Here is a 115,343-nt window from a genome sequence, read left to right as displayed (position 1 = left end):
GGCCCCGCGCTTCAACGACCAATCGGCTGTCAACGGCGAGAACATCCTGACCTCGGCGGCCACGCCGGACGGTACGGACAACACGTCGATCTGGGTTGTAGGCTGGGGTCCGAACACCTGCCACATGATTTACCCGAAGGGTTCGCAGGCGGGCCTGCAGATCACGGACAAGGGACAGGTCACGATCGAGAACATCGACGGCTCAAACGGCCGCATGGAAGCTTACCGCACGCATTACAAGTGGGATTGCGGCATGGTCGTCCGTGACTGGCGCTACATCGTGCGCGTGAACTTCGACCTCGAAGACATCGTCGCCAGCGGCGCTACCGGTCCGGTCCTGCGCGACCTGCTCGCGAAGGCGATGCGCCGCATCCCGAACCTCAACTTGTGCCGTCCGGCCATTTACATGAACCGCGACGCGCTCGACGCCTTCGATCTGCAGATGAACCGCGATCCGCTGCTGATGTTCAAGACGCAGGAAGAAGCGCAGGGCAAGTTCGTCACCCGCTTCCGCGGTGTGCCGATCCGCCGTGTCGACCAGATTCTGAGCACGGAATCGGGCATCTAACCACCCCGCTAGGGGCGGCATAACACCAGCCGCCCCCGGCAAGACAGGAGAAGCAAAAATGTTACTTGACGACCGACTCGAATTCGCCGACGCGACCGCCCTTAACACCGGTGGCGCAGGCACCTATCTGATCGGGGATGTGATCGACCTCAAGCCCTCGACCACGAACAACAACACAACCGTCGATCTCGAAGGCAGCGACCTGTACTTCGTCGTCCAGGTCGACACCGCTGCGACCTCGGGCGGCTCGGCTACTGGCCAGTTCAAGCTCGCATCCGACGCGCAGGCGGCGATTGCGACGGACGGCTCGGCTACGGAGCACATCGCCTCGCAAGCGATTGCCGTGGCGAGTCTGACGGCGGGCAAGTTGGTGTTCGCCGGCAAGCTGCCGTCCGGCTCGTACGAGCGCTATCTCGGTGTGCTGCAGGTAACCGGCACCGCGGCCTTCACGGCGGGCAAGATCAATGCCTTCCTGACGGCGGATCCGGCCTTGTGGCGCGCGTACGCTGACAACGTGGCGTAACGGTGACGATCATGGCTGACGAGAAGAAAGTCGAATCCACGGTCATCACCCTTGTCGCGGTCGAGCGCGGCTTCTACGACGGCGCGCTTGTCGAGCCAGGCGCGCAGATTGCGTTCGACACTGTTGGCAGTGACGGCAAGACGTGTAAGTTGCCCAAGTGGGCGGCCAAGCCGGGCGATCCTCGCCTGAGCCGGCCCAAGCCCAAGGCTGCGGGCGACTTGAAGCCGAAGGCCGCACAGTCGGCGGTGAAGAACAAGTCCGCAGCCCTGGCCGGCGGCGATCTCGTCGGCTAAGGCCCGCCGCGAAGGCAGTCACTACGGGGGCCATCGCGCCCCCGTTTTCACACCAAGAGGGACGTCATGGCCTCGAAAGTTGATATTTGGAATCTCGCCTTGGCGAACATCGGGCACAAGGCGAATATCGCCGATCCCGACGAGACGAGCGTCGAGGCGAATCACTGCCGCCGTTTTTATCCGATTGCGCTCGGCGTGACACTTGAGCGTTTCGCCTGGGGCTTTGCGACGCGGCGCAAGGCTCTCGGATTGGTGACTAATCCTGTTAATCACTGGATGTTCGCCTATGCACTGCCCAATCAGTGCATCGCACCCCGCGCCGTATTGCCGCCACAATCAACAGACGACACCAAAGAGCAGCCCTTCACGATCGAGAGCGCGGCGGACGGTAGCGCGATCCTTTACACGAACGTCGAGGACGCGGTGCTCAAATACACCGCGCTCGTTGAAGATACGAACAAGTTTTCGCACTTGTTCGTGACGGCATTATCTTTTGACCTTGCCGCCATGCTGGTCGGGCCGATCCCGAAAGACCCGAAGAAGCGGCAGGAAATGCAGCAACTCGCCGCCTTCTACACGAGCCAAGCCGAAGCTGCGGACGCCAACGCGACGCACGACTCGACTTATGGCACCTTCATTCCTTCGCACCTGGCCGCACGATGAACCTCAAGACCCTTGCCCGCTCCTTCTCCGGAGGCATCATCGGGCCGGAACTCTATGGCCGAGTCGATCTTGCCAAGTTGCAGACAGGCCTCGCCGAGGCAAATAACTTCTGGGTGTTGCCCCACGGACCGGTGCAGAACCGACCGGGGTTTCAGTACGTCAACGAGGTCAAGGACTCGACCAAGAAGGTGCGAGTCGTGCCCTTCTCGTTCAACACCGAGCAGACCTTCGTGCTTGAGTTCGGCGATCAGTACATCCGCTGGCACACCAACGGCGGCACGCTGCTTGAGACCGGACTGACGATTACCGGCATCAGCAAGGCGAATCCTGGCGTGCTCACCTACACCGGCACCGATCCGGCGAATGGCGACTGGATGTACTTGTCGAGCATCGTCGGCATGGCGGAACTCAATGGACGCTACGCCAAGGTCAAGAACGTCAATGCCGTCGCCAACACGTTTGAGCTGTCGGACACCCACGGTGGTGCCAATATCGACACGTCAGGCTTCACCGCCTACACCAGCGGCGGAACCGCGGCGCGCGTCTATGAGATCGCGACCCCGTATCTCGAAGCGGATCTCTTCGACCTGCATTTCGTCCAGTCGGCTGATGTACTCACGATCGTGCATCCGACCTACGCGCCGCGTGAATTGCGCCGCCTGGGCGCGACCAACTGGCAACTCTCGACGATCAGCTTTATCCCGACAATCGGAACGCCTACTGCTCCCACCGTGACGTCTTCAGGCGCCGGCTCGACGACATACACATACAAGACCACCGCGCTCGCTTCCGACACGCTTGAAGAGTCCTATGCGTCGCCTTCGACAGCGGTGACGGGCGTGGCGCTGACAACATCTGGCTCGTACAACACGATCACACCGGCCACAGTGACGGGCGCGGTGCGCTACAACATCTACAAGCTCGCGAGTGGATTGTGGGGCTACATCGGCCAGACGGACGGATCGGCCTTCAAGGACGACAACATCACCGCCGACGTCAGCCAGACCCCGCCCGAGCCGAACGACCCTCTGAGTGGCGCCGGCAACTTCCCCGGCGCGGTAGGCTACCACGGGCAGCGGCGGTGCTTCGGCGGCACGAACAACAAGCCTCAGAACTTCTGGGCGACACGCTCGGCTACTGAGAACAACCTGAGCTACTCGATCCCGACACGCGATGACGACGCCATTGCCTTCCGTGTAACGGCGCGCGAGGTCAATCGCATCCGGCATATCGTCAGTCTCGATCAACTGCTGTTTCTCACTTCCGGCGGCGAGTGGAAGGTTGCACCGCAGAACTCGGACGTGCTCACCCCGACCTCGGCTGATCCCAAGCAGTTCGGCGCCGAGGGCGCGAGCAACGTGCAGCCGGTAATCGCCGCGAGTTCGGTCATCTATGTGCAGGAATCCGGCAGCCGCCTGCGCGAGATGAAGGCGAATATCTACGACACAAGTTCGCTGGACGTTCGCGACATTTCGATACTGGCCCCGCACCTGTTCGACGATTACAGCGTCGGCGATCTCGCCTATGCAAAGACACCGAACAAGATGGTGTGGTGCGTCCGTTCTGATGGCACATTGCTCGGTCTCACCTATCTGCCCGAGCACGACGTGCTCGGCTGGCACACGCATACCACGGACGGCAGCTTCGAGTCCGTCGCCTGCGTTAAGGAGGGCAGCGAGCACGCACTCTATACCGTCGCCAAGCGCCACATCAATAGCCGCGACGTGCGCTACATCGAGCGCTTGCACTCCCGCCGCTTCTCTGATCCCGCTGATGCTTTCTTCGTTGATGCTGGCCTGACCTACTCGGGCACGGCGACGTCCACAATCACGGGTTTGTGGCACCTCGAAGGCGAAGAGGTCGCGGTTCTGGCCGATGCTGGCGAACACAATCGCGTCACTGTAACGGATGGCGCCATCGAGCTTGATGCGAAGGCAAGCACGGTGCATGTCGGGCTGCCGATCACCGCCGACCTCAAGACGCTACCGTTGTCCTTTGAAGCCGAAGCCGCAGGCCAAGGCCTGACGAAAAACGTCAGCGAGGTCTATCTGCGCGTCAAGGATAGCCTCGGCTACGAAGTCGGGCCGAACTTCGACGAGTTGCAGCCGACAACGCAACGCAGCGGGGAAGACTACGGGGCCCCGCCCGAGTTCGTCACCGGTGTCGAGCAGATCACGATCATGCCGGAGTGGGGGCAAGACGCCCAAGTATGCGTTCGTCAATCCGCGCCGCTACCGGTCACGATCCTGTCAATGGCTTTTGAGGTAACTGTCGGCGCCTAGCCCGTACCCTTGTGTTCGCGCTTCGGCGCTACCTTCACCGTACTTTGTGGGGGAAGCGATTATGTCCGGTGGGATTAGCGCGAGCACTTTGGCGACCGCTGCTATCGGCCTGCAAGCAGCAGGCATGGCGTCTAGCGCGATGGGCGCTCGGGCGCAGTCGAAGGCGACGCAGGCCGCGTATGACTATCAGTCGAAGGTTGCAGCCAATAACGCGAAAATCGCCGAGTGGCAAGCGGAGAACGCACTCGAACGCGGGCAAAAGGCCGAGCAGACGTCCCGGCTCAAGACGGCGCAGTTGAAGGGCACACAACGCGCGGCGCTTGCCGAGAAGGGCATCGCGCTCGACGAAGGCTCGGCCCTCAACATCCTCAACGACACGGATTACATGGGCGACGTGGATGCCAACACTATCCACGACAATGCCGCGCTCGAAGCCTGGGGCTACCGTGCACAGGCTGCTGGCCTGTCGAGTGACTCGTCGATGCTCGCTGCCCGCGCCGCCGCGGAAGACCCGACTGCCGCAACCACGAGCAGCTTGCTCGGGAGCGCCGGCAGCGTCGCCTCGTCGTGGTACGCGTACAAGACCCGCACGAAGGTGGGCTGACCTATGAAACGATGCACGAAATGCGATGAAGAAAAGTCGCTAGACCAGTTCTCGAAGAATAAGACAAAGCCCGATGGCGTGCAGTCTCAGTGCAAAGCGTGCTGTTCTGCGCAGGATAAAGCACGCTATCAAGCCGCGCCTGAGAAGATTCGGGAGCGAAGCAGAGCGCAATACGCAGCCGACAAAGAGCGCCAGCTACAGAATAGAAAAATTCGGTATCAGCGTAACCGAGAGGTGGAGCTAGGTCAGATGCGAGATTGGGCGGCGCGCAACCGCGATACGTCTCGCAGTATCAAAGCACGATGGGCTGCGAACAACATCGGGTATGTCAACGCAAAGACCGCCACACGCCGCATTGCTCGGGTGCGTGCCACACCGCAGTGGGTGCCTGTTGAAGCGTTTAAGCCCATCTACGATGCCGCACGAGTCGCCTCCGAACTGACCGGAGAAGCATGCCACGTCGATCATATTGTCCCCTCGCAGGGCAAGGGTGTTAGCGGGTTGCACGTACCTTGGAATCTGCGCGTGATCTTTGCGAAAGACAACTTAAGCAAAGGCGCGAAGTTTATTGAGGAGTTGGTTGCGTGAAAATTCCCACATACGACACCCCGCAAGTTGAAGCCCGCGCACTGCCTGGCGTGCGTGAGAGTTCCGTCGCATCGCCCGCCCTATTCGGCGCTTCCGCCGAGCAGCAAGTGCAGGCCGGCAAGAGCGCACTCGGGGCGGGCAACACCATCATGGCCGCCGCCGGCATCATGCAGGACCGCGAGAACGCGGACCTTATTTTCCGCGCCGAGACTACGCTCAAGGACGACTATCTCAACTTCGAGGCCTCGGTGCGCGAGCGCAAAGGGCAGAACGCCTGGGGCGCAACGAAGGACACCGAGCAATGGTTCGCCGAGCAGGAGAAGAAGCACGGCGAGGCCCTGCAGAATGACGTGCAGCGCAAGCTGTTCGGGCAATCCCTCACGAAGCTGCGCCAGTCGGCAATCGGTACGATCTCGCAGTACGAGGCCAACGAGCGCCGCCGCTCAATCGAGGAATCGGCCGACGCTTCGATTGTCGGCTCGATCAACATGGCCGCGACCGCTGCCGCCGATGGGCTTGTTGTCGGTGCGGGACCGAACAAGGGCGCCCCGGCTACCACGACCGATGAAGACGGCAACCCAATCGTCACCGCGCCCGACGTAACGGTCAGCAGCAACCCGCTGCCGAGTATAAAGTCCGACATCATCAAGCGCGTGCAAGTGCTGTCCGACCTCAATGGCTGGTCGCCCGAGCGCAAGCAGTTCGAGGAAGCCAAGCACCTCACGAACCTGCACAAGCAGGTAGTGCAGGCCCTCGCCGACAAGGATGCGACGAAGGCGCGCGAATACTTCGAGGCGAACAAGGCCGAGATCAATGGCGGCGACCTCGACTCGATCGGCAAGGTGCTTAAATTCGGCGAGACCAAGCAGGCCGGATTCGAGTTCGCGAACCGGCCCGACATCATGTCGCTTGCCAGCGATCAGGACCGCATTGCCGCGGCGCGCGACTACTTCAAGGACGCACCGGAAAAGCGCGAGGCCGCGATCCAAGAGATCAAGACCCGAGCGGCCGAGGCCGAGACCTTCCGGCAACGGGGGCAGCGTGACGCCGGTGACGCAGCGTGGAAGGTCATCACAGGCGGGGGCAGCCTCGGCAGCATCCCGGCGGCTACCTGGGCGGCGATGGGCGGCGAAGAGCAGCGCCAGGTGCAGGACTATCTCGACGCCCGCACCCGCCGCGCGGAGGCCGATGCCAGGCGCGACGGCAAGGAAGAGATGGACGACATCGCGAACCTCGACAAGGTCGAGCGCATGATCGAGCAGGGCGACATCACCGACCGCGCGCAACTTGCCCGCTACGACGCCTTCTTCACCAAGAGCACGCTCAAGACGCTGGCCACCAAGATCGACAAGCGCGCCGTCGTGCCGCCGGCCGACATCCGGCGTGAGTTCGAGGAACGCAAGGGCGCCAAGGTGAATGTCGCGAAAATGGGCGACAAGGACCGCGCCGAGTGGATGGCGTTTCAAGACTACATCCTGCAGAACGTCAAGGAGACGCGCCGGCCCGAAGACCTTAACGTGTGGGCCGACAAGTGGTTCCTCAAGGGCTACGGCAAGGACGACTCGATCTTCATCAACGACCCCAACACGTTCGGCGAAGCCATGACCAAGGGCCGCAAAGACTTCGTCATCAGCACGCCCGAGGCGGCGCAGTCGAATGTCGATCAAGCCCTCTCGATCCTGTCGAAGAACGGCGTACCGATGCCCAAGGACAAGGCGCTTGCCCGCGACGAGTTCTACACCAAGAACGTCCTCGACGCCGACCGGTGGGCCGCCGCGCACGGTGTGCAGAGCACGCCCGAATTCACCGCCGCCTATGCGCTGCTCAAGCAGAACAAGAAGCCGATCACCGCCGGCAACCTCGACTACGTCATCAAGCAGTTCAAAAACTAAATGAACCTCAACGGACTCCCCGACGACACGCTATCGACTGGCCTGGATCTCGTTGGCCTGCCTGATGACAACGCGAAAGCGCTGCGCGAGCAGTATCGCGCTACCTCAATCACGCCCGACGACGCCGCCAAGGTGATCGACATCAGTGCGCGCACCGGCATCCCCAAGCCGGTCGTCGTGCGCAACCAGTCGGAGGCGGCGAAGCTCGCGGCCGAACCGGATTGGGACGGGCTGCAGGTGACGGCGCCGGTCACCGTGCGCGAACTCGCGGCCAACACCAAGCTCTTCGATCTCGCCCATGACGACACGGACAACCTGAGCGAACTTGAGCGCACGATGAACCGCCGCAGCGAAGGCCAGATCGGTGGGCCGGCGTTCGTCCGTAGCTCTGACACGCTGACAGCAAGCCGCGGCTTGGAGCCGTCATTTAGCTCGGTCGCCTATGGCCTCTACAATTCCTTCGTGCAGGGCAGCGCGCGCTGGCGCGAAGGGGCGCGGATGCAGTTCGCGGACGCGCTCGGCCTCAGCGATATGTCGCAGGACGCGCTCAGGAAGCGCGACCAGGCGCAGTCGCGTCAAAGTCTGACCACACCTGACTTCGAGACGAGCACAGCGCAGGGTATCTACGGCGGCGTCGCGAGCACGTTGTCGAATGCGCCGGGCCTCTTGGCCTCGATTCTGACGCGCAGCCCGGTGCCGGGCCTTGTCGCCGCCGGTGGGCAGACCGAACTCGACGCGTACGGCAAATACCGCAGCCGCGGCGCCACTCCGGGCGAAGCGCTCATCGGCGCCACCGGCGAAGGCGCAGTCGAGGTCGCGACCGAGATGATCCCGATGGGCGCCTTGCTCGGCGCCTTCGGGCAGCCCGGCAAGACGGCGGCCAAGGAGTTCCTTAAGAGCCAGGTGCAGGAGCAGTTCGGTGAGCAGGCCGCGACGATTCTGCAGGACGCGATCGACACTGCGATTGCCAACCCCGACAAGACTTGGGGCGACTACCTCAAGGAACGGCCCGACGCGGCCTATCAGACGTTCCTCGCGACACTCGTGCAGGGCGGCGTGCTGACCGCTGGCCACACGGCGATGTCCCGACTCGCCGGCGACGATGCCAAAGCACAAGGCGCAGCGCGCGACGCTGAGGCCCTCGCGCAACTGGCACAACTCTCGGCCGCGTCGAAGTTGCGCGCCCGCGATCCGCAGACCTTCCAAGACGTCGTTGCCGCAGTCAATGAGGACGGCAGTGTGCAGGACGTCTATCTCGACGTGCGCACGTTGGCACAGTCGGGTGTGGATCTCGCCGCGCTCGCGCAGGCCTCGCCGGCAGTAGCCTCGCAGCTTGAGGAAGCCGTTGCGACCGGCGGCGATGTGGTCATCCCGCTGCCGGAGTACGCCGCGCGCATCGCCGGCACGAATCTCGACTCGGCGCTCACTCCGCACCTACGCACCAGCGAGGATGCCCTGAGCCTCGACGAGGCGCAGCGGTTCTATCAAGGACAAGCCGAGGAATTCAAGAAAGCCGCCGCGCAGGTCATGCAGACGAAGGCGGATGACGACGCCTGGCAGCAGTCGGCCAAGGCCGTTGAGACGACACTGTTCGACCAGTTGAAGAGCACCGGGCGCTTCACCGACGACGTCAATACCGCCTACGCCACGCTGATGCGCGACTTCTACGTCGCCACGGCCTCGCGGCTCGGCATTACGCCGCAGGAGATGTTCGCGCGCTACCCGATCCAAGTGGCAGCCGAGCGCGCGGCAGGTGGGCAAGTGATGGGGCAGGACGCAACCCTTGAGGCCACGCCAGGCTTCAAGTCGGTGCAAGTTGGCGACACCACAATCGCCTATTCCATCCCCGCCGACGCAAGCCGGATAGAGATCGACACAGTCAAGACGCCCGAAGACAAGAGAGGCCGAGGGGCTGCGCGCACGGCGATGCGCGCCTTCTTGAGCAAAGCAGACGCCCTTGGCTTGCCTGTATTTCTCACGGCGGAACCCATTGGCAAAGGCGGCCCAAGCAAGTCGCAACTGGCTTCCTTCTACAAGTCGCTCGGCTTCAAGTACAACGTCGGGAAAGCGCGCGATTTTAGCAGTATGCACTCGATGGTGCGCGTGCCGCAGCAATCGCTCGCGCAAGACGCAGCCCCCGAGCCGAACTTCATGCAGCGCGTCGTCGATGCCGTCAGCACCGCGCTCGGGATTTCGCAACCTAATCAACCAGAAGGGGGTGATCTAAATGGCCAAGGGCAAGAAGGGCGGCGGCAAGAAGTGCTGACCGCGGGGCCGGCTCTGGACGTAGGGCAGTTCTTCACGCAACCCACCCAGACCGGCAACCGTGGCGAGATCGCATTCGGCAACGACATCACGCAGACGCCGAGCGTCATCACCCTCTTCAAGAATGCCGACCTCTCGACCTTCCTGCACGAGATGGGGCACTTCCAGCTTGAGGTGCTCACCAGCATCGCCAGCCAGCCGAACGCCCCGGCCGAGATCGTCGATGATCTGACCGCCGCGCTCAAGTGGCTCGGGGTTGAGAGCATCGACGCATGGCGCGGCCTGGGACTTGAAGAGAAGCGCCCCTATCACGAGAAATTCGCGCGAGGCTTTGAGGCCTATCTGTTCGATGGGCAGGCCCCGAGCGAAGAACTTAATGGCATTTTCGCCCGCTTCCGTGCCTGGCTCATCAATGTCTACAAGTCGGTCAAGGCGCTCAACGTTGAGATCAATGACGACATCCGCCGAGTGTTCGACCGGCTCGTCGCCACCGACGAAGCCATCAAGCAGGGCGAAGCCGCGCGCTCGATGGCGCCCCTCTTCACCGCGCCCGAGCAGATGAGCGACGCACAGATGTGGGCCGAGTACCAGAAGAGCGGCGAGGAAGCGACGCAGACCGCCGTGGATGACCTGCAACGCAAGTCTATGCGCGACATGCGCTGGCTCGACAATGCCCGCGGCCGGCTGCTCAAGCAGATGCAGAAGGACGCCGCGGAGAAGCGCAAGGCCGTCGAGGCCGAGGTCAAGGCCGAAGTGCGCGCCATGCCGGTCTATGCCACCATGCACTTCCTCAAGCGTGGTGAGATGACGACACCGGAAGGCGAACAGATCAAGGTCGAGAAAGGCCACCGGCTCGACACTGCTGCGCTGGCCGAGATGTACCCCGAGGCAATGCTTGCCCGCCCGGCGCTTGAAAAGTTGCAGGGCATGACGCGCAAGGACGGTCTGCATCCTGACCTCGTTGCCGAGATGTTCGGCTTCACTTCCGGCGATCAACTCGTGCGCGAACTCATTGCCGCCGAGCCGGAAGCGCAACTCATCGAGGGCATGACCGACCAGCGTGTGCTCGAACGCTACGGCGATCTCTCGAGCCCCGACACGCTCGCCCGCGCCGTCGATGAGGCGATCCACAACGAGGCGCGGGCCCGCTTCGTCGCCACCGAGCTAACGGCGCTGTCGAAGGCAGTCGGTCCGGTGCGCGCCATCTCGAAGGCCGCCAAAGACTTCGCCGCCACCACGATCGCGCGCAAGAAGATCCGCGACATCAGACCGAGCCAGCACGCCACCGCTGAGACCCGCGCAGCCAAGGCCGCCGAGAAAGCCCTCAAGGAAGGCGACACCACGACCGCCGCCGTCGAGAAGCGCAATCAACTCGTGCAGAACTACGCGACGCGCCTGTCCTATGACGCACTGACCGAGATCGAGCGCAGCATCAACTACCTGCGCAAGTTCGACAGCGAAGGCACGCGCAAGGGGCTGGACACCGAGTATGTCGATCAGATCGACCAACTGCTCGAACGCTTCGACCTGCGCGCGTCGGTGACGAACAAGGCCGCCGACAAGCGAGCCAACCTGCTCGCCTGGGTCGAGTCGCAGCGCGACCATGGATTCGAGCCGGACATCCCGCCCGAGATCCTCACCGAGGCGCTGCGCAAGCCCTACCGGGAACTCACGCTCGAAGAGATGCGCGGCCTTGTTGATACCATCAAGCAGATCGAGCACCTCGGCCGACTCAAGAAAAAACTGCTGACGGCTAAGGACGAGCGCGAATTCCAGGCCATTCGCGACGAGATCGCCGCCGGCATCGAGCAGCACGCCAGTCGCGTGCGCGAGTTGCGCACCCGCAACACTACCGGCGCGGTTCTGGCCGACGCCGGCAATCGCTTCCTTGCTATGCACCGCAAGATGGCGAGCGCAGCGCGCGAGATGGACGGCTTCAACGACGGTGGGCCGGTGTGGGAGTACTTCATCCGCTCGATGAACGCCGCCGGTGACCGCGAGACAACCATGCGCGCGGATGCCACGGCGCGGCTCTATGAGCTCATCAAGCCGATCGTCGAGTCGGGCAAAATGGGCGGTAAAGGTCAGTACTTCGAGACGCTCGGCGGCAGCTACAACCGCGAGGAACGCATCGCCATCGCGCTCAACCTCGGCAACGAGGGCAACATGCAGCGCCTGCTCGACGGCGAGGGCTGGACGCTAACGCGCTTGAAGCCCTTGCTCGACACGATCACGCCAGAAGAGGCCGACTTCGTGCAGGCGGTGTGGGACTTCTTCGAGTCTTACCGGCCGGACATCGCTGCCAAAGAGCGTAGGATCTACGGCAAAGAACCGGATTGGGTCGAGCCGGTGCCGATCACGCTCGGCGGCAAGACGCTCAAGGGCGGTTACTATCCGATCAAGTACGACGCCAACCGCTCGGGCCGTGCCGAGCAGCACGCCGAGGCCGAGGCGGCGAAGCAGCAGATGCGGGGCGCATACACGAGCGCGACGACTCGCCGCAGCTTCACCAAGAGCCGGGCCGCGGAAGTCACCGGCCGCCCGCTGCTGTACTCATTCGCCGGCCTGTACCAAGGCACCAATGAGGTCATCCATGACCTCTCATGGCACGAGTGGCTGATCGACGCCAATCGCCTGCTGCGCAGCCTCGACGCGCCAATCCGCACTTACTACGGGCCTGAGACGGTAGGCATCTTCAAGAAGGCCATCGAGGACATCGCGGCCGGTGACGTGCCCGCGCAGAACGTGTTCGAGCGAGGCCTCAACCATGTCCGCACCGGCGCCACCATTGCCGGCCTCGGCTGGAACCTGACGACCTCGCTGCTGCAGCCCCTTGGTCTAACACAGTCGATGGTCCGCATCGGGCCGGGATGGGTTGCCAAGGGCCTCGGCGAATGGATCAAGGCACCGCTCGACACGATCGAAGAGATCAACGGCAAGAGCGCCATGATGGCCTCGCGCGCCGCGACGATGCAGCGCGAGATCAACGAGATCAAGAATCAGGTGCAAGGATCGAAACTCGACCCGGTGCGCTCGACTTTCTTTGTCCTTATCCAGAAGATGCAGATGGTTGCGGACGTGCCCACCTGGCTCGGCGCCTACGAGAAGGCCATCGCCGCGGGCGAAGACGAAGACCGTGCCGTCGCGCTGGCTGATCAGGCTGTTATCGACGCGCAAGGCGGGGGGCAGGTCAAAGACCTTGCGCAGATCCAGCGGGGCGGGCCGGCGCTCAAGCTCTTCACGAATTTCTACTCGTTCTTCAACGTCGCTTACAACCTGGGCGTCGAAAAGACCAAGGAGAAGATCACGCAGCCGAAGCTCTACCCGAGTCTCGCGCTCGACTACCTGCTGCTCTACTCGGTGCCGGCGGTGCTCGGTACGCTACTCAAGGAAGCGCTCAGTGGCGGCGGTGGGGATGACGAGGACAAGCTCGTCAAGAAGCTCATCGCCGAACAGATCAGTTACCTGCTCGGCCTGATGGTCGGCACGCGCGAGGTCACTGCGGCGGTGCAGAAGATCGCCGGCGTCGAGCAGTTCAAAACGTCCTACGGCGGGGCGGCCGGCCTGCGACTTTTCCAAGAAATTGACAAGCTCGGGACGCAGATCAGCCAAGGCGATGCCGACATGGCGCTGTTCAAGGCGGCGAACAATGTCGGCGGCATCATCTTCCACTACCCAAGCGGCCAGATCAACCGGACAGCGGACGGTATTGCAGCAATGGCCGAAGGCAAGACCGAGAACCCGATGGCGCTTGTGGTCGGCCCGCCGAAGCAGTAGCCCGTACCCTTGAAATACGGGCCCCGACCGAAAATTCTGCTTGTTAGAAAAGGGGTCTAAGATGACTGTAGCCACCGCAGATGCCAAGGCAGGGCCGTACACCGGGAACGATTCTGCATCGTCCTATACCTTCGAGTTCAAGGTCTTCGCCGAGACCGACATCCGGGTCGTTGAGACCGTTATTGCTACAGGCGCCGAGACCGACCTAGCGCTCAACACCAACTACACTGTAACGCTCAACAACGACCAAGACAACGACCCCGGCGGCGAAATTGTCTACAAGGTGGGGGGCGCGACCGCGGCGCTGCCGAGCACGAAAAAGCTTACGATCGTCGGCAATTTCAAGTACGAGCAACCGACAAAGCTACCGAATGGTGGCAAGTTCTTCGCGGAGATTGTCGAGACTGCGCTCGACCGGTGCACGTCGCTTATCAAGCAGATAAAAGAGAACGTCGATCGAGCTATCGCGCTGCCCGTGAGCAGCGACAACAACGCTTCGGATCGAGCGTTTAAGGTAGTCGGATTCGACTCGCTCGGCAAATTGGTTCTGTACGTCGCGCAGGCAGGATCCTCGCTGATTGATCTGGCTGCATCGACCGGGGCGTCGTTGATCGGGTTTATCCAGAACGGAACCGGTGCCGTAAAGCGGTGGGTCCAAGACAAGTTGCGCGAGCATGTCAGCGTGTTGGATTTTGGCGCAGTCGGAGATGGGACGACGGACGATACCGCCGCCATTCAGGCTGCGATTAATAGCGGAAAGCCGATTGATTTCCTAGGGTCTGGATACTCCTACAAGATCACGAGCACCGTAACATATACGGGCGCCGTGTTTATAAAAGCTTCCGGGGCGACCATCAAGTCCGACGTTCTTCCGTTCCTAATCACGGATGGATCTGGCAGCCGCATAATTGGAAGGTTGAAGTTTTTGCCCGTTACCATTCCGTACACGCTGCTTCGGAACACAACCACATGGACGAACTCGGCAAGCGATGTGGTGCAATCGCTTGAGGGTTATCTTCCGAACAGCCAAGACACGGACATTTGGAGCAGCTTGAGCCAGGCGATCAAGGATCAATGGAATAATTTCCAACCTGGCGGCATCTACTTTAACGTTTCGTCACCTTCTGGCGGCAGCGATGTGTTCGTTTCTGGCATATCTGGATACCAGGCCTGCGTGACGCTTGAGGGGTATAGGGACTCAACCGTAAAGTCGTGCACGCACGGCGGAAGGCGTGAGGCGATCAATTTCATCAACGGCGTTGCAGCGACCAACGGGGAGTTCACGCTTCCGAGGGGCGTCAATAATTCAGCCGTCCACAACAAGGTTAAATACGCGGCTCAGTGCGCGATCCAGTTTATCGGTAACGACGAGTATTCTGCCGTCGGGAACAGCACGTCATATAACGGCGAAAGCGGCATCAAGACCTATCAGTACGACGGCTCGAATTCTACAGGCGTCATTTGCACAAACGGCATCATCAAGAAGAATCACGTCTTCAACAACTATTACGACGGGATTGACGCTCAGGTCGTTTATGGTTCTCCGGCGGTCGATTCTCAGATCAGCGGAACGATCGTTTCCGGAAACAGATGCACCAACAACCGGGCTACCGGGGTAACCAACAACGGCAAGTTTGCTGTTGTATCTGGCAATCTTTGTACCGGGAACGGCTCGCACGGCATCAGCGTTAAGGGCGCACACTCGACGGTTACGGGGAACCTTGCCAGAGAAAATACGGCTCACAAATCGTTCTGGTCGTTCCAGATCTTCGACATATTCATCCTTGGCGACGGAATGTCGAGTTCGGGAAACTATGTTTATAACTCGACCGCTCCTGACACATATAACTACTATCACAGCGGACTGAGCGGAAATCCGACAAATGGGCTTGAAGGCCTAGATATTGGGAATAGATGCTCTGGCGGCGCGTCTAAAATGTACATCGCGCCGAACATTCCTTCTGTTGATACGCTTACAGTAGGAGCAAACCCGACAAACATTGGTGGGGCAAAAGCGACCGTACGCCACGGAAATGGCGGCGGCATGGACGCAGGCGGTGCGACTGATGGATCTGGTTATGTCCGCGTGCGCGGAGGCGTAACAAATCTCGGTGTCTATGATTTCGCGAAGACCACGACGGTCACAAATGGCGTCAGCGTCTATGACGGCCGGATCGCCTACGACTTCAATTCGACGCTGATGTATTTCGGTATTAACGGAGGAGCATGGAAAGTCTATTTGCAAGACGGATTCGGACTATACCCAACTCCTGACAATACCCTGTCTCTAGGCTCGAGCGGAGTCCGCTGGACGCAACTGTATGCAGCAACCGCAACAATTAATACCTCTGACGAGAGGCAAAAACAGCAAATTAGATGCCTGTCCGACGCGGAGAAATCTGTTGCGTTGCGACTTAAAGCATTGATCAGGGCTTTTAAGTTCAACGACGCCGTCGAATCCAAGGGCGACAAGGCCCGATGGCACGTCGGCGCAATCGCGCAGCAAGTAAAAGCCGCGTTCGAGGCCGAAGGATTGAACGCCGAAGACTATGCGATCCTTTGCTACGACGAGTGGGATGACCTGTACCACGATGTTTTCGACGAAGAAGGAAATATCGTCGGCAAAGAACTGGTCCGCAAAGCTGGAAATTCATACGGGCTTCGGTACGAAGAATTGCACTCGTTCATCTTGGGGGCGCTGTGATGCTGAAAGTTCTCAAATCGAAAACGATTGTTTTCTCAATCGCCCTGGCAATCCTTTCCGTTCTTCAAGGGTATATAGGGTTGCTTCCTCTTGACCAGAAAGGGCAGGCAATCGCCGGTATTGTGATCGCTGTTGTTGTCACGATTTTGCGCGCGATCACAACGCAGCCGTTGAGCGACAAATAGGAGGCGCGATGTCCGTCTATTCGCAAGAGTCTGCCTTTAAGCCACGAATTCTCAGCGACGAAGAAATCGAGATCATCATCTCTGGCGATCGGAAAGCGATCGACAAACACATTTTGTTTTCCCTTAATCGTCTGGCGGACGCTCACGATTCGACTTTATCAACCCTGAAAGAGCATCAAGGGCGTGAAGACAAAATGATGGAAGAAGTTGATCGTATCGGCGGGGTCGAGGCAATCACAAAGCGCGCGATGTATGTCGATTCGCAGATAGAGCGCAGAAATGCGCGCACGTTGATGATGACAAAGGTTTCACAATCTTCGATTACTTGGGCGCTTCTGGCTTTCTTCGCGTTCGTAGCTTCGGCTGTCTGGCAGGATTTTATCCACGCCATTAAAACAGCGCTGAGATCGGGGGTTTGAGATGTTTACCGCACTTCTTTCTTTTCTCGGCGGGAATGCCTTTCGACTGATCTTCGGCGAGGTTGCGGCCTTCTTCTCGAAAAAGCAGGAGGCCGCGCTTGAAATCGAGCGGCTCAAGCTACAGGGCGAACTCGACGCAGCGCAGCACGCTCGGAACCTCGAAGCGATCAAGGTGCAGGCCGATCTCGGCGTCAAGGTCATCGAGGCGAGAATGGACGCCGCACTGGTGGAGGCCGAAACTAGTGCCTGGGCGCAGGCCGTTGCCGATGTCGGAAAGCAGACCGGCATCAGGTTCCTCGACGTATGGAATGGCTCAATTCGTCCTGCTCTCGCTTCTATGGCAATGGCGATCGTTGTGTTCCAGTTCTTCAACTCAGGCTTCACGCTTGACGAATGGACTCGTGAGCTCGTCGGCGCAATCCTCGGCATCTATGTCGCCGATCGCCACTTGAGCAAGCGTGGAAAATGATCGACGCGGTCGAAGTAGCGGCCGCCCTGGCGCGGCGGTTCGAGGGGTGCTATCTGAGCCCCTATCTATGCCCGGCTGGGGTGCCGACAATCGGCGTCGGTTGTACCTTCTATGAGGACGGCGCGCGCGTCTCCCTGGCCGATTCTCCAATCACGCGCGATCGCGCCGACGGGCTTCTTCTTTGGATGGTCCGCACAGTTTATCTGCCGGCCGTGCTGCGGCTATGTCCTGGCATCGACGATCCGAAGCGCCTGGCCGCGATCATTGACTTCGCATTCAACCTCGGCGCCGGAACTCTCAAGGCATCAACGCTGCGGAAAAAAATCAACGCCGGACAGTGGGACGATGTTCCGGCGGAGTTGAAAAAGTGGGTGAAAGGCGGCGGCAAAATATTGCGCGGACTGGTGATTCGTCGAGATGCGGAATCAGCTTTGATCTAGCTCGAAATTTCCTAAGATGCGGAATTCGTGCCTAGTATTTCCAAGGGTTTCAAGGCGCGACGTATTAGGAAAATACAAATCTAAGTTGTTGATTTATTGACTTCCGCATACCGGCCTGTCACGCCGGGGGTCGCGGGTTCGAGTCCCGTCCACTCCGCCAACAAATTCAATGGGTTACAACTTGTAAAGTTGTAACCCATTTTGTTTTTGTGGCATCAGCAGGAAAATAGTAGTCATTCGTGGGAAATGATCAGCACTCATGAAGGGACTTCGTAGTTCTCGGCCAAAGCAACCGTTCACGTATCACGATGTCCCGATGGTGTACCTCTCCCCGCGTCATTAAATCACACGTCTGACTACTCTTGCTTCAGTTCCTCTGACCATGAAAAACACACTGATTACGTCCTAATTGCTTGGCTGCATACATGGATTGATCGGCATTGCGTAGAAGGATATCCGGATCGACGTCGTGCTCAGGATACAGGCTTACACCAATAGAAGCCGAGAGTTGGAAATGATAGTCCGCAAAAACCACGGGCGTAGCGATTGCTTCCAACACACGATTCAAGGTTTCTCCAATACTCTTGTTACTCGTTTGTCCGACAAGTAACAGCACAAACTCATCCCCCCCAATGCGGGCAACGGTGTCGACGGCACGTAGGATGCCTCTCATACGCTCGGCTACGGTCTTGAGCACTTGATCGCCCACCTCATGCCCAAAAGTGTCATTAATCGGTTTGAATTTGTCCAAGTCCAGATAAGCAACCGCAAGCTTCTCTCCAGAGCGAAGGGCGTTGGCAATGCCTTGGTTCAAACGGTCAGTTAACAAAATCCGGTTGGGCAGTCCTGTCAATGCATCGTGATAGGCGATATGCTGAAGCTGTTCTTCGTGTTGCCTCAGTGCTTTTTCCATTTCTTTGCGTTCAGTGATGTCGCGTCCAATAGCTAGTACGCCCCGTGGCTTGCCAATTTCGTCGCACTCAGCAATGAATCGGATGTGATGCGTAAGAATGCGGCCGTCTTCTAGGGTTATGCTTTCATCCAGGTGATCGGAAACACCTGTGCGGGCGACGTTTAGTACCTTTTGCGCATATCCAGGTGGGCCACAATCGAAAACCATTGCGTTTTCAATATCAGCCAGTGTTCTTCCGGTAATTTTTATGCAAGATGGATTCATGTAAGCCAAACGACCATCAATAGAATAGCGGGCAATACAATCTGGCGTGTTCTCAGCCAAAGAACGAAATTGACGTTCACTTTTACGCAGCGCCTGTTCTGCCTGAAGTTGCCGTCGCCATTTGCGATACAAGAGACTTGTCGAGATGTTTGTCAGAGCCAGAAAGAACGCCAAGAAGCCGGCGCTGATATTGCGCAGTTGATACCATTCAGCCAGATAGTCGTCCGTCGAAACACCAACGACAGCGTACATCGGAACTTCGCCAATAAGACGATAGGTAAAGATGCGTTCGACGGGGTCATAAACGCTGACAGCCTTATAAGTAGCTTGACCGAGTCCTTTGTCGATTAGGGCTTTCAACTCCTCGGATGTATTTGTGTCTCCGACCACGTAGGTCCTCTGGCTTTCGTTCGGGGACCAACGCGCAATCAATCCAAGCTCTTTGTCGCGCAATACAAGAATGCTTCTCGGCTCAACCTTAAATTCAGAGATCAATCTCTCGAGAAAAGAGACGGACAAGGATGTCAGGATAACTCCCGCGAAATGGCCGGCGTTGTCTTGGTAGGCTCGCGCAAGAATTATTTCCCACTTTCCCGTCACTCTCCCAATCAAAGGTTTGGTAATCACCAGACCGGTTTTGTTACCAGATTTAAGGTCAATAAAGTATTCGCGATCAGATAGCACGGGTCGCGGTTGATTGCCGGCCGCATGGAGGATCACGTTGCCGTCGGCGTCACTAACTGTCCAGATATTGGCCTCGGGGATGATCGCTTTTTGATGGTCGATGACATTCTGAATTGCACGACGATCAATTTGTCCGGATTTTAGCGTGTGATCTTGCATCTGACCGATCACAGTTCGGAGAGAAAGATCCAGTTTTCCGATTTCATGGCGGATGCTTTGGTCGACTGCTAGGCTCAGATTCTGAGTTTCTCTCTTCGCGTGGTCGAGTTGTTGGTCATGAAGATAGTTCAACGCGAAAACTATAGCCAAGCCCGCAGCAACGTTAACTCCTAGCAGGAGAACGATAATCCAGACATTGGAACGCTCATGCGAAAGGATAGTCATCGGGAAGAGCCCGTCATGTTGGGATCTGGTTCACTGTTTGCCTCCGTCTCCGAACCTATGTTGCACTATCTCTTCAAATTCACTAATGGGCACTGGACGTCCAAAGAGATAACCCTGATAAGCATGGCAACTAGAGCCAGAAAGAAAATCCCTCTGCATCGGGGTTTCCACCCCCTCTGCTATAACGCCCAAACCTAGCGAATCCGCCAAAGCAATAATGGTTCTGACAATAGCCGCGTCATTCGAATTTCCCAATACATTGCGTACGAATGACTGGTCTATTTTTAATTGGTCCAACGGCAACCGCTTCAAATATGACAATGAAGAATAACCTGTGCCGAAGTCATCCAGCGAGAAGCTGATTCCTCGATCTTTTAATGCAACCATCTTTTGAATAACATCTTCGAAATTGGATACCAGAGTACTTTCTGTTAACTCTAACTTCAGTCGTTTCGGGTTCGCTCCAGTTTTCTCCAGCACAGTCAGTACATGATTTACGAAGTCCGACTGCCGGAATTGGTGTGCGCTCACATTGACGGCAATCGTAAGGTCGGAAAACTTGGGTTGTGTGGCCCAGACGGCAAGCTGTGTGCAAGCGTTTTCGAGAACCCAATAGCCGAGCGGCAGAATTAGCCCGTTTTCTTCAGCAAGAGGAATAAATTCAGCGGGAGAAATCAGACCGCGCTGTGGATGTATCCAACGCACAAGAACTTCCGAACCAATTGTCTTATTCTCAGCGATCTGAATTTGATAGTGGAGAACAAACTGCCGCTTTTGAAGAGCCTCGCGCAATTCACTTTCCATAGTGGCTCGTTTAACCACCGCATTTTCCATGTCTTGATCGAAGAATCGCAGGGTGTTACGCCCTCCGTCTTTTGCTCGATACAAAGCGAGATCAGCCTGTTTCAAGAGAAGCTCGGCCTCTTTCTGTTGGCCATAGAACAGAGCGACCCCAATGCTTGCACTAATGTGATACGAGGTCTTCTTGAGTTGAAAGGCCTGGTTCAGGTTGGTGAGGATTTTTTTTCCAACGATCTCGGACCGAGTCGCGGCGTTAGCTTGGTCTCTACCCAAGCCAACCAGCATTACGACGAATTCATCACCACCAAACCGCGCAACGGTATCTTCTTCGCGCACAGATTTGCCTAGACGCTGACCCACCTGTTGCAACAAGACGTCTCCCATGTCATGGCCGAGCGTATCGTTAAGGATCTTGAAGTTATCGAGATCAATGAGCAGTAGCGCACCGTAATTTTCATTGCGTGTACTGGCCGCCATCGCTTGCCTCAGGCGATCCTGCAGCAGTATCCGATTGGGGAGGCTCGTTAGTTGATCAAAAAATGCCAAATGATAAATCTTGTCTTCTGCCCGTTTGTGTGCGCTTACGTCACGAAACGACCAATATCGTCCTACAATTTCTTTGGCGATAATCATCGGCTGAGAGTAGCGCTCAAAGACACGTCCGTCAGCAAGATGCAGGCTGTCAAAACTCGTCATTTCCGGGTGGTCATAAAGTTCCTCAACCTTCGCCAAGAAAACTTCCGGATTGGCCATCTGCGCTGTCACGTATGCGAGTAGCGGCTTGTCGTCATTCGGCTCCAAGAGATGCTTCGGCACTTGCCAGAGGTCGGCGAATCTCTGGTTCCACCGAACGATCTTTCCATCCCTTACGATAAGGATTCCGTCAACCGTCGACTCAAGGGCCGCATTGATTAGCGCCATGGAGTATTGCAACTCCATTTCCGATAGCTTGCGTTGGGTAATGTCGCGCCCGATGATTAGTACGCTTACAACATTTTGCTTCTCGTCAAATTCCGGAACAAGGCGGATATGAGTGTCGTATCGCTCTCCGTTCGCGTTAAGGTGGGAGAATTCGACTTCATCGGGAATGCCCGTACGCGCAACGGAGAGGATTTTTTCTTCATATTCCAGAAAGACAGGGGAAGACTGTCTTTCTGTTGGGCGCTTTCCTACAACGTCGGCAAGTTTTGCGCCAAGCACTTGTTCGAGCGCCGGATTTATATATATCAGTCTTGCATCGGGCGTGTAGCGAGCAATGTTGTCTGGAGAGTTTTCCGTCAGCGATCGAAACTCGCGTTCCTTCCGTTCAAGCGTTTCACTATGGCGTTGAATCGTCTCTGCCATGCTATTGAAATTATGGGCCAGGCTCCCCAATTCATCGCGCGAGGACATGGGCAACCGACTTGTAAAATCCTTAGAAGCAAAGCGACTCACTGCCTTACAGACCTCGAGAATAGGTTGAGTAATGCGATGAGCCGCGAGGATCAGCATGATTGCGATGACAGCAAGAACGGCCACTGTACTTATTGCCAACGACTGGATCATTTGGGTGACTGGCGCAAACAGCTCATCGTCAGTGATGATCGTTGCAACTGACCAACCGGCGATGGGAACCGGTTTATAGAACGCAACCTTCGGTACGCCCTGGTAGACGTAGCTAAACATTCCTGAGCCACCAGCGATCATTCTTCTACCGAGCTCGACAACTGAAGGATCTTCGAGCTCGACAATGTTTTTTCGCATGGCTAGCGATTCATCCGGATGAATAATGATTAGGCCATCCTTGCCTATAACAATGCCATAACCCGTCTTCCCTGTTTTGAGGCTTTCAGCCATCTTTTTTACGTACTCTAGTGAAACTCCGGCTCCGACCAAACCTTGTGGAACATTCTTGCTGTCATGAATTGGCGCAATCAGAAAGACTGTTGGAATCCCCGTGGTTCTTGATACTAGGGGTGGAGTAATCTGCGCAAGGCCTCCGGACATAACCGACCGAAAGTAGTCACGGTTGCTGATGTCTCCAACAAAAAGAGTGAAGTCGCCATTTTCATTCTGGCGAACTGTGTGATATTCACCTGTTCCGTTCGCCGCATAAATATCCTGAAATAGATCCGGATATTTTTCATGCAGTACTTTATGCCGATCGACATTCAATGCATCAATCAATCGAAAATCGTTGTTAATGCTCTTTGCCATTGCAGTCGATGCGATGGTCTCCGGTTCGAGAAGTAAGGTCTTGAGCCAAATATTGATCGTTTCAGCTGTCTTCCCTGTCGTTTCGAGCATGCTTGTTGTCAGATTTCCTTCGATGACACGATTGATGTACCAATACGATGCGCAATCAAGCAGCAACAATCCTGCCATCAAGATCGGCATAATCATAAGCAACAGTTTTTTCTGGAAGGACAGTCTGCCGAACATAGCAAACTCCGAGACGGAATGACTCCAATTGGTGGCGACAACAATACCAGGCGAGAATTGGCTTTGCTACTGTTGAGAACACCGGTCAAGTGCTAAAAGCATTCTAGAAGCGAGCGATTTTATGTAATGGCCGAAAAGCTGTGAAACGGCGGCAAGAGTCGTCTACAGTTCCTTTCGATTTGCATCCTTAGCATTGCACGTGAATGAGTATTACTGCTTCATGCCTCTGAGCCGGGAAATGAGGAGATTGTTTACGATTGAAGTCGTCGCGAGTTGATTGGCAAGCTTAATCAAAACCGGTTGAACGGAACCAGGAAAAACTGTCCGTTACCAAATTTCCCTGGTTCACGCCAGAAATCAATACTTAAATCGAGCTGTCATTCGATGCAAGTTCTCGGCAAGTTTCTCTAAGGACTCAACAGCAGTTGCTGCAGAACGCATTGATTCAGTCGTGGTTTCTACCGATAAAGAAATCTGTTCGACCTGTTGAGCGACTAAAGTGCTGGCAGTTACCTGTTCGCGTGTTCCCTCTGCGATGGCACGAGATGCACCGAGAGCGTTAGTGGCTTCTGTTTGCACCACGTGGAGCGTATCGGCGACAGCCTGAACTTGCCCGACACCGTTCTTGACTTGAATTGCTACATCGTTCATGACTTCTACGGCGAGGTGAGTGTCATCCTGAATACCTTTCAACATCTGTTCAATTTGTACCGTTGCGTTTGATGTACGTTCGGCAAGCTTGCGAACCTCGTCAGCGACAACAGCAAATCCTCGCCCAGATTCACCTGCGCGTGCTGCTTCAATGGCCGCGTTTAGAGCAAGCAGATTTGTCTGAGCGGCGATGTCTTTAATGACATTCGCGATGGTGCCGATTTCGTTAGCACGATCGACGAGGTCCCTGATTTTGGTGGCGGCCTCGCCCACAGATGTCGCGGTCTTTCGCATTTCCAGCGCAGCATCAGATGCGAGAGCCTCGCCTTCGTGAGTGGCTGCTACGCCCTTCAAGGCATTGTCCGAAGAGTTTTGTGCGCTGTCCGAAATGTGATTGACACTGACGGTCATTTCTTCGATTGCAGCAGCAATCGAAGAAGTTGATTCAGATTGTTTTGTGGAAGCCGACGCTATATCACGCGTTGCACTGGACACGGATTGCGAGTGTTTCGCCACGCTTTCGGCATTGGTCGCTATCTCGGAGAGCATCGAGCGCAGTTGTATAATGGTTTGTCCTAGGGTACCGAGCAGACTATCCGCTCGGCCAAGATTTCTGACATTCGTGGTTAGGTCGCCTTGCGCCAAAGCCCGCATAGCTCGGACAGCGTAGCCCGGTTCACCCCCCAATTGCTGGATAACGCTACGTACAACCATCCAAGATACCCCAGCGATCAAGCTCAGCAGGATAATGCCAATAACAGCAGTCCATGCAAGCCCAGAACGATATGCTTCATCTACAGCAGTGAGGTAGATTCCTGTTCCGACGGCCCAACCCCAAGGTGCATAAGGACGAATCCAGGAATATTTCTGCTCCGGATCCCCATTAGCCACTCTCGGCCATTTGTAAGGGATCATTCGTGCTTCTCCCTTTTTGATGGCTGCGGTCATTTCGTCCCAGAGTAAGACACCATCTGCTGTTTTCTTGCCGAGCATGTTGGTGCCTTCGCTTTCTGGTTTTAGGGGCGAAAGCACAACGCTACCGTCTGGACCGTTGATGAAAATGTAGTTCTTTCCTTGTTCAAAGCGCGTCTTGCGCAAAACGGCTAGTGCCTCCTTTTGTGCATCTGTACGCGACAACTTGCCAGATTGTTCTAGTGCGTAGAAATAATCGAGTGTCGCGGTCGTTGAATCAACGATATCGTTGATTCGACGCTGTTCGGCGGCCTCAAGACTACTACGCAAGAGCCACAGAGATGTTCCGCCTAAGGTCACCAAGCCGATAATGGCAATGATCACAAGCAGTAATAGGCGATGAGACAATCGATTGCTTTCAAACATTGTTATCTCCAGTTGCTGACTGGTTGTATTGGTTAGCAGAAATTACTAGTTTGAGACTGGTTGTCTACACAGTATGCTATATGGTTTTGCGTATTCGACCTATAACATGACTGTGGTACAACGCTAGTCTTTTGATGGGTTTTTTCTGAATACAATTTGTCGAGGGTTGCGTTTTGACGCTCTTGTCAAAGTCAAAATCGGTCGATCCGCCGACAACCACTTCACAACGAGTGGGGCTCTGCTGGATAGGTTCCCCCCTAATCAGCGATCGATGATGCCGATCCTTGCCCAAGGAAAACCTTATTCCTCGTAACCATATTCGCTGAGGGGTAGGGCGGCGAATCGCGCGATCAGGTTGTACTCATTGTGCGAGTATCTTCTGCCTTTTCCTTGCTCGGCGATAAAAGTCCTGGCGACAAATTCTGCAGCACGTACGGGGCGCTCATCAATCGCAATTTCTTCGAGAAACTCATCCGGTCCGTATGCGTTGAACTCAAAGACAAATACGGGATGAGTAAATGAAGCCGTTTCGTGGTCGGTAGTCAGGACCCCGCCGCCGATATAGAGGTACATGACTTTAGCTCCGGAAGGATTTGGGGTTGGGTAACCGTCTATCTTCGGAGTCTCTCGGCAAGGATGTTCCTGCCGGTATTTTCCGCGGCAATTCAACGCTCACTTCAAGGCCGCCTTCCGGTCGATTGGCGAGACGAATGTCACCGCCATGGGCACAGATAATGTTGCGCGCGATACTCAGGCCGAGACCGCTGCCGCCGGTTTCGCGACTTCTTGACTGTTCGACGCGAAAAAACGGGTCAAACACCCTGGGGAGCATATCGTCGCTCAGTCCTGGGCCATTATCCAGCACGCGAATCAACAGTCGTTCCGGCGAGTCCTCGATCCGGATCTCGGCTTCCTCGCCATATTTGAGCGCGTTCTCGATGAGGTTCTGCATGGCGCGCGTCAGCGCGCGAAGGGCGCCCGAGTACGGGGTGTTGGCGTGTCCTGTCAGACGACACTGGGCGCCTGAATCGAGCGCATCGTCAATCATCCCTTCGAGCCATTGATTGACTTCGATCGCGGTCAGGGTCTCCGACAACTGCGCGCTGCGCGCGTAATCGAGCCCTTCGGTGACGAGTTCGGCCATGTATTCGACATCGTGAATCAGGTGATCGCGCTGCGAGCCGGCGACCAGCGCTTCGCAACGAAGGCGCAGCCGCGTCAACGGCGTCTGCAGATCATGGGCGATCGCCGCCAGGATTTGCGTTCTTTCCTCGATATGCCGGAGGATTCGTTCGCGCATGGCATTGACCGCCTGCGCCGCCTTCTTCAGTTCATCCGGGCCGGCTTCGGGGACCGGCGGCGAATTCGGATGCTTGCCGAATTGCTCGATGGTGAGGAGCATGCGATCGATCGGGCGCGTCGCCACGCGGACGGCCCACCAGACGAAGGGCGATACCGCCAGCAAGACGAAGACCAGGAAGGCCATCAGCGAACCTTCGGAGGGCATGCTGAACGGGTCGAACAGATGAAGCACCAGGGCGTGATGCGAATCGAGTACCAGCACGGTCTGGATCGACTTGTCCTTGGCCGAGGCGGGGACGCCAGGAGGCTCGCGGAAGCTCAGCTTGGCTTCTGCCGGCAGGTTCGCCCGCAGCACCGCCGACAGCTCGATCAGTCGTTCGTCATTGGGTGGCGTCTCGACGATGGGTGTCGATGCGGGTTCCAGCGAAAAGCGGTAATGAAAGCCCTGGTTCAGTCGGGCCAGCCATTCCAGGCGCTGTTCGGGCGGAAGGCTGCGCATGAAGTCGTAGGCGAACGAGAGGTCGGCCCCGAGAAAACGGGTGATCTGTTCCTTGATCTCCTGGCCTCGATACGCCATGAAGCCGATGAAACTGGCGATCTGGATGACGCCGAGCCCGATCGTCAGGATCGCGAAGAGACGGGCGGATAGCGAGCGGAACACGGTCAAGCCTCGTAATTGACGGCTTGAGCGAAGACATAGCCCTCGTTGCGAATCGTCCGGATGTACTTGGGATCGCGGGCATGATCGCCAAGCCGGCGGCGCAGGCGACTGACCCGCAGGTCGATCGAGCGATCCTCAATCTCGAACTCCCGGCGTGCCAATTGCGTCAGCAACTGGTCGCGACTGAAAATGTGTTGCGGATGATCGATAAACAGGCGCAGCAGGGCGTATTCGGCGCCGCCGAGCGGGGTGACGACACCTTGCTGGTCGATCAGGTTGCGTTGCAGCAGGTCGAGCCGCCAATCGCCAAACGCCGCCGAGCGGGCGCTCGATTCGGTCACGCTCGAGGGCGGCAACATGCGGACCCGCCGCAACACCGCACGGATCCGGGCGACCAGTTCGCGCGGCACAAAGGGCTTGGTCAGGTAATCGTCGGCGCCGAGTTCGAGCCCGATGATGCGATCGATATCGTCGGACCGGGCGGTGAGCATGAGGACGGGAATCGGCGGGCGATAGTCGGCGCGCAGGCGGCGAAAAATCGAGAGCCCATCTTCGCCGGGCAGCATCAGGTCGAGGACGATCAGATCGATCGGCGCTTTGCTCGCCAGGACGCTGTCCATCTGTTTTCCGTCTCCGGCGCAGGAAACGCGAAAACCATTCTGCTCCAGATATTCGCCGACCAGTTCGCGAATGTCGCGATCATCATCGATGACCAGGATATGGGCCGATTTGGGTTCGTTCATGGCGTCAATTTAACTCCCTCGCAGCGTTGATTTCCAGTCGTTTCGACCGCCGCTATGTATCGCGATGTATCGCTGATGACTTTGACACAGAAGGATACAAAGCGCGTCGCAGCGGACAAATTGACGATACATGGCGCTGCTTTAATGGTCTCGCCGCGATGCGCAAGCGGCGCCTGTCAGGCGGCCGCTTTTCCTGAATTCGGCACAGGCCATGGCACGGGCATGACCAGAGAGGGCATCATGACAAGAATCGTGAAGTGGGTGGAAGGACTGCTGGCGGTCGTGCTTGCCGTGATGGCAACGCTCGTCTTCGGCAATGTCGTCCTGCGTTATGGCTTCAACACGGGCATCATGTTTTCGGAAGAGATGTCGCGCTTTCTCTTCATCTGGATCACGCTGATCGGGGCGCTGGTCGTCATGAAGGACAACGCCCACCTCGGCATGAGCAGCGTCATCAGCCTGTTCGGCGACACCGGGCGGCGCGTCTGTCGCTTCCTCGCCGATTTTCTCTCGCTGCTCTGCTGTCTGCTGCTCGTGCATGGATCGTGGAAGCAGGTCGTCCTCGGCATGGAGGATCTGGCGCCCGTGACCAATATCCCGATGGGCATCATCCAGGCCTCGCTGCTGATCGCCAGTGCCGGCATGGCCCTGGTCCTGGCCGTTTCGCTGTGGCGCCAGCTCACCGGCCGCATGCCCAGCGACGAACTCATTCCGAATAGCGCCCGCTCGGGCGAGTAGGCGAATCCTCCATGACCATAGCAACCTTTGTCCTGGCGCTCCTGGCTGCCATGGCGCTCGGCGCGCCGATTGCCTTCTCCTTGTTGATCTGCGGCGTCGCGATGATGGTCCAGATGGGGAATTTCGATTCCCAGATCGTCGCCCAGAACCTCTTGGAAGGCGCCAACAACTACCCGCTGATGGCGGTGCCGTTTTTCATGCTGACCGGCGAACTGATGAATGCCGGTGGCTTGTCGCAGCGCATCGTCGATGTCGCCGATGCGTTGGTCGGGCATGTCCGCGGTGGCCTCGGTTATGTGGCGATCATCGCCGCGGCGATCGTCGCCAGCATTTCCGGGTCGGCGGTCGCCGACACCGCGGCGGTCGCGGCGCTGCTGATCCCGATGATGCGCAACGCCAATTACAACGTTCCGCGTTCGGCCGGCTTGATTGCCTCGGCCGGGTGCATTGCGCCGGTGGTGCCGCCATCTATTCCCATCGTCATTTTTGGGGTGACGGCCCAGTTGTCGATCACCAAGCTGTTTCTCGCCGGCATTTTCCCCGGACTGATGATGGCCATGATTCTCGCCGCCACCTGGTGGCTGGTGGCGCGCAAGGACTTCAAGGACGCGCCGCCCCGGACGATGGACTTCGCCCGCTTGCGCAAGGCGCTCAGGGACGGCGTCTGGGCCCTGGTGCTGCCCGTGGTGATCATCGGCGGCATGAAGGCAGGGGTGTTCACGCCGACGGAAGCGGCGTCGGTCGCCGTCTTCTACTCGCTGTTCGCGGGATTGCTCATCTATCGCGAACTCAAGCTGACGATGATTCCCCGGGTGCTGGTCGCCGCCGTCAGGACCTCGGCGACGATCATGTTCCTCGTCGCCAGCGCCATGGTCTCGGCCTGGCTGATTACCGTCGCCGACATCCCCGCCCAGGTGGTCGTCCTGCTGCAGCCGTTCATGGACAACCCGATCACGCTGATGTTCGTCATCACGCTGCTGGTCATCGTCATCGGCACCGCGCTCGATCTCATGCCGACCGTGCTGATCCTCGGACCGATCCTCGTCCCCGTCGTCAAACAGGCCGGCATCGATCCGATCTATTTCGGCGTCATCTTCATCATGAATAATGCGATCGGCCTGCTGACGCCGCCGGTCGGCAATGTGCTGAACGTCGTGGCGGGCGTGTCAAAGGAATCCCTCGATGACGTCATCAAGGGCGTCTGGCCGTTCCTGATTGCGGAAACGGCGCTGATGTTCCTGCTCGTGTTTTTCCCGTCGCTGGTTCTCGTGCCGATGAAATGGTTGTCCTAGAGTGTCCCGGCTTCACGCCTTGCCGGGGCGTGCGGCATGATGGCGGGAACGGCCGGCATGAACAAAGGGGGCGTCGCTTGTTGCCCTTTCCTGGAGTTCGCAGTCCATAGTGCATCGTTCACCACCCGGAGGGTTCCATGAAGAATCGAACGCAAAGTATTCTGTTGTCCTGTCTTCTCGCCGGCCTGATGGCCTCGTCATCGGCTGTGGCCGCTGACGATATTCAACAGCGGACCATACGGTTCGGGCATCTGAACAACCTTGACCATCCGATTAGTGCGGGCGTCAAGAAATTCGCCGAAATCGTCACGGCAAAGAGCGGCGGCAAGATCCAGGTCAAGGAATATCCGTCCAATCAGCTCGGGACCGAACAGCAACAGACACAGGCCTTGCGCGGTGGCACACAGGAAATGCAATCGCCGGCGACGACGTCGGTGGTCGGGCTCGTCAAGGATCTCGGCGTCATCGACTTCCCGTTTGCCGTGAGCACCTACAAGCAGGGCTTTGCGCTGGTCGACGGCCCGCTCGGCGAAGCCCTGATGCAAAAGCTTCCGGAAAAAGGTCTGGTGGCCCTGACGTTCTGGGATCTTGGCTTCCGTAACGTCACCAACAGCAAGCGTCCGGTCGCCAAGCTCGAGGACTTCCAGGGACTCAAGCTTCGCGTCATTCCGAATCCGGTCTTCCTGGAGAGCTTCCAAGCGCTCAAGGCGTCGCCGATGCCGCTCAGCTTCAGCGAGCTCTACACCGCGCTCGAAACCAAGGCCGTCGATGGCCAGGAGAACCCGTTCAACGTCATCCGCTCGAACAAGTTCTATGAAGTTCAGAAGTACGTCAGCGCCACCAACCACGTCTATGCGGCCAACATTATCCTGGTGAGCAAGATGTTCTGGGACAAGCTCTCGGCAACGGAGCAGAAAATCCTCAAGGATGCCGCAGTCGAGGCGCGTGACCACCAGCGCAAGGTCAGCCTGACGGCGGCAGAAGAGGCGGTGGCCGAACTGAAGAAGGCCGGGATGCAGTACAACGACGTTGCCCCGGCCGAACAGGAACGGATGCGCCGGGCGGTTCAGCCGGTGATCGACAAGTTCATGAGCAGCTACGATCCGGAAATCCAGAAGCTCTACAAGTCCGAGGTCGCCCGGGTTTTGTCCATCAAGTAAAGCACGGAACTGGCTTGCAGAGAGGGATCTCCTCTCTGCGCCTCGTGAGGCTGTCGTATGGCCGACTGATGGGACCGATAGCGTGCCTGATGGTGCCAGATGACTAGGGGATGCACTCGAACATTGCCCAGCCGAGTCTGTAGTTCACAACCAAAGTCGGCACGGGCGCCGGGAAGCAATCGGAACATTCTTCTGCACGACCACAAACCGTCTCGGGTAGTCGCCGCTTGTCGGGCAAGGGGGGCTCTTATCGATGTGCCTAGCAAAAGCTGCTTGGCAGGAAGTGGACACACTCATGCCAAAAAGTAGCTTGATAAGCGTAACCTGGTCCGCCAAGCTCGATTACGACGATTCATTCGCATATCGCGAAGATAGCGCCTTGACTGCATTCCTGGTCTTCGGCGCGGAAGCACGAGCTACTGACGATATCGATCCGGAAAACGAATAGGCACCATAAAATTTTGCGACCCTGGATGACAAAGGCACTTCATTCACATAACCTTAAGTGACGGAAGCCGGGCCAAAATCGTGGAAAGAGCGAGCTCTGCCGGATGACAAAGCGATTTTCCGTGTGCTCCGCGAGTTTGCGGAAGGGTACCTCAGATGGTTTGGAAAAGGCTTCTGGCGCTGAGCGCCTGTTTTGTTGGTATGGTGTCGGCGGCCATGTCTGACACGATTCTCGTTGTCGCTACTAGCGAACACCCTCCTTATGTCAGTGAGCGTCCGGAACAAAGCTTCTTGACAGACCTGTTCTTGGAGATAGGGAAGCAGATGGGGGTGACTTTCGATTTCAAATACATGCCGTGGCGCCGATGTGAAATTGCGGTCGAGAACCATAGCGCCTGGGCGGCAGTTCCCTATGTGCCCACGCCGGAAAGAACTCAGAAGTTCGTTTTTTCTGCGCCGCTGTACAGCAAGCAAACGAAATTCTTTTATTACAGTGTCGACGGAAAGCGAAAGACGATTCCATTTGCGACACTTTCTGATTTAAAAGCATATCGAATTGGCGGTGTGTTGGGGTATTTCTACGAGACGATGTTCCGGAATGCCGATCTTCAAGTTGACTATGTCTCACAGGAGGAGCAGAACTTCAGGAAACTCCAAACGGGTCGCGTTGATCTTGTACCCGCATTGGATTTTCTAGGATGGCATATTATCGGCAAGATATTCCCGCCAGAAGAACAAATCAGGTTCTTCACTTTGGAAAGGCCACTGCAGGTTGGCGATAATTACCTTATGACGTCAAGGGATTATCCCGACAGCGAACTATGGCTTGGCCGATTCAACAATGCGCTGAGAAATGTAAAGGAGAGTGGGGTGTATCAGAAGATCGCGACGAAACACGGCCTCGTCCTCGATCGGAAATAGGTGAGTCAGAGAAAGGTTCCGGTCGGCACACGCAACCGGCGGTTGCTTAGGTTTCTAGCCTATTTGAAATAGAAAAATTGATGCCCACACGGGTGTTACACACAAGAAAAGATATGCTGTCATAATATTATGAATATAAAGCGTTACAAATTTTAACTACGGAGCCCTGTCCACTCTGCCAACAACAAGCAGACGCCTTGCACTGTCATTACGACGCTGCAAGGCGTTTTTGCTATGAAACTGTCACACGGCAATGCTACACACGGCGAAGAAGAGGCGGGCCTCCCCAAGGCGCCAATAATGCCTGCTGCGCAACCCGTGAGGGGCCACGTCACCATTGGAACGGACTACGCTAAATCTCCTGCGATCAGGGGCTTGTTGGCTTGGTTTCGTGAGAAGGAGAGGATTGCTGGCAGCCGGGTTGGAAAAAACGGCGAAGAAGAGAGAACCTGGTTCTATCGCCGCTTTAAATCGACTAGGATCGACGACGTTTTCATTCAAATGGGCGCGTTTGTCGCGTTCGTCAGGAAAAAAATGACCGATCAGAAATCAATCATCGAATCGTTGCCGGGCGATAGCGAAACAGCATCGTCCGAGGTCGATGCCGATGTGCCCGCTTGCCGAGCTTCGGATCGGCAGGAGATTGAAGCCGAGAGTTGTCTGGCGCTGCTTAGCGAGCACGAGCGTCAGCTAACGCGACGTCGTCGGGCAGAGAAGATGCTCCTCTGTCCCGGATGCGATCGAAAGATCGGCCATCCACACTTGGTTCTCAATGCGGGTGCTTTGCTTAGGATCAGGAACGACGCCTGTCTGGACGACGGACTGTGCGGATTCATGAATTTCCGGTGGCACGATCACGAAAACATGGGGCGTCCCAGCTTCAGTGTCGAGGAAAGCATCACTCCTGGCCAAATTGAGTTGTATTTCCACAATGCCGACTGCCTTCGCAAATGGTTCAACGCCATTACAGACCATCTCGGGGGTAAATGAGGCTGCAAAGCCCGTTCCATCTTTACGAATTGGTCGTAATTCTGGTGCTGTCCCGCTTCGGCCGGCTGATCATACTCCTTCGGCCATTGATACAAGCGATGCAGGGCGGCGTCCTGCCGTCCCGCTACTTCTGCGACGGGATGTTCATCTTCCGTTATCTGTTCGATCGCCTCGACCTTGAATTCGTCCGTGCAGCGCTTGCTGCTCATAACACTTCCTTGTGCCTCGAGTTCAAGGCGTAAGGGTGTTCACAGATTTCAGGGCGATTCAGTCTCCCCGTAATTGAGTAGCAGCCGGAATTAGAGTCCAATCCCATAGACGGATGACGCCGCGCACGAGGCGGTTCCGTCGTTCGGGAACGAGCGATTGGCGGCGAATCGCTGACTCGGATATTGGACCGGCTCTGGTTCGAAAGGGGGTTGCTCCGCGTGATTCGGACAGACAACGGCAAGGAATTCTGCGGCCGTGCCATGCTGAACTGGGCACATCAGCGTGGTGTGCAAAGCGACAAATACAACCCGGCAAACCGAATCAGAATGCTTACATTGAATCGTTCAACGGACGCCTACGCGACGAATGCTTGAATGAGCATTGGTTTGTCTGCTTGGGCCAAGCAAAGACAACCATCGAAGTGTGGCGCCAGGAATGCAACAACGAACGACCCGAGAAATCTCTTGAAGGACTTCCCCCGGGCGCAGTGCAGACCCCTTTGAGCCCGGCTTGTCGTCATCGGCGACGAGACAGCCAATAATTGCTTGGCGAGGGCTGCAGATGGCTTGGCGCCCCCCTCCGAACGCGACCGCTGAATGACTTCAACCAAGATTCAGGTGCGAGACGCAGTCAGTTGCGTGCGCTGCGGCCCAGTTGTCCCTCCCCTAAAGGGAGCGGCTATCCGTCCGCCGCGTGCAGCTTCCTGAATTGATCGGACAGGGAGTGTGCCAAAGCGAGCTTGTTCGAGACGCCGCGTTTCAGGTAGGCGCTGTGCAGCTGATTGCGGACGGTGGCGGGCGATCTCCCGAGTTCTTTGGCGATCTCCTTGTAACTCAAGCCTCGCACGGCGAGCTGCGCGACATTGCTTTCGGCTTCGGTCAGGTCCTGGCAGCGGCGGCGCAGCGTCAGCAGGATGACAAGATATCGCTCATGAACCGTGCAGTGTGCGACGAACGTCTTCCCAAGATATTGTCTTGTGCCATGGCGGCGCAGCGTGCCCATGAATGAGGCGGGAAGAATGGGCGGCCCCCAGTTTTCCCATTCGCCCGTCAGGACTTCAATCGTCGCTTCGTCGAGGAATTGCAGACATCCGTCGAATCCCGCCAGCAAACTGATTTGCCGGGATGTCGCCTTGGCGTTATCGATGTTTATCTTTTGATTGATTGCCCTGGCTTTGAAGAAGTGAGGAAGAATCAACTCCGACGATTTCTTGTCCTTCGCATCATACGCATCCTTCGGGCGGGCTCGCCACAAGGAGATGGTGTCGAGATTGAATCGTGTGATGCCATTGTCGACCAGCGTGAGGCCGTGGGCAACTTCGAACTTCTTGCAGTACTGACGCATGTCCGGCTTGTTTCTGTTGTCGAACCGCGCGTCGGCAATGATGCTGCTTCCCTTGTTCCTGGCGGCTTTGAGAAAGAGACCGTCTTCGCTTCGGAGATTGTTCCGTTCAAGCAGCTTGTCGATCGGCTGATTATGCAAATGAATGGATTGCACGCGAACGCCGTGTTCGGGTGAGTAAACAATCCCCATGATTGCCGCGGAATCGAAGCCGATATACTCTTTTGTCAGTTTCAGCGCGTGGGAATCGAATTCGGTCAGAGTGCACTCATGGGCTGCTCCGTACAATTCCAGGACCAATCGGCTGAATTGTTCCATGATGCTTCTCTCTATCGCAGGTTCTCGAGGGTCAAGCGCTCAGGACAGTCATTCAGTCCGCGAGGAATGGGGCAATTCCACGTCCTGGCCCGTAGCCACGCCGGTCCTGGAAATGGATGACGAAAATCTCATCGTCATTGCGCGCGGTCGAATGCCATGCCTTCCTGATCCAGGGCTGATTCCTTCCGCAGCTTCCTTGCAACGAAATGATTGATCGTCAGCTGGATCATGCTGGCCGCCATATGCGGCCAACTGCCAACCAGCGCCGAGTGGATCAGCCATATCCCGCCGATCGGATAGAGCCATTTGCGCAAGCGATAGCCGGTCAGGAAGAAGGCGCAGTAGGTGAGTAGCGCCGTCGCCAACCAGGAAAGGAACGATGGCAAGCCCGTCCAGGTGTAATACAGGCCGATCAGAAAGCTCAACTCAAAGATGCAGAGGCAGATCAGCTTGGTTTTCAGGGGTTTGCTCAGGAGCCAGGTGGCGCACAAGTATCTCAGCCCCATGACCACATAGAGGACGGCAGCCGTCGCTGCGCCGGGAATCATGCAGAAATGGATCGACCAGATGAAACATGCCAGCGCGGAAACCAGCCGGAGGCGAACGTCCGACTTGAGTCCGACGGCGATAAATCCGATCAGCAGCGCCGTCAAGCCGACGATCGAGGGGAGCGATGCAGTCACCATAAATTCCACCCTGCGGAAAAAACGAGGCGCTAGTGTCTCGACAAGCGGGAATTATCAAAATGCATAGGTATAGGACAATGCCAAGCCCTGTAACCGGGTCGATACCTTCGAGCTGTTGACGTTGTTTTGGTAAATCAGCTTGACCAGCTGATTGTTCGCGAGCATGTAACCGGTAACGAAACCGCTGGAAAAGGAGCGTTGCGAATTGTTCATGCTGCGATTGTTCAGCACGGCTTCGCCGCCATTGACGAAGAAGGTATCAAGACTCGCCCAGAGCTTGGAGCTGACGTTGTAGCTGAAATGAGTTTCCGCGTGATACAGCGTCTTTTGTTCGAGCGTATTGTTGGTCAGGTATTCCGCGTTCCTGCCGTACTGGGTGCCGCCGGCAATGGCTTCGAGAAGCAGGGCATCGCTTCGCCATGCCGTCTGGATTTCGACTTTTTGCGCGCTTCGGTTCGATCCGGTGTTCAAGGCTTTTGTTTTGTCATAAGTGCCTGTATTGCCGTAGAAAGTCACGGCGCCGGCGGCTGAAAACCCGTTCTTGTCGAACTTCTGGAACGCCTCGCGGGATAAGGCCGGCATGTTATAAAGCCCGACGCCGAGGACGATGCTGCTGTCCGACATGCCGCTTGCCGTTGTGTCCGTAACGCTGTGCCGGTTCAGTCGGGTATAGGGCGTCGTCACCTGTAGCGCCCCGAGCGTCCCGAGCAGATCGAAATAGTGCGTGAGTTTGATCGAATCGGTCTGGTTGTCCGTCTTCACATCACGGGGTTGTCCCGGCGCGATGGTCTGGCTCTGCGCCACCCGGAATTCGGCAAGACTGGTCGAAACGGGCATCTGTACATAAGAGCGGGCATCGCTAGCGAGCGCAAGCGTAGACAGCAGGCACGACACGATGCCAACAAAATAGACAAACATGAAGAACTTTCCCCTAGTGTTTTTATAAAATGCCGGCGGTATGGTATCGATATTGAATATAAGAGTAAACTGTTGTTTTTAAATATCCTGCATAATCATTTTTGCATGCAAAAAGGAATGTCGGTAATCAAGGGTCATGCTGTCTGGCTTGCTTGTTTTTCGATTGCAAGCGCTATGAGTTGTTGATCAGAAGAGCTGGTGAATGTGATGGAACAATTCAGCAAAGTCGTCCTCGATATTTATGGTTCCGCGCACGAGTGCAGTCTGACCGAATTCGATTCGCAAGCGCTCGGCTTGATGAAACGCCTGGTGGGCTTCGATTCCGCCGCCGTTCTGGGAATCGTCTATGCACCCGAAAACGGCATCAAGGTTCAATCCATCCACCTGCATAACCAGCCCATCGAAAAGCTGACCGAGCGTCAGCATCTGAAAAGCGAAGACGGGCTCGGTGTCATGGCCTTGCGCCACAAGGGGCGCAGCATTATTGCCGACAGCCAGGTTGATAACCGGCACAAGCCCGACATGCTTGCGTACTGCAGGAAATTCAACGTGGCTCATGGCCTGACACTGATTGACGAGGGAATCTCAAAATTCAATCTGGATACCATTTCCTTATGGCGCGCCCGTCCGAAAGACGCGTATGACGCCACCGACAAGAAGCTTTCCGAACTGATCATTCCTCATCTTTTCAAAGCGCGGGCCATCAATCAGAGAATCCATCTGAAACATGACGAGCCCCAATTGCAAAGAATCAGCCTGCTCAGTGGCTTCGATGGCAGCCTCCAGTTCGCCGACGCGCCGACGATCGCGGTGCTCGCGGCGGAATGGGGCAACTGGATTCCGCCGATTCTCCCGGCCTTGTTCATGGAGGCGCTTCGGCGCAGCAGTAGCAGGCAATATCTTGGCAGGACATTCAACGCGACCTGCACCGTTCACGACCGTTTCCTCTTCATCCAGTTGACGCTGCATCCCCGGCGCAACGGTCTGACCCAGGCCGAAACGCGGGTTGCATCGCTCGCCGCCAAGGGGCTGAGTTACAAGGAGATTGCCAGGGAAATCGGAATTTCTCCGGCGACCGTGAGAAATCAGTTGCACAGCATTTATCTGAAGCTCGGCATCGCGAACAAGGCAGCGCTGGCGCAGTCTTTTTCGGCCGAGATCCGGCTGCTGCAAGCGCCCGTGGCATAGAACATCTGTTCTATATTCATCCGTCACCACCTCCTCTACCATTCGCGCACGAATTGACTCAATCCTGACGTACACGGCTTCTGCTCGATTGACCTTTGCCAGATGTCATACGGGCAAGAACGCCGCCGGTCGGGGTGGAGGAGATTCTTTCCCCGGGGTATTCCTATCGGATACTCGCTACGAAAGTTGCTTTGTGTGGAGGTGTCAATTGAGTTTCGCCACTGGTTTTGCCGCGCTGTTCCTCCTTGTCGCCTGCATCAATGTCGCCGGATTCTTCCGCATTCGTCTTGCGCGGAGAAAATTTGGTCTGCCGGAGATGACCCCCGCAGACAACGCGTTCGAAGGCGAACTCTCCGTTCAAATGGCGCAGTAGCAACGCCGGTTCTCAACTCGCGCCGGCTATCGAGGGAGGAATACATGGTCGAACATAGCATCCAGGGCTGCGAACTCGTGTTGCGTTACAGCGGCAACAGTTCGCCAAGCGAAGTCCGTTTGTCGCTCCTGCAGCAAGACAAATACATATGCAATGACGAAGTGACCGATTTGATCGCGGACTTCAATCGTTGCGAGAGCAACGCCGTTTTTCCGCAGATTCTCGAAGAAATCGCCTCGTGCGTACGGATCGCGACGATGACCAATCCGCAACTTCGCGTGGCGGTGGTCACGGCGAAACCCGAGACGATGTTGCAAGCCGAAGTTTCCCCCGTGCTCGGATCTTTTCACTATCCGATCAAACTGGTGGATTCGAGCGAGACCGCGCGTGTGTGGTTCAAGAGCACGCCCTTGCGCTCAAAGCATGCGGCAATGCTGCAAGCCTGAGCGCCGGTCATGGATTGCAAGCGGCAGTGTGATTCGGTCGCCGGTCGGATTGCCGATGCGATCGAGGAAAACATCATTACGGGCGTATTTCATCCAGGCGCCCGCCTGGATGAAATCTCGCTCGCAAAGGACTTCGGGGTTTCGCGCACGCCGATACGGGAAGCCTTGCTCAAGCTCGATGCATTAGGAATGATTCGCCTGACGCCGCGACGCGGAGCAAGCGTGACCGTCACACCGCCCGATATGGTTTATGAGATGTTCGAGGTCATGGCCGGCCTCGAGTCGATGTGCGCGCGTCTGGCGGCACGCCGCCACAATGACGGCGATCGCGCCCGCATCGCGGCGGCGTTGGAGGAGTGCGCGGCGGCGAGGGATAGCGCTGATTCCGAGTCTTACAGTCGCGCCAACGAGAACTTTCACCAGGCCGTTTATCTCGCCAGCCATAACCGGGTTCTCATTGAGCATACCCGGTCGCTGTCGCGACGACTGACGCCCTACCGGAAGATCCTGCTGAAAATGCGCGGGCATCTTCAGAAATCGGTCGATGGGCATTGTCTGATCGCCGACGCGCTCTGTGCCGGCGAGGGCGATCTGGCGGCCGAGCGAATCCGACAGCATGTCTTGCTGCAGGGAGAGACCTTCTCCGATTGGCTGGCCTCTCTTTCCGGCATGGCCGAATGAGGCGCAAGGTATTGGCATGGCTTTGAGCGAACGGGATCGGGCCGTCGCTGGAGCATCGTTCCATTGCCACACGCACTCCTGGGCTTCCATGCCGGGGGGCTGCAGGCGGAAGACATCTGCATCTTTTTTCGCGTGATGGCGCCTGTCGACGGCTTCTCGCCCGACCGAACTGCTTTTCCTGCAGGAGCTTCACCTGCCGAGGCCGTGCGCTGAGGCGTGTCAGCTCCGTTTCCACCAGACGACTTCAGGCATTTTGTTTCGTTCGCGAAACAGCAGTGCAAATTGGCGTAACTGCGCTTTACCGAAGACGGCATCGACTTCAACGAGGAAGTACTGGCTCTCGACGGTAAATAGGGAAGGCGGTGTCTGCAGTTGGAGCTTCTGCGGCAAAGCATTGACGAAATCCTGCCCCGAGCGGAAATAGCGCGAGGCACGTCGGCTGACGAGGCGTTCGGCCTCGACCGACGACAAGCCCGGGACGACTGCCGTCAGTACTTCCGGTGCGGCGAAATTGACATTGATGGCGGTGATTTCCGGCAGGATCGTCACCCGTGGCTCAAGGATCGCCAGCCGTTCGGGGTCGATTCCGGCGAGAACGGCGAGTTCGCAAAGATTCGCGACCGGCATCGTCCGGGTCATGGCCGCGCTGGTCTTGTTCAGTTTTTGCGCCTTCTGCCAGGAAGTGACTTGCGCAGCCAGCGCTTGTGACAGCCTTTCTGCCCATGACGACGGCAAATTGTTGGCGGCAAGCAGACGCTGCAGCGCGTCGACGCCGCTTTGGTTGATCTTCCCTTCGCTTTGCACGGCCATGAGGTTGAAGCGTCCCTGCATCTCAATCACGCGACCGCCGACACGCCCCTGTTCGACGCTCATCGACGGCACCGGCAGCGTCCAGGTCTCCATCAGATGATCGACCACGGTGTTGCGCATGTCATCGCGCAGCGAGAGTCGCGCGATGTCGACGGCGCCCCATGCCACGTTCTGCGCCGTCGCCAGATGACGTCGGTTTTGCGTTTGCGAAAGCCAGAGGCGTTCCCGCGCGCTCAATGCGAACGCCAGCGAGGCAACGAAAGACACGATCAGAATGGCCGTGACCAGCGCAATGCCTTTTTCATTTTTGCGGGGGAGGTGCCGGCGTGTCATGGCAGGTAATAGACGCGCTCGAATTGACCGTGACCCGGCATGGCCAGGCGGATGCGCATTCCCTGCGGCCGGCTTTGCGCTTCGCCGCCGGGCCAGTCGCTCCGCCAGACGCCTGCGCTGCCGAGAAACGCGGCCTCGCAGCGCTCGATGCCTTGCCATAGAACCGTCGTCTGCTCGCCGCCGACCGGTGTTGCCGCTGCCGCCGTGAGCGCCACATTGACTGGCCGCATCGACAGCGTCAGCGTCCGGTTCTGGCAACGATAGCGCAGCTGTACCGGCGTGCGGTCGCCATCCTGGCGGACGAGGTCGATGACGAAGCCTTCCGTTGCGCTGGCGCCCTGGAAAGGGGCTCCAAGCCGGTCCGGCGTTTCGCGCAGAGGGTGAGCCAGGGCCAGGGAAAAGTCCATTTCCATGCGCTCGAAGACGTTTCCCAGCGCCCGCCAGAAGCGGATTTCCGCGTCGAGCTCCGCTTTGGTCGCGGCCATTGAGTTCAGGCCGCGATAGGCAATCAGGCTCGCCAGCGCGAAGACGGTGAGCGCCACCAGCAGTTCGACCAGGCTGAAGCCGCCGACGTGGCAATGTTCAGTTCGTTTTGCGCGCCACATAGCTGACCTGACGCGCCAGATGATGTTCGGGGTCTTCCGGCAGGGAGACGCTGACTTCGACGCGACGGAAACTGGTGTTTTGCGTCGGCGTGACATCCTGCCGCCACTGGAATGTCTGCAGTCCCTGCGTGGCCTTGCCATTCCTCGTCCCGAATTCCGGAAACAACTGCGTCGCCTGAATTTCGTTGATGACGTTTTGAGCGACCCAGGCGGCTGCGCTCCGCGCCTTGAGATCGCCGATCGTGTCGATCGCCAGATACGTCGAGCGCAGCGCGGCCCCCATGGCAATGGCAATGACGGCGAGCGCCACGAGCGTTTCGAGTAGCGTGAAGCCCTTACAGCGCATGACGTATTTCGATTCTGCCCAATGCATCGGCGAGGATCTCGAGGCGTGCCGGGCCGATCGATAATGACAATGAAAAGGCATCGGACAGACCGACCGGTGAGAACGTGATGCGCTCGCCAACCGGGCGTGGCGAGCCATTGATGACGACGGATTGCAGTTGCGCGCCGCCGGCGAACCTGCCGGAAACGAGATGGGCGCTATCGGCGAGGACAACCCAGGCGTTTCGGTTGCGGTCGGCCAGCCAGAACTGATAGCCCTGGCCATCGGAAGAGAAGGCAATCGCCTGGCCGCGGATCACGGCCTCATCCCGCGCATTCTCGAGCCGTCCGGCCAGGTCTTCGGCGGCCGCCTTGAGCCGGGCGCCGTCTGTGACGTCGAGTTTCAGGGCGGCGAAAGCCAATGCTGTTGCCATAATGGCGCATACCACCAGAACTTCGATGAGCGTAAATCCCCGGCCGGTGCGGGGCGGGCGAAGCGCCTGCGCGGGGCTACAGCATCCATGAGCCGATGTCGGCATCAAAGCTTTCTCCTCCCTGCTTCCCGTCGGCACCATAGCTCATGACGTCGATCTCTCCGTTGATGCCGGGGTTGAGGTAGAGGTAATCCTGTCCCCAGGGGTCCCTGGCTGCTTTTTCCAGATAGCCGCCGCGTTTCCAGTTGTTGGGCACGGGTTCTGAAGCCGGTTTCTGCAAGAGCGCCTTCAGCCCCTGTTCGGTGGTCGGATAGCGCCCGTTATCGAGCTTGTAGAGCTTGAGCGCGGCGACGATCGTGGCGATGTCCTGCTTGACCGCGACGATGCGCGCTTCGTTGGGGCGGTCCATGATCTTGGGGACGATCAAGGCGCCGAGAATCGCCAGGATGGATACCACGACGAGAATTTCGATCAGGGTAAAACCCCGCATGGGACGGTACTTCATGAATGCTCCCCGTTTATCTGATGAATTGATTGATTTCAAATACCGGCAAGAGAATGGCCAGGACGATGAACAGCACGACGCCCCCCATCAGCAACACGACTGCCGGTCCCAGCAGACTGGTGAAGACTTCGATGCGCCGGGACAAATCGCGGGCCAGTTCCTGTGCCGCGCGCTCAAGCATGCGGTCGAGTCTGCCGGTGGCTTCGCCGCTGGCCGTAAGATGAATGAGTATTGGCGGAAACTGACGGGTGGCGGCCAGGGCGCGCGCCAGGCCCATGCCTTCGCGCACTTGCGCCGCAGCGCCGGCCGCCGCGGCGCGTTGCACACGATTGTTCATGACGCCTTCGGCCGCCGACAGCGCGGCCAATAGCGGTACGCCGCTGCCGGTAAGGATGGCGAGCGTGCCGGCGAAGCGCGCCGTATTGGCGGCGCGCTCGAAACGGCCGAATACCGGCAGGCCGAGCCGCCAGGCGTGAAAGCGGACGCGTGCCTCGTCGTTGCGCAGACTCAGGCCGAAAATGGCAGCAGCGATAGCGAGCGACAGGCAGAGCACGCCGCCCCAGTCACCGGCGAAAGCGCTGATGGCGAGGAGGGCGCGCGTCATCAGCGGCAGCGTCTGCCGGGCGCCCTGGAATACCTGGACCATCTGCGGAACGACCCAGGTGAGCATGCCGATGATGACCAGCGTCGACACGCAGAATACGACGGCGGGATAAATGAAGGCGAGGGCGATGCGTCCGACCAGTTCGGCGCGCTCCTCGAGATAGGCGGCGAGTCGTTGCATGACGCAGGAGAGACGCCCCGATTCCTCGCCGGCGCGAATCAGGGAGGTGTAGAAGCCGGGGAATACGCGCGGAGTCTTGAGCATGGCGGCCGATAGCGACAAGCCGCTGGCGATGTCGTTGCGCAGGGCCGCGATGATCCGCTTTTCACGCACATTCTCCGATTGTTCGGCGAGGACTGTCAGCGATTCGTCGACGGTCAGGCCAGCGTCCAGCAAAGCCGACAACTGTCGCGAAAAAGCGGTCAGAACGGCCTGTCCGATGCGCAGGCGTTGTCGCGCGCGTTCGTCGGTGGCTTCGGGCTGGATTCCCGTCGCCAGCAGTCCGCGTTCGCGCAGCAGCGCCCGGGCTTGACGTATCCCTTCGGCCTCGATGACGCCTTTGACGGCGCGCCCTCCGGTCGAAGGCAAGGCTTGATATTGGAATAGTGGCAAGAAGCGTCCTTGTCGTTATCGAAGCGTCGGAAACGATGACAAATTACGGTGTACTCTGCGCTGTGGCGGTCGGCGACGCATCCATTCGCGATGCGTCGCCGACGTTCTCAACGATCCGTCCCCGCGAAGGGAACGGATACGCAGGCGATTACTGACAAGTCCAGCTGGTCCCGCCATCGGTGCTCTTGGCGACGGTGGGATAGGCGCAGAGCGGACGCGTCTTGCCGATCGTCGTGGCGTTGATGCCGACCGACAGGGTGTCGGTCGTGTCCGGCTTGTACGGCGTCCAGGCGGCGGCAGCGTAGAGATAGTTCTGATCGCGAACCGTTGCCGTCACCGAGTCCGGTACCGTGCCCTTCTCGACCCAGTTGACCAATGCCGTCACCATATCGAACTTGTCCGCGGCGCGGCCGCCGGAACAGTGGTTCATGCCGGGGATTTCGAAGTAGCGGGCAAATGTCGCCGCATCCGAGTACTTGCCCTTGAGCGCCTTGTACCAGTTCTTCGTGTCATTGGACGAGAAAACGCCATCGCTGGTCCCGTGCGCGACAATCAGCCTCGACTTGCGTGCCTTGAAGGTGTCGTAGTTGATGCTGTTGCCCGACATGAAGCCGACGCCGCTATTGGCCGTCGCGTCCATCGCCGGCGTCGTGTAGAGACCCGAGGTGGCGTAGATCTTGGTCGGATCGACGGCGCCGGTCGGCACCAATGCCGTCTTGACCGTATTCATCCAGGCCAGCGCGTTGGCCGAAGAGGTGCTGGTGTCGCCGGTGATGTGGCTGTAGGCGGACATGAAGACTGCCGGCAACGAGAAGGCGCCGATCGAGACAGCCTGGCTGGGTGTCACCGCCGAGCCGGCGCCCGATGTGGCGGGGTTCGCTATGCCCAATTTCCAACTGCGCCAATCTCTGTAGCTGATACCGGCGTCATAGGGGAAATCGGAATAGAAACTGGCGTTGCTGGAATCCTTGACGCCACCGAATACCGCCGTGAGCGCGGTGATCTGGGCGGCGGTGAGGCCCGTTCCGGAATCCTTGGCGCCGGTCGCGAAGAGCGTTCCGCCCGTAATGGCGGCGCTGATCGCCGTGTCGCATGCGGCCCGATCCTGGACCAGGCCGTCGGCGGCGCCATCGAGCGCATCGCAGGTCGTCATGATCCGGCTGGCGACATAATCCATGTCCTTCTTCGTGAAGGCGTCATAGATGCTGGTGCTCAGGCTGTAGAACTGCTGCGTATCCCAGGCCTGATTGACCGCTGCCTTGGGAAGCTGGAATCCCGGGTTCAAGGCAAAAACGCCGTCGAACTCGTTGGGCAGGCGTTGCGATGCCACCATCGCGTCGCGCCCACCATTGGAGCAGCCGACGAAGTACGAATAGTTTTGCGATCGTCCATAGCGCTTGTTGATCAGCGCCTTGGCGATCGTCGTTGTCCTGGCGACGGCGTTATAGCCGTAGTCCAGACGCGCTTGCGGATCCGCTCCGAACAATGTCTGAGCGTCGGCGTCCGTGCTCGCGGTATTGGCGCGGTGACCCGAGTCCGTGCTGGCCACGGCGAAGCCACGGTTCAAGGCATTGTCTTCCGGCATGCCGGTGGCATCGAGAAGATTGCCGCGCAGGTTTCCGTAGGCGGAAGCCATGAACCCGTTCACGCCGCCGCCGCCCTGGAAGAAGAAGCGGCCATTCCAGGCCGAGGCGATCGGCAGGCGAACTTCGAATCCGATCGCATAGGTGCTGCCATCGGCGCCATGGTGCGGATCGGCCGAACCGCGGATGACGCAGTGCGCCGGCATCGGGCCCATTTTCTCGACACCGACCGGGTAACCGGAGGCGTCGGTGCCGACCACCGGACCGCTTGCCCCGATGCCGCCGGTAACGCTCGTTGCCGCGGCGACTTCCTTGACGCTTTCGATCGTCACGCCGTCCATCTTGAATTGCGTGGCGAGATCGGTACAGGCGGTTTCCGTTACGACGGCCGCCGGACTGTTGTTGCTACCACCGCTATCGAAACAACCACCCAACATCGCTGCCAGGCAGGAAGCAACCGACAGCTTTAACGCGAATCTTGCTTGACTCCCGTAACTCATTTTTTTCTCCATGAATATTTGGCAATGAAACCTCGAATGACATCATTGTTGTGGCAATCAGAACGTTGAGCTGCCTTCACCTCCTCGCGACCTAGAAAGACCATTGAAACTGGTTTCCGTCCTTCCTCGGCAGCGTGCCGAGAAGTGCGGAAATGCCCGGAATGTCGGATTGCGTCTCGAAAGAGAGCTGGCCATGCGGCATGCCGGTGCGTTCAAGCGTTCCCTGTCCACGAAGCTGGAGACGTCCGGAGATCGTCGTCAGCTGCCAGTGGCTCGCGTTGCCGTCGTTGCCGATGTCCGCCCGGTAATTCCCGAGTGCGCCGGACCCGGCGAGTGGCGAAAAGACCTGTTGCGCGTCCAGCCGTGCGGTCAGCGACGTACGCCGATCCAGTCGCGCCGCTTCGATGGTCAGCACTCCGCCCAGCGGCATCGACTTGAGTTGCGGCACCATGGCGGCAAAGGGCTCGATCGGTAGGGCGATACGGACGCCGTCGGCTTCGATACGCTCAGGCGCCAATGTCAGTCGCAACTGGCTGGCATGGTCGCCAAAGCGTCCGCGAATGTCCCAGACGAGCGCGCCGGCGAGAAGTCTCCCGGGCTGGAAATTCCATTCGAGTTGTTCCTGAACGATCAGTCCGCCCAGGCCGAGCGCCGCGGCCTTGCCGTTCCAGAACGATCCGCTGACATCATGAAGCTTGACCGCAGATGGCAAGGCAAGTCCGATCAAACGCGCCGGCGTCTGCAGGAGAAAGCTTGCCGCGAAGACGAGAGCGGCGATCCATTTCTGGGGACGAGAGAGCGTCGGCTTGAAGCGCATCATCGACGCTCCAGTTCTGCGACGACACGAATCAGGGTGGCGGCGGTCGGTTCTGCCTTGATGCCGAGGGTGACGACGCGAGCCCCCGATTCCCGACGCATGAGGTCGAGCAGAGTGAAGGCTTCTGCGACCGGCATTTCCGGGAGCCGCATTTCAACGCGTGTCGTCGAGATCGCCTTTAGCTCGGCGCTCAGCTTTCGCTCTGCGAGCAGTCCGGAAAGGCGGCCGCGCAAGTCGCCGTCATCATGACGCGTGCTTGTTGACCGGTGTGTCCCGGCGGCGACGGACGAGCGCATCTTTCCGAGCAGGGATTCCAGTGCCGGCAGTCGTCGTTCGAGCGACCCGATCCGATGCTGCATCGGCGTCAGAAGGCCGAACCAGACCAGCAAGCCGAGCAAGGCAAGGCTCCAGACGGCAAGAATCCAACGTTCGCGTTCGCTACGTTCTCGCCACCAGGTCAGGGCGTTTTCCTTGAGCGATTGGATCCGGGTTTTGAATATCATCATTGCCCCCCGCGAAACTGGACCCGCACCAGACCTGGCCCTGCGGGCGTGATTTCAGGATGTCCCAGGGCGTCGAGTTGTTCCTTGTAACGCGCAAGCGCCGCGTCGCTCACGGTCAGTCGAATCCCCGCTTCGTCCGCCTCGATATGCCGTGGTTGTAATGGCAGCGGCAGCTTTCCGGCCAATAGCGCGAGTGCATCGAGGGCATCGGCGCGCGTGCCGGATTGCTCGCGTTGCTTGCTTTCCCACTGCAAGGCCGGGTCGATAATCGGCGTGCCAGGGAAGGCGGCAGCGAAGGTCTGCCGGATCTCGTGCGACAGCAGACGCTCACGCCGCTCGAGTTGCCGCCAGTGGATCGTCGTGGCAGCGATAAACAGCAGCAGCGACAACGCCAGCAATGTGGCGCTTCGATGCCAGGCCGAACGGTCGAAAGCCGGGCGCGCCGACCGTACCAGCGTACGAGGCGGATGAAACTGCACGATGCTTGAACCGTCTTGCCGATATACGTCGGTAATGAACCGGAGCGTGGCGTCGCCTCTCAGCGCCTGCAATGAGGACTCGTCGCGTACCACCCCGTAGTGGCCTTCAGGCGTCCGGAATATGATTTTGTCGTCGATGGGCGCTGAGACGACAGTGTGTTCATCTTCCGGCAATAAGGCATAGGCCGGGAGCAAGCGCTCTGGAATCACACCGACGGCGCTCAGCCGGTCCAGGACGCTTGCCAGCCAGGTACGACTGCAGGCGCCGACATGACGTTGTCCCTCGGCGTCGCGGCCGATGAGAAACAGGGTGTCGCCGCGATCGCCCAACAGACGATCCTCCATGGTTTGGCTCACCAGTGCGTCGAGGTGCTTGCCGGCGCGGGCCGGCAGGGTCAATCGGTGCAGCGAAATCCGGGCGGGCGGCAGAATCAGCTCGATGGCATCGGCGCTCGGCAAGTTGGCCGGGCTGTCTTCGCCGGGGGTGGGGACGGCTTGGCCGTCGCCAAATCCCAGCCACCGGACGCTGTCCTGGGACGGATCGGCGGTAAGGATGAGCCTCAGCCGGGAAAATTGCCGTGGGGAACTCATCGTCATGCCTCCCGCGTCACCCGGAGAATTTCTTCCAGCGTCGTCTCGCCGTCGAGGACGCGAGCAATGCCGTCATCCCTCAGTAATTGCATGCCGGTCGCAATAGCACGCTCGCGTATCTGCTGTTCGTTTCCGTCCTGATGAATCAGGACGCGAATGTCATCGTCAATGATGAGCAATTCATACAGGCCGGTACGTCCCTGATATCCGGTGTGACCACACTCGGCACAGCCATCGGCGCGATACAGGACGGTCTTCCCGGTGCGGCCGAGCAGCTTCATCTCGGCGGCGTCGGCCTCATAGGGGCTGCGGCATGTCGGGCAGAGCCGGCGGGCCAGGCGTTGCGCCAGTACACCGAGCGAGGACGAGGCGAGCAAGAAGGGCTCGATGCCCATGTCGACCAGACGTGTCATGGCGCTGGGGGCATCGTTGGTGTGCAGCGTCGCCAGGACGAGATGGCCGGTCAGTGATGCCTGGACGGCGATTTGTGCGGTTTCCTTGTCGCGAATCTCGCCGATCATGATCACGTCGGGATCCTGGCGCAGGATCGCGCGCAAGGCCCGGGCAAAGCTCATGTCGATACGGGTGTTGATTTGCGTCTGGCCGATGCCGTCGAGATCGTATTCGATCGGGTCCTCGACCGTCATGATGTTGGTGGTGCTGCAGTCCATTCCCGATAGCGCCGCATACAGGGTCGTGGTCTTGCCCGAGCCGGTCGGTCCGGTGACGAGCAGGATGCCGTGCGGTTGCTCCAGCAGATGCTGCATGCGCGCCAGCGTTTCCGGACGCATGCCGAGTCGGGACAGGTCGAGGCGCCCGGCGGACTTGTCGAGAAGGCGCAGGACGACGCGTTCGCCATGACCCGTCGGCAGTGTCGATACGCGGACGTCGACCGGCTTGCCGGCAATGCGCAAGGCGATGCGGCCGTCCTGCGGCAAACGTTTTTCGGCAATGTCGAGAGCGGCCATGATCTTGATCCGGGAGACCATGGCCGCATGCAAGCCGCGCCGTGGCTCAAGCACGTCGCATAATTGCCCGTCGATGCGGAAACGCACCGTCGCCCTCGTCTCGAACATCTCGAAGTGCAGGTCGGAAGCGTTCCGGCGCAAGGCCTGCGCCAGCAGGCTATTGATCAGCCGGATGACTGGTGCATCATCGGCAGACTCCATCAAATCCTCGAGTTCCGGCAAATCCTCCAGCAGGCTCGACAAGTCCTCCATGCTGGCGAGGTCGTCGGCCATGTTGTCGAGGCCGGTGTCGGCGCTGTTGAATGCCCGGGCGAGATGCTCCTGATAGGCTTCCGCGGACAGTACCTGCAGTCGCAGCGGCGCCGCGCTATGACGCTGAAGTTCGGTCAGGGCGCCGACATCGCCGCCTTCACGAAAATAGACGAGAAGGCCGTCCGCCCCGGATTCGGCGTCGAACAGCCCGAATTCGCGTGCGAAAGCGTACGGAACGAGTCGCGAACTCATGGGCGGACGTCGATCCTGGCCGTCGGCTCGCCGCTGCCCGGGACCGCTGGCGGCGTCCCGCCTTGTGGCGGCAGTTGGACTTTGGGAACGGCGTCGAGCACCAGATTCCCCGGCATGTCGAAACGGCCTTGCTCGGTGCGAAGATACTCGTAGCGCGCCGAGGAGAGCGCCGCGCTCGAACTGCCGTCGCGTAACACGGTCGGGCGCAGGAATACCATCAGATTGACCTTCTGCTGGTCGCGCGTCTCATAGCGAAACAACTGGCCCATCACCGGAATGTCGCCGAGCAGCGGGACCTTGTTGTTCGCCTGGCTGACCTTGTCCTCGATCAGGCCGCCGAGGACAATGGTCTGTCCGTCATCGACGAGCACCTTGGTCTCGATCAGGCGGACTTTGGTGGCGATGCCGGCGCCGTTGGTGCTGATGCTTTCGTCGATGCTGGAGACTTCCTGCGCCACCGTGAGCGTGATCGATCCGCTGTCAGACACTTGCGGCTTGATCTTCAGTTTGATGCCAATGTCTTTGCGTTCGACAGTTTGGAACGGGTTGCTCGATCCGCTCGCGCTGGTGGTGTAGGAGCCGGTCAGGATCGGGATGTTCTGTCCGACGGTGATCCTGGCTTCCTCGTTATCCAGCATCAGCAGATTCGGCGTCGACAGAATATTGCCATTGCCGATTTTTTCGATTGCACTGGCGAGAATGCCAAGTGAGTTGGATTTGTTGAGCAAGCCGAGGCTGAATGTCGACGGGAGGGTGACCGAGGACGAGCTTGAACTGCTTCCCGAGCTTGCCGATTTGACGCTTGAATAGAGTGTGCCGAGGTTGGTGCTGGTCGGACTGATCGAAGACAAAAGCGCGGCTTGAGCATTGCTGTCGCTGCGTCCGGCGGCGGCCCACTGGACGCCGAGTTCGACGGCCTTGGACATGTTCACTTCGGCGATCAGCGCCTCGATGTAGATCTGTGCGCGACGCACGTCGAGTTTGTCGATCACCGAACGCAGGTTGTTATAAACGTGGTCCGGCGCGGTGATGACGAGCGAGTTGGTGACGGTGTCTGCCTGTATCAGAACCGTCGCACCGCCGACTTGCACGTTGACGCTGCCCCCTTGCGTGCTTGCCGAACCGGGACTCGTCATCGTGCTGGCTCCGGTGGCGTTCAGGGTCTGCGTGGAGGTGCTCGTGGCAGCGGTGCCGGTCGTGCCAATCGTGCCGCTCGCCAGCGCGGCGTTCGTTGCCGGTGATGCGTTTGTGCCGCTCGCGGTGAGGCCGTGCGCGGTGCTGTCCTGCCCGGTCAGAATGCCTTTCAGTGTGGCGGCCAGTCGCAGGGCTTCGGCGTTGCGCAGGTAGACGACGTTGATGTTGCTGCCAGAAGCGGCAGGCTGGTCGAGACTTGCCACCAGCGACTTGATCTGTTTGACATGACTGGCCACCTCGCTGCGAACGAGGAGTTGATTGCTGCGCACATCGGGGACGACGACCGTCCGCCGAACGCCCTCGGGCACCGATGCCGGCGCGCTAGCGCCTTGTACGAAGACTTCGGGCAAGAGTCGGCCGATCGTCTGCGCGGCATCCAGCGCCGAAATATAACGCATCGCAATCGGCTGGATATCGTTCTGGGGCGGGTGATCGATGTTGTCGATGATCTGTCCGATGCGCGTCACATTGTCGGCATAGTCGGTAATGACAATCGTGTTGTTGCCCTGGTAGGCGGCAATCAGGTTGTTGGCGGTGACCAGGGGGCGCAAGGTGGTAACCAGCTGCGATGCCGACTCGTAGGTCAGCGGAAATATCTTGGTGATCAGTTTGTCGCCGCTGCTCTGCGTCTTTCGCGCGACCAGCTGTGTCGTCTGGGTCTTGGCTTCGACGTCGGGAATGATCTTGATGATCGTGCCATTGTCGATGGCGGTGTATCCGTGCTGTCGCAAGGCCGAAAGCATGATCGGATAGATCAATTCCTTGGCGACCGGCTGGTTGGAGACGATGTTGATGCTGCCTTTTACCTTGGGATCGATGAGGAAGTTCTTTCCGGTAATGACGCCAATCGCCTTGACCGTCGACGGGATGTCGGAGTCAACAAAATTGAGCGTTAGCAGGTCTTCGGCGGCTTGTGCGATCTGCAAGGTGGCTGCCAGCAGCAGGCCAATGGACGTCGAGCGAAAGGGCTTAATTGAAATCATGGCAGCAGTTCATAGTGTTGATGCTGACGGACGCCGCGCCGGATCAAGCTGAGCTCGACAGCGTCGTCGGGGCCGAGGAAGTCGGACAGAAGCGAAATGTCGTCGAGTCGCTTGAGCGGACGTTGATTGACCCCGGTCAGCAGATCGCCGTCCTTGAGTCGCAGAATCCGGGCGAAGGGAACACGCTCGGCCTTGGTGATACGAATGCCCTCATCGCCTGACGATGACAAACCCTTGCCCAAGGAATTCGGGTCGCTGTCTTGCCAGACCCGGGCGAACTGGTGGCGGATCACGCGGATGGCCGGCAGCGAGCGCTCGGGTGCGGAGGGCGTGGGCGCCGGCGCGATTGGCTGCGCCTTGCCCGATTCCGTCTGCGGCAGCCTGACGATATGCTTTTGTCCCAAGTGCTCAATCGTCGCCTGCGTTGGGTCAACGGCCACGAGCGTATTGCCCGGACGGATTTCGTCGCCGATACGAACCGCAATGCTGGTGCCGTTTTTTTCCTTCAGCAGGGCGGCGCCATGCTTTCCGGCAATCACCGCAATCAGCGTGTAGTTGTCATCGTAGGGGAGCGATGCGGACTTGTCGGCGCCGTACCATCCCAGCACAGCATCCGGCGATCCCGACGTCATTGCCGGCAAGGCCTGCGGTGGGCGCAGATCGAAGCTGTCATCCGCTGTCGAGAAGATCGACCACAGCAGTGTCGCCGTCTGCCATGCCAACACGGCAAGGACGAGTGTCTCGGCAAGTCGTGAAATCGACACCGACCGAAGCAGCTTCGGATCAGGCATTCTCACGATGCTATACCGCAATGCTGCAATACCGGAGCTTGCCGATGTCGACGAGCAGGACGATGGCCATGGTCAAGCGTTTCCTTCCCCTATTGATTTATATGATCTCCGCTTCAACTGAGCTACGTTGGCGGGATCTTTCTGCGTCGACGGGGCGCTTGATGACGACCGTCGCGCTATTCATTCAGCCTACCCAGAGAAGGTCGGGCGGTCTTTCATAAAACAGGCGCACTATTGCAAATTTGTGCTGATCTATTCGAATCGTGTCGTTGCCGGAGACAATGACATCCGGTTGTTGTTTTGTACGTATATACGGGCGTATGCCGAAGAAGTATCCGGAGGTGCATGCGCGTGCTTCTTCGGGAAGCGTGTCAGTGCCGTCGGGCGCTGGCGGGCTTGTCAGGGCTTCGAGCCAAGCTCGTCGACGTTTATTCGGCTCGTCTCGGGAAAGCGCAGGACAGCGAGCACGGACACCAGGCATCCGATGCTGGTGATCCAGGGCGCAACGCTCCAGTCGGATGACTCGCCCGTCAGGAAAGTGGCCGCGAGTGGTGCCTGGGCAGTTAGGGCAAAGCCAATCTGGGTTGTGCTTGCCATGCCGGTGATGCGAATCCTGGTGGCGAACATTTCGCCATACATGGCTGGCCAAACGCCGTTGACCGCACCGTAGGCGATCCCCGAAAGCAATATGCCGAAAACAAAGGTCATGTGCACGTTGGCATCGTCGATCGCAAGGAAATAGGGCCAGATCAGAATGGCCGACAACACTGTCCCGAGCAGGAATACGGGGCGCCTTCCGATCTTGTCGGAAAGATGGGCCCAGGCCGGAATCGTAAATACGCCGACCAACGCGCTCGTCAGCTGAACGGACAGCATCGTCGTCATCGACATCCGCGAAACATTGACCGCCAGCGCGAGGGAGTAGACCCCGACGATGCTGCTCACCACCGAGACTTGTGAAGCGGCGATGACGAGCAGGCTGTCGCGCTTGCAATGACAGAGCAGGTGTCGCAGCGGCGTCAGCCAGGTATCGGAGGTCCGGGTCCCGGACGCGAATGACGGGCTTTCCGGCAAGTGCGATTGGGTCCATAGACCGAATCCCACGATCACGAATCCGAGCAGAAAGGGAATTCTCCAGCCCCAGGCGGCGAAGCTGCTCGGCGACAGGGCGACCGACGGAAGCAGCAGGCATCCCGACGCCAGGATCAATCCGGCCTGTGTTCCACTGAGAACGGAACTCGTGTAAAAACCGCGTCTGCCGGCGTCGCTGAGTTCAAGCGCAAGACTGCTTGTTCCCGAGTGTTGTCCGGACACTGCCAAGCCTTGAAGAAACCGGAATACGATCAGCATCAACGGGGCAAGCACGCCAATGTCCTGATGCGTCGGCAATACGCCAATCAGAAAAGTCGATGCGCCCATGACGAACAGCGTAATTCCGAGCACGAGCCTGCGTCCGAGGGTGTCGCCAATGATGCCGAGAGCAAGGGCACCGATTGGGCGCGCAATGAACCCAATTCCCACCGAGGCAAAAATCGCAAGCGAGGTGATGCTCGAATCATTGGCCGGGAAATAGAGCGGGCCGAGCACCAGCGATGCCGCTGTCGCGTAGAGGAAGAATCCATAGTACTCGAGCATGCTTGCGATCCAAGCTGCTAAAGCGAGTCTTGCTTCGATTCGACGATTGGAATCGGAGCGGCGCCAATTCAAGCAGAGCCAGCCGGGCACGATCTTCATCGAGCAGGGTCGTCAGTGTACGTTCTAGTCGTGTAATTGACGCCACCGCGCCGGTGATTCGCCGACACAGCGCTTGAATGCGTTGGTGAGATGCGACTGGCTCGAAAAGCCAACGGCCATCGCAATATCGGATATGGAACGCCGGGAATCCGATCGCAACAGTCGTGCGGCCCGGTCGATACGCATTTTCAATACGTATTGGTGCGGTGCCATGCCGAACGAGGTGCGGAACAAGCGTGAGAAGTGGAATGGACTGATATTCAGTTTGGCCGCAATCGTCTCGACGCTGAGATCTCCGGCCAGAGACGTCGCGACGAATTCGCGCACTGAGGCCTGTTGTTTTGCCGTCAGGCCGCTACTGCCGTTATCAAGCGATTCCAATGGATTTTTCCTGGCATGGTGCTTGAGGAGCCATCCGACAATCGACATGGTCATGCCGTCGGCAAACATCATGCCGTTAGGGGTGTCTTGCTGCAGTTCGTCGGCCAGGCTGAACAGCGCGTCAACGAGCTTGTCGTCCTTGAACGAGAACTTCGTTTCGAATCCTGTCTGATGAATATCTTTCTGAAAATTCCGCTCGATATAGGAAGGGGATAGCTTCAACACGACGGTCTCACCCCCGGGGCCACAATCCCATTTCCCATAATCCCGTTCATAGTTGGCCGGCAGCAGATCCACTCCGGGAAAATTCATCGGAACTTCCCGGGTCACCCCGTTGCTGCGATACCAGCGGCGGCCGGGAGAGAATCTCGACGCAATGATCGTTGGATAGCCGGCAACTTGTGGCCCACACTCCGCCCGGATGGGAATTTCCTTGCGCTCGATGCTGCCCCATTTCCAGTCGCTTGGGCTGCGCAATAGCGGTGTCCCGTCTTCCCCGAGAATCTCGGAGCAGTGTATTCCAAGAAAATCCTTTCGCAGCCCCATTTCCCTCGTCCTGTGTATCGGGTGTCAATGCACCGAGCGTTTATGTCAGTTGTTTGTTCTTCTTGCTATCCATAGAAAATGCTGATCGATATCCGTTGGGTGAAGTCGTCGGCGTGTGATGAATTGCAGAAACTGATCGAAGTGGATCGGCCCTGGCTTATGCGTGCTTTGCCCGCCAGATTCCCGGCGTGTCTCCGAACTGGCGACGGAATGCGGCGGTGAAGTGCGCCTGGCTGGAGAATCCGAAATCGAACGCCACGTCGGAGATGCTCTTGTTGGCGCATTTTCTGAGTGCGTGCGCCGTGAGTGTCAGCCGTTTTTTGAGCACGTACTGGTGTGGCGTGATCTCGAACGTGATGCGGAACAGGCGGGCGAAGTGATAGACGCTCATGCCGATCTGCGATGCCATCGAATCCAGCGACAGGGGCGCGCCGATATTGGCATCGATAAAATCGACGATTCGCTGCTTTTGTGCCGAAGACAATCCGCCGGATGGCGCCTTGCCTTGCTGTGGCGTCGATGCATAGTGCTGTCGGAGCCATCCGAGAATCATCAGCGAAACGCCTTCGGCATAAATGACGCCATTCGGCAATTCGTTTTGCATTTCAGCCGCCAGATCGTGGATCAGGCGCGAAAGAACGGGATCTTTGTGCGCAAAGCGGGTTTCGATGTCAAAGCGCAGCGCTTCGTCCTGGAAGAACTTTTCGACGACAGAGTGATGGAAGCGGACACACAAGGTTTCGTGGCCCGGTGCGCATTTCCATTTCTCGTATTCGCGCTCGTAGTTGGAGCTCAGCGAATCGATACCGTTGGGCGGGACCGGGACTTCCTGGATGTTCAAGGAATGCTTGTACCAGCGAAGTCCTTGTACCAACGGCGATGTGCAGATGACGGGCATTCCGGTGAACTGCGGGCCGCATTCGCCCGAAGTCGGAATCGCCAGGCGCTCGACGGTCGGGCCAGTCCAGTTTTTTGGCATGCGAAGCACCGGCAGGCCGTCGTGGCCGGTCACGTGCTGACGATATTTGCCAATGAGAATCCGCGGGTTTGTCATACAAGCACTGCCTGGGGCGATCAGCAAGGCATCGGGTCAAGGTTCCGGAGCCTGTTTCGGTAGGTATCGTGGATCGCGAGCCCTACCGACACAGGCTCTTAATTGGTTGGAAAATTTTGGAGGAATATAGAGCAAAAAATGATTCTTTGATACCGCAGTTTTTTGCAATTCGGCAGCAAGAATATGTAAAGCGATTGGGTATGTCCGGGTGCCTTCACGTCGGCAGGCATGGCGCAATATCCGGAACTTTGCTGAAGGCAAGAGGCCGCTCGATTGTGCGATACGGCTGTTGGCAAGCGCAGGCAAATAGCGGGTGTTCTTTGCCGGAGTCAGGGGGGCTTGGAGCCTGTTCCGGTAAAGCTCGCGGGCCGCGCTTGGCGGCCCGTCGGCAGTGCTGTGCCAGTGATCGGCTTGGCCGCGTCAGCCGGCGTTGCTCGATGCTGACCAGATATTGAGGCCCGCATCCTTTGCCCAGAGATCGATCTCGGCGAGTTCTTCGGCCGAGAATTGAGTGTTCGACAGGGCGGCAATATTCTCTTCGAGTTGGCTGATCCGGCTCGCGCCGATGAGCGCCGAACAGACCTGCGGATGGCGCAGCACCCAGGCCAATGACATTTGCGCCAGCGATTGCCCGCGGCGCTCGGCGATGGCCGAGAGTTTCTGGATGCGTTCCAGCGTCTCGGACGTGATGTAGTTGTCGCGGAACGATGCGGCGCCCTTGGCCTTGCGCGAGTCGGAGGGAATGCCCTGCTGATATTTTCCGGTCAGCAAACCTTGCGCGAGCGGCGAGAAGACGATGCAGCCGATGCCTTCGTCCTGGAGCGTTGGCAGGAGTTCCGGTTCGATCCAGCGATTGAGCATCGAGTACGACGGCTGGTGGATCAGGCAGCGAACGCCCATCTGTCGCAGCAGGGCCGCGGCTTCGCGCGTCTTCCTGGCCGAGTAGGACGACAAACCGACATACAGCGCCTTGCCTTGCTGGACGGCTGTCGCCAGTGCGTCCATCGTTTCTTCGAGCGGGGTGTCTGGATCGAAACGATGCGAATAGAAGATGTCGACATAATCGAGTTGCATGCGCTCGAGGCTCTGGTCGAGGCTGGCGAGCAGGTGCTTGCGCGAGCCGTCGGTGCCGTAGGGGCCGGGCCACATCGGATAGCCGGCCTTGGTCGAGATGATCAGTTCGTCGCGGTGGGCGGCGAGGTCGGCGTGCAGGATCTCGCCGAAAAGGCGTTCGGCGGCGCCGGGCGGCGGGCCGTAGTTGTTGGCGAGGTCGAAATGGGTGATGCCGAGGTCGAAGGCGCGCAGCAGCAGCGCCCGGGCGTCGGCCGGATTGGCGTTCTGGCCGAAGTTATGCCACAAGCCCAGGGAGAAGCGCGGCAGTTTCAGGCCGCTGCGGCCAACCGGATGATAGGACATCGCCGTATAGCGACTGTCGAGAGGCTGATAAATGTCGGTCATGTCGGAACCTCGGCGCTGGAACCAGCGCGGAAAAAATGGAGGGCAGGCGGCGCAAAGACCGCTATTTTCCACCAAATTTGCGATCGCGCCACACGATGACGTGTCAGTATGAAATCGTCGTGTCCTCAGACCGGATGAAAATGCGCGAGCCAGTCCGGCAGTCCATCGAGCGTCGGCGATTCGACTTCCGGCGCCGGCGCGCCGCTCGGCAGGCTCAAGCCGATACGGTTATGCCAATAGGTGCGGAGACCGACGCGCGAGGTGCCGAACATGTCGTAGCCCGAACCCGCGACGAAGGCCGCCTGCGCCGGCTGCACGCCGAGCTTTTCGAGTGCCATCTGGTAGGGGTGGGGGTCCGGCTTGTAGAACCCGGCTTCTTCCGAGGTGACGACGACGTCCCACGCAATGCCGATCCGGTCGGCGGCGATCCGGCCGAGCCGCTGCGAGCAGTTGGTCACCACGGCGAGCTTGCAATGACGCTGCACTTCGGCGAGCGTCTCGCTGACGCCGCTCCAGACCGGCAAGTGCGGCCACTCCGCCGCCAGCGCCTCGCAGACGGTTTCCGGCAGACCGGTGTTATGTGCCGCCTGGCGCACCAGGTCCTCATACGCGACATAGGCGCCGCAACCATAGGTCAGGCGCAGGTATTCGGCGCGCCAGGCGCGGCCGCGCTGTTCGGACCCGGCGACGGTGTTCCATACCGTCCACGAGTCGAGCAGGGCGGAAAGCAGATCGAACAGGACGGCGCGCGGCCAGGCGGCTGGGGCGGTGGGCGTGTTCATGCGGTTCTCCTGATGTCGGTGGTTCGGCGTCGGCCGACGGGCAATGACGAAATTGTATGAGATTTAGCGAAATCGATCATCGGCAAGCGGACGGCGTTTCGCTCCTCGCCGTGCCGGCCTCGCCCGCATTGCCCGGCCATGGCCGCGTCGGCGGTCAGGCGCGGGGGAGGGTTGCCGGCTCGGCACCATTAAGCGCACTGATTTCCCCGGCGGCGACCGGACGGCTGAAGTAGTAGCCCTGGCAATAGTCGCAGGCGAGGTCGCCGAGGAATCGGCGCTGGGCTTCCGTCTCGACGCCTTCGGCGACGACGCAGAGATCGAGGCTGTGCGCGAGCGAGATCACAGCGGTCACGATCGCTGCGGCGCCCGGACTGTTCGATATTTCGCGGACGAAGGACTGGTCCACTTTCAGCGTATGGACGGGGAAGCGCTGCAGGTAGGACAGGCTCGAATAGCCGGTGCCGAAATCGTCGATGGAGATGCGCACACCGAGTTCATGCAGGCGGCGCAGGACGACGGCGGCTTTCTCCGGGTCCTGCATCAGCATGCCCTCGGTAATCTCCAGTTCCAGCCGTTGCGGTGGGAGTCCGCTGTCTTCGAGGGCCGAGCGGACAAGCGCCAGCAGCCGTTCCTGTCGGAATTGCCGTGTCGACAGATTGACGGCGATGCTCAGCTCGGACAGGCCTTCCGCCTGCCAGCGCATGCCTTGCTCGCAGGCGCGGCGCAGGACCCATTCGCCGATTTCGTCGATGAGACCGCTTTCCTCGGCCAGCGGAATGAAATCGCTCGGCGGAATCATGCCGATGTCGCCGTTATGCCAACGTACCAGAGCTTCGACGCCGATGACCTGGCCGTCGGCGGTGCAAACCTTCGGTTGATAATGCAAGAAGAGTTCGCCGCGGCCGATGGCGCCGCGCAGGCGCGAGAGCACATCCATCCGCCGGGACGCCCGCGCGTCCATTTCGGACTCGAAGAAACGCAGCGTGTTGCCGCCGTCGCGCTGTGCCTGGGCAAGCGCCAGGTCGGCATGCTTGAGCAAACCGTCGGCGCCCCCCTCGCAGGGGAACAGCGCGATGCCGATACTGGCGGTGACCGTGATCGCCCGGGGCGTTTCAATGGCCAGGTCGCGCAGCGCGGCGCGCAGACGCTGACCGAATTGCAGGGCGACGGAATCGGCGGCCGTATCCTCGACGATGACGATGAACTCGTCGGAGCCGGAGCGGATGACCGAGTCGGTGCCGCGCAGCGAATGGATGATGCTTTCGGCGCAGCGGCACAGCACCTGGTCGGCGACGGCCGTGCCGTGGAAATCGTTGATCTCGCCGAAATTGTCGATGTCGATATGAATCACCGCGACACGATGACCGTCGCGGTGGGTGCGGGCAAAGGCCCGCTCCAGCCGGTCGTTGAGCAGGGCGCGATTCGGCAGCCCGGTCAAGGGGTCGTGCTGCGACTGATGGACGATCTGGGCTTCGAGTTCAACGCGTTCGCTGAGATCGCGGATGATCGCCGAGACCATCGGCACACCGTCCGCCTCGAAGGGACTGAGTCCGATGTGGCATGGGAATACCTGCCCGTTCTTGCGTTGCCCCAGCACCAGGCGGGCAGGGGTGCGCTGCGTCCCGCCGGCAAAATAGCGGCTGACTTCCTGGCGGTGGCGGTCCCGTGCTTCCGCCGGCACCAACTCGTGAATCGACATGCCGAGCAATTCGGCGAGGGAGTAGCCGAACAGTTCGGTGGCGCGTTCGTTGGCAATGGTGATCCGGGCCTCCTGGTTCGCCACGACGATGGCATCGGAGGCGGACTCGAGCAGGGCCTTGAAGCGGGCTTCGGCGCCAACGCGAATGTCGAGCATGCGGTTGAGGTGCGTCGCGACGGTGGCGATTTCGCTGGGACCTTCGGCGTCGAGACGGTGGTTCAGGTCGCCTTCCGCGACTTTGGTCGCCGTGTCGGCGATACGCCGGATCGGCCAGACGATGCGCCGGGAGACGAAGAGCGCAAGCAGTGAGCCGAGGGCGATCAGGAGGGCTGCCGCTGCGTATTGGCCCTCGGCCGATGCCCAGACGCCGCTGAAGATGGGCGCGACCGGCCGGGTGCCGACGACGCGCCAGTTCGTCCCTTCGATCGTCGTTTGGGCGATCACCTGGGTGCCGTTTGCGCCCGAGGCCAGCGCATAGCCGCTGCCTTGCCCGAGTTGGGCGAGCAGGTCGGCGCGCGAGTAACCGGTTCCGACCTGTTCGGGGCTCTTCTCCGAACGCAGGATGACGCGCCCTTGCCCGTCGATGACGGCGAGCGACATGCCTGCCGGCAATGCGTCGGCGGCCAGTCCGAACAGGTGATAACTTTCGAGGTCGAGGGAATAGCCGACCAGTCCGGTGAAACTGCCATCGGCCGCCGGAATCGGTTCGGAGATCACCACCACCCATTTGCCGCTGACCGGGCCGATATGTGCCGTGCCGAGATGGGGCGTGTTGGCGCTGCGCGCCTGCTGGAACCAAAGACTCTGGGCGAACGAAGGCAGCTTGGCCTTGCTCGGAGTCGTCCGCGCCGAACACAGCATTTGTCCTTCGCGGTCGAGTACGGCGGTGTTGGCGAACTGGGGAAAGAACGCATCGATTTCCGCCAGCAAGGGGTCGCATTGCGTCGGGTCGAGCCGGCGTGTTTGCGGCCGGTCGGCAAGACCGCGCAGGAATTGCCGCGTGTCGTGGAGAAAGCGGGCGGTATCCGCCGCGGCGATCTCGGTGAAATGCGTCGTAATCAGGCCCGCACGGGAGAGTACGTCGAGATAGTTTCGATGCAGCGAGTAAATCAGCAAACCGGCCAGGGGCAGTGTTACTGCAAGTACAAGGATCAGAAGATAACGTCGGATCGACCAGGTGAAGGGCAAAAACGCCTCCTAGAATTGCGCTGCATTTATGACGAATTCACTATATTGAATTCCGCCATGGGTTTCAATCGATGGCGTCACGGCGAGGGTTGAGGGAGCGAAGCGCGGCAAGACGCTGCGTTAGAGTGCTCGATTGCAGCGCTGTCCTCGATTGATGGATATACAGGTGCGAGTGCCTCCGGGCGACCCGGCAAGACCTGAGGATGTCGACAAGATACGGGGGCGCGAGGTTCCCGGAGGGATCGCCCACGGCGGGTAACGCCAGTTCGCAATCAACTGCCAGTTCGAGCGTTTCGCGTTGAGACCGTCGGCAAACGGGGGCATGCAAGTCCGAATCATGCGAGCGCGTCGTCCCAAACGCTGACTCGGAGCCTACTTCGGCAGAGCTTGCAGGCCAGCGTTTTTCGCGATTTCGGGGCGGCGGCGGAATGCGTGGTTGGCAATGCCCCTAGCGCGGATGGCCGAGTTCGGCCGCCAGATCGTCCCACCAGGATTTGTCGGCCAGCGGCGTTTCCGGCCCCAGTTCGGGGTTGGCCAGGCGGAAGACGATCCGCCCGCTGAGCTGGAGGTCTTTCAGGACCAGTTGCTTCCACTTCTTGAAACGACGATCGAATTCGCCGCTACGCCGCAGGCGGAGCAGTCCGTCCTCGATGCGTTCGGCCATGCGCGCGCCTTCGGCGGTGCGGGGGACGAAGAAATAGCGGGGCATCGGATAATGCAGCAGAAAGCGCTTTTCGATGCTGAGACCGGGGCGCTCGTCGCGGTTGTTCCGCCACTCCGATTCGATTTCGATGATGCCGCGCGAAAAGAGGTCGAAGCGCCCGGCGGCGAGCTTGGCGAACAGGGTGCTGTAACCCTCCGACAGAACGACATTGAATCCGGCGCTTTGCAGGATTTTGACGTCGGTCCAGGCCGGATTCTGGCCGATCGTGAATTCCTGCAGTTCCTTGAGCGTTCGTACGCGCTCCAGTTTCGCCTGGGTCTCGGGCATGACCAGGAACATGCGCGCGCCGAGCAGGCCCTTGTCGAGGGGAATGCGGATCGGCAGCAGCCGGGTTTCGAGATCGCGATTGGTCGCGCGCGAGACGATATTGACGAGGCCTTTGCCGGTTTCGACTTCGGCGACGCCGCGCTGGAAGGTCATCGGCAAGGGGTAGGGGTGCATCTCGAAATCGCCGAAGCGGTCGCGATTGGCCGTCAGCGCCGCTTCCAGCAGCTCCCAGTAGTAACTGTGCCGCTCGTCGCCGGCGGCTTCGGGCGGCGGGTAGGTGAGACGCAGCGGTTCGGCGCTGACGCCGCCGCAAAAGAACAGCGCCAGAAGGAGTCGAAGCCAGTTCACGTCGCGTTCCTTCCGGGCAAGTGTTGAATGATCACAGTATTGTGGTTCCGCGGCAGACGATCAAGAAAAAACGCCCGGCGACTCTAGTCTCCAGGGCGAGATCCCGATCGTATCGATGAACCGGCTATCGCTGCCTCGGCGCACAGGGGCCGTCGTGTCCGTAGATCGCGTTTTCCGGCAGAAGTTCGCCGGCCGGCCTCTGGTGTGTCCGGCGAGGCCGGTTCTACAATGGACGGTCTTGCGGATTCGGATTGGCCTGGTTATGCAGAAGATACGATGGAGCCTCAGCGTCAAGCTCGCCCTGGTCGGCGCGCCCTTCCTGCTGCTGGTCTTGCTGTCGACGGTTGCGATGTTGTGGATGTCCTGGAAGCTCGACGGCGGCGCGGCGGCGGTCAACGAGGCCGGGCGGATGCGCATGCAGGCGTACCGCATGGCGCTGTCGGCGGACCAGCGCGCAGACGCCGACATTCCGGCGCAGATCGACGCCTTCGACCGCAGCATGACGGTGCTGCAGCAGGGCGATCCGGCGCGGCCGCTGTTCGTGCCCTGGGACGAGGACGTGCGCGCCCGTTTCGCCGTGGTCGGCGACCGCTGGCAGACGTTCCGCGCCCGGCTCGAAGGCGAAACAGCGGGCCGGGACCTGCGCCGCGAGACGGCCGACTTCGTCGCCAGCATCGATCCCTTCGTCGTCGCCATCGAGTCGCATCTCGCGCGCCAGACCTCGCTCCTGCACCTGTTGCAACTCTCGGCACTCGGACTGGCGCTGGTGGTGACGCTGATCCTGGTCCTCACCGGTTATGTGTTCGTCCTGAAACCGGTCGGCAAGCTGGTGTTCGCCGTACGCGGCATCCAGGAAGGCGATTTCGCGACGCGCGTCGAGCATCGCAGTTCCGATGAATTCGGCATGCTGATCGCCGGCTTCAACGGCATGGCCGAGAACCTGTATTCGCTCTATCGGCACCTCGAGCAGAAGGTTGCCGAGAAGACCTCCGAACTCGAAGAAAAGCGCGAGCGCCTCGAAGGACTCTACGAGGTCACCAGCCTCGTCGCCAACACCACGGCGCTGACGCCGCTGGCGCAGGGCTTCGTCGAGATCGTCGCGCGCATCGCCCGCGCCGACGGCGTCGCCCTGCGCTGGTCCGACCGCGACAACCTGCGTTTTGTCATGCTCGCCGCGCACGGCTTGCCGCCGGCGTTGCTCGACGCCGAGCAATGCCTGGAGAAGGGCGCCTGCCACTGCAGCAGCGTCGCCGCGACGCCAGGGCTGACGGTCATTCCGCTCCGCGACGAATCGACGCCGAATTCGGCGCCGAACACGCTGGCCTGTGCGCGGGCCGGTTTCCGCACCGTCGTCAATGTGCCGGTGCGCTTGCACGAGCGGACGATGGGCGTCGTCGATCTCTTCTATTGTGCCCAGACCAAGCCGGCGCCGGCGCTGCGTTCGCAGCTCGAAGCCTTCGGCAATCACCTCGCCAGCGCCATGGAAAACCTGCGCCTGAACGCGCTCGAAAAGGAGGCGGCGATCTCGCAGGAGCGCCTGCATCTCGCCCGCGAGTTGCACGACTCGATCGCCCAGTCGCTGGCTTTCCTGAAGATCCAGGTGCAGTTGCTGCGCGACGCGCTCGCTGGCGGCGACGCGGCGCAAACGCAGACGGCGCTCGACGAGATCGACGCCGGCGTGCGCGAGAGCTACAGCGACGTGCGAGAACTGCTGACCTATTTCCGCCTGCGCGCCAATGCCGAAGACATCGAGGCGGCGCTGGCCTCGACGCTGAGCAAATTCGAGCACCAGAGCGGCATCAAGAGCGTGTTGTCGATCCGCAGCCACGGCCTGCCGTTGCCGCCGGACCTGCAGATCCAGGTGCTGCACATCGTCCAGGAAGCGCTGTCGAACGTGCGCAAGCACGCGCAGGCTTCGCGCGTCGCGCTCGACGTCGACCAGCATCCGGTCTGGCGCCTTGAGGTCCGTGACGACGGCATCGGCTTCGCCGCCGACGCGCCGCAGCACGACGAGGCGCATGTCGGCCTGCGCATCATGAAGGAACGCGCCCAGCGTATCGGCGCGGATCTGCGCGTCGAGGCGGCGCCGGGACGCGGCTGTCGCGTCGTCCTGACGTTGCCGCCGCAAGGCCAACCCGGCACAATGCCGGCTTTCGAGCGAGGCCCGGCATGACAGTGGAACAGCGCGCGCCCACGGCGCCCCCGGTACGCATCCTGATCATCGACGACCATACCCTGTTCCGGCGCGGGCTGATCGCGCTATTGGCGCGCGACGCCCGCCTGCAGATCGTCGGCGACGCCGGCGATGCCGGTGAAGGTCTGCGCCGCGCCCAGGAGCTCCAGCCGGATGTCATCCTGCTCGACAACCATCTGCCCGGCGTGCTGGGCGTCGATGTGCTGCCGGCGCTGCGCGAGACGGCTCCCTGCGCGCGCCTGCTGATGCTGACGGTGAGCGAGGACGAGAACGACCTGAGCGCCGCGCTGCGCGCCGGTGCCGCCGGCTACCTGCTCAAGACGACGGAAGGCGACGATCTCGTTGCCGCGATCCTGCGCGTCGTTGCCGGCGACAGCGTCGTCGCGCCCGAGATGACGAGCAAGTTGGTCAGCGCCTATCGCGTCGCCGCCGTTTCTGGCGTTTCCGCCGCGCCGGCGCCAGCTGCAGGCGCCGCTGCTCCGGCCGCTGCCACGGTGCTGGCCGGTTTGTCGCCGCGCGAGGTCGAGGTGCTGCGCGGCATCGCCCGCGGCGACAGCAACAAGGAAATCGCCCGCGACTACGGCATCGCCGAAACGACGGTCAAGATCCACGTCCAGCACATCCTGCGCAAGCTCGGCGTCGCCACACGTGTCCAGGCCGCCGTCATCGCCTCGGCGAACGGTCTGACCTGAGCGCCGCGAAATAGCCGTTTGAATCGGAGAATTGGCGCGTCAATTTTCGCCAGGAGCCGCCGAAAGGCGGTTTTTTGCCACGTTGATTCCCGGGTGTAAAATCGCCATAATGACATTGGACTTAATGCGCTGTCGGTGGCAATCGGCCCGAAGCGGCCGATGACCACCACACCGAATCTGCCATTTAAAGGTTCGGTTGCCACCTAAGCCTGCCGGATAGGCAAGACGTGCTGCTTGGTCAATACGGATTTTCGCTCGTACGTGGATCGACGGCGTAAGGGTTCATCGGTGAAAATCCAGGAAATCGAGAATTTTCGCGACTAAATGACGGCGAACTTTTTCTACGCTATCCTCATATCAGATGGATCCTAACGACTCTTGGAAGGTGCTTCGAATTGATTCCTCTTATTCGTCGGTCGGCATTGCAACTGATAGTCTTTTCTCTCTGCTGCGCCCTGGGAATCTCAGCAGTTGGAGCGGAAGAACGCTTGACGGTCGGCGTCATGAAAGGCGCAAAGCCAGGCAGTTATCGTAACGAAAAAGGAGAAATGACCGGCTTCAGCGTGGATGTTGGGCGTGCCTTGTGCAAGATCGTCGATGCCAACTGCACTTTTGTTGAAATGGGTTCCCTTCAGGAATTAATTGACGCCGTTACGAATAATCAGGTCGACTTTGTTCCCGCGAGCCTGTTGGAAACGCCAGAACGTTCGGCAAAAATGCTATTTACGACGCCCTACTTCCGTAGCAGCAGTTATCTGCTTGCACGCAAGGGCGTCGGTTTGACGACCCCTCGACTGCGTGTGGTGGTGCTGAATGGCGCCCGCCAAATGGACTATGTTCGCTCAAAGCTGAGTAAGGATCAGGAATTGATTCCCGCCGCAACCTTGATCGATCTGATTAAAGTATTGGAGAAAGGAGAGGCCGATGCCAGCGTTCTTGCGATGTTCCAGGCGACGACTGTCCTGTCCGAGTCGAATTTGATAGCCAGCGGATTTGTCTTCATGCCACTGGATGCACCCGAATTGACCGGTGATGCAAAGATCGCGGTGACCCGCACCAAGCCCCAGTTGCGTGACCGGCTTAACGAAGCGTTAAGGATCATCCGGGCAAACGGCGTGCTCGAACAAATCAACTCACGCCACATACCCTTTCGAGTCATTTAGTGACTGAAATGTCAAAGTTTGGGGGCTTGTCGCTAAAGAAAATCGTCTTCGTGGGCATCCTGTTCTTAGTGACTTTTTCTTCTCTGGCTGTCGTCGCTCTGATTGTCGGTCATTTGAAGATCGCCAGCGGGACGGCAAGCATCGAGCAGGTGACCGTTCCGAACGTTCTGGAAATGTCGCGAACCGCCCGGAATCTCGAGCATTTGCGCCGTTATGGCGATACGGCCTTGCTTGCAGCGTCACCGGCTGAACGCACTCGTGCGCAGATGGCCATGACACTGATTATTACGCACCCCAGCATGAATACCAGCGAATTGCTCAAGGCGCGTGTACGCAGGGCAGAGCGTGTGCTTAACGAGGCGCTCGCACTCGCACCTTTTTCATCGACAAGCCCCGAAGCGCATGCCCAGGCTCTCGCGCGATGGGCCCTTGCGGCCAATGACCTGACCTTGCTTGCCGACGAATTGACGATTGAGTCGTCGCAGCGTGCGAGCAATGATGCAAATCAGATCCACCGAGTTTCAACGCAGACTTTAAGCTGGCTCACGGCCGCCATTGTCTGCTTATTGCTGTATGGTCTGTTGTTCGGTTGGTTCCTGATCATATACATTGCCCGCCCCTTGCAACGAACCGCACAGGTACTCGATACACTTGATACTCGGCTTTCCGCAAAGTTTGAATTGCCTGAGTCCCCTGTGTGGGAGGTTCAACGTCTCAGGAGAGCCACGTACGCGCTTGCCGAGGCCAAAGAGAGTGCAGAGGAAGCCCGTGTCGAATTGGAGCGACTTGCCACAACGGATGGCCTTTCCGGTCTATTCAATCGTCGGTGCTTCAACAATCTGGCAGACATAGAATGGATCCGTTGCCGTCGGTATGGCAGGCCTTTGGCGGTATTGATGGTCGATATTGATCATTTCAAACTGATTAATGACCAGTATGGGCATGCTGCCGGAGACTTGGTCATCACGAATTTTGGTAAATTGATTAGGCGCATCGTTCGTGCAAGCGACCAGGCAGCACGCATCGGTGGCGAAGAGTTTGCTGTACTAATGCCCGAAGCAACGGCCGTCGCAGCAATGAATGTTGCTGAACGTATTTGTTCGGAAGCCGCGTGTGAAGTTGTCACCGGCACCGGAACTGAAATCCACTACACCGTCAGCGTTGGCGTTGCCGTAGTCGGCGCCTCGGATCAAGATTTCGGAGCACTTGCGCAGCGCGCAGATTCCAGTCTATATCGTGCAAAAAACAAAGGTCGGAATTGTGTTGTGTTTGCTGATGCAGACGAGAAAAAGCCCGGGCCGCTGGAATATACCTGATCGCCGTGGCCCCGACTCGGTTGTGCCGGCTGATGTTCTATTGACCGAGCACAGCCGCGGCGAGGCTGGCGGAAAGCCTCTTCTCTGCCGGCCAAGCCGAAGTCATACAGCGGCAGCAACGGCCGAGGGGCCGTCAAAGGAGCCTCGGCTTGAACGACTGCTCGACGCTGTTACCCGTCCTGCGATCCATAAAGTGGCGAAAGGCCGTTGTGGGTCGATTCCTGTCCGTTCAGCTTTGTTGACCGTCAGGATATCCGAAGCGCATCATTTGCGTCGGCGTTCGGCCAACTCCAGCCCTTATCGCTATCCCCATAATGCCACCTTGAATGACTGCCAGAAGTGGAAGCCTGCCTGAAGGCAGAGGAATTGATCTGAAACGCAAGGCGAGGGGATGCTTCCCATGACAACAGACCCGTTGGCACGAGGCAATGTGACGGTTTTCGGAAACTTGATGGCGAAAAAATCAATGATTTTCGTCAATGGCCTTGGCTATGACCAAAGTTTCTGGAACCTTGTCGCTGCATCATTCGCCGACAACTATCGATTGGTGACCTTTGATAACGTTGGCTCTGTTCAATCAAATCAAGCGATTTTTCGCCAGAATCAGCTTCGCTATTTGACCGTCAACGGATATGCAACGGATTTGCTCGAAATCTGTGCTGCCTTGAATCTAAAGGAAGAAATTATCGTGGTCGGCCACTCCCTGGGCGCGCTGGCGGGAATGTTGGCTTCAATCCAAAAGCCATCGATCTTTAGCAAGCTGGTGATGCTGGGGGCATCGCCACGCTATACGGACACTGAAGATTACCGCGGCGGTTTCTCCAATGACGATATCAACGCGACCTATAGTGCGCTATCAAACAACTACCATGCCTGGTCGAGGCAACTCGCGGCGGTTGCGATGGCGACGCCCGACAGTCCCGCGCTTGTCGACTGCTTTGCGGAGACGCTGATGCGCATTCCTCAAGAGATGATGCTGACGGTTTTATGCTCGGTACTCCAAACAGACCAACGAAACAATCTTGCCAAGGTGAGCGTACCAACCCTGATTATTCAGTCCCGGAACGACTATTTTGTCCCCATGGAGGTCGCTGACTACCTCCACACGCATATTCCTGCGAGTAAATTGACAGTGATTAATGCTCAGGGGCATTTTTCTCATCTGAGCGCCCCGCAAGAGGTTATCTCGGCAATTGGCAACTTTATCAATTAGACGGACGCGCCTACCTGCCCAAGGACTGTTCAATACTGATACCCGCCATAAAACGGCGTGATAGATGAATGGCCGCAAAGGGTCGTAACAGCCCAACTCGAACCGGCCGGAAAATCAATGAACCCCGGTTCGATAAGCGTCCGGCCCGAGGCCCGAGGCCCGAGGCCTCCGCCCCGCCAGATAGCCATACTCCTTTAGAACTATGCCGGTCTCGCCGGACATAGTTCTTCAGCGGCGCGCCGATGCCTCTTCGGGAGGATACCGGCGACGGCGCCCGGTCCCTACAGTGCAGGCATGCACAATAAGGGGGACAGGCACATGGAAAAATCGACGCGCGTCCAGGACGGCGCAGCCCGGCCGGGCACCGTGCTGCACGTCTGGACGCCCGAGGACAAGGCCTTCTGGGAACGCGAAGGCCAGGCGATCGCCAAGATCAACCTGTGGATCTCGGTGCCCTCGCTCTTCCTCGCCTTCGCCATCTGGCAGCTGTGGAGCGTCGTTTCGGTCAGCCTGCCGCAACTCGGCTTCCGCTACACCACCGACCAGCTCTTCTGGCTCGCCGCGGCGCCGGCCTTGTCGGGCGCGACGCTGCGCATCTTCTATTCGTTCATGGTGCCGCTGGTCGGCGGACGGCGGTGGACGGCGATCTCGACGGCCCTGCTGCTGATCCCCGCCATCGGCATCGGCATCGCCGTGCAGGACACCAACACGCCCTATGCCACCATGCTGACGCTGGCCTTGCTCTGCGGCTTCGGCGGCGGCAACTTCAGTTCGAGCATGGCCAACATCAGCTTCTTCTTCCCGAAGGAGCGCAAGGGCTCGGCGCTCGGCGTCAATGCCGGTCTCGGCAATCTCGGCGTCTCGGTCGTGCAGTTCCTGACGCCGCTGGTCATCTCGGTCGGCGTCTTCGGCGTCTTCGCCGGCGGCCCGCAGGTGGTGACCGCGCAGGACGGCGAACTGTCACATCTCTGGATGCAGAACGCCGCCTTCGTCTGGGTGCCGTGGATCGCGCTGGCCTCGGCGCTGGCCTGGCTGTTCATGAACGACATCGCCGACGCCAAGGCCTCGTTCGCGGCGCAGGCAGCGATCTTCCGGCGCAAGCACAACTGGCTGATGTGCATCCTCTATCTCGGCACCTTCGGCTCCTTCATCGGCTTCGCCGCCGGCTTCCCGCTGCTGATCAAGAGCCAGTTTCCCGACGTCAATCCATTGGCATACGCCTGGCTGGGGCCGCTCGTCGGCGCGCTGATCCGCCCGGTCGGCGGCTGGATGGCCGATAACCTCGGCGGCGCGCGCGTCACCCTGGCCAATTTCTTTGTCATGATCCTGGCCGTGCTCGGGGTGCTCTATTTCCTGCCCAAGGACGCGGGTGGGCTGGCGCTGCCTTTCGGTCCGGCGGCGGGCAGCTTCGCCGGCTTCTTCGTCATGTTCCTGCTGCTTTTCCTGACCACCGGCATCGGCAACGGCTCGACCTTCCGCATGATCCCGGTGATCTTCATGAATCTCAAGCTCGGCGAGTGCGGCGACAGTGAGGCCGAACGCGCCCGCGCCGCGCGCGAGGGCAACACCGAAGGCGCGGCGGCGCTCGGCTTCGCCGGCGCGCTTGGCGCCTACGGCGGCTTTTTCATTCCCAAGAGTTACGGCAGCTCGATCTCGATTACCGGCGGACCCGAACTGGCGCTGTGGATGTTCGCGGCATTTTATCTGGCTTGCATCGCCATCACCTGGTGGCATTACGCCCGCAAGGGCGCCGCCATGCCCTGCTAGGGCGGCGCTGTCACGGCAACAAGGAGTTATTGATGAGTCATTTTCTCGATCGCTTGAGCTACTTCCTCCGCCCGACGGAGACCTTTGCCGACGGTCACGGCGTCACCAATGGCGAGGACCGCAGCTGGGAGGACGCCTACCGCAACCGCTGGGCCCATGACAAGATCGTACGTTCGACGCATGGTGTCAATTGCACCGGCTCGTGCTCGTGGAAGATCTACGTCAAGGGCGGCATCGTCACCTGGGAAACGCAGCAGACCGACTATCCGCGCACCCGCTGGGACATGCCCAACCACGAACCGCGCGGTTGCGCGCGCGGCGCGAGCTACAGCTGGTACCTGTACAGCGCCAACCGCGTCAAGTATCCGCTCGTGCGCGGCCGCCTGCTCAAGCGCTGGCGCGAGGCGCGGCTGACGCAGGACCCCGTCGACGCCTGGGCGTCGATCGTCGCCGATGCCGACAAGCGTCGCGACTACCAGCAGATGCGCGGCCTCGGCGGCTTCGTGCGGGCGACCTGGGACGAGGTGAACGAGATTGTCGCCGCCGCCAACGTCCACACCATCAAGCAGCACGGGCCGGACCGCATCGTCGGTTTCTCGCCGATCCCGGCGATGTCGATGGTTTCCTACGCCGCCGGCAGCCGTTACCTGAGCCTCATCGGCGGCGTCTGCATGAGTTTCTACGACTGGTATTGCGACCTGCCGCCGTCGAGCCCGCAAGTCTGGGGCGAGCAGACCGACGTGCCCGAATCGGCCGACTGGTACAACGCCGGCTTCATCATCGCCTGGGGCTCGAACGTGCCGCAGACGCGCACGCCGGACGCGCATTTCTTCACCGAGGTCCGCTACAAGGGGACCAAGACCGTGGCGGTGACGCCCGACTATTCCGAAGTCGCGAAGCTCGCCGACCTCTGGATGAAGCCGAAGCAGGGGACCGATGCGGCGCTGGCGATGGCGATGGGCCACGTCATCCTCAAGGACTTCTATTTCCCCGATAACGGCGCGCCGCGCAGCGCCTATTTCGACGACTACGTGCGGCGTTATACCGACATGCCGATGCTCGTCCTGCTGAAGTCGCAGACGCTGCCCGGCGGCGAGACGGTGAGGGTGCCCGACCGCTATGTGCGGGCGTCGGACTTCGCCGATGCGCTCGGGGCGGGCAATAACCCGGAATGGAAGACCGTCGCGCTCGACGCAAGCGGCGAGGTCGTGCTGCCGAACGGCTCGATCGGCTTCCGCTGGGGCCCCGAGGGACGCGAGGACGCCGGGCGCTGGAACCTCGAAGCGAAGGAGGCGCGCGATGACGCTGAGGTGAAGCTGCGGCTCTCGCTGCTCGAAGGGCCGAACGCCTCGGACGAAGTCGCCCGCGTCGGCTTCCCCTATTTCGGTGGCATCAAGACCGAGCATTTTCCGAACAATCCGCAAGGCGCCGGCAGTGACGTGCTGGTGCGCACGGTGCCGGTCCGGCGCCTGCAACTCGGCGCCGGGCAGGAGGAAATGCTGGTCGCCACCGTCTTCGACCTGCAGGTTGCACAGTACGGCATCGCCCGCGGTCTGCCCGGCGAATTGGCGGCGCGCGATTTCGACGACGACACGCCCTACACGCCGGCCTGGCAGGAACGCATTACCGGCACGCCGCGCGACCAGGTCATCGCCGTCGCCCGCCAGTTCGCCGAGAACGCCGACAAGACGCAGGGCCGGTCGATGGTCATCATCGGCGCGGCGATGAACCACTGGTATCACTCCGACATGAATTATCGCGGCGTCATCAACATGCTGATGATGTGCGGTTGTATCGGCAAGAGCGGCGGCGGCTGGGCGCATTACGTCGGCCAGGAAAAGCTGCGGCCGCAGACCGGCTGGACGGCGCTGGCCTTCGCGCTCGACTGGATCCGGCCGCCGCGGCAGATGAACTCGACGAGCTTCTTCTACGCGCACACCGACCAGTGGCGCTACGAGAAGCTCGGCGTCGAGGAAGTGCTCTCGCCGCTCGCCGACCGGACGCGCTTCGGCGGCAGCATGATCGACTACAACGTGCGCGCCGAGCGCATGGGCTGGCTGCCGTCGGCGCCGCAGCTGCAGCGCAATCCGCTGCAACTGGTGCGCGATGCTGTCGCCGCCGGCACCGATCCCAAGGACCACGTCGTCGCCGGCCTGCGCGACGGGTCGCTGCGCATGAGCTGCGAGGACCCGGACCATCCCGACAACTGGCCGCGCAACATGTTCGTCTGGCGCTCGAACATCCTCGGCTCGAGCGGCAAGGGACACGAATACTTCCTCAAGCACCTGCTCGGCGCGACGCACGGCGTCCAGGGCAAGGACCTCGGCGCCGACGACGCCAAGCCCGAGGAAGTGGTCTGGCACGACAAGGCGCCGGAGGGCAAGCTCGACCTGCTCGTCACGCTCGACTTCCGCATGAGCACCACCTGCCTGTATTCCGATATCGTCTTGCCGACGGCGACCTGGTACGAGAAGAACGACCTCAATACCAGCGACATGCATCCCTTCATCCATCCGCTGTCGACCGCCGTCGATCCGGGCTGGCAATCGCGCAGCGACTGGGAGATCTACAAGGGCTTCGCGCGCAAGTTCAGCGAGGTCTGCGTCGGCCACCTCGGCGTCGAGCGCGACGTCGTCCTGACGCCGATGATGCACGACACCGTCGGCGAACTGGCGCAGCCTTTCGGCGTCGCCGACTGGAAGCGCGGCGAGACCGATCTCGTACCGGGCAAGACGGCACCGGCGATCAGCGTCGTCGAGCGCGACTATCCCAATGTCTTCAAGCGCTTCACCGCGCTGGGTCCGTTGATGACCAAGGCCGGCAACGGCGGCAAGGGGATCGGCTGGAACACGCAGACCGAGGTTCGCCAGCTCGGCGAACTCAACGGCGTCGTTGCCGACGAGGGCGTCACCTGCGGCCTGCCGAGCATCGCCACCGACATCGACGCCTGCGAGGTCATCCTGCAGCTGGCGCCGGAAACCAACGGTCATGTCGCGGTCAAGGCTTGGGAGGCGCTTGGCCGCCAGACCGGCCGCGATCACACGCATCTGGCCTTGTATCGGGAGGACGAGAAGATCCGCTTCCGCGACATCCAGGCACAGCCGCGCAAGATCATCAGCTCGCCGACCTGGAGTGGCATCGAGTCGGAAACCGTGTCGTACAACGCCGGCTACACCAATGTGCACGAACTGATCCCGTGGCGCACGCTCACCGGCCGCCAGCAGTTCTATCTCGATCATCCATGGATGACGGCCTTCGGCGAGGGCTTCTCGAGCTACCGGCCGCCGGTCGACCTCAAGACGACGGCCGAGATCCAGGGCATCAAGCCGAACGGCCATCCGGAAATCGCGCTCAACTTCATCACGCCGCACCAGAAGTGGGGCATCCACTCGACCTATTCCGACAACCTGATGATGCTGACATTGAACCGGGGCGGACCGGTGGTCTGGCTGTCGGAAGACGATGCGAAGCGGGCCGGTATCGTCGATAACGACTGGATCGAGCTGTTCAACATCAACGGCGCCATCGCGGCGCGGGCGGTGGTCAGCCAGCGCGTCAATCCCGGCATGGTGCTGATGTACCACGCCCAGGAAAAGATCATCAACACGCCGGGGGCCGAGATCACCGGCATGCGCGGCGGCATCCACAACTCGGTGACGCGCATCGTCCTCAAGCCGACGCACATGATCGGCGGTTATGCCCAGTTCAGCTACGGCTTCAACTATTACGGGACGATCGGCACCAACCGCGACGAGTTCGTCGTCGTGCGCAAGATGAACAAGGTGGACTGGCTCGACGAGGAGTCGACCGCCGCCGCTCACGCCTAGGCAGGAGAAATCATGAAAATTCGCGCCCAAATCGGCATGGTGCTGAACCTCGACAAATGCATCGGCTGTCATACCTGTTCGGTCACCTGCAAGAACGTGTGGACCAGCCGGCCCGGCATGGAATACGCCTGGTTCAACAACGTCGAGACCAAGCCCGGCATCGGCTACCCGAAGGAGTGGGAGAACCAGGACAAATGGAACGGCGGCTGGGTGCGCAAGGACGACGGCAAGATCGAGCCGCGCCAGGGCGCGCGCTGGAAGCTCCTGATGCGCATCTTCGCCAACCCGAACCTGCCCGAAATCGACGATTACTACGAACCCTTCACCTTCGACTACGACCATCTGCAATCGGCGCCCGAGTCGAAGGCGACGCCGACGGCGCGGCCGCGCAGCCTGATCACCGGCAAGCGCATGGAGAAGATCGTCTGGGGGCCGAACTGGGAAGAAATCCTCGGCGGCGAGTTCGCCAAGCGCAGCCAGGACCGCAACTTCGACGACATCCAGAAGGACATCTACGGGCAGTTCGAGAACACCTTCATGATGTACCTGCCGCGCCTCTGCGAGCACTGCCTCAACCCGACCTGCGTCGCCAGTTGCCCGTCCGGCTCGATCTACAAGCGCGAAGAAGATGGCATTGTCCTGATCGACCAGGACAAGTGCCGCGGCTGGCGCATGTGCGTCAGCGGCTGTCCGTACAAGAAGATCTATTACAACTGGAAGTCGGGCAAGGCCGAGAAGTGCATCTTCTGCTATCCGCGCATCGAGGCCGGCCAGCCGACCGTCTGCTCGGAGACCTGCGTCGGCCGCATCCGCTATCTCGGCGTCCTGCTCTATGACGCCGACAAGATCGAGGCGGCGGCGAGCACCGAGCACGACCGCGATCTCTATCAGGCCCAGCTCGATCTCTTCCTCGATCCGTCCGATCCCAAGGTCATCGCCCAGGCGCGTGCCGACGGCATTCCCGAGGCCTGGCTCGAAGCCGCCCGGCGCAGCCCGGTCTACAAGATGGCGGTCGACTGGAAGGTGGCGCTGCCGCTGCATCCCGAATACCGCACGCTGCCGATGGTCTGGTACGTGCCGCCGCTGTCGCCGATCAGCGCTGCCGCCAACGCCGGCCAACTCGGCGCCAACGGCGAGATTCCGGACGTCCGCCAGTTGCGCATCCCGGTCAAGTACCTCGCCAACCTGCTCACCGCCGGCGAGGTCGCACCGGTCGAGCGGGCGCTCGAACGCATGCTCGCCATGCGCGCCTTCCAGCGCGCCAAGCACGTCGACGGACGCCATGACGCGCAGGTGCTCGACCAGGTCGGCCTGAGCGTCGCCGAGGTCGAGGAGATGTACCGGATCATGGCCATCGCCAACTATGAGGATCGCTTTGTCATTCCGACGGCGCATCGCGAATACGCCGAGAACGCTTTCGACTTGCGCGGCGGCTGCGGCTTCTCCTTCGGCAACGGCTGTTCCGAGGGCGCCAGCGACGCCAGCCTGTTCGGCGGCAAGCAGCGGCGCACCTTCCCGATCGCGATCAAGGTGGAGGGATGAGCATGGCCCGCGCAAACCTCCCGGTCGCCCTGCGCATTCTCGCGCGCCTGATTTCGTATCCGGACGCCGCCCTGCGTGCCGATCTCCCCGACCTGCGCGCCGCGCTCGCTAGCGAGAAGGCTTTTACAACAGCGCGGCGCAAAGAACTCGACGCGTTGGCGGCGCGGCTCGCCGCCGGCGACGCGATCGAGCACGAGGCCGATTACGTGCGCACCTTTGACCAGGGGCGTTCGACCTCGCTGCATCTCTTCGAGCATGTGCACGGCGATTCGCGCGAGCGCGGCCCGGCGATGATCGATCTCTGCAAGACCTACGAAAGCGCCGGCCTGCTGCTCGCGCCCGACGAGCTGCCCGATTACCTGCCGGTCGTCCTCGAATTCGCCTCGACCCTGGCGCCAGTGCCGGCGCGCGATTTTCTCGGCGAGATCGCGCATCTCGTCAATGCGCTCTTCAACGCCCTGGAACAACGCCACAGTCCTTATGCCAGCGTGATGGGCGCGTTGCTCGAACTGAGCGGCGAGACTGCCCATGCAGTCAGCATTGAACCCGACGAAGCGCCGGACGCCAGCTGGGCCGAGCCGCCGGCTTTCGACGGCTGTGCCTCACGCGGGCAGGGCAAGCCCGACGCCGTCATGCCCATTCATTTTGCCGGGGCCGTCAAGTCGGCGCCGGTCGCGAAAGGAGTTGCGCGATGAACGCCTTCGACACCTTCCTGTTTGGCCACTATCCCTACATCTGCCTCAGCATCTTCCTGCTCGGCAGCCTGATCCGCTTCGACCGCGACCAGTACACCTGGAAGAGCGATTCGTCGCAATTGCTGCGCGCCGGCCAACTCCGGCTGGGCAGCAATCTCTTCCATGTCGGCGTCCTTTTTCTTTTCGGCGGACATTTCTTCGGCATGCTGACGCCGCATGCGGCCTACGAGCGCTTCATCGATCCGGGCACCAAGCAGCTGCTGGCGATGAGCGCCGGCGGCGTTGCCGGACTGCTGGCTTTCGTCGGCATCACCGTGCTGCTGCATCGCCGGCTCGCCGATCCGCGCATCCGCATCAATTCCAAGACCAGCGACATCGTCCTGCTCGTGCTGCTCTGGCTGCAGCTTGCCCTTGGCCTCGCCAGCGTACCCGTCTCGGCCCGGCATCTCGATGGCAGCGTCATGATGCGGCTGGCCGAGTGGGCGCAGCGCATCGTCACCTTCCGGGGCGGCGCCGCCGAACTGATCGCCGATGTGAGCGGGGTATTCAAGGCGCATATCGTCCTCGGCATGACGATCTTCCTGATCTTCCCCTTCACGCGGCTGGCGCATGTCTGGAGCGGCTTCGGTACTGTTGCCTATCTCGTCCGCCCGTACCAGGTCGTGCGTTCACGCCGGATCGGTTTGCCGAATGCCAAGCCGGCGTCCGATCGTCCTGTTTCACGCAACTGAGTCACGCAACCGAGTTAATGCAAGCGAGGAAAATCATGAATGCCTGTGTCGAAATTTCCGTGGCCACGGTCAATGGCATCGCGCTCCATCGTCCCGACGAGATACCGGACGCCGAGAATTTGCGGCAGCGCGCCTGTTCCGAACTGCTGCGCCAGGCGGCCGTTGCGCGCGGATTGCTGTCGCCGGACGATGTCGCCCAGGCCGATGGGATTCTCAGCGAGGCGGCGACCTTGGCCGTCGAACAGTTGATCGAGGCCGAACTGCATCTGCCGCAGCCGTCCGAGGACGAGTGCCGGCGCTACTACGCGGCGAATTCGGCGCGCTATGCCGAAGGCGAACGCGTCGAGTTGCGTCACATTCTTTTCGCGGTGACGGCCGGCGTCGATGTCGTCGCCTTGCGCTCGCGCGCCGAGCACATGCTGATCGAGTTGCGCGGCGGTGACGAGAGCGCCTTCGCGGATGCTGCGCGCACCTGGTCGAATTGCCCGAGCGGCGCCAAGGGCGGCGCGCTCGGCTGGCTCGGCGCGGCCGAGTGCGCGCCGGAGTTCGCCCGGGAAATCTTCGGTCATGCCGAGGTCGGTGTGCTGCCGCGTCTCGTGCATAGCCGCTTCGGCCTGCATGTAGTGCAGGTGCTGCGGCGTCAGGCCGGCGCCGTGCGCGCCTTCGAAGACGTGCGCGGTACCGTGCTCGCGGCGATGCGTCAGAAGAGTTTCATTACCGCGCTGCGCCAGTACCTCAGCGTGCTGGCCGGCGAGGCCGAAGTGCGCGGCGTCGATATCGACGGTGCCGCGTCGCCCCTGTTGCAGTAGGCGACGGCCGTGAAGGGAGAAATCATGGAAGCTCAGCCGGTACCGGGAAAATCGCGAATGCGCTCGGCCATGCACACCTGTGGCGGCTGGGCGCCGCTCCTGCCGCCGATCTTGCTCCCACGAACGGAAGATGCGGCGCCGATCGCGGTGACGAGCAATTCAGTCACCGTCGCAGTGTCGCCGGCCGCTGATGCGGAAGGCACGTTGAACGGCGTGCTGGCCGGATGCACGGCGGCCGAGTAGGGCGTGCCTCCGCCCTGATCTGCCGGGCGTCGTGGACGTCATAAGCGCGTGATTGTCGGAGAGATGTCGGCCTAAATATCGCTGAAATATTTGGCCCCTAGGATGTTGGCTTATCGTCGAACCTTCCAACATTCCCATGCGTCATCTCTTTGCTCCGGTGGTCTGGCTCGTCAGCCGACTGAGCTATCCGCGAAAACTCCTGCTCGCCGCGCTCGCGCTGCTGTTGCCGACGCTCGTTTTGGCCGGGCTTTCCTTCGTCGAGCAGCAACAAGCGCTCGAACGCACCCGCCACGAACGAAGCGGGCTGGCGCTGCTCATGCCGCTGCTGAAGGTGTCGCAGGCGACCTGGAACGATCCACTCCTCGCCGATGCCGCGACGGCGGACGCGCCGGATGCCTTGGCGGCCGAGATCGACGCGTTACAGGCGCGCGTTGCGGCCGTGCGGGGCGGCGACGCTGTCGTGCGTCGCTTCGATGCGCTGCGCGCGCAGCGCGAAAGCGTCCGCTCCGAGCGGCCATCGGGCGAGGCGCGCGTCGATAGCCTGCAGTCCTTGAATCGTGCGTGGCGGCTGGCACTGGCCGAGGCCGCCGACAGCGCCGGACTCGCCGCCGACGGCGATCCGCTGGTGGCGGCACTGGTCGATTCCTTGTCGGTCAAGCTGCCGCTGCTGATCGAGAATTACGCCGTGGCGCGCGATCTTGGCGCTGCCGCCATCGGCAACAAGCGTCTGCGCGCCAAGCAGCGCAATCAGCTCAACGTCGTGCGCGGCAGCCTCGACCCCCTGATCATGTGGAATCTCGAGAACATCGAGCGCGCCGCGGCGGTAGCGCCGTCGCTGCAAGGACGGCTCGACGTGTCGCTCTCGGCCTTCAACAGCGCGCCGCTCGGCTTGCAGGAGGCGCTGACGACCAAGGTCATCGATACCACCGATTTCGATATCGCGGTGGACGAGTACTGGGCCAAGGGCGATCAGGCGATTGCCGCGACGCTCGCCCTGGCGACTGCGCTGGTGCCCGAAATCGACGCGCAACTCGCGGCCCGCGAAGAGACGTTCGGCTTCCGGCGCAATGCCGTTGTGATCCTGCTGGCGGCGCTCGCGCTCGGACTGTCGTACGGCTTTATCGGCGCCTACTTGTCGATCCTGCAGGGCATCCAGGACATCGGGGCGGCGGCGCGTGCGCTCGCCGACGGCGATCTGCGCTGCCGCGTCCAGCCGTCGTCGAGCGACGAGATCGGCTTCCTCGCCGCCCATTTCAATGTCATGGCCGACAGCTTCGAGGCGCTGACGCGCAACACGCTCGATGCCACCGGGCAGATGGCGCAATCGGTCGAGCAGGTGCACCGGTCGAGCCGCGAAATCGAGTCCGCCGCCGAGCAGCAGAAGGCGTCGATCGCACGTACGGCCAATGCCGTCGAGTCCTTGTCGGTCTCGGTCAGCGCCGTGGCGCAGCATGCGCTCGACACCGACCGCATCGCCGCCGAAGCGCAGCACGAGGCCGGTCGCGGCGAACGCTGCGCGTCCGATGTCAGTCAGGAAATGGCACGTATCTCGTCGAGCGTCAATGAAACGGTCATGGTCATGCAGCGGCTCGTCGCGCATTCGAAGGAGATCGGCTGCGTCGTCCTGTCGATCCAGGAAATCGCCGAGCAGACCAACCTGCTGGCGCTGAACGCCGCGATCGAAGCCGCCCGTGCAGGCGACTCCGGGCGCGGCTTCGCCGTCGTTGCCGACGAGGTGCGCAAACTCTCCGAGCGTACCCGCCGCTCGACGCAGGAAATCACCGGCACGATCGAGAACATCCAGGCCGATATTGCCTCGGCCGTCACCTGTCTCGGCGACAGCAGCGCCCAGGTCAACGGCAGCGTTGCCGTCGTCGATGAGCTCGGCTGCGTGCTGGCCGAGATCCGTCGCCGGGTCGGTATTTCCGCCGGACGCATCCGCGATATCGTCGAGGCGACGACCGTCCAGAGCCGCGACAGCGAACAGATCACGCGTCATATCCAGGAAATTGCGGTGATGTCCGAACGCAGCCACGATTCCGCCTGCGCCGCCGCCGAATCGATGGGGCGTCTCAACGCCCTGGCCGGCGAGATGACGCAATCCGTTTCGCAGTTGCAGATCCGCGCCGCCTTACGGCGAACACGGCCTATACTCCCGGCATGACGAATCGTTTGCGCCCGGGGTGAAATGTTCATGAATGTGAAGCGGCGGCTGGCCGGATGGCTGGCCGTGCTGTTCTGCGCGTCGCTGGGGATCAGCCTGGCGAATGCGTCCTTGTTGGGCGATCTGCTCAATCGTCCGCCGTGGTACGCGGCGCCCCGCCAGTCGGCCGGGATCGCGCCCGATCCGGCGGCGCTGGCCGATACCGCGATCATTCAAGTCTATGTGGCGCCGACCTACGGCTGGCGCGGCCTCGTCGCCCAGCATCCCTGGATCATTTTCAAGCGGGCAGGGGAGACGGCCTTCACCCGCTACGACGTCATCGGCTGGAGCAGCGATCGCTTCGTCCGCAAGAATTACGCGCTGCCCGACGGCCTCTGGTACGGCGCGACGCCGACGCTGATCGTCGATCATCGCGGCGAGGCGGCCGGCGAGATGATCCCGCGTATCGAGGCGGCGATCGGCAGCTATCCCTATCCCGACACCTATCGTGCGTATCCCGGCCCCAACAGCAATACCTTCCTCGCCCACATCGGCCGCGAGGTGCCGGAGTTGAAGCTCGACCTGCCGGCCAATGCGATCGGCAAAGACTACCGGCCGCTCAGCCAGCCGATCGGTCTGTCGTCGTCGGGCAGCGGCCTGCAGTTTTCGCTGTTCGGCATGCTCGGCGCCAGCATCGGCGTGCAGGAAGGCGTCGAGTTCAACCTGCTCGGCCTCAATTTTGGCATCGACCTCAACCGTCCGGCGCTGCGCCTTCCCTTCGTCGGCAGGCTCGGCATGGACGACCGCACGGTCTCCGGGGCGCCCTAGCGAAGCTTGTGTCGACCGCCGTCGGCACAAGGGCGCATCGCCGTCGATGGCGGCTTCGCCCACATGGCGGCCGCCCGGCATCCCAGTGCGATGGCGCTGCTTTATCCTCGTATTTCTTGCCTTGGTGGTGCTTCGATCGCCGCTTTAATCACTGCTAAGTGCTTGTTGCATAGGGGTTCGTGTGAATCCCGGGAGTAAATGCAATTAATCCGATCTACTGGTATTGCAGTAGATCGGGTGTGGTGCTAGGATGCCTGCGTTCGTGTTGCAGCCGTATCACCCGAGGTCATTTTTTTTGCAAATAAAAAGGGGGCAAGATGGAAACACTTGTGGGTGTCTTACTGGTAGTTACCTTCATCGCGATGATCGCCTACTGCATGAAGGGCGGGAATCTCCTGGTCGGCTTCATCGTCACCGCCATCGTCTGGTGCGCGCTCGGCGCAGTGCCGATGGAGAAAGTGGTGACCGACGTTTTCCAGACCTCGGTCGATACGTACGGCAAGACCATCGCCATCATCGTCTTCGGCGCCTGGTTCGGACGCGTGCTGGTCGATACCGGCATCGCCGGCTACATCATCAAGAAGACGGTCGAACTCGCCGGCGACAAGCCGCTGGTCACGACGCTGCTGCTCAGCATCGTCTGCGCGCTGATCTTCACGAGCGCCTTCGGCGTCGGCTCGGTGATGGCTATCGGCATGATCGTCCTGCCGATCCTGTTCTCGCTCGGCATCGACAAGAAAACGGCGCTCGGTGCCTACCTGCTCGCCGTGGCGGCCGGCATGTACCTGAACATCGCCTACGTGAACCAGTTCTTCGTCGTCTTCAAGAGCGTCAAGTACGATGACAATTACATCCAGTTCGCGATCGTCGCGACCGGCGTGCATATCGCGGCGATGATTGCCTTCATCCTCTTCTATTACTTCCGCGATCACCGCAATGGCCGCGCCCGCGCCTGGTCGCCGGCCAGTGCCGCCACCGTCGCGTCGATCAAGCCGCTCAGCTGGTACTGCATCGTCGTGCCCTTCCTGCCGATCGCCATGGTGTCCTTCTTCAAGTGGCAACCGGTGCCGTCCTTCCTGCTCGGTATTGTCGTCGGCCTGTGGTTCACGCATAACCTCAGCTCGTATTCGCTCGGCGTCGAGAAGCTGCAGAAGACCCTGTACGACGGCGTCGCCGACAGCGGCCTGCTGATCGGCATGCTCTACAGCGTGAACATCTTCCAGGCGGCGGCCAAACAGGTCGCGCCGTACCTGCAGCATCTGCTCGGCGGCGTCATCCCGACCTCGCCGACGGCGCTGCTGATCGGCTTCTGCGTCCTCGCGCCGCTGGCGCTGTTCCGCGGTCCGCTGATGATCTGGGGCTCGGGTATCGCGCTGGTGACGATCCTGCAGGCCATGGGCACCTTCGACGAGATGTTCCTCTTCGCGCTGTTCCTGATCCCGCCGGTGGCGATGGTGGCAAGCGCCTGCCCGACGCAGTCCTGGACGATGTGGGGCCTGAGCTACGCCAAGCTTGAACCGAAGCTGTACATCAAGACGAACCTGCCCTTTGCCTGGGCGGCGCTGGCCGTGACCGAAGTCATCGCCTGCGTCATGCTCGGCAAGATCACGCTCTGAGAAACTGTCTCAAAAATTACTGCGCTTGCCATTTGGGCCTTACGCGGTGCTCGCTCCTCGCCGTACGACGCGTACTGTCTCGTCGCTGCGCGCCGGGTGCGGCCCAACTGGCTGCGCTCGCTACATTTTTCGAGACAGTTTCTGAACGCATTTCGTCGTCGTTGGCGCCCGTGGCGGGCGCCAACGCGGGATTCTTCTTCTCTGGAGTTTTGACTTATGGCTGCAAGAGCCGTTCGTATCGGGATCGACGTGGGGGGCACCCACACCAAGGCGGTCGCCATCGACAACGAGACCAACGAGATCGTTGGCAAGGGGTCGGTGATGACGACGCACCACCATGAAAGCGGCGTCGCCGCCGGGGTGGTCGCGGCCTTCCACAAATGTCTGGCGGAACACGACATCCAGCCGGAAGAAGTGATTTTCATCGCGCACAGCACGACGCAGGCGACCAACGCGCTGCTCGAGGGCGACGTCGCGCGCGTCGGCGTCGTCGGTATCAGCGGCGGCCTGATCGAGGGCTTCCTCGCCAAGCGGCAGACGAAGATCCCGCCGATCGACCTCGGTACCGGCAAGTTCATCGAGACCGATCACGTCCACGTCAATATCAAGGACATGAGTTCGGAAAAGCTGCCGGCCATCGTCAAGGGCCTGCTCGACAGCGGCAGCAGCGTCATCGTCGCGAGCAAGGCGTTTGGCGTCGATAACATGCACGAAGAGCGCATGGTCGCCGACGCGGCGGAACGCCTTGGCGTTCCGTGTACGCTGGCCTCCGACATCACCAAACTGTACGGCCTGACGACGCGCACGCGCACCGCCGCGCTCAACGCCTCGATCCTGCCGAAGATGCTCGATACCGCCAACTCGACCGAGCGCAGCGTGCGCGGCGCCGGCATCGACGTGCCGCTGATGATCATGCGCGGCGATGGCGGCGTCATGGAAATCAACGAGATGAAGAAGCGCCCGATCCTGACCATGCTGTCCGGGCCGGCCGCCAGCGTCATCGGCGCGCTGATGTACCTGCGCGCCTCGAACGGCATCTACTTCGAGGTCGGCGGCACCTCGACCAATATCGGCGTCATCAAGAACGGGCGTCCGGCAGTCGATTATTCGATCATCGGCGGCCATCGCACCTACGTGAACAGCCTCGATGTGCGCGTGCTCGGCGTCGCCGGCGGCAGCATGGTGCGGGCGAAGAAAGGCGCGGTGATCGACGTCGGTCCGCGCTCGGCGCACATCGCCGGCATGGGCTACGCCTGCTTCACCGCGCCGGAACTGCTCGACGGCGCGACGCTCTACCATGTGCAGCCGCGCAAGAACGATCCCTCGGATTACGTTGCGCTGCGCCTGACGAACGGCGAGAGCGTCACCATCACCAACACCTGCGCCGCCAATGTGCTCGGCATATTGGGCGAGAACGATTATGCGCGCGGCAACGTCGAGTCGAGCCGCAAGGCGATGGCGCTGCTGGCGGCCGAGGTCGGCCTGTCGATCGAGGAGACGGCGCGCGCCATCCTGCAGAAGGGTAGCGAGAAGATCATCCCGGTGATTGAGGACCTGATCGCCAAGTACAAGATCGAACGCGAACAGGTCGTGCTCGTCGGCGCCGGCGGCGGCGCCGGTACGCTGCTGACCTTCACCGCCAACGCCATGGGCTTCAAGTACCAGATCCCGGAAAATGCCGAAGTCATTTCGTCGATCGGCGTGGCGCTGGCGATGGTGCGCGAGATGGTCGAGCGCACGATCCCGAATCCGACGGCGGCCGACATCGCGGCGCTGAAGAAGGAAGCCAAGGAGATGGCGATCAACAGCGGCGCCGTCGAGGATTCGATCGAGATCTACGTCGAGATCGACGACCAGGCGCAGCGCGTCACGGCGATCGCGATGGGCTCGACCGAGGTCAAGACGACCGATCTCATGAAAAATTGCGATCGCGAGGAAGCGGTGCAGATCGCCGCCGATTCGATCGGACTCGACAAGGAGGCGACGCATCTGGCCGCCGAGAACGGCCTGGTCTATGTCGTTTCGGCGCAGCGCAACGGCAAGCAACCGGTGCGCGTCATCGACAAGAAGGGCTTCGTCAAGGTGCAGCGCGCCAACGGCCTGGTCGAAACCACCACGCTGGAGCGGATTCGCGAGGTGCTCGAAAAACTCTGGCACGGCGCCAGCAATTTCTCGAGCGAGATCCGCATCAATCCGGATGTCTATGTCGTCGCCGGTTCGCGCGTCATGGATTACTCGGGCATTCCGGAACTCGCACAGGTGTCCGGTCTGATCGAGGCTGAACTCGGCGACTGGTCACCGAGCGATCCCTTGATTCTCGTGCTGGCGCGCAACGAGTTGTAGCGATGGGCATCGATCGGGACCGCCTGCAAGCGAGCGTGCGTGCCGCGCTCGCCTGTCCCGACGCGCGCTGGTATCGGCAGATGCTGGCGCAGGATGCGAGCGGCTGTCCGCTGTCCGAAGACGAGGCCGATGGCGTTGTGCAGGGCGCCATGGCGGCCGCTGTTTCTCTCGCCGAGAAGACCCGGCGGGCCTTTCCGGGCGTGTCGGCGGAAGCGCTGGCCGCCGCGCTGCAACTGGAGATCGTGCCGATGCCGGACGATGCCGGCCTGGGCAATGTGCCGCTGATCGGCCAGTACCAGCCGGGTGCACGGCAAATCCGCCTGCATGAACAGACGCTCGCCCGCATCGAGGATTTCATCCGGGCGCAGGGGCTTGAGGCGTTGACGCCGGCAAGCGAGTTGCGGCCCTGTGTGCTTTACCACGAGATCTTTCATGCGCTTGAAGAGGCGACGCCCGGTATCTATACGCGTTCGGCGATGCTGCAACGGCGCTGGTTCGGCGTCTGGCCGCGGCGGCGCGGACTCGCCAGCGCCAGCGAGATCGGCGCCATCCATTATTCGCGGATCATGAGCGGCATTGCTTATTCACCGCGACTATTCGAGTGTTACCTGCTGCTGGACGGACGCGCTGCACCGGAGAGTCTTCCCGGCGAGTTCGCGGGCGTGGGCAAGGAACAGAACCGGGCTTTCGACTAAAATTCAGCCATGACCTCTGCCAGCCAATCCCTCGCCCAGACCTTTCCCCTGCAGAAGCAGGTGTCCCTGGGCAACAAGTTCCGCCAGTTCCTGCGCGCGGCGATCGTGCGCGCCGAATTGCTGCCGGGCCAACTGATCTCCGAGATCGAGATGAGCAAGCGTTTCGCCATCGGCCGGCAACCGGTGCGCGAGGCCTTCATTTCGCTGGCACAGGAGCATCTCGTCGACGTGCGGCCGAGTCGCGGCACCTATGTCCGCATGATTTCAATGAACGAAGTCATCGATGCCTGGCATGTGCGTGAGCCGATCGAAGTGTCGATCGTGCGTCAGGTTGCCAAGAAACATGAGGCGGCGACGATGGCGGCCTTGCGCCGCCTGGTCGCCGAACAGCGCACCATCGCCCCGGGCGACAACGAAGCCTTCCTCGCCGCCGATCAGGATTTTCATCACGCGCTGGCGGCGGCGGCCAACCGCGAGTTCGCCTGGCGCGTCATCGACAGTGCCAAGGCGCAGATGGATCGCGTCTGTTTTCTCTCGTACGCGCTCGATTCGCCGGTCCAGGACCTCATCGGCGACCATGACCTGATGCTCGACGCCATTGAAGCGGGCGATGCCAAGGCGGCCGTTCAGGTGATGGAAGGCCACCTGGCCAAAATAGTCACGGCGGCGCAGCGCGTTGCCGAGCATTATCCCGACTACTTCATCGACGAATCGCCCCGCGAGTGGTGAGTCAGGCGGCGCAGGCCCGGTCGCTGGCGGGGTCTTCATCCGGCACATTAGCGTGCGTCGAATTGTTTCCCCGATGAGGGGAACTTGTATTACAAGCCTTTGACTCCGCCCCCTGGTTGGCTTATGCTCAAAAAAAAGCAGTCCGGAACATACCGAGCGCAAGAGGGGGGTCTATGTACGAGTCCTTATTCGGCCAGTTCGCAGCCATCCAGAATTGTGATTTTCTCGCACTGACGGTGGTCGAGAACCATCGCATCGTCTGGGCCAACGAGGAGTTGCACCGCCTGTTCGGCTATGCGCCGGGCGAATTGATCGGGCGTGAAACGCGCTCGATGTTCATCGACGACGCCAGTTATGACGATTTTGGCCGCTGTCTCCATGCTGCATTAGACAGCGGCCCGAAATACCAGGGCGAAATCCACCAGCGCCGCAAGGACGGAAGCCTCGGCTGGTTTGAATTCTGCATTACCCGGCTGGAAGGGCTTCCCGAGACGTTCATGGGCGCGGCCGTCGATCGTAGTCGGCAGCGACAGGTCGTCGAACAGCTGTCGGCCGAGGCCGGCATTCTCTCGGGCATGCGCGATTGCGTCATCGTCACGTCCGGCGAAGGCGTCCGCAAAGGCATCGTTCTCTATACCAACGCCACGTTAGATGCGGCCTTTGGCTATGCGCCGGGGGAACTGGTCGGCCAGCACGTCGCCGTTGTCAATGCCGAGACCGACCGGTTGCCGGAAGTGGTGGCGGCGGAGATCATCGCTTGTCTCGATGCCACCGGCGAATGGCAGGGCGATATCCTCAGCCGGCGCAAGGACGGCAGTTGCTTCTGGAATCATGCCAAGGTTCGCCGGCATTGCACCGAGGCCTGGGGGATGGTGTCGATTGCGGTACTGCGCGATATCTCCGATCTGCGGACGGCCGAGGCCGCCTTGAAGGCCAGCCAGCGGCGTTATCGCGCCCTGGTGGAGTACACCAGCGTGATTACCTGGGTCCGTCCGTCCTCCGGCGAGTTGGAGGAGCCGCAACCGGGGTGGATGGGGTTTACCGGCCAGTCGGCCAAGGAAATGCGCGGCTTTGGCTGGAAAAATGCGGTGCACCCCGACGATCTCGCGGTTCTGGATGAGAACGTGCCGCACGAGGTTGTCAAAGGCGTGGCGTTTTCGTACGAACGGCGGCTGCGCCGATACGACGGCGAGTGGCGCTGGATGCGTGTGCGGGTGGTGCCGATCCGCAATGCCGCAGGGCAGATTGTCGAGTGGAGCGGCATGGAGCACGACATTACCGAGCAAAAGATGGTCGAGCAGGCGCTGAAGGACAACGAGGAACGCCTCGATACGGCGCTCGCGGCCTCGGGCCAGGCGCTTTGGGATTGGGATATTCCCAATCGGCGGCTGTTCGGCGACAGGCGCTGGTTTGACATGGTCGGCCATTCGATCGAGGGTGTCGGTTGTCATGATGACAATTGGGTGGGAATCATCCATCGGGACGATATCGAGGTTTTCAGGGAGCAACTCAACGCGCATCTGGCGGGCGAAAATCCCTTGTTCTATGCCGAATACCGCCTGCGCCACCGTGACGCCTACTGGATCACCGTCGAGGCGAAGGGAAGGGTTACCCGTCGGGACAAGGACGGCCGGCCCTTGCGCATGGTCGGAACCGTGGCGGACGTGACGCAGCGGAGACGGCTTAAGGGCGAGGGCGTCGAACTGCTGAAACGGATCGAGACGATGATTCGCGATGCTGCGGCAGAAGGCGGACGCGACAAGGATGTCGATAAGGAGATGCTTCTTCTGACACGGCGGCAACGTGAAATCCTGGTGATGATCGCCTCGGGTCTGACCTCAAGCGAGATCGGCAAGCGCCTGCATGTCGCGACGCCGACCGTCGTTTCCCACCGCCGCAACCTGATGGCAAAACTCGGCCTTCACAGTACGGCCGATGTGACACGCTATGCCATGACGCATGGATTGATGCAAAAGGCCTGAGAAAAGTTGGTTTTTGGTATCCCTATGCCATGATTTTTAGCATGTATGGATGATTGGCATTCTGTAAAAAATCGCCATAATAAGCCCATCATCATTGTGGTCGTTTTCAAACATGCGCATTGATGAAAGGCACTGTGGCGCAAGCTTGCTGGTCGGGAATCTGTTGGTGCGTAGGGGGGGCAATAACACCGGCTATTCAAGTCGGGTAAAGTCGGCGGGGGTATCGGGTTCAAGGGAAGGTCCCCGGTGCCCCTCGTCGCAAATAATAAGATGACATGGGGTGCTGCATCGCTTTTAGGGCTGGGAGTGGCGGTGCATCACCCGCTTCCTGGGGCGCGACTCCCGGCTTGTCTGGGATGTCATTCCCGGTTGGTGTGGGATGTCATTTCCAGTTTGTCGATGTCGAAACCCTTTTCCCGCAGGCGGTGCACGAGTGCGTTGAGCTTTTCCGGTGCGACGGCCGGCGTGCGCGAGAGTATCCACAAGTACTGTCGCGTCGGTTCGCTGACGGCCACGAGCTGGTAGTCGCGGTCGAGGTCGATCACCCAGTAGTCACCCCACACCCAGGGCAGAAACGAAAGCCAGGCCGGCGCGAAGCGTACCTTCAGCTGTGCCGAGTCGGCGTCGCCGATCTGGCGGGCGATGCCAATGGCTTCCTGCGTGCCGCCGCCGGCCACCTGGCAGCGATTGACCACCCGGACCCGGCTGTCGGGCTCCAGGCTGTATTCCGCCTGCGTGTTGCCGATGCACTGTTTCTGGAAACGGTTCGGATACTTGGCGATCTCGTGCCAGCGTCCCATGTAGCGCGGCACATCGAGCGCGGCGACGGTCGTCAGCGCGCCGGTGTCGGTGTCGGCCGCCATCGCCGGCAGCGCTGCCAAGCCGATCAGGGCAGCGGCCAGTGCGCAGCGTCGCAGTCTTGCGTTCTTCGGTTTCTGTGTGTTTGTTTCGTTCATGCGCTTTATCCCGTTTGCGTGTCGTGTTGGCACAGTTGACCGCTGGCGTCGGCGAAAGTGCCGTCCGGAAGAAGCGTCGCCGGACCCGGGATCGTCTAGTTCTTGCGCAAGGCCGACCGAGGATAGTAGATTAGGGGTTACGGCTTATCGCCGCCCATAATGACAACGGCTGAAAGCTTGGATGGAAACTCAGGGACAACACTCGCATCGTGAGTTGGCGCAGCAATTGCTGGACGCGCCGGCGCCTTTTCTGCTTGCCTTGACCACCGTTGCCGACCGGCGCGACGTCGTCGCCAGCGACGACATCTATGCGCGCGGCGGCATCAAGCTGGTGAATCGCGGGACGGCGCTGTCGGGCGCCTTTTACGAACGCCTGACCGCGCACAAGCTGCTCAAGCCGATCGAGCAGACGGTATTGATCGCCGACGCGCCCGATGCCACCCAGATCATTGCGATGGCGCATGCCGCCGCCACTCAGATTCCGTCCCTGCAACCCTTGCTTGGCGGCGCCATGCTCGCGCGGCTGGGCGATCTTCTTGCCGGCGCGCTGATCCCGCCGGAATTGGCGCTGAAACTCGCCGTCATGCAGGAGGAGCGTCCCCGTCTGTTCAAGCATTCGCTGATCGCCGCGGTGGTCTCCATGGTGCTCGGCATCCGCGGCCAGCTCCCATCGCGCGACTTGCAAGCGCTTGCGCTGGCCAGCATCTGTCATGACATCGGCGAGCTGTATATCGATCCCGACTTCTTTTGTCCGGAACGGCGCATGTCCGGCGAAGAACGCCGTCATCTGTACGTGCATCCGGTCACCGGTTTCCTGATGCTGCGCAATTTTACGGAGTTGCCGGAGGGAACCGCCCAGGCGGTGTTGCAGCATCACGAACGGCTCGATGGCGCCGGCTATCCCTACCGGCTGCGCGGCGAAGAGATTTCCCGCCTCGGGCGCTTCCTCGCCGTGGCCGAGGTCACCGCCTCGCTGGTGGAAAACCAGGGCGCCGATCGACGCATCGGCATCAAGTTCCGGCTGAATGCGAACAAATACGATCGCGAGGCGGTCACGCTGATTTCCGGCCTGTTCGACGTCACGGCGCCGCTGGTGACCGATGCCGCGGAGGCGCAACGTTTGGGACAGCGGCTGGCGCGGCTCAGCGCCCTGTTCTTCTCCTGGCAGCGTTTTTATGACGACTGCACGGCGGAGCAGCGCGCCGCGATCGCCCCGATCATCGATCGCGTCGTCGGTATGCGCTTGATGGTGCTGGAGCCGGGTTTCGATCAGTTTCATCTCGAGGACATCCTCGACCTGGCCGGCGAAGGCGATGCCGACGTGGCGCTCGAGCTCGCCGTTCTCGTCGATGAATTGACCTGGCATTTCGATGCCTTGCTCAATGCCATCGATCGCGAGCGGCGCGTCTGGGGAATGGAAATTCCCGCCTCGATTCGCGCCGAACTCGACGCCTGGTTGCTGGAAGTGCATACCTTCGTCAGCGAACAACTCGCGCTGAGCGGCGGCCAGTAAGGACGCCTGCCGAGGGCCGCGTCAAGTCCGTGCGAACACGGATGGCTGCGCCCGCTGCAGCTGGTACCATCCAAACGGAATAGTGCGGGTCGGGGTCGCCCCGGCATGGGCGCGCCAGTGTCCGGACGGTGTATCGATCCGGAAGCGGAGGGCGATTGTGGTGGAACGACGGCGTCAAGCCTGAACGCGTGTCGATGCACCGGGATGGAGGATATGGTCGGCGGGAATTGCATCGTTCAGCCCCGGGGAGCGGCGGTCGGGGCGATTTATGACGAAAGCGGTCGCCACGACGGCGCCTATCTCGACCACTTTGGTCTGCGCGCGTCGCCGTTCCGTTCGCGTTCGGAGGCAGAAGCCTTTTTCTGCGGGACGAAGCGAAGCGCAACGCTCGATGCGCTGGTTTACGCGCTGAGCCGTGACGAGGGTGTCGTCAAGGTCAGCGGCGAACCGGGCAGCGGCAAGAGCACCTTGTTCCGTCGCTTGGCCGGGCGTCTGAGCGATGTGGTGCGCACGATTTCGCTGAGCGATCCCGGCTTGTCCTGTGACGATGTGCTGCGTGCGCTGGCGGCCGGCCTTGCGCTGACAGTGCCGGCGGCGGGGGGTGCCGAGCTGCTCGAGGCGGTTCAGGCCAGGCTCGATGACATCCGTAAGCGTGGCGACCGGATTGTCGTGCTCGTCGATGATGCCGAGGCGATGCCGGTCGAATCGCTGGCGCTGTTGTGCCGCCTCAGCGACGACGCCGATGATTGCCAGCACCGCCTGCATGTCGCCGTGTTCGGCGCGGCGGCGCTCGATGCCTGCCTGGCGCAATGTCGTGCGCGGGTGCCGCGCCTGCGCGTGACCTACAATTTCGTGCTCGATCATCTGTCGCGCGACGAGGTCGGCGACTATCTCGACTATTGTCTCGATGACGTCGGCTATGACGGCCCGCCGCTCTTTTCGGCGGCGGCGCTCGAAACGATCTGCCGGGCCAGCGACCGGCAGTTCGCGCGTATCAACCGGCTGGCCGATCAGGCCTTGCAATGCGCCGCCTGCGGGCAGGCCGACCGCGTCGAGCGCAAGACCGTCGAGGCGGCGATGCAGCTGATGTCGCTGACGCCTGTGGCCTGCCGTCGGTTTGCCTGTAGTACCCGCGTCTTCTCCGGTCTGGCGGCGGTGATCAGCCTTTGCCTGGTCGTCGCCCTTGGGCTGCGCTCGGCGCCCAGCCTGGCCTTGCCGCCGCCGTCGCTGCCGGTGGCGGTGTCGGCGGAACAGCCGGTCGGTAGCCGGCAAGCGCCGATCGACGGTCGCGTTGCCGAAGCGTCCGTGGCGCCCGATCATCGCCTGGATGAGGCGATTGCCAGGGCCGGCGCCTGGCTGCGCGAGGTTCCCGATTCGCATTTCGTCATCCAGTTGCTGCGGGTCGGCGCCGACGAACGCGATCGCGTCGAACGATTCCTCGATGGCGCGGCGGATCAGCTCGATCTGGCGCAACTGCGGATCTATCGCTCCCGTTTGAGCGGACAGGATCGGCTTGGCGTCATCTACGGCGATTTTCCCGATCGGCGGGCGGCGCAGGCGGCGCTCGGACGCGTGTTGTCGACACTGCCCGACGGCGGGTTCTACGTTCGTCCGGTGTCCCGGCTGCGGTAACGCCACGCATCCTGCGGAGCCCGCCGCCATCGCCCGACGGCCGGTAATTGGGGCGTGGGCGTTCGCGGGGCGCGAGCGATATCCGTGTTAACACGTATAGGTCAATGTCGGTGACGTGGCTATCATGGGCTATTCACTTGACATTGCCAGGCCGGTACGTGCCTGCGGGCAAGCTGAGCGGCGCCGGGGTGGTGGCGCGTGACGAATCGCGGCGGCGCGGGTTGCCGTGCGCAGATGTCGGCGATTCGCAATCTGATGGAATGGACATGCAGCAGCGACTGGTAATATTTCCCTGGAACGAAAATTTCGCCACCGGCATCGGCGATATCGACTTCCAGCATCGCCGCCTGGTCGACCTGCTCAATCTCCTGGCCGGCCATCTGGCGTACCAGTCGGGGGCGCCGACGCTCAACTCGATCCTGAGCGAACTGACCGATTATGCCGCCGAGCATTTCCTCGCCGAGGAGGCGATCTGGGCGCGCTGTTTCGGCAATGACGAATGGGAAAGTCGGCATCAGGAGAGTCATGGCGCCTTCGTTGCCAAGATCCTCGAACTCCAGGCGAGCGAAAACGACGATTGCCCCGAGGCGACGATGGAGGAGATCGTCCGTTTCCTGACCCATTGGCTCGCCTTCCACATCATCGAGTCGGACAAGCGTATGGCCAAAGTGGTGGCCGGTCTCGATGCCGGCTTGCCGCTGGCGCGGGCGAAGTAGCGCGCCGACGAGGAAATGGCGGGGTCGACGCGGGTACTGATCGAGACGGTGATGTCGATGTACGAGCAGCTCGCCAGCCGGACGATCCAGATGACCCGCGAAATCGGCCGGCGCATCAAGGCCGAGGAAAAATTGCTGCTCGTCCAGCAGGAGCTCATTCGCCTGCATGAGGCAGCGATGGCGGCCAGCCAGTGCAAGAGCCGCTTCCTGTCGAACATGAGCCATGAAATCCGGACGCCGATGAATGGCGTGCTCGGCATCGCGCAATTGCTGCGCCGCACGCCGCTGACGCCGCAGCAGGGCGACTATCTCGACAAGATCGAGACCTCGGGCCGGCACCTGCTGGCGCTGGTTAATGACGTCCTGGATTTTTCCAGGATCGAGGCGGGCAAGATGCCGCTCAACGAGGTGGATTTTCGTCTTGCCGATCTCGTCCGCGATGTCGTCAATATCGTTGCCGCCGATGTCATCGGCAAGGGGCTGACGATGCGGGTCCAGATCTCCTCGGCGCCGAAATTTATTTTGCATGGTGACCGCACACGCCTGACGCAGGCGCTGGTCAATTATCTCGGCAATGCCATCAAGTTCACCGAGCGCGGCAGCATCACGCTTGCCGCCCGCGCGCTGGAAACGTCGGACAGCGGTTGCCGCCTGCGTTTCGAGGTCGTCGATACCGGCATCGGCATGACGCCGGAGCAACAGGCCCATGTCTTCGACGAATTCGATCAGGCCGACCACTCGACGGCGCGCAAGTACGGCGGCACCGGTCTTGGCCTCGCCATCACCCGTCATATCGCCACGATGATGGGTGGAGGCGCCGGGGTCGATAGCGCGCTTGGGGCCGGGAGTACGTTCTGGCTCGAGGTCCGGGTCGGCAGAGGCAGCGCGTCGGAGGCCGGCGGCAGTTGCGTCGGCGCGGCCGGCGGTTCCGGCGAATTCCGGGGCGTTCGCATCCTGCTCGTCGATGACGACCCGATCAATCGCGAGATCGTCACGACCTTTCTCGACGAGGCCGGTTTCAGCGTCGACGTCGCGCTGAACGGCGCCGAAGCCATCGATCGCTGCGCGGCGCATTCCTATGCTCTGGTCCTGATGGATCTGCAGATGCCGGTGATGGGTGGTGTCGAGGCGACCCGTGAAATTCGCCGACGGCATGGCGACCGGATGCCCATCGTGGCGATGACGGCCAATGCCTTCAACGAGGATCGGCAGCGTTGCGTTCAGGCCGGGATGAACGATTTCGTCATCAAACCGGTCGAATCCGAGGTGCTGATCCGGGTGGCGCGCAAATGGCTGAAAGGTGTCGCATGGAAACCGGAGGGCGAGTGAACTATCCTGAACGAGTATTTCTCTTGCATGGGAGCCGGTAAGTCTCGTGTCCGCGTCGTTTGTTTCAATCGTATGAGAATCGCATGATGGCCGGTGTGGTCATGACCAAGATGCAACGGATGACGCTTGTCGTCGGAGAGAGAAGGAGCAGGGTATGACGATCCGGAAGAAAATGATATGGCTGAGCATTCTGGTAATTGCGGGATTCCTGCTTGTCAGCGTGGGAACGTTTTTCTCGCTCAACCAGCTCAATGGCGCCGGGTCGGATTTCGCGCGGCGCAGCGGGCAGGTCCGGCAGTACCTGGAGATCAAGGCCAGTGCCTTGTCCACCATCCTGCTCGATCCGGCGAGCCCGGAGTCGCTACGCATCTTCGAGGAGGCGGAAAAAAACATCCGGGAGAACAGCGAACGCCTGCTCGCCTCGGCGCACCGGCAGCGTACCCGCGACACCATTCAGGCGATCCAGAAGCAATGGCAGCAGTACGACCAGGCGTCGCGAGCGCTTTTCGACCTGGCGAAGCGGGATCCGGCCGCCGCCAACGAGCGCCTGAATGCGGTCTACAAGAATCAGTTTCAGCCCTTGCAGGCGGCGATCGAAAAGAACGTTGCCGAACTTAGCAAGGATGCCGATGCCTCGGCCGCGGCGCTGCATGACCATCAGTCGGCGATCCTGTGGCTCGTCGTCGGGCCGATGACGCTCCTGGGCCTGATCCTGGTCGCTTCGTTTACGCTGCTTTCGCGCAATATCGGTCAATCGATACAGCATATTCACGCGCTGATCGAAAGAATCGAGAGCGAACTCGATTTCACCGCGCGCGGGACGGTCGTGAACCACGACGAAATCGGCGACATGATCCTGGCGCTCAATCGGCTGGTCGGCAAGCTGCAGGACAATCTGCGCTCGATCGCCGCCTGTGCCGAGTCGGTGGCCGAGGCGTCGAGCCAGATGAGCGCGACCTCGTCGCAAGTGGCCACGGCCGCGCAGGAGCAGAGCGATGCGGCGGCCGGCATGGCGGCCACCGTCGAGGAAATGGCGGTCAGCATCAATCACATCACCGACCGCACCCAGGAAGCGAACCGGATTTCCTGCGCGTCGGGCGACCTGGCGACGACCGGTGAGGAGATCATCGGCAACACCGTCGGCGATATCAACGAGATCGCCCAGTCGGTCAATGGCGCCGCCGGCAGCATCGAGGCGCTGGAGCAGCAGAGTCACCAGATTTCGCGGGTGGTCGCCGTCATCAAGGAAGTCGCCGACCAGACCAACCTGCTGGCGCTGAACGCCGCGATCGAGGCCGCCCGGGCTGGCGAGCAGGGGCGTGGCTTTGCCGTCGTCGCCGACGAGGTGCGCAAACTGGCCGAACGCACCGCGTCGTCGACGCAGGAAATTTCGACGACGATCGAAACCATGCGGGCGAGCGCCGGGGAATCGGTGGCCGACATGCATGCGGCGGTGGCGCGCGTCGGCCAGGGCGTCGAGCGCGCCGAGGCGGCCAGCGAGTCGATCCGCAAGATCGGCGACAGCAGTCGCAGCGCGGTGTTGGTGGTCGACGAGATCAGTTCGGCGATGCGCGAACAGGGGACGGCGACGAACAACATCGCCGTGCAGGTCGAGCGCATCGCCCAGATGTCGGAGGAAAGCAGCGTCGCTGCCAAGGAGAGCGCCGAGGCGGCGAGAAGTCTCGACGGACTGGCGCGGGAGATGCGCGGCATCGTCGCGCGCTACCGGCTCTGAGTCCGGACGGCCGGGGGCCGCTCAGGCGTGGCGATAGGTTTCCCGGGCCATTTTCAGCAGCGCGTTGAGTTCGGGGATGGCGATTGCATAGTAAGTCCTGCGTCCCGAGCGCCGCGCCGAGACGAGCTTGCCGTCGAGCAGCAGGCTCAGTTGTTGCGAGACGAGCGATTGCGACAGGCCGAGCGTGTCGACGAGTTCACCGACACAGCGTTCCTCGCCTTCGAGCGCATAGAGCACGCGCAGGCGATTGAGGCTCGACAGGCCGAAGAGCAGGGCGCGGCCGCGCGCGCTGAGCGCGCAGCCGCAGGTGCCGTGCTCGCGTGTGTCGGCGTTTGTCATGGGGTGGCGGGATGGCGCCGGCGTCTCAGTCGCCGGTCCGGTCGCGCTGTTCCTGCGACTCCAGCCAGAGCGCGTTGACGATGGCGAAAAGAACGGCGAAGCCGAGGCCGAGCATCCAGGTGAAGTACCACATGCGATAGTCTCCCGATCAGTAGGTGGAATGGTCGTTGGCCTTGATGTACTCGACGGTGACCTTGCCGCGCATGACGCGGTAGGCCCAGCCGGTGTAGGCGACGATGATCGGTGTCATGATCAGCGCCACCCAGAACATCACGCCGAGAGTCCGTTGGCTCGAGACGCAGTCCCAGAGGGTCAGGCTGCTGTGCGGATCGGTGCTCGACGGCAGCACGAAAGGAAAGATCGCGATGCCGGCAGTGGCGATGATGCCGAGTTCGGCCAGCGCGCTGCAGATGAAGGCGATGACGCCGCGTGCCACACGGGCGAAGACGATGCCGAGCAGGCCACCGACGAAACCGAGCGCCGGGAAGGCGAACAGCGCCGGATGCGCGTGGAAGTTCGCCATCCAGGCGCCGGCCTGGCGGACGACTTCCTTGTCGAGCGGGTTGAGCCCAGCGCCAGTGTCGATCGGCGAAGTGACGACATAGCCTGACATCGTGTTGGCCATGACGCCGCCCAGCGCGAATCCCAATAGCATGACGACGCCGGCGAGCGTCGCGGCGCGCTGCGCGCGGCGCTGGATGTCGCCCTCCGTGCGCACGATCAGGTAGTTGGCGCCGTGAAAGACGAGCATCGACAGACTGACGACGCCGGCGACCAGCGCGAATGGGCTGAAGAGCTGCCAGAAGCTGCCCGAATAGACCGGCAGCATGGTGTCCTCGAAGTGGAAGGGGATGCCGAGGATGACGTTGCCGAAGGCGACGCCGAAGACGAGCGCCGGCACGGCGCTGCCGACGAAGATGCCCCAGTCCCAGGCCTGGCGCCAGCGCTTGTCGGCGAGCTTGCTGCGATAGTCGAAGCCGACCGGGCGGAAGAACAGCGCCCACAATACCGCCAGCATGGCGATGTAGAAACCGGAAAAGACGGCGGCATAGACCAGTGGCCAGGCGGCGAAGAGGGCGCCGCCGGCGGTGATGAACCAGACCTGGTTGCCCTCCCAGTGCGGGCCGACCGAATTGAGCACGGCGCGGCGCTCGTCGTCGCTGCGGCCGACGAAGGGCAGCAGCGTGCCGACGCCCATGTCATGGCCGTCCATGACGGCGAAGCCGAAGAGGAGGACGCCGACGAGCGCCCACCAGACGAGTTTCAGGGTGGTGTAATCAAGCATGGCGGGCCTCCGTGTGCTGGCCGGCGGTTTCGAAATGGTAGCGTCCGGTGCCGAGGCTCGACGGGCCGAGTCGGGCGTACTTGAACATCAGGTAAAGCTCGGCGACGAGCAGCAGCGAGTAGAAAATCAGGAAGCCCGAGAGCGAGAAGATCAGGTTGCCGGGGCTGAGCGCCGAGGTCGACAGGTGCGTCGGCAGTACGCCGTGGATCGTCCAGGGCTGGCGTCCGTATTCGGCGACGAACCAGCCGAGTTCGCAGGCGATCCAGGGCAGCGGGATCGACCATAGCGCCCACTTCAGCAGCCAGGGCGTCGAGAGCTGGTTGCGTGCGGCGTAGTAGAAGGCGGTGGCGAAGAGCGCGAGGAAGCCGATCGACAGGCCGACCATCAGCCGGAACGACCAGAACAGCGAAGGTACGTGCGGGATCGCGTCGTCGATGGCGCGCGCCTTCATTTCGGTTGTCGCCTGGCTGACGTCGGCGACGTATTTCTTGAGCAGCAGGCCGTAGCCGAGGTCGGCCTTGACGGCGTTGAAGTCGGCCAGCCGCTGCGCGTTCTTCGGGTCCTTGCGCAGCCGTTCGAGCGCCTTGACGGCGACGATGCCGGTGTCGATGCGGCGGGCGATGCGCGCTTCGAGTTCGTCAATGCCGGGGATGACCTTGTCGGTCGTGCGCGTGCCGATCAGTCCCATGACATACGGAACATGGATGGCCATCTTGGTGGTACGCGTCTTTTCGTCGGGGAAGCCGAACAGCGTCAGGCCGGCCGGCGCCGGTTCGGTCTTCCACATCGCTTCCATCGCCGCCAGCTTGGTTTCCTGCGTTTCGGCGGCGGTGTAGCCCGATTCGTCGCCGAGGACGATCACCGACAGCGCCGAGGCGAGGCCGAAGGAGGCGGCGATGCGGAAGGAGCGGCGGGCGAATTCGCTGTCGCGGTTCTTGAGCAGGTACCAGGCGCTGATGCCGAGCACGAAGATCGAAGCGGTGACGTAGCCGGCGCTCAGCGTATGGACGAACTTCGATTGCGCGACCGGGTTGAAGACGATGTCGGCGAAGTTGGTCATTTCCATGCGCATCGTCACCGGGTTGAAGTCGGCGCCGACCGGGTTCTGCATCCAGGCGTTGGCGATCAGGATCAGGAGCGCCGAGAGGTTCGAACCGATCGCGACGAGGTAGGTGACGCACAAGTGGCCGAGACGCGACAGTCGGTCCCAGCCGAAGAAGAACAGGCCGACCATCGTCGATTCAAGGAAGAAGGCGAGCAGCCCCTCGATCGCCAGCGGCGCCCCGAAGATGTCGCCGACATAATGCGAGTAGAAAGCCCAGTTGGTGCCGAACTGGAATTCCATGGTCAGTCCGGTGGTGACGCCGAGCGCGAAGTTGATGCCGAACAGCTTGCCCCAGAACTTCGTCATGTCGCGGTAGATCGTCTTGCCGGTCAGCACATAGACCGATTCCATGATCGCCAGCAGGAACGAGAGGCCGAGCGTCAGCGGAACGAAGAGGAAGTGATAGAACGCTGTCGCCGCGAATTGCAGGCGCGACAGGTCGACCAAAGATTCGCTAATCATGATCTGTCCTAGAGGTGTCGGAAATCGGTTTGCTGGCGTCGGCTGCTTGGAATACGCCGTTGAGCCGGTCGGCCAGTTCGCGCTGGCTGACCGGTGCGCTGAAGAAAATGAGCTTGATGGCCACGATCAGCACCAGCTTGACGAGCAGGACGAGCGCGATTTCACGCGCATAGGTCCGGCGCGGCGACGCCGCGACCACCGGCGGGCGGAGGTCGCGGGTGGGGCGGGCGCGTTCGGAGGGCATGGTATGGCGGGTCAGGCGGTCGGCAGCTTGCCGGGTGATCTCGGGTCCACATTGGCCTTGAGTCCGCCGCTGAAACTGCTCACGTCGAAGCCGTTCTGGGCGAGCACGCGGGCGGCGAAATAGCTCATCTTGCCGAAGGCGCAGAGCGTCACCACCGGCCGGTTCTTGTCGAGCTTGCCGAGATTGGCGCGCAGCGTCGCGAACGGGATGTTGAGCACCGTGGCCGGGGCCGGATAGGCGTCGGCGAGCGGCTTGCCGCGCACGTCGACGATCTGCACCGCCGGGTCGGTCGGCAGCGTCTCGGTATGCTTGACGAGTCCGTCGCGGCGGTTGCAGGCGGCGAAGCCGGCCAGGTTGATGATGTCCTTGGCGGACCCGAACGGCGGTGCGTAGGCGAGTTCCAGGTGGCAGAGGTCCTCGACGGTCATGTGCGCGGCGATTGCCGTCGACAGTACGTCGAGGCGCTTGTCGATGCCTTCGAAGCCGGTTGCCTGCGCGCCGAGGAGCCGGCCGGTACGGGCGTCCCAGACGATCTTGAGCGTCATCGGCTTGGCGCCCGGATAGTAGGAGGCGTGGTGGCTGTCGTTGACGGTGACCGAGGCGAACGGGTACTGGAGGGCGCGCAGCCGTTTTTCGCTCCAGCCGGTGATGCCGGCGACGACGTCGAAGGCGCGGACAATGCCGGTGCCGATCGAGCCGGGATACGGCCGCGCCTTGTCGCCGAGGAAAATGTGGTCGGCGGCGACGCGGCCCTGGCGGTTCGCCGGGCCGCCCATCGGCACTGCCGTGCGGCCGGGGACGACGCGGTCCTGCGTCTCGACGACGTCGCCGGCAGCGTAGATGTTGGCGTCCGAGGTCCGCTGGAAGGCGTCGACGACGATGTGGCCGCGCGCGCCGAGTTCGAGCCCGGCCTTGCGAGCGAGATCCGAGTCCGGCTTGACACCGATCGAGAGGATGACGAGGTCGGCGTCGAGCACGGCGCCGGAGTTGAGTTCGCAGCCGACGTGGCTGTCGCCCGGCCGGAAGGCGCGGATGCCGTCGCCGAGGAAGACCTCGACGCCGTTGCGGCGCAGTTCGCTGTCGAGCAGCGCCGTCATCGGCGCGTCGAGCGGCGGGATGACCTGCGGCATCAGTTCGACGAGTTGCACCTTCATGCCGCGCCGCTGCAGCTGCTCGGCCATTTCAAGACCGATGAAGCCGGCGCCGATGATGACGGCACGCATGCCGGCATCGGCCGCGGCGATGATGCGGTCCATGTCCTGCAGGTTGCGCAGGGTGAAGATGCGCGGATCGTCGATGCCGGGCAGCGGCGGACGCAGCGGCGAGGCGCCCGGCGAGAGCATCAACTTGTCATAGGGCAGCCATTCGCATTCGCCGGTGGCGGTGTTGCGCACTTGCAGGCGCAGGCCGCGCCGGTCGATGTCGATGGCTTCGCAGTGCGTGCGCACGTCGAGCTTGAGCAGGTCGTTCAGCGAGGCCGGTGTCTGCACCGCCAGCACGTCGCGCGTCGCGATCTCGCCGCCGATGTGGTAGGGCAGGCCGCAGTTGGCGAAGGAGACGTCGGGGCCGCGTTCGATTACGGTGATCTCGGCGTCTTCGCAGAGACGGCGGGCCCGGGCGGCGAAGGAAGCACCGCCGGCGACGCCGCCGACGACGAGGAGTTTCAGGGGTTTCATACGCAGTCCTTGAAGTGAGGGGGCTGCGGCCGGCACTGCGTCGCAGTCTTGGGGAGGATCGGAAGGTCGGTCTCTGGCCGGTTTGGCCTGGGCGGCCTCATTCTGGGATGCAGAGGGTCCGGCGCAAGGCGGCCCGGACGGTCATGGCAAGCAGGGTGGTGATGACAACGGTGACGACGGCGAGCAGGCCGAAGGCCAGCCCGATGAAAAAAACATGGCCGCTGCGCTGCGCCATGACGAAGCTGGCGATGGTGATGGCGGCGAGCGGGAAGGAATAGGCCCAGGACGACAGGAAGAAACCGAGCTGCAGGAAGCGTCGGGCGTTGACCGCGAGCAGCAAGGTGACGAAGAGGGCGGTGCCGTAGAGCACGCGGGCGAAGGCGTCGAGGCTGCCGCCGAGGGCCTGGTAGGCGAGGAAGCCGACGGCCGGCGGCGCGATCAGGATGAACAGCGTCGGCAGCAGGCGCGGCGCGATCGGGTCGTGGAAAAAGACGCGGTACAGCACGATCGTCATCATCACCAGCCAGAAGACGAAGCCGATGCTGAAGTAGAACCAGCCGACCTCGGCGAGACCGAAAGCGGCGGCGTTGATCGGTACGAACAGGTTGCCGACGACGGGGATGAACCAGGCCGGGTTGGCGTGATGGATGTCGTAGTGCGTGTGAAAGATCCAGCTGCTCAGGATGGCGAGCGTGAAGCCGAGATGCAGCACGGCGCCGGCGCACCAGAGGAAAAAGGCGAGCGAGGGCAAGGTGTCGCGCCAGACGACCGAGAGCAGCAGGATGCTGATCGAGATGGCCGGGAAGAAGTTCACGCGAACCGGGTGCCGCCATTCGGCGACGACCTGCCCCTGATGGCGGACAAGCTTGAGCGTGTAGAGCAGCAGCAGGGCGAGGAAGATCCCGGTGGCCAGTGCGGCGATGCCCGGCCAGATGCCGGCGAGCGCGGGCGTGGCCTCGCCGGCGCGTTGCCAGGCCAGCGCCAGGCCGCAGGTGCCCATGACGCTGGAAAAGATCGGCACGGGAAAATAGGCCAGGGGGGGCAGGGCTTCCGGCGAAGCGGCTGTTTGCATCTAAATCTCCGTTTGGCAGCGGTGGCTGCCGGGGTGGGGGCCGCGTTCAGGCGGTCTGCGCCTTGAACCAGTCGAGCAGGGTTTTCAGATCGACGGCGCCGGATTGGCGGGCGATGAGCTTTCCGTTGCGGAAAATGGCCAGGGTCGGGATGCTGCGGATGTTGAAATGGGCGGCGAGCGCCTGTTCGCTTTCGGTATCGATCTTGGCGACGCGCGCCGAGGTCGCCAGCGCTTCGGCGGCGCGGTCGATGACCGGCGCCATCATCTTGCAGGGGCCGCACCACGGCGCCCAGAAGTCGACGAGGAGCGGCAGCCCGGACTGGCTGACGTGGCTGTCGAAGTTGGCCGCGCTCAGGATCAGCGGCCTGCCCGGCAACAGGGATTGCTTGCAGACGCCGCAGACCGGCCCGTCGCCAAGCCGCGCGGCGGCCACACGGTTGATCGCGTCACAGTCGGGGCAGACGACCTTGAGAGTGTCGGACACGATGGGCTCCTTTGAATATTAACTATCGCTAATATACTGAACGATGCCGCGCTTTGCAAGTGTTTTCTGGCATATGCCCGAATGGAGTGGCCCGGCGGGTGGCGCCGGGCATCGGGGCGCTGAGTTCCTAGAGCGCGGCGAGCAACTTGCCGATGACGGCGTCGGGGTCGGTCTCGCTGGTGACGATCGTTTCGACGCCGCGTTCGGCGAGACGCTGACGCAGGCCGTCGCCGATGCTGCCGGTGATCAGCAGGTCGATCGGATCGAGCGGGTGCGTCTCGGCGCCGGCCGAGGCGTGCAGCGACTGTTCGAGCGGCAGTTCGAGCAGGGTCTTGCTGACGATGGCCTTGGCACGCGTCTCGTAGATCCAGAATTTGCGGCACTTGCCGGCATGTTCGGTGATCTGCTTGCGGTTCTGGCTGGTGACCGCGATGCGCAGGGTATCGCCGCGCGCGGCGCTGGGCCGGCTGGCGCAGCATCCGCCGGCGTGGGCGTGTTCATGACCGTGGTCGTGGCTGTGGGCATGTTCGTGGCCGTGTCCGCCGCAGCCGCAGCCGCCGCCTTCGTGGCCGTGTCCGCCGCAACCGCCACCTTCGTGCGCGTGGCCGTGTCCGCCGCAGCCGCAACCGCCACCCTCGGCGTGCGCGTCTTCTTCGTCATGACCGTGCCCGCCGCAACCACCGCCGCAGCCGCCGCCACCGCAGCCACCGCCGGCGGCCTGGTCGGGAATACGGAACATCTCGCCGCTGGCGAATTCGGCCAGCGCGTCGGCGACGGTCGTCGCCTCGGTCAGGAAAACGTGCTTGCCTTGCTGACGCAGCGCGCCGAAGACGGGCTTCGAAATGGCGCTGCAGATGATCGCGTCGAAGGCGATCTCTGCGTCGCCGCCGTCCGGCTGGTTGAGGTCGATGAGCTCGAAACTGTCGGTCTCGAGGTCATGCAGGTGCAGGAAACGGGTGTCGGGTTGCGCCGGGACGACGCAAGCGGCGAGACCCTCCGACGAGGCGACGGGGATGCAGATTTTCATGGGAGTGAGTCGTTTCGAAATGGGGAAAGGAGCAGTCAGGCTCTGTTTATAGCATATGCCACTTATTTGAGCAAGGCGCGATGGCCGTAGGCGCTCACGGCGTCACGGTGTTCTCTTCGCTTTCTTCGCTTTCTTCGCGCTCGCTGCTCGTCTCGGCTTCGATGCGCAGGGCCTTGCCGTTCAGGAGGGCATCGGCGATCTTGGTGTGGGCGCGATTGAGGATGTTGCCGATGGTCTGGCGCGAGACGCCCATGCGCTCCGCCGCGTCGGCCTGGTAGAGGCCTTCGAGATCGGTCAGCCGCATGGCTTCGAGTTCGTCCATGCCGAGCACGACTTCATCGAGGTCGCGCAAGGGGATGCCGGCCGGCTTGTAATAGCTCGATGCCGGCATGCAGTCGATGCGTCGGCATTTGATCGGGCGCGCCATCGTCATTTCCTTCAAGTCGTTGGGATAAGCGCGGAAATTATACGGCAGGCGCGCATCGTCATTGGCGCGAATCGGCGACGAGGCGGGGGGCGGGACGAAAGCTTTTACCTCTCTTAACCGGGCTTGACATTATTAGCAATTTATAATTTACTAAAAAAATATATTAGCGTGTCCGGATATACCAGGGAAATAAGCCGTGTCCGGCCGAACAAGGGGATGGGAATGAAAAGAATATGGCAGCGGGTGCTATTTGCCGTGGCGTCGTGCATCGTGGGCATCGCCGTGGCGGTGGCGGCTGAGTCGTCCGGTGCGGTCGGTGTGCCGAAATCGACGGCCGATCACAGCAAGTTCAAGGAGCTGCAGCGCGAATTCGCCTCGGGGCAGGAGGTCACCAAGGCCTGTCTCAGCTGTCACACCGAGGCGGCCAAGCAGATCCACCAGACGCAGCACTGGAAGTGGGAGGTCATCAACCCGCAGACCCAGCAGAAGCTTGGCAAGCGTCACGTCATCAACAATTACTGCACCTCGGCGACCTCGAACTTCAAGGCCTGCGCCAGCTGCCACATCGGCTACGGCATGAGCGAGAACTTCGACTTCGCCTCGCAGGAGAATGTCGATTGCCTGGCCTGTCACGATACGACGGGCAAATACACGAAACCGAGCGGCTTCGCCGGCGCGCCGGTGACCAAGGACACCGAGTTTCCGCCGGGTTCGGGCAAGATCATCAAGGGCACCAACCTGACGCCGATCGCGCAGGCGGTGGGCAAGACGCGCCGGCAGAACTGCGGCAACTGCCACTTTACCGGGGGCGGCGGCGACGGCGTCAAGCACGGCGATCTCGACACCTCGCTCGAGAAGCCCGATCGCGATCTCGATGTGCATATGGCCAAGGATGGCCTCAATTTCAGCTGCGCCACCTGCCACAAGACCGACGCGCACCAGGTGCCGGGCAGCCGCTACGCGCCGACCGGCAAGGACGGCCATGCGGCATTGATGCCGGGCAATCCGGACGACAAGGGCCGCAACGTCGCGACCTGCCAGTCCTGTCACGGCCAGGCGCCGCATAAGCAGGCCAAACTCAACGACCATACCGACAAGGTCGCCTGCCAGACCTGTCATATTCCCGAGTTCGCGCGCGGCGACGTGCCGACCAAGATGCGCTGGGACTGGTCGACAGCCGGCAAGCGCGACAAGAACGGCAAACCGCTGGTGGTCAAGGATGACGACGGCTATGACACCTACCTCGGCATCAAGGGTGATTTCGTCTGGGGAACGAACGTCAAGCCCGATTACATCTGGATGAACGGCGTCAACAAGTACACGCTGGCCGAGGACAAGATCGAGAAGTCGGCCGAGCCGATCTACATCAACAAGTACGAGGGCAGCGCCCGCGACGGCAAGTCGCTGATCTGGCCGATCAAGACCTTTACCGGCAAGCAGCCTTTCGATCCGGTGAACAAGACGCTGGTGGTGACGCACCTGGCCGGCGCCGACGACACGGCTTTCTGGGCCAATCTCGATTGGGAGAAAGCGGTGGCCTCGGGCATGAAGACCGCCGGACGCCCGTTCTCGGGCAAGGTCGATTTCATCGAGACCGTCTCGCAATGGCCGATCACGCACATGGTCGCGCCCAAGGAGAAGGCGCTCGCCTGTGTCGAATGTCATAGCCGCAACGGGCGTCTGGCCGCGATCGACGGTGTCTATATTCCCGGCCGCGATGCCAAGGGAATGCTAGACATGCTCGGTTGGGGCGTCGTCCTGCTGGCCTTCGTCGGTTCGCTCGGCCACGGCCTGATGCGCATCGTTTCGCGTCGCAAGAATTAGGGGATTGGCATGTCCGAACGTATTTATCTTTTCAAGGGCTTCGAGCGCTTCTGGCACTGGTCGCAGGCGGCGTTGATCATGTTCATGCTGCTGACCGGTTTCGAGATCCATGGCAGCTACGCGTTGTTCGGCTTCGCCAAGGCGGTCAGCTATCACAGTTTCGCCGCCTGGGCGCTCGTCGGCTTGTGGGTGTTCGCCATCTTCTGGCATTTCACCACCGGCGAATGGCGCCACTACATTCCGACCACCGACAAAATGATCGCGGTGGCCCGGTTCTACTCGTCCGGCATCTTCCGCAACGAACCGCATCCGTTCAAGCCGAGTGCGTCGAACAAGCACAACCCGCTGCAGCGGCTGACCTATCTCGGCATTCTGGTCTTCGTCAGCCCGTTGATCTGGATCACCGGCTGGCTCTATCTCTTCTACAACGACTGGGCCGCCTGGGGGCTGACGAATCTGTCGCTCGACTGGGTCGCCACGGGGCATACGGTCGGTGCATTCCTGATGCTCGCCTTCCTCGTCTCGCACCTCTATCTCGCCACGACCGGACACACGCCGCTGGCGCATATCAAGGCGATGATCACCGGTTGGGAAGACGTCGACCACGGCCACGCGCCGCGCGAGGGTTAGCGCAAGGAATTTCATTTCAATAACGTAGGGGAGTCAATCATCATGGAGTTTCAGCGGAATTCCAGGCGGGTGATCGCCTGTCTTTTGGCCAGTCTGTTCGTTCCGGTGGCGGCGCACGCCTCGGATGCCGAGCTGCTCAGGAAGCTCGAGGCGATGCAGAAGGAGATCGAGCAGTTGCGCGCCCAGGTCAACGCCAACCAGGCCAGCCAGGAGAAGGCCCGGCAGGCGACGAGCGATCTGCAGGAGAAGGTGGCGCGTTCGGAAGAGAAATCGATGGAGAAGTGGCTGACGATCGGCGGCGATTACCAGTTCCGCGTCGACGGCCTGCGCGGCGAGACGCGGACCTTCACCGATGTGCCGGCGACCTTCGCCAACGCGCAGAATTCGCTGCAGGCGGCGTTTTTTGCCAACCCGACCGCGGGCAACGGCGCGGCGCTCAACGGCATGGCGCAGTTCGCCAAGGACATGGCCGGCGTCCAGTCCTATAGCCAGGCGCGCCAGTTCCTGGGGTCGAACTCGGCGATGCTCGGGGCGCTCAACGGCTACGCCAAGACGGTGCCGGCCTACAAGCCCGACAATTCAACGCTCTACACCAACCGTTTCGGCCTCGACCTGCACGCCAAGGCGACGCAGAACGTGTCGCTGACGACGCGGCTGATGATGTACAAGACCTTCGGCGCCTCCGATGCCGATGCCGTCACCAACAGCGGCAATTCGCCCTTCTTCGCCGACCGCGTCGGCGTTTTCGACGGCACCGTCGCGCACGTCCCGTCGAGCAGCTTCCTCAACGTCGATCGCGCCTATGCGACCTGGAGCAACATCGCCGACGAGGATATCTGGTTCTCGGTTGGCCGCCGGCCGTCGACCAACGGCGCGCCGAGCAATCTGCGTACGAACATGCCGCGTCCCGGCAATGGCGGCACACCGGCGCTGCTCGTCGACTATGCCTTCGACGGCATGACGCTCGGCTGGGCGCCGGATATCGACGGTCTGCCCGGCGCCTACGGCAAGATCTGCTACGGTCGCGGCTTCGAGAGCGGCTTCAGCCAGCCGCTCGGCAACTCGATCCAGGACACCGACATGGTCGGCGTCGCCGTCGTGCCGATCGACACCGATGCGCTGCGCGTGTGGACGCAGTGGAACCGCGGCATGCACATCTTCGACGCGCCGAAGATGACGAACACCTATTTCGGCAACACCATGCCAAAAACCAACCTCGGCGACATCGACTGGCTCGGCGCCGGCGTAATGGGGACTCTGCGCAAGGTCGGCGCCGGCGATCTCAATTATTTCGTCGATCTCGGCCTGAGCCGGACGCGGCCGAACAACAACGTGTCGTCGCAGTTCGGCTTCCAGGGGCTGCTCACCGGCGCCTTCTTCGATCCCGAGTCGCCGGTCGATCGCACCGGTTCCGCCCTCTACCTCGGCCTGCGCTACGACCTGCCGTCGAAGACCAAGATCGGCGTCGAGTACAACCACGGCAGCAAGAACTGGATCACCTTCGCGCCGTCGGCGATCGATATGTGGACGGCCAAGCTCGGCACGCGCGGCAACGTCTATGAGGCCTACCTGATCCAGGAACTCGAAAGCCGGCCGATCTCCTCGCTCGGCGCCAAGAGCTTCTTCCGCCTCGGCATTCAGTACTACGACTTCCAATATACCGGCAGCAACAACTGGGTCGGCGCGCCAGTCAGGATTTCGTCGATCAACGGCAACATGTCGACGACGACGCCCCTGGCCAAGGCCTACAACGCTTACGCGACCTTCGAGGTCCGCTTCTAGTCAATTTCACTCTCAGTCCCCGCATTTCTCACTTCATGAAAGGAATCCACCATGCGTTCACTGCTTCTTAATGCGCTCTGCGCGACGGTTTTTGCGTTCTCGGCGACGACGGCCCTGGCCGCCGACGTCAAGATGGTCGGCGTCGTCGAGAAGATCCAGCTCGCGCCCGACGGCAAATCGGCGAAGGCGACGCTCAAGGACAACAAGAGCGGCAATTCCGTTGTCCTGTCGATCGGCGACGACGAGACGCTCGACAAGTTCAAGGACAAGCGCATCCAGGTCGGCGACGAGATCCGCGCCCGCTTCGACGATGCCGGCGGTAACAACCAGAGCAAGTCCTTCCGCAAGACCGCCGGTTGCTAGGCGTTCCCGGGCCGGCGGGCGCCTTCGTTCCGGATGACGGAACCGGTGCTGTCCGGCCAAGTCTTATCGGCACAGGTCCTTTTCAGGAGATGGTCATGAAAAGTAATGTCGGTGGCATCGATAAGGTGGCGCGGATCGTTGTTGGCGTCGTTCTGCTCGGCTGCGCGTTTGCCGGTATCGGCGCGCCCTGGACTTATGTCGGCATCGTGCCGCTGGCGACCGGCCTGCTTGGCTGGTGCCCGCTCTATCCCGTGCTCGGCTGCTCGACCTGCAAGAAGGACGAGTAGGCGTCGACCGATACGGGTGGCTCCGCGCCGCTGGCGGAGCGCACCCGGACGTCCTATGCTGATGGTGTAGTCCCGGAGGGGGCGCGCCAGGCGGCGTCGTATCCGACTTTCTCGCATCCGTTGCCCTCGGGCGGGCACCGCCGGCCGGCGGCCATTTGTTACGGCTAACAATATATTGACAGATATAATATCAATACGTATATTGTACGCATCAACCACGCTGCACGAGGTCGTATGACACACCAGGAGCTGAGTATCGAACGGATGAACGCCGCAGCCGGCGAGGCGACGGCGATTCTGCGCGCCTTGGCCAACGAGTCCAGGCTGTTGTTGCTCTGCCAGCTGTCGAACGGCGAGCTGTGCGTCAGCGATCTGGAAGAGCGGCTCGATATCCACCAGCCGACGCTGTCGCAACAGCTCGGCGTGCTGCGTACCGAGGGTCTCGTGACGACGCGGCGCGAAGGCAAGAAGATTTATTATTCGATCCGCGACGCGCGGGTATTGACCTTGCTCAGGACCATGTACGAGGTCTTCTGTCCCAAAACGGAGGGTCGCTGACCATGACAATCGGGAATCGCATGAACGAGAGACTGAATATTCAGGCAGCGATGCCGGAGCGAGTGAGACGCGGCCTGCTGGCGCTGGTGCTGGGGGCCGTCGCGGCCTCCGTGGCGGTCGGCGCCGAACCGCTCGCCAGCGTGCCGGTGCGGCTGGATTCAGGCGGGGCGGCCTATGTCGCCGAGGGCGTCGTCGAAGCGGTGCGCCAGACCGTCGTTTCGGCACAGGTGCCCGGCGTCATCAGCCAGCTCGGTGTCAAGGCCGGCGATGTCGTCCGCAGCGGTCAATTGCTGCTGCAGATCGATGCGCGCGCCGCCAACCAGGCGAGCGTCGCCAGCAGCGCCCAGGCGGAGGCGGCACGCACCGCCTTCGAGGTCGCCAGCAAGGACTACGCGCGCCAGAAGCAACTCTTCGAGAAAGAATACATCAGCGCAGCGGCGATGGAGCGCGCCGAGGCGCAGTACCGCGCCGCGCGGGCGCAGGCCGACGCTGCCGGCGCCCAGGCGCAGGCCTCGCGCGTGCAGACCGGTTTCTTCACGCTTTCCGCGCCCTATGCCGGCGTCGTTGCCGACGTGGCGGTCACGCTGGGCGACATGGCGATGCCGGGCCGGGCGTTGCTGACCGTCTATGATCCCGCTGTCCTGCGTGTTACCGCCGTCGTGCCGCAGAGCCAGGCCGAGCGCGCCGTGCCGGGTGGCAAGCTGCGCATCGAGTTGCCCGGCGCGCCCGCGGCGCAGCGCTGGATCGATCCGGCGAAACAGGTTTGGCTGCCGGCGGCCGATCCGGCCACGCACACGCAACAACTGCGGCTCGAACTGCCGGCCGGCACGCGCGGCGTCCTGCCGGGGACCTTTGCGCGCGTGCATCTGCCGGTCGCGGCGGGCGCTGCGCAGCGGCTCTTCGTGCCGGCCAAAGCGCTGTTCCGGCGTGCCGAACTGAGCGCCGTGTATGTCATCGACGCCAACGGCCGGGCGCATCTGCGCCAGGTGCGGCCGGGACCGGTGGCCGGCGACGAGGTCGAGATCCTTTCCGGCCTGGCGGCCGGCGAACGCGTCGCCGTCGATCCGCTCGCCGCGGCGCGCACCCGCTGAGCGCCGGGGCCAGCCATGCAAAGAGAATTGAACATTTCCGGCCGCATCGCCGCCTTCTTTCAAAGCGCGCAGATCACGCCGCTGCTGGCGCTGGTCGCTTTCCTGCTCGGCGTTTTCGCGGTCGTCATCACGCCGCGCGAGGAAGAGCCGCAGATCAACGTGACGATGGCCAACGTGCTGATCCCGTTTCCCGGCGCCTCGGCCAAGGATGTCGAACAGATGGTCGGCATGCCGGCCGAGCAGGTGCTGAGCCAGATCGCCAACGTCGAGCACGTGATGCTGGTGGCGCGGCCGGGGCTGGCGATCGTCACCGTCCAGTTCGAGGTCGGCGTGCCGCGCACCGAGGCGCTGGTGCGCCTGCACGACACCTTGCAGAGTAATCGCGACTGGCTGCCGCCGGGGCTTGGCGTGCTCGAACCGATCGTCAAGCCGAAAGGCATCGACGATGTGCCGATCGTCTCGCTGACCCTCTGGTCCAAGGACAATGGCATCGGCGCCTACGATCTCGAACGCTTGGCGCACAGCATCGAGAGCGATGTCAAACGCGTCGCCGGCACGCGCGAGGTGACGACGCTGGGCGGGCCGGGGCGCGCCATCAACGTCGAGGTCGATCCGCAACGGCTCGCGGCGCACGGCGTCACCGTCGCCGATCTCGGCGCGACGCTGCGTTCGGCCAATGTCGGCATGCCGATCGGCGAACTCACCGCCGCCAATCGCGCCGTCGCCATCGAAGCCGGTCCCTTCCTCGAAAACGCGCAGGCGGTCGCCGACCTCGTTGTCGGCGTCAATGCCGGCAAGCCGGTCTTCCTGCGCGAAGTGGCGACGCTGTCGGACGGCGCGCCGCCGCCGACGCGCACTGTCTGGCACGGCACTGCCGGCAAGGATGCCGCCGAGTATCCGGCGGTGACGATCGCCGTGACCAAGAAGCCGGGCCAGAATGCCGTCGAGGTCGCCGATCGCGTCATCCGCCGCGTCGACGAACTGCGCAACACGCTGATCCCCGAGGCCGTCGAGGTCAGCGTCACGCGCAATTATGGCGAGACGGCCAACGACAAGGCGCAGAAGCTGATCCAGAAGCTCCTCTTCGCGACCGCGTCGGTCGTCATCCTCGTCTTTTTCGCGCTCGGCCGGCGCGAGGCGGCGATCGTCGGCACGGCGGTGATCCTGACGCTGGCGGCGACGCTGTTCGCCTCCTGGGCCTGGGGTTTTACCATCAACCGCGTCTCGCTGTTCGCGCTGATTTTCTCGATCGGCATTCTCGTCGATGATGCCATCGTCGTCGTCGAGAACATCCACCGCCACCAGGCGCTCGATCCCGACAAGCCGCTCGAGGAGATCATCCCGCCGGCGGTCGACGAGGTCGGCGGGCCGACGATCCTGGCGACGCTGACGGTGATCGCCGCGCTGCTGCCGATGGCCTTCGTCGGAGGCCTGATGGGGCCGTACATGAGCCCGATCCCGATCAACGCGAGCATGGGCATGCTGCTGTCCCTGACCGTCGCCTTCGTCGTCACCCCCTGGCTGGCGCGGCTCTGGCTCAAGCATGGGCATCACGGCGGCGCCGGCCTGGCGGCGAGGATCACGCCCTTCTTCCTGCGCGTCTTCGCGCCCTTCCTCGACGAGGTGCGCGGCAAGGCGCAGCGCGCCCGGCTCGGACTCGCCGTGCTCGGTCTCATCGCCGTTGCCGTGCTGCTGCCGGCGATCGGCTGGGTGCAGCTGAAGATGCTGCCCTTCGACAACAAGTCGGAGTTCCAGGTCGTCGTCGATATGCCGGCCGATGCGCCGGTCGAGCGCACCGCCGCCGTCCTGCGCGAACTCGGCGCGTATCTCGCGACGGTGCCCGAGGTCAGGCATTACCAGGCCTACGCCGGCACGGCGGCACCGATCAATTTCAACGGGCTGGTGCGCCAGTACTACCTGCGCAGCGGCGGCGCCGTCGGCGACCTCCAGGTCAATCTCGTGGACAAGCACCATCGCGACGCGCAGAGCCATGCCATCGCCATGCGCGTGCGGCCGGCGCTGCAGGAGATCGGCACGCGCCTCGGCGCCAACGTCAAGGTTGTCGAAGTGCCGCCGGGGCCGCCGGTGCTGGCGCCGATCGTCGCCGAGATCTATGGGCCGAGCGATGCCGGCCGGCGCCAGGTGGCCAAGGCGGTTCGCGCCATTTTCGAGAAGACCCCGGGCGTCGTCGATGTCGACGACAGCAGCATCGTCGAGGCGCCGCGCAAGCTGCTCGTCATCGACCGGCGCAAGGCGTCGGCGCTCGGCGTGCCGCAGGGCGCCATCGTCGCGACGCTGCGCGCCGGGTTGGCCGGCGAGGCGGCGGCCTATCTGCACGACCAGAGCAAGTATCCGGCGTCGGTCTCGCTGCATCTGCCGGTGGCGGCACAGGGCAATCTCGACGCGCTGCTGCAGCTTGGCGTCAAGAGCGCTGCCGGCCGCATCGTGCCGCTCGCCGAGTTGGTGACGGTCAGCGATACGCTGCGCGAGCAGCCGATCTATCACAAGGACGGGCTGCCGGTGAATTTCGTCGTCGCCGACATGGCCGGCCGCGTCGATAGCCCGCTCTACGGCATGTTCGAGACGCGTTCGCGCATCGCCGCCGCCGTCGCCCCCGATGGCGGACGCATCGGCGAGTTCTTCGTCGCGCCACCGAGCGATCCCTATCGCGGCTTCAGCCTCAAGTGGGACGGCGAATGGCAGATCACCTACGAGACCTTCCGCGACATGGGCATCGCTTATGCCGTCGGCCTGGTGCTGATCTATCTGCTGGTCGTCGCGCAGTTCGGTTCCTACCTGACGCCGCTCGTCATCATGGCGCCGATTCCGCTGACGATCATCGGCGTCATGCCGGGGCACGCGCTGCTCGGCGCGCAATTCACGGCGACCAGCATGATCGGCATGATCGCGCTGGCCGGCATCATCGTTCGCAATTCGATCCTGCTCGTCGACTTCATCAATTTGCAGATCCGCCAGGGCATCGCTTTCAAGGAGGCCGTCGTCAACTCGGCGATCACCCGCGCCCAGCCGATCGCGCTGACCGGCATCGCTGCCATGCTTGGCGCATTTTTCATTCTCGACGACCCGATCTTCAACGGTCTGGCGATCTCGCTGATCTTCGGCATCTTCGTGTCCACGGTGCTGACGCTGATCGTCATTCCCCTGTTGTATTTCATCGCCTATCACCGCCGTCTGCACCTGATCGAAAGGAGTCCCTCATGACCTCGTGGCGTCTCGTCCGGATCATCGCCGGTGCCTTCATTCTCCTGTCATTGGCCTTCGGCATCGAGGGCAGTCCGCTTTTCCTCAGCGCCTGGTGGCTGGCGTTCACCGCCTTCGTCGGGGCGAATCTGCTGCAGAGCGGGTTGACCGGCTGGTGCCTGATGGAATGGCTGTTGCGCAAGCTCGGCATTG

The 115,343-nt window shown here is 61.2% G+C and carries 97 protein-coding genes and 2 pseudogenes (2 of these 99 cut by a window edge); 58 read left to right on the top strand and 41 right to left on the bottom strand.

Annotated features, from left to right (window positions below):
* The 14 genes from BLR25_RS07300 to BLR25_RS07235 all read left to right on the top strand — a co-directional run.
* A protein-coding gene (locus tag BLR25_RS07300; protein ID WP_091936022.1) for a major capsid protein crosses the window boundary here: on the top strand, nt 1-568 show its 3' portion. 431 nt of this gene lie to the left of the window's left edge; 568 of the gene's 999 nt are visible here — the last part of the coding sequence; the start codon falls outside the window, past its left edge; it ends in the stop codon at nt 566-568.
* A gap of 58 nt (nt 569-626) precedes the next feature.
* A complete protein-coding gene (locus tag BLR25_RS07295; RefSeq protein WP_091936019.1) occupies nt 627-1,091 on the top strand; it encodes a Bbp16 family capsid cement protein in 465 nt (154 codons plus the stop codon).
* Between the two features lie 11 nt (nt 1,092-1,102).
* The gene (locus BLR25_RS07290) at nt 1,103-1,384 is read left to right on the top strand and encodes a hypothetical protein (protein WP_143009794.1); all 282 of its coding nucleotides are present in this window, start codon (nt 1,103-1,105) and stop codon (nt 1,382-1,384) included.
* A gap of 66 nt (nt 1,385-1,450) precedes the next feature.
* Nucleotides 1,451-2,047: a phage connector family protein gene (locus tag BLR25_RS07285; RefSeq protein ID WP_091936015.1), complete on the top strand. Its 597-nt coding sequence runs from the start codon at nt 1,451-1,453 to the stop codon at nt 2,045-2,047.
* The gene (locus BLR25_RS07280) at nt 2,044-4,329 is read left to right on the top strand and encodes a hypothetical protein (protein WP_091936012.1); all 2,286 of its coding nucleotides are present in this window, start codon (nt 2,044-2,046) and stop codon (nt 4,327-4,329) included. Before BLR25_RS07285 ends, BLR25_RS07280 begins: the two co-directional genes overlap by 4 nt.
* 61 nt (nt 4,330-4,390) lie before the next feature.
* A complete protein-coding gene (locus BLR25_RS07275) occupies nt 4,391-4,933 on the top strand; it encodes a virion core protein, T7 gp14 family (RefSeq protein WP_425438683.1) in 543 nt (180 codons plus the stop codon).
* Between the two features lie 3 nt (nt 4,934-4,936).
* On the top strand, nt 4,937-5,521 hold the full coding sequence (locus BLR25_RS20930) for a hypothetical protein (protein ID WP_143009792.1): 585 nt from the start codon (nt 4,937-4,939) through the stop codon (nt 5,519-5,521).
* The gene (locus tag BLR25_RS07265; protein ID WP_091936006.1) at nt 5,518-7,413 is read left to right on the top strand and encodes a hypothetical protein; all 1,896 of its coding nucleotides are present in this window, start codon (nt 5,518-5,520) and stop codon (nt 7,411-7,413) included. Before BLR25_RS20930 ends, BLR25_RS07265 begins: the two co-directional genes overlap by 4 nt.
* Nucleotides 7,414-13,455, top strand: a complete 6,042-nt coding sequence (locus tag BLR25_RS07260; protein WP_091936004.1) for a hypothetical protein — start codon at nt 7,414-7,416, stop codon at nt 13,453-13,455.
* 61 nt (nt 13,456-13,516) lie between these two features.
* Complete coding sequence (locus tag BLR25_RS07255) at nt 13,517-16,159, top strand: tail fiber domain-containing protein (protein WP_091936001.1); 2,643 nt, start codon at nt 13,517-13,519, stop codon at nt 16,157-16,159.
* Nucleotides 16,159-16,344: a hypothetical protein gene (locus BLR25_RS07250; protein WP_091935999.1), complete on the top strand. Its 186-nt coding sequence runs from the start codon at nt 16,159-16,161 to the stop codon at nt 16,342-16,344. Before BLR25_RS07255 ends, BLR25_RS07250 begins: the two co-directional genes overlap by 1 nt.
* An 8-nt stretch (nt 16,345-16,352) precedes the next feature.
* Complete coding sequence (locus tag BLR25_RS07245) at nt 16,353-16,763, top strand: hypothetical protein (RefSeq protein ID WP_091935997.1); 411 nt, start codon at nt 16,353-16,355, stop codon at nt 16,761-16,763.
* 1 nt (nt 16,764) lies between these two features.
* On the top strand, nt 16,765-17,232 hold the full coding sequence (locus BLR25_RS07240) for a hypothetical protein (RefSeq protein ID WP_091935994.1): 468 nt from the start codon (nt 16,765-16,767) through the stop codon (nt 17,230-17,232).
* Nucleotides 17,229-17,672 (top strand): lysozyme, encoded by a 444-nt coding sequence (locus BLR25_RS07235; RefSeq protein ID WP_091935992.1) that lies wholly within the window; start codon nt 17,229-17,231, stop codon nt 17,670-17,672. The genes BLR25_RS07240 and BLR25_RS07235 overlap by 4 nt, the downstream gene beginning before the upstream one ends.
* A 367-nt stretch (nt 17,673-18,039) precedes the next feature.
* On the opposite strand, the gene BLR25_RS07230 is transcribed toward BLR25_RS07235, so the two are convergent.
* The 6 genes from BLR25_RS07230 to BLR25_RS07205 all read right to left on the bottom strand — a co-directional run bounded on the left by BLR25_RS07230 (nt 18,040) and on the right by BLR25_RS07205 (nt 27,834).
* Nucleotides 18,040-19,917, bottom strand: a complete 1,878-nt coding sequence (locus BLR25_RS07230; protein ID WP_091935989.1) for a bifunctional diguanylate cyclase/phosphodiesterase — start codon at nt 19,915-19,917, stop codon at nt 18,040-18,042.
* A gap of 30 nt (nt 19,918-19,947) precedes the next feature.
* Nucleotides 19,948-23,139, bottom strand: a complete 3,192-nt coding sequence (locus BLR25_RS07225) for an EAL domain-containing protein (protein ID WP_091935987.1) — start codon at nt 23,137-23,139, stop codon at nt 19,948-19,950.
* Nucleotides 23,140-23,496: 357 nt separating this feature from the next.
* Nucleotides 23,497-25,128: a methyl-accepting chemotaxis protein gene (locus BLR25_RS07220; protein WP_091935985.1), complete on the bottom strand. Its 1,632-nt coding sequence runs from the start codon at nt 25,126-25,128 to the stop codon at nt 23,497-23,499.
* A gap of 300 nt (nt 25,129-25,428) precedes the next feature.
* Entirely contained in the window at nt 25,429-25,701 is a 273-nt protein-coding gene (locus tag BLR25_RS07215) for a hypothetical protein (RefSeq protein WP_091935983.1), read from the bottom strand.
* Between the two features lie 4 nt (nt 25,702-25,705).
* Nucleotides 25,706-27,091, bottom strand: coding sequence for an ATP-binding protein (locus BLR25_RS07210; RefSeq protein WP_091935981.1), 1,386 nt, complete (start codon nt 27,089-27,091; stop codon nt 25,706-25,708).
* A gap of 2 nt (nt 27,092-27,093) precedes the next feature.
* The gene (locus tag BLR25_RS07205; RefSeq protein ID WP_091935978.1) at nt 27,094-27,834 is read right to left on the bottom strand and encodes a response regulator; all 741 of its coding nucleotides are present in this window, start codon (nt 27,832-27,834) and stop codon (nt 27,094-27,096) included.
* A gap of 240 nt (nt 27,835-28,074) precedes the next feature.
* Here BLR25_RS07205 and BLR25_RS07200 point away from each other — a divergent pair, with 240 nt between their 5' ends.
* The 6 genes from BLR25_RS07200 (at nt 28,075) to BLR25_RS21930 (ending at nt 33,382) form a co-directional block, all read left to right on the top strand.
* Nucleotides 28,075-28,572 (top strand): TRAP transporter small permease, encoded by a 498-nt coding sequence (locus BLR25_RS07200; RefSeq protein ID WP_091936085.1) that lies wholly within the window; start codon nt 28,075-28,077, stop codon nt 28,570-28,572.
* Between the two features lie 11 nt (nt 28,573-28,583).
* Nucleotides 28,584-29,864: a TRAP transporter large permease subunit gene (locus BLR25_RS07195; RefSeq protein WP_091935976.1), complete on the top strand. Its 1,281-nt coding sequence runs from the start codon at nt 28,584-28,586 to the stop codon at nt 29,862-29,864.
* 137 nt (nt 29,865-30,001) lie between these two features.
* The gene (locus BLR25_RS07190) at nt 30,002-31,024 is read left to right on the top strand and encodes a TRAP transporter substrate-binding protein (protein ID WP_091935974.1); all 1,023 of its coding nucleotides are present in this window, start codon (nt 30,002-30,004) and stop codon (nt 31,022-31,024) included.
* 295 nt (nt 31,025-31,319) lie between these two features.
* Entirely contained in the window at nt 31,320-31,472 is a 153-nt protein-coding gene (locus BLR25_RS21525; RefSeq protein ID WP_218122655.1) for a hypothetical protein, read from the top strand.
* Nucleotides 31,473-31,627: 155 nt separating this feature from the next.
* Nucleotides 31,628-32,392, top strand: coding sequence for a substrate-binding periplasmic protein (locus tag BLR25_RS07180; protein WP_091935969.1), 765 nt, complete (start codon nt 31,628-31,630; stop codon nt 32,390-32,392).
* A 234-nt stretch (nt 32,393-32,626) separates the two neighbouring features.
* A complete protein-coding gene (locus BLR25_RS21930) occupies nt 32,627-33,382 on the top strand; it encodes a hypothetical protein (protein WP_425438684.1) in 756 nt (251 codons plus the stop codon).
* Nucleotides 33,383-33,453: 71 nt separating this feature from the next.
* Here BLR25_RS21930 and BLR25_RS21925 read toward each other — a convergent pair.
* Nucleotides 33,454-33,591: pseudogene (locus BLR25_RS21925) on the bottom strand (transposase); the annotation flags it as partial.
* Nucleotides 33,592-33,703: 112 nt separating this feature from the next.
* Between BLR25_RS21925 and BLR25_RS07170 the strand changes: the two are divergent.
* Nucleotides 33,704-34,133 (top strand): annotated as a pseudogene (locus BLR25_RS07170) (integrase core domain-containing protein); the annotation flags it as partial.
* A gap of 137 nt (nt 34,134-34,270) precedes the next feature.
* Here the strand turns inward: BLR25_RS07170 and BLR25_RS07165 are convergent.
* The 3 genes from BLR25_RS07165 to BLR25_RS07155 form a co-directional block, all read right to left on the bottom strand.
* The gene (locus tag BLR25_RS07165; RefSeq protein ID WP_091935963.1) at nt 34,271-35,251 is read right to left on the bottom strand and encodes a helix-turn-helix domain-containing protein; all 981 of its coding nucleotides are present in this window, start codon (nt 35,249-35,251) and stop codon (nt 34,271-34,273) included.
* Nucleotides 35,252-35,385: 134 nt separating this feature from the next.
* Complete coding sequence (locus tag BLR25_RS07160; RefSeq protein ID WP_091935961.1) at nt 35,386-35,937, bottom strand: YgjV family protein; 552 nt, start codon at nt 35,935-35,937, stop codon at nt 35,386-35,388.
* A 54-nt stretch (nt 35,938-35,991) separates the two neighbouring features.
* Nucleotides 35,992-36,855 (bottom strand): transporter, encoded by an 864-nt coding sequence (locus BLR25_RS07155; RefSeq protein WP_091935959.1) that lies wholly within the window; start codon nt 36,853-36,855, stop codon nt 35,992-35,994.
* A gap of 207 nt (nt 36,856-37,062) precedes the next feature.
* Here BLR25_RS07155 and BLR25_RS07150 point away from each other — a divergent pair, with 207 nt between their 5' ends.
* From BLR25_RS07150 to BLR25_RS07140, 4 genes are all read left to right on the top strand, one after another.
* On the top strand, nt 37,063-38,043 hold the full coding sequence (locus BLR25_RS07150) for a helix-turn-helix transcriptional regulator (RefSeq protein ID WP_091935957.1): 981 nt from the start codon (nt 37,063-37,065) through the stop codon (nt 38,041-38,043).
* 208 nt (nt 38,044-38,251) lie between these two features.
* Nucleotides 38,252-38,416, top strand: a complete 165-nt coding sequence (locus tag BLR25_RS21235; RefSeq protein ID WP_176785793.1) for a hypothetical protein — start codon at nt 38,252-38,254, stop codon at nt 38,414-38,416.
* Between the two features lie 44 nt (nt 38,417-38,460).
* Complete coding sequence (locus BLR25_RS07145; RefSeq protein ID WP_091935955.1) at nt 38,461-38,862, top strand: hypothetical protein; 402 nt, start codon at nt 38,461-38,463, stop codon at nt 38,860-38,862.
* Between the two features lie 9 nt (nt 38,863-38,871).
* Nucleotides 38,872-39,543, top strand: coding sequence for a GntR family transcriptional regulator (locus tag BLR25_RS07140; protein WP_091935953.1), 672 nt, complete (start codon nt 38,872-38,874; stop codon nt 39,541-39,543).
* A 219-nt stretch (nt 39,544-39,762) separates the two neighbouring features.
* On the opposite strand, the gene gspK is transcribed toward BLR25_RS07140, so the two are convergent.
* The 20 genes from gspK to BLR25_RS07035 all read right to left on the bottom strand — a co-directional run bounded on the left by gspK (nt 39,763) and on the right by BLR25_RS07035 (nt 62,864).
* The gene (gspK, locus tag BLR25_RS07135) at nt 39,763-40,686 is read right to left on the bottom strand and encodes a type II secretion system minor pseudopilin GspK (protein ID WP_091935951.1); all 924 of its coding nucleotides are present in this window, start codon (nt 40,684-40,686) and stop codon (nt 39,763-39,765) included.
* Nucleotides 40,683-41,291: a type II secretion system protein GspJ gene (locus tag BLR25_RS07130; RefSeq protein WP_176785791.1), complete on the bottom strand. Its 609-nt coding sequence runs from the start codon at nt 41,289-41,291 to the stop codon at nt 40,683-40,685. Before BLR25_RS07130 ends, gspK begins: the two co-directional genes overlap by 4 nt.
* The gene (gspI, locus tag BLR25_RS07125) at nt 41,269-41,637 is read right to left on the bottom strand and encodes a type II secretion system minor pseudopilin GspI (RefSeq protein ID WP_176785790.1); all 369 of its coding nucleotides are present in this window, start codon (nt 41,635-41,637) and stop codon (nt 41,269-41,271) included. The genes BLR25_RS07130 and gspI overlap by 23 nt, the downstream gene beginning before the upstream one ends.
* On the bottom strand, nt 41,627-42,154 hold the full coding sequence (locus tag BLR25_RS21520; RefSeq protein WP_281245570.1) for a GspH/FimT family pseudopilin: 528 nt from the start codon (nt 42,152-42,154) through the stop codon (nt 41,627-41,629). Before BLR25_RS21520 ends, gspI begins: the two co-directional genes overlap by 11 nt.
* A complete protein-coding gene (gene gspG, locus BLR25_RS07115; protein WP_091935943.1) occupies nt 42,126-42,554 on the bottom strand; it encodes a type II secretion system major pseudopilin GspG in 429 nt (142 codons plus the stop codon). Before gspG ends, BLR25_RS21520 begins: the two co-directional genes overlap by 29 nt.
* 13 nt (nt 42,555-42,567) lie before the next feature.
* Nucleotides 42,568-43,770: a type II secretion system inner membrane protein GspF gene (gene gspF, locus BLR25_RS07110; RefSeq protein WP_091935941.1), complete on the bottom strand. Its 1,203-nt coding sequence runs from the start codon at nt 43,768-43,770 to the stop codon at nt 42,568-42,570.
* A 148-nt stretch (nt 43,771-43,918) separates the two neighbouring features.
* Complete coding sequence (locus tag BLR25_RS07105) at nt 43,919-45,853, bottom strand: tannase/feruloyl esterase family alpha/beta hydrolase (RefSeq protein WP_176785789.1); 1,935 nt, start codon at nt 45,851-45,853, stop codon at nt 43,919-43,921.
* A gap of 91 nt (nt 45,854-45,944) precedes the next feature.
* Nucleotides 45,945-46,673: a type II secretion system protein N gene (gspN, locus tag BLR25_RS07100; protein WP_091935937.1), complete on the bottom strand. Its 729-nt coding sequence runs from the start codon at nt 46,671-46,673 to the stop codon at nt 45,945-45,947.
* Nucleotides 46,670-47,176 (bottom strand): type II secretion system protein GspM, encoded by a 507-nt coding sequence (gene gspM / locus BLR25_RS07095; protein WP_091935935.1) that lies wholly within the window; start codon nt 47,174-47,176, stop codon nt 46,670-46,672. Before gspM ends, gspN begins: the two co-directional genes overlap by 4 nt.
* Nucleotides 47,173-48,243, bottom strand: coding sequence for a type II secretion system protein GspL (gene gspL / locus BLR25_RS07090; RefSeq protein ID WP_176785788.1), 1,071 nt, complete (start codon nt 48,241-48,243; stop codon nt 47,173-47,175). Before gspL ends, gspM begins: the two co-directional genes overlap by 4 nt.
* A gap of 2 nt (nt 48,244-48,245) precedes the next feature.
* Entirely contained in the window at nt 48,246-49,715 is a 1,470-nt protein-coding gene (gspE, locus tag BLR25_RS07085) for a type II secretion system ATPase GspE (RefSeq protein ID WP_091935931.1), read from the bottom strand.
* The gene (gene gspD, locus BLR25_RS07080; protein ID WP_091935929.1) at nt 49,712-51,892 is read right to left on the bottom strand and encodes a type II secretion system secretin GspD; all 2,181 of its coding nucleotides are present in this window, start codon (nt 51,890-51,892) and stop codon (nt 49,712-49,714) included. The genes gspE and gspD overlap by 4 nt, the downstream gene beginning before the upstream one ends.
* Nucleotides 51,889-52,683, bottom strand: coding sequence for a hypothetical protein (locus BLR25_RS07075; protein WP_091935927.1), 795 nt, complete (start codon nt 52,681-52,683; stop codon nt 51,889-51,891). The genes gspD and BLR25_RS07075 overlap by 4 nt, the downstream gene beginning before the upstream one ends.
* Before the next feature lie 399 nt (nt 52,684-53,082).
* Nucleotides 53,083-54,417 carry an MFS transporter gene (locus BLR25_RS07065; RefSeq protein WP_091935924.1) on the bottom strand — a complete coding sequence of 445 codons (1,335 nt, stop codon included), beginning with the start codon at nt 54,415-54,417 and terminating at the stop codon, nt 53,083-53,085.
* A 24-nt stretch (nt 54,418-54,441) separates the two neighbouring features.
* Complete coding sequence (locus tag BLR25_RS07060) at nt 54,442-55,344, bottom strand: helix-turn-helix domain-containing protein (protein WP_091935922.1); 903 nt, start codon at nt 55,342-55,344, stop codon at nt 54,442-54,444.
* A gap of 157 nt (nt 55,345-55,501) precedes the next feature.
* Nucleotides 55,502-56,398, bottom strand: coding sequence for a helix-turn-helix domain-containing protein (locus BLR25_RS07055; RefSeq protein WP_091935919.1), 897 nt, complete (start codon nt 56,396-56,398; stop codon nt 55,502-55,504).
* A 420-nt stretch (nt 56,399-56,818) separates the two neighbouring features.
* The gene (gene mgrA / locus BLR25_RS07050) at nt 56,819-57,856 is read right to left on the bottom strand and encodes an L-glyceraldehyde 3-phosphate reductase (protein ID WP_091935917.1); all 1,038 of its coding nucleotides are present in this window, start codon (nt 57,854-57,856) and stop codon (nt 56,819-56,821) included.
* Nucleotides 57,857-57,981: 125 nt separating this feature from the next.
* Nucleotides 57,982-58,638 carry an HAD family hydrolase gene (locus BLR25_RS07045; protein WP_091935915.1) on the bottom strand — a complete coding sequence of 219 codons (657 nt, stop codon included), beginning with the start codon at nt 58,636-58,638 and terminating at the stop codon, nt 57,982-57,984.
* Nucleotides 58,639-58,792: 154 nt separating this feature from the next.
* Nucleotides 58,793-61,525, bottom strand: coding sequence for an EAL domain-containing protein (locus BLR25_RS07040; protein WP_091935913.1), 2,733 nt, complete (start codon nt 61,523-61,525; stop codon nt 58,793-58,795).
* A 448-nt stretch (nt 61,526-61,973) separates the two neighbouring features.
* On the bottom strand, nt 61,974-62,864 hold the full coding sequence (locus BLR25_RS07035) for a type 2 periplasmic-binding domain-containing protein (RefSeq protein WP_091935911.1): 891 nt from the start codon (nt 62,862-62,864) through the stop codon (nt 61,974-61,976).
* 262 nt (nt 62,865-63,126) lie between these two features.
* Here BLR25_RS07035 and BLR25_RS07030 point away from each other — a divergent pair, with 262 nt between their 5' ends.
* The 19 genes from BLR25_RS07030 to BLR25_RS06940 all read left to right on the top strand — a co-directional run bounded on the left by BLR25_RS07030 (nt 63,127) and on the right by BLR25_RS06940 (nt 89,392).
* On the top strand, nt 63,127-65,037 hold the full coding sequence (locus tag BLR25_RS07030; RefSeq protein WP_091935909.1) for a type IV pili methyl-accepting chemotaxis transducer N-terminal domain-containing protein: 1,911 nt from the start codon (nt 63,127-63,129) through the stop codon (nt 65,035-65,037).
* Nucleotides 65,034-65,750, top strand: a complete 717-nt coding sequence (locus BLR25_RS07025; protein WP_091935907.1) for a response regulator — start codon at nt 65,034-65,036, stop codon at nt 65,748-65,750. The genes BLR25_RS07030 and BLR25_RS07025 overlap by 4 nt, the downstream gene beginning before the upstream one ends.
* A 395-nt stretch (nt 65,751-66,145) precedes the next feature.
* The gene (locus BLR25_RS07020; protein WP_176785786.1) at nt 66,146-66,913 is read left to right on the top strand and encodes a substrate-binding periplasmic protein; all 768 of its coding nucleotides are present in this window, start codon (nt 66,146-66,148) and stop codon (nt 66,911-66,913) included.
* 50 nt (nt 66,914-66,963) lie between these two features.
* Nucleotides 66,964-68,229, top strand: a complete 1,266-nt coding sequence (locus BLR25_RS07015; RefSeq protein WP_176785785.1) for a GGDEF domain-containing protein — start codon at nt 66,964-66,966, stop codon at nt 68,227-68,229.
* A gap of 400 nt (nt 68,230-68,629) precedes the next feature.
* A complete protein-coding gene (locus BLR25_RS07010; protein WP_176785784.1) occupies nt 68,630-69,442 on the top strand; it encodes an alpha/beta fold hydrolase in 813 nt (270 codons plus the stop codon).
* Between the two features lie 318 nt (nt 69,443-69,760).
* Nucleotides 69,761-71,209 (top strand): MFS transporter, encoded by a 1,449-nt coding sequence (locus tag BLR25_RS07005; protein ID WP_091935897.1) that lies wholly within the window; start codon nt 69,761-69,763, stop codon nt 71,207-71,209.
* 32 nt (nt 71,210-71,241) lie between these two features.
* Complete coding sequence (locus BLR25_RS07000; RefSeq protein WP_091935895.1) at nt 71,242-75,036, top strand: nitrate reductase subunit alpha; 3,795 nt, start codon at nt 71,242-71,244, stop codon at nt 75,034-75,036.
* Between the two features lie 12 nt (nt 75,037-75,048).
* On the top strand, nt 75,049-76,578 hold the full coding sequence (gene narH / locus BLR25_RS06995) for a nitrate reductase subunit beta (RefSeq protein ID WP_091935893.1): 1,530 nt from the start codon (nt 75,049-75,051) through the stop codon (nt 76,576-76,578).
* Between the two features lie 2 nt (nt 76,579-76,580).
* A complete protein-coding gene (gene narJ, locus BLR25_RS06990; RefSeq protein ID WP_091935891.1) occupies nt 76,581-77,273 on the top strand; it encodes a nitrate reductase molybdenum cofactor assembly chaperone in 693 nt (230 codons plus the stop codon).
* Nucleotides 77,270-78,004, top strand: coding sequence for a respiratory nitrate reductase subunit gamma (narI, locus tag BLR25_RS06985; protein ID WP_091935889.1), 735 nt, complete (start codon nt 77,270-77,272; stop codon nt 78,002-78,004). Before narJ ends, narI begins: the two co-directional genes overlap by 4 nt.
* Nucleotides 78,005-78,039: 35 nt before the next feature.
* Nucleotides 78,040-78,813, top strand: a complete 774-nt coding sequence (locus BLR25_RS06980) for a peptidylprolyl isomerase (protein ID WP_218122653.1) — start codon at nt 78,040-78,042, stop codon at nt 78,811-78,813.
* Between the two features lie 24 nt (nt 78,814-78,837).
* Complete coding sequence (locus BLR25_RS06975) at nt 78,838-79,056, top strand: hypothetical protein (protein ID WP_143009791.1); 219 nt, start codon at nt 78,838-78,840, stop codon at nt 79,054-79,056.
* Nucleotides 79,057-79,192: 136 nt separating this feature from the next.
* Complete coding sequence (locus BLR25_RS06970; protein ID WP_091935882.1) at nt 79,193-81,220, top strand: methyl-accepting chemotaxis protein; 2,028 nt, start codon at nt 79,193-79,195, stop codon at nt 81,218-81,220.
* Nucleotides 81,221-81,250: 30 nt separating this feature from the next.
* Nucleotides 81,251-82,027: a DUF3750 domain-containing protein gene (locus tag BLR25_RS06965; protein ID WP_091936083.1), complete on the top strand. Its 777-nt coding sequence runs from the start codon at nt 81,251-81,253 to the stop codon at nt 82,025-82,027.
* 317 nt (nt 82,028-82,344) lie between these two features.
* Nucleotides 82,345-83,643: a citrate transporter gene (locus BLR25_RS06960; RefSeq protein WP_091935880.1), complete on the top strand. Its 1,299-nt coding sequence runs from the start codon at nt 82,345-82,347 to the stop codon at nt 83,641-83,643.
* Nucleotides 83,644-83,859: 216 nt separating this feature from the next.
* On the top strand, nt 83,860-85,986 hold the full coding sequence (locus tag BLR25_RS06955) for a hydantoinase/oxoprolinase family protein (protein WP_091935878.1): 2,127 nt from the start codon (nt 83,860-83,862) through the stop codon (nt 85,984-85,986).
* Between the two features lie 2 nt (nt 85,987-85,988).
* Entirely contained in the window at nt 85,989-86,681 is a 693-nt protein-coding gene (locus BLR25_RS06950) for a hypothetical protein (RefSeq protein ID WP_091935875.1), read from the top strand.
* A gap of 9 nt (nt 86,682-86,690) precedes the next feature.
* Complete coding sequence (locus BLR25_RS06945) at nt 86,691-87,410, top strand: GntR family transcriptional regulator (RefSeq protein WP_091935873.1); 720 nt, start codon at nt 86,691-86,693, stop codon at nt 87,408-87,410.
* Nucleotides 87,411-87,583: 173 nt separating this feature from the next.
* Nucleotides 87,584-89,392, top strand: a complete 1,809-nt coding sequence (locus BLR25_RS06940) for a helix-turn-helix transcriptional regulator (RefSeq protein ID WP_091935870.1) — start codon at nt 87,584-87,586, stop codon at nt 89,390-89,392.
* Nucleotides 89,393-89,751: 359 nt separating this feature from the next.
* On the opposite strand, the gene BLR25_RS06935 is transcribed toward BLR25_RS06940, so the two are convergent.
* The gene (locus BLR25_RS06935) at nt 89,752-90,348 is read right to left on the bottom strand and encodes a lipocalin family protein (protein WP_091935867.1); all 597 of its coding nucleotides are present in this window, start codon (nt 90,346-90,348) and stop codon (nt 89,752-89,754) included.
* 181 nt (nt 90,349-90,529) lie between these two features.
* On the opposite strand from BLR25_RS06935, the gene BLR25_RS06930 reads away from it, so the two are divergent.
* From BLR25_RS06930 to BLR25_RS06910, 5 genes are all read left to right on the top strand, one after another.
* A complete protein-coding gene (locus BLR25_RS06930; protein WP_091935865.1) occupies nt 90,530-91,861 on the top strand; it encodes an HD-GYP domain-containing protein in 1,332 nt (443 codons plus the stop codon).
* Between the two features lie 213 nt (nt 91,862-92,074).
* The gene (locus BLR25_RS06925; RefSeq protein ID WP_176785783.1) at nt 92,075-93,493 is read left to right on the top strand and encodes an ExeA family protein; all 1,419 of its coding nucleotides are present in this window, start codon (nt 92,075-92,077) and stop codon (nt 93,491-93,493) included.
* A 266-nt stretch (nt 93,494-93,759) separates the two neighbouring features.
* Nucleotides 93,760-94,209 (top strand): bacteriohemerythrin, encoded by a 450-nt coding sequence (locus BLR25_RS06920; RefSeq protein WP_176785782.1) that lies wholly within the window; start codon nt 93,760-93,762, stop codon nt 94,207-94,209.
* 15 nt (nt 94,210-94,224) lie between these two features.
* The gene (locus tag BLR25_RS06915) at nt 94,225-95,538 is read left to right on the top strand and encodes a response regulator (RefSeq protein ID WP_091935856.1); all 1,314 of its coding nucleotides are present in this window, start codon (nt 94,225-94,227) and stop codon (nt 95,536-95,538) included.
* A 154-nt stretch (nt 95,539-95,692) separates the two neighbouring features.
* Nucleotides 95,693-97,273, top strand: coding sequence for a methyl-accepting chemotaxis protein (locus BLR25_RS06910; RefSeq protein WP_091935853.1), 1,581 nt, complete (start codon nt 95,693-95,695; stop codon nt 97,271-97,273).
* 21 nt (nt 97,274-97,294) lie between these two features.
* Here the strand turns inward: BLR25_RS06910 and BLR25_RS06905 are convergent, their stop codons facing one another.
* The 10 genes from BLR25_RS06905 to BLR25_RS06860 all read right to left on the bottom strand — a co-directional run bounded on the left by BLR25_RS06905 (nt 97,295) and on the right by BLR25_RS06860 (nt 105,394).
* On the bottom strand, nt 97,295-97,612 hold the full coding sequence (locus tag BLR25_RS06905) for a metalloregulator ArsR/SmtB family transcription factor (RefSeq protein ID WP_091935850.1): 318 nt from the start codon (nt 97,610-97,612) through the stop codon (nt 97,295-97,297).
* Nucleotides 97,613-97,637: 25 nt separating this feature from the next.
* On the bottom strand, nt 97,638-97,745 hold the full coding sequence (gene cydX / locus BLR25_RS06900; RefSeq protein WP_091935848.1) for a cytochrome bd-I oxidase subunit CydX: 108 nt from the start codon (nt 97,743-97,745) through the stop codon (nt 97,638-97,640).
* A gap of 15 nt (nt 97,746-97,760) precedes the next feature.
* The gene (gene cydB, locus BLR25_RS06895) at nt 97,761-98,897 is read right to left on the bottom strand and encodes a cytochrome d ubiquinol oxidase subunit II (RefSeq protein ID WP_091935845.1); all 1,137 of its coding nucleotides are present in this window, start codon (nt 98,895-98,897) and stop codon (nt 97,761-97,763) included.
* Nucleotides 98,890-100,464, bottom strand: coding sequence for a cytochrome ubiquinol oxidase subunit I (locus tag BLR25_RS06890; RefSeq protein WP_091935843.1), 1,575 nt, complete (start codon nt 100,462-100,464; stop codon nt 98,890-98,892). Before BLR25_RS06890 ends, cydB begins: the two co-directional genes overlap by 8 nt.
* The gene (gene cydP / locus BLR25_RS06885; protein ID WP_091935841.1) at nt 100,457-100,708 is read right to left on the bottom strand and encodes a cytochrome oxidase putative small subunit CydP; all 252 of its coding nucleotides are present in this window, start codon (nt 100,706-100,708) and stop codon (nt 100,457-100,459) included. Before cydP ends, BLR25_RS06890 begins: the two co-directional genes overlap by 8 nt.
* Before the next feature lie 11 nt (nt 100,709-100,719).
* On the bottom strand, nt 100,720-102,384 hold the full coding sequence (locus tag BLR25_RS06880; protein WP_091935839.1) for an FAD-dependent oxidoreductase: 1,665 nt from the start codon (nt 102,382-102,384) through the stop codon (nt 100,720-100,722).
* A gap of 97 nt (nt 102,385-102,481) precedes the next feature.
* Complete coding sequence (locus tag BLR25_RS06875) at nt 102,482-103,456, bottom strand: SLAC1 anion channel family protein (RefSeq protein ID WP_091935836.1); 975 nt, start codon at nt 103,454-103,456, stop codon at nt 102,482-102,484.
* A 46-nt stretch (nt 103,457-103,502) separates the two neighbouring features.
* Entirely contained in the window at nt 103,503-103,940 is a 438-nt protein-coding gene (gene trxC / locus BLR25_RS06870) for a thioredoxin TrxC (RefSeq protein WP_091935834.1), read from the bottom strand.
* 127 nt (nt 103,941-104,067) lie between these two features.
* A complete protein-coding gene (locus BLR25_RS06865; RefSeq protein WP_091935831.1) occupies nt 104,068-104,967 on the bottom strand; it encodes a NifB/NifX family molybdenum-iron cluster-binding protein in 900 nt (299 codons plus the stop codon).
* 94 nt (nt 104,968-105,061) lie between these two features.
* Nucleotides 105,062-105,394: a DUF134 domain-containing protein gene (locus BLR25_RS06860; RefSeq protein ID WP_091936080.1), complete on the bottom strand. Its 333-nt coding sequence runs from the start codon at nt 105,392-105,394 to the stop codon at nt 105,062-105,064.
* A gap of 222 nt (nt 105,395-105,616) precedes the next feature.
* Here BLR25_RS06860 and BLR25_RS06855 point away from each other — a divergent pair, with 222 nt between their 5' ends.
* The 9 genes from BLR25_RS06855 to BLR25_RS06815 form a co-directional block, all read left to right on the top strand.
* Entirely contained in the window at nt 105,617-107,218 is a 1,602-nt protein-coding gene (locus BLR25_RS06855) for a tetrathionate reductase family octaheme c-type cytochrome (RefSeq protein ID WP_218122652.1), read from the top strand.
* 9 nt (nt 107,219-107,227) lie between these two features.
* A complete protein-coding gene (locus tag BLR25_RS06850; protein WP_091935824.1) occupies nt 107,228-107,848 on the top strand; it encodes a cytochrome b/b6 domain-containing protein in 621 nt (206 codons plus the stop codon).
* Nucleotides 107,849-107,890: 42 nt separating this feature from the next.
* On the top strand, nt 107,891-109,630 hold the full coding sequence (locus BLR25_RS06845; RefSeq protein WP_091935820.1) for a DUF3373 domain-containing protein: 1,740 nt from the start codon (nt 107,891-107,893) through the stop codon (nt 109,628-109,630).
* A 51-nt stretch (nt 109,631-109,681) separates the two neighbouring features.
* Complete coding sequence (locus BLR25_RS06840) at nt 109,682-109,993, top strand: hypothetical protein (RefSeq protein WP_091935817.1); 312 nt, start codon at nt 109,682-109,684, stop codon at nt 109,991-109,993.
* A 95-nt stretch (nt 109,994-110,088) separates the two neighbouring features.
* Entirely contained in the window at nt 110,089-110,280 is a 192-nt protein-coding gene (locus BLR25_RS06835; RefSeq protein ID WP_091936078.1) for a YgaP family membrane protein, read from the top strand.
* Nucleotides 110,281-110,514: 234 nt separating this feature from the next.
* Nucleotides 110,515-110,838 carry an ArsR/SmtB family transcription factor gene (locus BLR25_RS06830; RefSeq protein ID WP_218122651.1) on the top strand — a complete coding sequence of 108 codons (324 nt, stop codon included), beginning with the start codon at nt 110,515-110,517 and terminating at the stop codon, nt 110,836-110,838.
* Between the two features lie 20 nt (nt 110,839-110,858).
* Nucleotides 110,859-111,929, top strand: a complete 1,071-nt coding sequence (locus BLR25_RS06825) for an efflux RND transporter periplasmic adaptor subunit (RefSeq protein WP_176785781.1) — start codon at nt 110,859-110,861, stop codon at nt 111,927-111,929.
* Nucleotides 111,930-111,944: 15 nt separating this feature from the next.
* Entirely contained in the window at nt 111,945-115,151 is a 3,207-nt protein-coding gene (locus tag BLR25_RS06820; protein WP_091935808.1) for an efflux RND transporter permease subunit, read from the top strand.
* Nucleotides 115,148-115,343: the 5' portion of a YgaP family membrane protein gene (locus tag BLR25_RS06815; RefSeq protein ID WP_091935804.1), read on the top strand. The gene runs 14 nt beyond the window's last position; only the first 196 of its 210 coding nucleotides appear in the window; the start codon lies at nt 115,148-115,150; its stop codon lies off the right edge, out of view. Before BLR25_RS06820 ends, BLR25_RS06815 begins: the two co-directional genes overlap by 4 nt.

The sequence above is a fragment of the Propionivibrio dicarboxylicus genome (assembly GCF_900099695.1).
In the GTDB taxonomy this organism is placed as follows: Bacteria; Pseudomonadota; Gammaproteobacteria; order Burkholderiales; family Rhodocyclaceae; genus Propionivibrio; species Propionivibrio dicarboxylicus.
Note: the sequence above shows the minus strand (reverse complement) of the source record. Positions and strands in the feature narration are given on the sequence as shown.

Bases quoted from the DNA above. Each gene is read 5' to 3' on its own strand.
- BLR25_RS07295 (WP_091936019.1), top strand. From the start codon at position 627: ATGTTACTTGACGACCGACTCGAATTCGCCGACGCGACCGCCCTTAAC.
- BLR25_RS07290 (WP_143009794.1), top strand. From the start codon at position 1,103: ATGGCTGACGAGAAGAAAGTCGAATCCACGGTCATCACCCTTGTCGCG.
- BLR25_RS07285 (WP_091936015.1), top strand. From the start codon at position 1,451: ATGGCCTCGAAAGTTGATATTTGGAATCTCGCCTTGGCGAACATCGGG.
- BLR25_RS07280 (WP_091936012.1), top strand. From the start codon at position 2,044: ATGAACCTCAAGACCCTTGCCCGCTCCTTCTCCGGAGGCATCATCGGG.
- BLR25_RS07275 (WP_425438683.1), top strand. From the start codon at position 4,391: ATGTCCGGTGGGATTAGCGCGAGCACTTTGGCGACCGCTGCTATCGGC.
- BLR25_RS20930 (WP_143009792.1), top strand. From the start codon at position 4,937: ATGAAACGATGCACGAAATGCGATGAAGAAAAGTCGCTAGACCAGTTC.
- BLR25_RS07260 (WP_091936004.1), top strand. From the start codon at position 7,414: ATGAACCTCAACGGACTCCCCGACGACACGCTATCGACTGGCCTGGAT.
- BLR25_RS07255 (WP_091936001.1), top strand. From the start codon at position 13,517: ATGACTGTAGCCACCGCAGATGCCAAGGCAGGGCCGTACACCGGGAAC.
- BLR25_RS07250 (WP_091935999.1), top strand. From the start codon at position 16,159: ATGCTGAAAGTTCTCAAATCGAAAACGATTGTTTTCTCAATCGCCCTG.
- BLR25_RS07245 (WP_091935997.1), top strand. From the start codon at position 16,353: ATGTCCGTCTATTCGCAAGAGTCTGCCTTTAAGCCACGAATTCTCAGC.
- BLR25_RS07240 (WP_091935994.1), top strand. From the start codon at position 16,765: ATGTTTACCGCACTTCTTTCTTTTCTCGGCGGGAATGCCTTTCGACTG.
- BLR25_RS07235 (WP_091935992.1), top strand. From the start codon at position 17,229: ATGATCGACGCGGTCGAAGTAGCGGCCGCCCTGGCGCGGCGGTTCGAG.
- BLR25_RS07230 (WP_091935989.1), bottom strand. From the start codon at position 19,917: ATGACTATCCTTTCGCATGAGCGTTCCAATGTCTGGATTATCGTTCTC.
- BLR25_RS07225 (WP_091935987.1), bottom strand. From the start codon at position 23,139: ATGTTCGGCAGACTGTCCTTCCAGAAAAAACTGTTGCTTATGATTATG.
- BLR25_RS07220 (WP_091935985.1), bottom strand. From the start codon at position 25,128: ATGTTTGAAAGCAATCGATTGTCTCATCGCCTATTACTGCTTGTGATC.
- BLR25_RS07215 (WP_091935983.1), bottom strand. From the start codon at position 25,701: ATGTACCTCTATATCGGCGGCGGGGTCCTGACTACCGACCACGAAACG.
- BLR25_RS07205 (WP_091935978.1), bottom strand. From the start codon at position 27,834: ATGAACGAACCCAAATCGGCCCATATCCTGGTCATCGATGATGATCGC.
- BLR25_RS07200 (WP_091936085.1), top strand. From the start codon at position 28,075: ATGACAAGAATCGTGAAGTGGGTGGAAGGACTGCTGGCGGTCGTGCTT.
- BLR25_RS07195 (WP_091935976.1), top strand. From the start codon at position 28,584: ATGACCATAGCAACCTTTGTCCTGGCGCTCCTGGCTGCCATGGCGCTC.
- BLR25_RS07190 (WP_091935974.1), top strand. From the start codon at position 30,002: ATGAAGAATCGAACGCAAAGTATTCTGTTGTCCTGTCTTCTCGCCGGC.
- BLR25_RS21525 (WP_218122655.1), top strand. From the start codon at position 31,320: ATGCCAAAAAGTAGCTTGATAAGCGTAACCTGGTCCGCCAAGCTCGAT.
- BLR25_RS07180 (WP_091935969.1), top strand. From the start codon at position 31,628: ATGGTTTGGAAAAGGCTTCTGGCGCTGAGCGCCTGTTTTGTTGGTATG.
- BLR25_RS21930 (WP_425438684.1), top strand. From the start codon at position 32,627: ATGAAACTGTCACACGGCAATGCTACACACGGCGAAGAAGAGGCGGGC.
- BLR25_RS07165 (WP_091935963.1), bottom strand. From the start codon at position 35,251: ATGGAACAATTCAGCCGATTGGTCCTGGAATTGTACGGAGCAGCCCAT.
- BLR25_RS07160 (WP_091935961.1), bottom strand. From the start codon at position 35,937: ATGGTGACTGCATCGCTCCCCTCGATCGTCGGCTTGACGGCGCTGCTG.
- BLR25_RS07155 (WP_091935959.1), bottom strand. From the start codon at position 36,855: ATGTTTGTCTATTTTGTTGGCATCGTGTCGTGCCTGCTGTCTACGCTT.
- BLR25_RS07150 (WP_091935957.1), top strand. From the start codon at position 37,063: ATGGAACAATTCAGCAAAGTCGTCCTCGATATTTATGGTTCCGCGCAC.
- BLR25_RS07145 (WP_091935955.1), top strand. From the start codon at position 38,461: ATGGTCGAACATAGCATCCAGGGCTGCGAACTCGTGTTGCGTTACAGC.
- BLR25_RS07140 (WP_091935953.1), top strand. From the start codon at position 38,872: ATGGATTGCAAGCGGCAGTGTGATTCGGTCGCCGGTCGGATTGCCGAT.
- gspK (WP_091935951.1), bottom strand. From the start codon at position 40,686: ATGACACGCCGGCACCTCCCCCGCAAAAATGAAAAAGGCATTGCGCTG.
- BLR25_RS07130 (WP_176785791.1), bottom strand. From the start codon at position 41,291: ATGTGGCGCGCAAAACGAACTGAACATTGCCACGTCGGCGGCTTCAGC.
- gspI (WP_176785790.1), bottom strand. From the start codon at position 41,637: ATGCGCTGTAAGGGCTTCACGCTACTCGAAACGCTCGTGGCGCTCGCC.
- BLR25_RS21520 (WP_281245570.1), bottom strand. From the start codon at position 42,154: ATGCCGACATCGGCTCATGGATGCTGTAGCCCCGCGCAGGCGCTTCGC.
- gspG (WP_091935943.1), bottom strand. From the start codon at position 42,554: ATGAAGTACCGTCCCATGCGGGGTTTTACCCTGATCGAAATTCTCGTC.
- BLR25_RS07105 (WP_176785789.1), bottom strand. From the start codon at position 45,853: ATGAGTTACGGGAGTCAAGCAAGATTCGCGTTAAAGCTGTCGGTTGCT.
- gspN (WP_091935937.1), bottom strand. From the start codon at position 46,673: ATGATGCGCTTCAAGCCGACGCTCTCTCGTCCCCAGAAATGGATCGCC.
- gspM (WP_091935935.1), bottom strand. From the start codon at position 47,176: ATGATGATATTCAAAACCCGGATCCAATCGCTCAAGGAAAACGCCCTG.
- gspL (WP_176785788.1), bottom strand. From the start codon at position 48,243: ATGAGTTCCCCACGGCAATTTTCCCGGCTGAGGCTCATCCTTACCGCC.
- gspE (WP_091935931.1), bottom strand. From the start codon at position 49,715: ATGAGTTCGCGACTCGTTCCGTACGCTTTCGCACGCGAATTCGGGCTG.
- gspD (WP_091935929.1), bottom strand. From the start codon at position 51,892: ATGATTTCAATTAAGCCCTTTCGCTCGACGTCCATTGGCCTGCTGCTG.
- BLR25_RS07075 (WP_091935927.1), bottom strand. From the start codon at position 52,683: ATGCCTGATCCGAAGCTGCTTCGGTCGGTGTCGATTTCACGACTTGCC.
- BLR25_RS07065 (WP_091935924.1), bottom strand. From the start codon at position 54,417: ATGAAGATCGTGCCCGGCTGGCTCTGCTTGAATTGGCGCCGCTCCGAT.
- BLR25_RS07060 (WP_091935922.1), bottom strand. From the start codon at position 55,344: ATGGGGCTGCGAAAGGATTTTCTTGGAATACACTGCTCCGAGATTCTC.
- BLR25_RS07055 (WP_091935919.1), bottom strand. From the start codon at position 56,398: ATGACAAACCCGCGGATTCTCATTGGCAAATATCGTCAGCACGTGACC.
- mgrA (WP_091935917.1), bottom strand. From the start codon at position 57,856: ATGACCGACATTTATCAGCCTCTCGACAGTCGCTATACGGCGATGTCC.
- BLR25_RS07045 (WP_091935915.1), bottom strand. From the start codon at position 58,638: ATGAACACGCCCACCGCCCCAGCCGCCTGGCCGCGCGCCGTCCTGTTC.
- BLR25_RS07030 (WP_091935909.1), top strand. From the start codon at position 63,127: ATGCAGAAGATACGATGGAGCCTCAGCGTCAAGCTCGCCCTGGTCGGC.
- BLR25_RS07025 (WP_091935907.1), top strand. From the start codon at position 65,034: ATGACAGTGGAACAGCGCGCGCCCACGGCGCCCCCGGTACGCATCCTG.
- BLR25_RS07010 (WP_176785784.1), top strand. From the start codon at position 68,630: ATGACAACAGACCCGTTGGCACGAGGCAATGTGACGGTTTTCGGAAAC.
- BLR25_RS07005 (WP_091935897.1), top strand. From the start codon at position 69,761: ATGGAAAAATCGACGCGCGTCCAGGACGGCGCAGCCCGGCCGGGCACC.
- BLR25_RS07000 (WP_091935895.1), top strand. From the start codon at position 71,242: ATGAGTCATTTTCTCGATCGCTTGAGCTACTTCCTCCGCCCGACGGAG.
- narH (WP_091935893.1), top strand. From the start codon at position 75,049: ATGAAAATTCGCGCCCAAATCGGCATGGTGCTGAACCTCGACAAATGC.
- narJ (WP_091935891.1), top strand. From the start codon at position 76,581: ATGGCCCGCGCAAACCTCCCGGTCGCCCTGCGCATTCTCGCGCGCCTG.
- narI (WP_091935889.1), top strand. From the start codon at position 77,270: ATGAACGCCTTCGACACCTTCCTGTTTGGCCACTATCCCTACATCTGC.
- BLR25_RS06980 (WP_218122653.1), top strand. From the start codon at position 78,040: ATGAATGCCTGTGTCGAAATTTCCGTGGCCACGGTCAATGGCATCGCG.
- BLR25_RS06975 (WP_143009791.1), top strand. From the start codon at position 78,838: ATGGAAGCTCAGCCGGTACCGGGAAAATCGCGAATGCGCTCGGCCATG.
- BLR25_RS06970 (WP_091935882.1), top strand. From the start codon at position 79,193: ATGCGTCATCTCTTTGCTCCGGTGGTCTGGCTCGTCAGCCGACTGAGC.
- BLR25_RS06965 (WP_091936083.1), top strand. From the start codon at position 81,251: ATGAATGTGAAGCGGCGGCTGGCCGGATGGCTGGCCGTGCTGTTCTGC.
- BLR25_RS06960 (WP_091935880.1), top strand. From the start codon at position 82,345: ATGGAAACACTTGTGGGTGTCTTACTGGTAGTTACCTTCATCGCGATG.
- BLR25_RS06955 (WP_091935878.1), top strand. From the start codon at position 83,860: ATGGCTGCAAGAGCCGTTCGTATCGGGATCGACGTGGGGGGCACCCAC.
- BLR25_RS06950 (WP_091935875.1), top strand. From the start codon at position 85,989: ATGGGCATCGATCGGGACCGCCTGCAAGCGAGCGTGCGTGCCGCGCTC.
- BLR25_RS06945 (WP_091935873.1), top strand. From the start codon at position 86,691: ATGACCTCTGCCAGCCAATCCCTCGCCCAGACCTTTCCCCTGCAGAAG.
- BLR25_RS06940 (WP_091935870.1), top strand. From the start codon at position 87,584: ATGTACGAGTCCTTATTCGGCCAGTTCGCAGCCATCCAGAATTGTGAT.
- BLR25_RS06935 (WP_091935867.1), bottom strand. From the start codon at position 90,348: ATGAACGAAACAAACACACAGAAACCGAAGAACGCAAGACTGCGACGC.
- BLR25_RS06930 (WP_091935865.1), top strand. From the start codon at position 90,530: ATGGAAACTCAGGGACAACACTCGCATCGTGAGTTGGCGCAGCAATTG.
- BLR25_RS06925 (WP_176785783.1), top strand. From the start codon at position 92,075: ATGGTCGGCGGGAATTGCATCGTTCAGCCCCGGGGAGCGGCGGTCGGG.
- BLR25_RS06920 (WP_176785782.1), top strand. From the start codon at position 93,760: ATGCAGCAGCGACTGGTAATATTTCCCTGGAACGAAAATTTCGCCACC.
- BLR25_RS06915 (WP_091935856.1), top strand. From the start codon at position 94,225: ATGGCGGGGTCGACGCGGGTACTGATCGAGACGGTGATGTCGATGTAC.
- BLR25_RS06910 (WP_091935853.1), top strand. From the start codon at position 95,693: ATGACGATCCGGAAGAAAATGATATGGCTGAGCATTCTGGTAATTGCG.
- BLR25_RS06905 (WP_091935850.1), bottom strand. From the start codon at position 97,612: ATGACAAACGCCGACACACGCGAGCACGGCACCTGCGGCTGCGCGCTC.
- cydX (WP_091935848.1), bottom strand. From the start codon at position 97,745: ATGTGGTACTTCACCTGGATGCTCGGCCTCGGCTTCGCCGTTCTTTTC.
- cydB (WP_091935845.1), bottom strand. From the start codon at position 98,897: ATGCTTGATTACACCACCCTGAAACTCGTCTGGTGGGCGCTCGTCGGC.
- BLR25_RS06890 (WP_091935843.1), bottom strand. From the start codon at position 100,464: ATGATTAGCGAATCTTTGGTCGACCTGTCGCGCCTGCAATTCGCGGCG.
- cydP (WP_091935841.1), bottom strand. From the start codon at position 100,708: ATGCCCTCCGAACGCGCCCGCCCCACCCGCGACCTCCGCCCGCCGGTG.
- BLR25_RS06880 (WP_091935839.1), bottom strand. From the start codon at position 102,384: ATGAAACCCCTGAAACTCCTCGTCGTCGGCGGCGTCGCCGGCGGTGCT.
- BLR25_RS06875 (WP_091935836.1), bottom strand. From the start codon at position 103,456: ATGCAAACAGCCGCTTCGCCGGAAGCCCTGCCCCCCCTGGCCTATTTT.
- BLR25_RS06865 (WP_091935831.1), bottom strand. From the start codon at position 104,967: ATGAAAATCTGCATCCCCGTCGCCTCGTCGGAGGGTCTCGCCGCTTGC.
- BLR25_RS06860 (WP_091936080.1), bottom strand. From the start codon at position 105,394: ATGGCGCGCCCGATCAAATGCCGACGCATCGACTGCATGCCGGCATCG.
- BLR25_RS06855 (WP_218122652.1), top strand. From the start codon at position 105,617: ATGAAAAGAATATGGCAGCGGGTGCTATTTGCCGTGGCGTCGTGCATC.
- BLR25_RS06850 (WP_091935824.1), top strand. From the start codon at position 107,228: ATGTCCGAACGTATTTATCTTTTCAAGGGCTTCGAGCGCTTCTGGCAC.
- BLR25_RS06845 (WP_091935820.1), top strand. From the start codon at position 107,891: ATGGAGTTTCAGCGGAATTCCAGGCGGGTGATCGCCTGTCTTTTGGCC.
- BLR25_RS06840 (WP_091935817.1), top strand. From the start codon at position 109,682: ATGCGTTCACTGCTTCTTAATGCGCTCTGCGCGACGGTTTTTGCGTTC.
- BLR25_RS06835 (WP_091936078.1), top strand. From the start codon at position 110,089: ATGAAAAGTAATGTCGGTGGCATCGATAAGGTGGCGCGGATCGTTGTT.
- BLR25_RS06830 (WP_218122651.1), top strand. From the start codon at position 110,515: ATGACACACCAGGAGCTGAGTATCGAACGGATGAACGCCGCAGCCGGC.
- BLR25_RS06825 (WP_176785781.1), top strand. From the start codon at position 110,859: ATGAACGAGAGACTGAATATTCAGGCAGCGATGCCGGAGCGAGTGAGA.
- BLR25_RS06820 (WP_091935808.1), top strand. From the start codon at position 111,945: ATGCAAAGAGAATTGAACATTTCCGGCCGCATCGCCGCCTTCTTTCAA.